The 115,343-nt window shown below is 33.4% G+C and carries 83 protein-coding genes and 1 pseudogene (1 of these 84 running past the window's edge); 43 read left to right on the forward strand and 41 right to left on the reverse strand.

Features of this window, described 5'->3' with window-relative positions:
- From CHB80_RS23440 to CHB80_RS23465, 7 genes are all read right to left on the reverse strand, one after another.
- Positions 1-1,709 (reverse strand): DUF6443 domain-containing protein (locus CHB80_RS23440; protein WP_244905578.1); only part of this gene is annotated, 1,709 nt, incomplete at its 3' end.
- A gap of 16 nt (positions 1,710-1,725) precedes the next feature.
- Positions 1,726-5,379 (reverse strand): RHS repeat domain-containing protein, encoded by a 3,654-nt coding sequence (locus CHB80_RS23445; RefSeq protein WP_089373962.1) that lies wholly within the window; start codon positions 5,377-5,379, stop codon positions 1,726-1,728.
- 588 nt (positions 5,380-5,967) lie between these two features.
- On the reverse strand, positions 5,968-6,132 hold the full coding sequence (locus CHB80_RS24815; protein ID WP_179218260.1) for a hypothetical protein: 165 nt from the start codon (positions 6,130-6,132) through the stop codon (positions 5,968-5,970).
- Between the two features lie 224 nt (positions 6,133-6,356).
- A complete protein-coding gene (locus tag CHB80_RS23450) occupies positions 6,357-6,917 on the reverse strand; it encodes a hypothetical protein (protein ID WP_089373963.1) in 561 nt (186 codons plus the stop codon).
- Between the two features lie 38 nt (positions 6,918-6,955).
- Positions 6,956-7,750 carry a DNA adenine methylase gene (locus tag CHB80_RS23455; protein ID WP_089373964.1) on the reverse strand — a complete coding sequence of 265 codons (795 nt, stop codon included), beginning with the start codon at positions 7,748-7,750 and terminating at the stop codon, positions 6,956-6,958.
- Positions 7,751-7,763: 13 nt separating this feature from the next.
- Positions 7,764-8,234, reverse strand: coding sequence for a JAB domain-containing protein (locus CHB80_RS23460; protein ID WP_089373965.1), 471 nt, complete (start codon positions 8,232-8,234; stop codon positions 7,764-7,766).
- Positions 8,235-8,288: 54 nt separating this feature from the next.
- The gene (locus CHB80_RS23465; protein ID WP_143337238.1) at positions 8,289-9,485 is read right to left on the reverse strand and encodes a type IV secretory system conjugative DNA transfer family protein; all 1,197 of its coding nucleotides are present in this window, start codon (positions 9,483-9,485) and stop codon (positions 8,289-8,291) included.
- 156 nt (positions 9,486-9,641) lie between these two features.
- On the opposite strand from CHB80_RS23465, the gene CHB80_RS23470 reads away from it, so the two are divergent.
- The 15 genes from CHB80_RS23470 (at position 9,642) to CHB80_RS23540 (ending at position 25,462) form a co-directional block, all read left to right on the forward strand.
- Positions 9,642-9,842: a hypothetical protein gene (locus tag CHB80_RS23470; protein WP_089373967.1), complete on the forward strand. Its 201-nt coding sequence runs from the start codon at positions 9,642-9,644 to the stop codon at positions 9,840-9,842.
- Complete coding sequence (locus CHB80_RS23475; protein ID WP_089373968.1) at positions 9,820-11,595, forward strand: recombinase family protein; 1,776 nt, start codon at positions 9,820-9,822, stop codon at positions 11,593-11,595. The genes CHB80_RS23470 and CHB80_RS23475 overlap by 23 nt, the downstream gene beginning before the upstream one ends.
- Positions 11,596-11,636: 41 nt before the next feature.
- Positions 11,637-11,972, forward strand: a complete 336-nt coding sequence (locus CHB80_RS23480) for a replication protein (protein ID WP_089373969.1) — start codon at positions 11,637-11,639, stop codon at positions 11,970-11,972.
- Between the two features lie 280 nt (positions 11,973-12,252).
- Positions 12,253-12,609, forward strand: coding sequence for a helix-turn-helix domain-containing protein (locus CHB80_RS23485; RefSeq protein ID WP_089373970.1), 357 nt, complete (start codon positions 12,253-12,255; stop codon positions 12,607-12,609).
- Complete coding sequence (locus CHB80_RS23490) at positions 12,596-13,084, forward strand: hypothetical protein (RefSeq protein ID WP_143337239.1); 489 nt, start codon at positions 12,596-12,598, stop codon at positions 13,082-13,084. Before CHB80_RS23485 ends, CHB80_RS23490 begins: the two co-directional genes overlap by 14 nt.
- A 201-nt stretch (positions 13,085-13,285) precedes the next feature.
- Positions 13,286-14,272: a CBASS cGAMP-activated phospholipase gene (locus CHB80_RS23495; RefSeq protein WP_089373972.1), complete on the forward strand. Its 987-nt coding sequence runs from the start codon at positions 13,286-13,288 to the stop codon at positions 14,270-14,272.
- Between the two features lie 68 nt (positions 14,273-14,340).
- Positions 14,341-15,354: a CBASS cGAMP synthase gene (locus CHB80_RS23500; RefSeq protein ID WP_089373973.1), complete on the forward strand. Its 1,014-nt coding sequence runs from the start codon at positions 14,341-14,343 to the stop codon at positions 15,352-15,354.
- 67 nt (positions 15,355-15,421) lie between these two features.
- The gene (locus tag CHB80_RS23505) at positions 15,422-15,808 is read left to right on the forward strand and encodes a hypothetical protein (protein WP_143337240.1); all 387 of its coding nucleotides are present in this window, start codon (positions 15,422-15,424) and stop codon (positions 15,806-15,808) included.
- A 19-nt stretch (positions 15,809-15,827) separates the two neighbouring features.
- A complete protein-coding gene (locus tag CHB80_RS23510; protein WP_089373975.1) occupies positions 15,828-16,559 on the forward strand; it encodes an AbiV family abortive infection protein in 732 nt (243 codons plus the stop codon).
- Positions 16,560-18,161, forward strand: a complete 1,602-nt coding sequence (locus CHB80_RS23515) for a hypothetical protein (protein WP_089373976.1) — start codon at positions 16,560-16,562, stop codon at positions 18,159-18,161.
- Positions 18,145-19,806, forward strand: coding sequence for a hypothetical protein (locus CHB80_RS23520; protein WP_089373977.1), 1,662 nt, complete (start codon positions 18,145-18,147; stop codon positions 19,804-19,806). Before CHB80_RS23515 ends, CHB80_RS23520 begins: the two co-directional genes overlap by 17 nt.
- 205 nt (positions 19,807-20,011) lie before the next feature.
- On the forward strand, positions 20,012-20,635 hold the full coding sequence (locus CHB80_RS23525; protein ID WP_089373978.1) for a hypothetical protein: 624 nt from the start codon (positions 20,012-20,014) through the stop codon (positions 20,633-20,635).
- 5 nt (positions 20,636-20,640) lie between these two features.
- A complete protein-coding gene (locus CHB80_RS23530; protein WP_089373979.1) occupies positions 20,641-20,832 on the forward strand; it encodes a hypothetical protein in 192 nt (63 codons plus the stop codon).
- Between the two features lie 3 nt (positions 20,833-20,835).
- Positions 20,836-23,877 carry a type IV secretory system conjugative DNA transfer family protein gene (locus CHB80_RS23535; RefSeq protein ID WP_089373980.1) on the forward strand — a complete coding sequence of 1,014 codons (3,042 nt, stop codon included), beginning with the start codon at positions 20,836-20,838 and terminating at the stop codon, positions 23,875-23,877.
- Between the two features lie 82 nt (positions 23,878-23,959).
- Positions 23,960-25,462, forward strand: coding sequence for a recombinase family protein (locus CHB80_RS23540; protein WP_089373981.1), 1,503 nt, complete (start codon positions 23,960-23,962; stop codon positions 25,460-25,462).
- Here CHB80_RS23540 and CHB80_RS23545 read toward each other — a convergent pair.
- Positions 25,449-25,697 (reverse strand): annotated as a pseudogene (locus tag CHB80_RS23545) (UPF0758 domain-containing protein); the annotation flags it as partial. The gene CHB80_RS23540 and the pseudogene CHB80_RS23545 overlap by 14 nt on opposite strands.
- Before the next feature lie 140 nt (positions 25,698-25,837).
- On the opposite strand from CHB80_RS23545, the gene CHB80_RS23550 reads away from it, so the two are divergent.
- The gene (locus CHB80_RS23550) at positions 25,838-26,278 is read left to right on the forward strand and encodes a DUF1569 domain-containing protein (RefSeq protein ID WP_089373982.1); all 441 of its coding nucleotides are present in this window, start codon (positions 25,838-25,840) and stop codon (positions 26,276-26,278) included.
- A gap of 121 nt (positions 26,279-26,399) precedes the next feature.
- On the opposite strand, the gene CHB80_RS24820 is transcribed toward CHB80_RS23550, so the two are convergent.
- The 6 genes from CHB80_RS24820 to CHB80_RS23575 form a co-directional block, all read right to left on the reverse strand.
- On the reverse strand, positions 26,400-26,573 hold the full coding sequence (locus CHB80_RS24820; RefSeq protein WP_179218261.1) for a hypothetical protein: 174 nt from the start codon (positions 26,571-26,573) through the stop codon (positions 26,400-26,402).
- A 276-nt stretch (positions 26,574-26,849) separates the two neighbouring features.
- The gene (locus CHB80_RS23555; protein WP_143337241.1) at positions 26,850-27,524 is read right to left on the reverse strand and encodes a hypothetical protein; all 675 of its coding nucleotides are present in this window, start codon (positions 27,522-27,524) and stop codon (positions 26,850-26,852) included.
- 55 nt (positions 27,525-27,579) lie between these two features.
- Positions 27,580-28,770 (reverse strand): hypothetical protein, encoded by a 1,191-nt coding sequence (locus CHB80_RS23560; protein ID WP_143337242.1) that lies wholly within the window; start codon positions 28,768-28,770, stop codon positions 27,580-27,582.
- Positions 28,771-28,987: 217 nt separating this feature from the next.
- The gene (locus CHB80_RS23565; protein WP_089373985.1) at positions 28,988-30,340 is read right to left on the reverse strand and encodes a UDP-N-acetylmuramate--L-alanine ligase; all 1,353 of its coding nucleotides are present in this window, start codon (positions 30,338-30,340) and stop codon (positions 28,988-28,990) included.
- Between the two features lie 130 nt (positions 30,341-30,470).
- Positions 30,471-31,103, reverse strand: coding sequence for a 7-carboxy-7-deazaguanine synthase QueE (locus CHB80_RS23570; protein WP_089373986.1), 633 nt, complete (start codon positions 31,101-31,103; stop codon positions 30,471-30,473).
- Between the two features lie 78 nt (positions 31,104-31,181).
- On the reverse strand, positions 31,182-32,342 hold the full coding sequence (locus CHB80_RS23575; RefSeq protein WP_089373987.1) for an MFS transporter: 1,161 nt from the start codon (positions 32,340-32,342) through the stop codon (positions 31,182-31,184).
- Positions 32,343-32,470: 128 nt separating this feature from the next.
- On the opposite strand from CHB80_RS23575, the gene kynU reads away from it, so the two are divergent.
- The 12 genes from kynU (at position 32,471) to CHB80_RS23635 (ending at position 41,560) form a co-directional block, all read left to right on the forward strand.
- Entirely contained in the window at positions 32,471-33,748 is a 1,278-nt protein-coding gene (kynU, locus tag CHB80_RS23580; RefSeq protein WP_089373988.1) for a kynureninase, read from the forward strand.
- Between the two features lie 51 nt (positions 33,749-33,799).
- The gene (locus CHB80_RS23585) at positions 33,800-34,423 is read left to right on the forward strand and encodes an FMN-binding negative transcriptional regulator (protein ID WP_089373989.1); all 624 of its coding nucleotides are present in this window, start codon (positions 33,800-33,802) and stop codon (positions 34,421-34,423) included.
- A gap of 61 nt (positions 34,424-34,484) precedes the next feature.
- The gene (locus CHB80_RS23590; protein ID WP_089373990.1) at positions 34,485-35,882 is read left to right on the forward strand and encodes an FAD-dependent oxidoreductase; all 1,398 of its coding nucleotides are present in this window, start codon (positions 34,485-34,487) and stop codon (positions 35,880-35,882) included.
- Between the two features lie 2 nt (positions 35,883-35,884).
- Positions 35,885-36,304 carry a RidA family protein gene (locus CHB80_RS23595; RefSeq protein WP_089373991.1) on the forward strand — a complete coding sequence of 140 codons (420 nt, stop codon included), beginning with the start codon at positions 35,885-35,887 and terminating at the stop codon, positions 36,302-36,304.
- A gap of 36 nt (positions 36,305-36,340) precedes the next feature.
- Entirely contained in the window at positions 36,341-36,691 is a 351-nt protein-coding gene (locus tag CHB80_RS23600; RefSeq protein WP_089373992.1) for a hypothetical protein, read from the forward strand.
- Between the two features lie 82 nt (positions 36,692-36,773).
- Complete coding sequence (locus CHB80_RS23605; protein ID WP_089373993.1) at positions 36,774-37,070, forward strand: immunity 53 family protein; 297 nt, start codon at positions 36,774-36,776, stop codon at positions 37,068-37,070.
- Positions 37,071-37,090: 20 nt separating this feature from the next.
- Positions 37,091-37,909: a Cof-type HAD-IIB family hydrolase gene (locus CHB80_RS23610; RefSeq protein ID WP_089373994.1), complete on the forward strand. Its 819-nt coding sequence runs from the start codon at positions 37,091-37,093 to the stop codon at positions 37,907-37,909.
- A 196-nt stretch (positions 37,910-38,105) separates the two neighbouring features.
- Complete coding sequence (locus CHB80_RS23615; protein ID WP_089373995.1) at positions 38,106-38,873, forward strand: YwqG family protein; 768 nt, start codon at positions 38,106-38,108, stop codon at positions 38,871-38,873.
- Positions 38,874-39,129: 256 nt separating this feature from the next.
- Positions 39,130-39,540, forward strand: a complete 411-nt coding sequence (locus CHB80_RS23620; RefSeq protein WP_089373996.1) for a Fur family transcriptional regulator — start codon at positions 39,130-39,132, stop codon at positions 39,538-39,540.
- Between the two features lie 60 nt (positions 39,541-39,600).
- Positions 39,601-39,969: a DUF3703 domain-containing protein gene (locus tag CHB80_RS23625; protein ID WP_089373997.1), complete on the forward strand. Its 369-nt coding sequence runs from the start codon at positions 39,601-39,603 to the stop codon at positions 39,967-39,969.
- 11 nt (positions 39,970-39,980) lie between these two features.
- Complete coding sequence (locus CHB80_RS23630) at positions 39,981-40,775, forward strand: cation transporter (protein WP_089373998.1); 795 nt, start codon at positions 39,981-39,983, stop codon at positions 40,773-40,775.
- A gap of 224 nt (positions 40,776-40,999) precedes the next feature.
- Positions 41,000-41,560 carry a hypothetical protein gene (locus CHB80_RS23635; protein ID WP_089373999.1) on the forward strand — a complete coding sequence of 187 codons (561 nt, stop codon included), beginning with the start codon at positions 41,000-41,002 and terminating at the stop codon, positions 41,558-41,560.
- A 156-nt stretch (positions 41,561-41,716) separates the two neighbouring features.
- Here CHB80_RS23635 and CHB80_RS23640 read toward each other — a convergent pair whose 3' ends face one another.
- Positions 41,717-42,475, reverse strand: a complete 759-nt coding sequence (locus CHB80_RS23640) for an SDR family oxidoreductase (protein ID WP_089374000.1) — start codon at positions 42,473-42,475, stop codon at positions 41,717-41,719.
- Between the two features lie 8 nt (positions 42,476-42,483).
- Positions 42,484-43,257: a DUF1330 domain-containing protein gene (locus tag CHB80_RS23645; RefSeq protein WP_089374001.1), complete on the reverse strand. Its 774-nt coding sequence runs from the start codon at positions 43,255-43,257 to the stop codon at positions 42,484-42,486.
- An 89-nt stretch (positions 43,258-43,346) separates the two neighbouring features.
- On the opposite strand from CHB80_RS23645, the gene CHB80_RS23650 reads away from it, so the two are divergent.
- Positions 43,347-43,709, forward strand: a complete 363-nt coding sequence (locus CHB80_RS23650) for a winged helix-turn-helix transcriptional regulator (RefSeq protein WP_218823103.1) — start codon at positions 43,347-43,349, stop codon at positions 43,707-43,709.
- 271 nt (positions 43,710-43,980) lie between these two features.
- Here the strand turns inward: CHB80_RS23650 and CHB80_RS23655 are convergent, their stop codons facing one another.
- Positions 43,981-44,652: a peptidoglycan DD-metalloendopeptidase family protein gene (locus tag CHB80_RS23655; RefSeq protein WP_089374002.1), complete on the reverse strand. Its 672-nt coding sequence runs from the start codon at positions 44,650-44,652 to the stop codon at positions 43,981-43,983.
- An 83-nt stretch (positions 44,653-44,735) separates the two neighbouring features.
- On the opposite strand from CHB80_RS23655, the gene CHB80_RS23660 reads away from it, so the two are divergent.
- Positions 44,736-45,290, forward strand: a complete 555-nt coding sequence (locus CHB80_RS23660) for a hypothetical protein (RefSeq protein WP_089374003.1) — start codon at positions 44,736-44,738, stop codon at positions 45,288-45,290.
- Here CHB80_RS23660 and CHB80_RS23665 read toward each other — a convergent pair whose 3' ends face one another.
- The 3 genes from CHB80_RS23665 to CHB80_RS23675 all read right to left on the reverse strand — a co-directional run bounded on the left by CHB80_RS23665 (position 45,291) and on the right by CHB80_RS23675 (position 48,289).
- Positions 45,291-47,012 carry a DUF4097 domain-containing protein gene (locus CHB80_RS23665; RefSeq protein ID WP_143337243.1) on the reverse strand — a complete coding sequence of 574 codons (1,722 nt, stop codon included), beginning with the start codon at positions 47,010-47,012 and terminating at the stop codon, positions 45,291-45,293.
- Positions 47,013-47,157: 145 nt separating this feature from the next.
- Complete coding sequence (locus CHB80_RS23670) at positions 47,158-47,757, reverse strand: hypothetical protein (RefSeq protein ID WP_089374005.1); 600 nt, start codon at positions 47,755-47,757, stop codon at positions 47,158-47,160.
- Positions 47,741-48,289 (reverse strand): RNA polymerase sigma factor, encoded by a 549-nt coding sequence (locus tag CHB80_RS23675; RefSeq protein WP_089374006.1) that lies wholly within the window; start codon positions 48,287-48,289, stop codon positions 47,741-47,743. Before CHB80_RS23675 ends, CHB80_RS23670 begins: the two co-directional genes overlap by 17 nt.
- Before the next feature lie 204 nt (positions 48,290-48,493).
- On the opposite strand from CHB80_RS23675, the gene meaB reads away from it, so the two are divergent.
- Entirely contained in the window at positions 48,494-49,558 is a 1,065-nt protein-coding gene (gene meaB, locus CHB80_RS23680; protein WP_089374007.1) for a methylmalonyl Co-A mutase-associated GTPase MeaB, read from the forward strand.
- Positions 49,559-49,609: 51 nt separating this feature from the next.
- On the opposite strand, the gene CHB80_RS23685 is transcribed toward meaB, so the two are convergent.
- Complete coding sequence (locus CHB80_RS23685) at positions 49,610-49,834, reverse strand: hypothetical protein (RefSeq protein ID WP_089374008.1); 225 nt, start codon at positions 49,832-49,834, stop codon at positions 49,610-49,612.
- Between the two features lie 378 nt (positions 49,835-50,212).
- Positions 50,213-50,443: a YgjV family protein gene (locus CHB80_RS23690; protein WP_089374009.1), complete on the reverse strand. Its 231-nt coding sequence runs from the start codon at positions 50,441-50,443 to the stop codon at positions 50,213-50,215.
- A gap of 215 nt (positions 50,444-50,658) precedes the next feature.
- Here CHB80_RS23690 and CHB80_RS23695 point away from each other — a divergent pair, with 215 nt between their 5' ends.
- The 6 genes from CHB80_RS23695 to CHB80_RS23720 all read left to right on the forward strand — a co-directional run bounded on the left by CHB80_RS23695 (position 50,659) and on the right by CHB80_RS23720 (position 55,274).
- Entirely contained in the window at positions 50,659-51,291 is a 633-nt protein-coding gene (locus CHB80_RS23695; protein WP_089374010.1) for a Crp/Fnr family transcriptional regulator, read from the forward strand.
- 73 nt (positions 51,292-51,364) lie between these two features.
- Entirely contained in the window at positions 51,365-52,165 is an 801-nt protein-coding gene (locus CHB80_RS23700) for a sulfite exporter TauE/SafE family protein (protein WP_089374011.1), read from the forward strand.
- 82 nt (positions 52,166-52,247) lie between these two features.
- Positions 52,248-53,666 (forward strand): MBL fold metallo-hydrolase, encoded by a 1,419-nt coding sequence (locus CHB80_RS23705; protein ID WP_089374012.1) that lies wholly within the window; start codon positions 52,248-52,250, stop codon positions 53,664-53,666.
- A gap of 2 nt (positions 53,667-53,668) precedes the next feature.
- Complete coding sequence (locus CHB80_RS23710; protein WP_179218262.1) at positions 53,669-54,037, forward strand: rhodanese-like domain-containing protein; 369 nt, start codon at positions 53,669-53,671, stop codon at positions 54,035-54,037.
- Between the two features lie 17 nt (positions 54,038-54,054).
- Positions 54,055-54,636 carry a methyltransferase domain-containing protein gene (locus CHB80_RS23715; protein WP_089374013.1) on the forward strand — a complete coding sequence of 194 codons (582 nt, stop codon included), beginning with the start codon at positions 54,055-54,057 and terminating at the stop codon, positions 54,634-54,636.
- Positions 54,637-54,641: 5 nt separating this feature from the next.
- Complete coding sequence (locus CHB80_RS23720) at positions 54,642-55,274, forward strand: Crp/Fnr family transcriptional regulator (RefSeq protein WP_089374014.1); 633 nt, start codon at positions 54,642-54,644, stop codon at positions 55,272-55,274.
- A 7-nt stretch (positions 55,275-55,281) separates the two neighbouring features.
- On the opposite strand, the gene CHB80_RS23725 is transcribed toward CHB80_RS23720, so the two are convergent.
- Together CHB80_RS23725 and CHB80_RS23730 are read right to left on the reverse strand one after the other, a co-directional pair.
- Positions 55,282-56,157: a sterol desaturase family protein gene (locus CHB80_RS23725; protein WP_371874985.1), complete on the reverse strand. Its 876-nt coding sequence runs from the start codon at positions 56,155-56,157 to the stop codon at positions 55,282-55,284.
- A gap of 16 nt (positions 56,158-56,173) precedes the next feature.
- Positions 56,174-56,653, reverse strand: coding sequence for a hypothetical protein (locus CHB80_RS23730; protein ID WP_089374016.1), 480 nt, complete (start codon positions 56,651-56,653; stop codon positions 56,174-56,176).
- A 285-nt stretch (positions 56,654-56,938) separates the two neighbouring features.
- On the opposite strand from CHB80_RS23730, the gene CHB80_RS23735 reads away from it, so the two are divergent.
- The 6 genes from CHB80_RS23735 (at position 56,939) to CHB80_RS23760 (ending at position 61,154) form a co-directional block, all read left to right on the forward strand.
- Complete coding sequence (locus tag CHB80_RS23735) at positions 56,939-57,154, forward strand: YgaP family membrane protein (protein ID WP_089374017.1); 216 nt, start codon at positions 56,939-56,941, stop codon at positions 57,152-57,154.
- A gap of 56 nt (positions 57,155-57,210) precedes the next feature.
- A complete protein-coding gene (locus tag CHB80_RS23740) occupies positions 57,211-57,669 on the forward strand; it encodes a methyltransferase family protein (protein ID WP_089374018.1) in 459 nt (152 codons plus the stop codon).
- Positions 57,670-57,752: 83 nt separating this feature from the next.
- Complete coding sequence (locus CHB80_RS23745) at positions 57,753-59,066, forward strand: cytochrome ubiquinol oxidase subunit I (RefSeq protein ID WP_089374019.1); 1,314 nt, start codon at positions 57,753-57,755, stop codon at positions 59,064-59,066.
- The gene (locus CHB80_RS23750) at positions 59,063-60,085 is read left to right on the forward strand and encodes a cytochrome d ubiquinol oxidase subunit II (protein ID WP_089374020.1); all 1,023 of its coding nucleotides are present in this window, start codon (positions 59,063-59,065) and stop codon (positions 60,083-60,085) included. Before CHB80_RS23745 ends, CHB80_RS23750 begins: the two co-directional genes overlap by 4 nt.
- 94 nt (positions 60,086-60,179) lie before the next feature.
- Positions 60,180-60,737 (forward strand): YeeE/YedE family protein, encoded by a 558-nt coding sequence (locus CHB80_RS23755; protein WP_089374021.1) that lies wholly within the window; start codon positions 60,180-60,182, stop codon positions 60,735-60,737.
- Positions 60,738-60,740: 3 nt separating this feature from the next.
- Positions 60,741-61,154: a DUF6691 family protein gene (locus CHB80_RS23760; protein WP_089374022.1), complete on the forward strand. Its 414-nt coding sequence runs from the start codon at positions 60,741-60,743 to the stop codon at positions 61,152-61,154.
- A 201-nt stretch (positions 61,155-61,355) separates the two neighbouring features.
- Here the strand turns inward: CHB80_RS23760 and CHB80_RS23765 are convergent, their stop codons facing one another.
- From CHB80_RS23765 to CHB80_RS23825, 17 genes are all read right to left on the reverse strand, one after another.
- A complete protein-coding gene (locus tag CHB80_RS23765; protein ID WP_089374023.1) occupies positions 61,356-62,060 on the reverse strand; it encodes a 4'-phosphopantetheinyl transferase family protein in 705 nt (234 codons plus the stop codon).
- Positions 62,061-62,331: 271 nt separating this feature from the next.
- On the reverse strand, positions 62,332-62,742 hold the full coding sequence (locus tag CHB80_RS23770) for a hypothetical protein (protein ID WP_089374024.1): 411 nt from the start codon (positions 62,740-62,742) through the stop codon (positions 62,332-62,334).
- Between the two features lie 455 nt (positions 62,743-63,197).
- Positions 63,198-63,347 carry a hypothetical protein gene (locus CHB80_RS24825; protein ID WP_179218263.1) on the reverse strand — a complete coding sequence of 50 codons (150 nt, stop codon included), beginning with the start codon at positions 63,345-63,347 and terminating at the stop codon, positions 63,198-63,200.
- Positions 63,348-63,418: 71 nt separating this feature from the next.
- Positions 63,419-63,574 carry a hypothetical protein gene (locus CHB80_RS24830; RefSeq protein ID WP_179218264.1) on the reverse strand — a complete coding sequence of 52 codons (156 nt, stop codon included), beginning with the start codon at positions 63,572-63,574 and terminating at the stop codon, positions 63,419-63,421.
- 265 nt (positions 63,575-63,839) lie between these two features.
- Positions 63,840-63,986, reverse strand: a complete 147-nt coding sequence (locus tag CHB80_RS24835) for a hypothetical protein (RefSeq protein ID WP_179218265.1) — start codon at positions 63,984-63,986, stop codon at positions 63,840-63,842.
- A gap of 110 nt (positions 63,987-64,096) precedes the next feature.
- The gene (locus CHB80_RS23775; protein WP_089374025.1) at positions 64,097-64,465 is read right to left on the reverse strand and encodes a hypothetical protein; all 369 of its coding nucleotides are present in this window, start codon (positions 64,463-64,465) and stop codon (positions 64,097-64,099) included.
- Positions 64,465-66,792: a penicillin acylase family protein gene (locus tag CHB80_RS23780; RefSeq protein WP_089374026.1), complete on the reverse strand. Its 2,328-nt coding sequence runs from the start codon at positions 66,790-66,792 to the stop codon at positions 64,465-64,467. Before CHB80_RS23780 ends, CHB80_RS23775 begins: the two co-directional genes overlap by 1 nt.
- Before the next feature lie 178 nt (positions 66,793-66,970).
- Entirely contained in the window at positions 66,971-68,623 is a 1,653-nt protein-coding gene (locus tag CHB80_RS23785; protein WP_089374027.1) for a cyclic peptide export ABC transporter, read from the reverse strand.
- Between the two features lie 266 nt (positions 68,624-68,889).
- Positions 68,890-69,609 (reverse strand): thioesterase II family protein, encoded by a 720-nt coding sequence (locus CHB80_RS23790; protein WP_089374028.1) that lies wholly within the window; start codon positions 69,607-69,609, stop codon positions 68,890-68,892.
- 38 nt (positions 69,610-69,647) lie between these two features.
- A complete protein-coding gene (locus CHB80_RS23795; RefSeq protein ID WP_089374029.1) occupies positions 69,648-72,038 on the reverse strand; it encodes a TonB-dependent receptor domain-containing protein in 2,391 nt (796 codons plus the stop codon).
- 262 nt (positions 72,039-72,300) lie between these two features.
- Positions 72,301-72,486 (reverse strand): hypothetical protein, encoded by a 186-nt coding sequence (locus CHB80_RS23800; protein ID WP_089374030.1) that lies wholly within the window; start codon positions 72,484-72,486, stop codon positions 72,301-72,303.
- Between the two features lie 132 nt (positions 72,487-72,618).
- On the reverse strand, positions 72,619-72,774 hold the full coding sequence (locus tag CHB80_RS24840; RefSeq protein ID WP_179218266.1) for a hypothetical protein: 156 nt from the start codon (positions 72,772-72,774) through the stop codon (positions 72,619-72,621).
- A 212-nt stretch (positions 72,775-72,986) separates the two neighbouring features.
- Positions 72,987-80,780 carry a non-ribosomal peptide synthetase gene (locus CHB80_RS23805; RefSeq protein WP_089374031.1) on the reverse strand — a complete coding sequence of 2,598 codons (7,794 nt, stop codon included), beginning with the start codon at positions 80,778-80,780 and terminating at the stop codon, positions 72,987-72,989.
- Between the two features lie 219 nt (positions 80,781-80,999).
- On the reverse strand, positions 81,000-95,258 hold the full coding sequence (locus CHB80_RS23810; protein WP_089374032.1) for a non-ribosomal peptide synthetase: 14,259 nt from the start codon (positions 95,256-95,258) through the stop codon (positions 81,000-81,002).
- A gap of 249 nt (positions 95,259-95,507) precedes the next feature.
- Positions 95,508-99,956, reverse strand: a complete 4,449-nt coding sequence (locus CHB80_RS23815) for a type I polyketide synthase (protein ID WP_089374033.1) — start codon at positions 99,954-99,956, stop codon at positions 95,508-95,510.
- Positions 99,957-99,968: 12 nt separating this feature from the next.
- Positions 99,969-115,211, reverse strand: a complete 15,243-nt coding sequence (locus tag CHB80_RS23820) for a non-ribosomal peptide synthetase (protein WP_089374034.1) — start codon at positions 115,209-115,211, stop codon at positions 99,969-99,971.
- Between the two features lie 129 nt (positions 115,212-115,340).
- A protein-coding gene (locus tag CHB80_RS23825; RefSeq protein WP_089374035.1) for a non-ribosomal peptide synthetase crosses the window boundary here: on the reverse strand, positions 115,341-115,343 show its end. 3,261 nt of this gene lie beyond the right edge of the window; 3 of the gene's 3,264 nt are visible here — the last part of the coding sequence; its start codon lies off the right edge, out of view — the gene reads right to left on this strand; it ends in the stop codon at positions 115,341-115,343.

Below are 115,343 nucleotides of genomic sequence, written 5' to 3' on the forward strand. Positions count from 1 at the left end.
TAGGTATTACTAGCAATAAGTTGTACAGGCTCATTATCGATCTGTTGCATATGAGTAATCAGCCTATTTTGATGATCATAGCTAAAGAAATCTTTAGTGATAACTTCTTGATGTCCTGATTTTTGATGAGAAGTTCTACTCTCTAGTACTTTTCCTGTAAAATCTAAAAGAGATTCTGAAGTATCAATCGTACCTAGATAAGTGTTTTCACTACGAGCAAAAATAGGGCGTGCTTTCTCATCATAGAGTGTAAGGGTTGTAATCCAATGATCAGTTCCTAATACACGTACTTTTGATACCGTAGGAAGTCCTTTGGTATTTGTCGTTACAGCTTGTCCATATACTGAAGTAGGTAAGGTATATCCACCTAAATCCTTATAGGTGTCATAATAGTTTACTGTAAGGATTTCATCTAGCGCTGGATCAAAAGCAGCTGGTATTGCATCAGAGCTGTAATAAATTCCTGTATCAACGTTAAGAGTAGGAGATACTTGCTCATATTGCTCCAAATTAGCAGGATCATTAGCTATTATTTGAAACGTTGTTCTAGAGATATTAGCTCTTTTAATTCCTGTATAGACCACTCGTCCAAATGCATCATACTTGGTAAAAAGCCACTCTCTTTTAGGGGTTTTAGTATACTGATTTGCATCCTGAGTTAGGATAGGTTTATCTAGTCTATTGTACACAATAGATTCCCATCCTTTGGCAGGGATTTTCTTTTTAATAAGACGGTTTCGATAGTCATATTTGTATTGATATCCAAGTTTATCTAATACCTCTTGATGATTACTTACTAGATTATTTCCGCTTACGATTTGATTACTTGCTTCTGGTGATAGAACATAGGTGAGATTTCCAAAGTCATCATAAATATAGTACGTATCATGAGCTATATCATTGTTATAGGTTCTTTTTAAAATAACTTGTCCTTTTTTATTAGTAAACTCTTCACTGGCATGATTACCACTCTCTACTATCTGATGTTCTTGTAAAGGAGGATCAAATGGGCCAGAGGGTCCTGTAGGAGCCAATACTTGCTCGAAGTTTTCATCCTGAATAATGGTTCTTGATAAATTGTTTTCTGGATGAATTCCAACTAATTGCAATGATGGTTGGGTAATATCGTTCCCATTAAAGATCACTTCAAAGTCTAGTACATCATCGCCTTGATCATTCGCATCACTTACAGTGTTAGTTGTGTAGATGTAATGAACAGTATGATCGTATATTGAATCCTTTTGAATTTTCCAACTATTTCCGGGTGCTCCTTGCCTTACTGGTCTATTAAGTGGAGAGTTTTCAAAAAGAGTTTCACTATAAGGGTTCAAGGTGTTTTCATATTTAGTAGTATTATAAAAAGTCTCGATACTACTTTTTAAAATCCCTTGATTTGTAAAATCTAATGAATTTGGAATCTCTGCTCCTGTTGCATAAGGCAAATATTGCTTGTTTGTTCTTCCTAAAGAATCATAGGTAATGAGTTGTACAATATTTTGTTTATCTCCACCCGCTTTTGCTGATACTGTTTGTTTAGCTCTTCCTAATCCATCATAATATGAAATAGTTTCTATTTTCTGATCGTCCGTAACAGTCCCTGTTTGAGTTGCTATTTGATATGCGGTTGTTTTTACATAATTTTCTGTTGTTGTCTGTCCAATACTAAATACTGGAAAAAGCAACAATGCAAATGCTATTAATTTTTTCATCTTTAAATATTGGATATTAGTTATTGAATCTGTAATTATATTCATTTTCAGTAAGGATATTTCCATCTGCATCTTTGACATATTTAAGCCTATGTAGATTGTCATATTCGTAATACATGGTATACCCTCTAGGATCGGTCATAGAAGTCACTCCGATAAGCGGATCATAGGTATAGGTGCTTATTTGGGTATGACTGAGTGATGGATTATTGCGCATCGCATCAAGTGCTTGACGTAAAGCTCCTTCATTTCCTTGATACCCTAGAGTTCTATCGTTGTCAGCTTGAGCAAGACTAACTAAAGAAGACACATAAGAAGCAATCTCTGAATGCGATGCATTAGCTACTTTAACAATAGGGTATCTATTATCATATCCCCATATATAAGATACCTTGTTTATTTTTTCCGTTGCACTAGGAGTTGTACTATTTGATATATCTAATTGATATGATTCCTTAATATTACCATTGGTATAATACTCAAAATATATCCGTCCTTCTTCTGGATGGCTTGACTGTATTCCAGTTACAGGATCGATAAGATTATTAGCAATTTCAATAGAAGTGGGATAAAACCCATTTCCTACTGCCGTGTAATTACTCTTTCGCGTATTTATTGCATTATCTGACGTAGTAGTTATCTCTACGGGCATCTGAAGTTGATTACGAGTTTGCATTTGAAGATATACAGGATCCGTTAGCTCTAAAGAATACACATATTGTTGAGTGATTTGTTCATCATCTTCAAGAGTTGTTGTTTTCTTTCTTAAAAGATGTCCAATATTATTGTCATACTCAAAGGTATCTACTGTTTGTAATTTTTTGCCTTCAGACATATTTCCAAAAAATTGTGTGGAAGTTTGACTAATCATACCTCCTACAGCTCCTTGTACTGCCGACGATCTAAGTTCAAAAGAGGGTACATAATTTCTTATATGTAAATGCCAGTCTAAAGGTCTATCTGGATATACATAGGCACATGCTGTAGACCCATCTCCAGCACCAGTACTAAAGAGACCATACTGTTTTTGCTGAAAATCATACGTATATCCTCCTAAATATGGTTTAGAAATCAATAGATCAAAGTTCTTTTCAGGTTTATTGATTACATAGAGTCCAAAACTTCCAAAATACTTATAAGAGGAAGAATTTGTGGCTAGTTCAGAACTTATTTCTTGAAGAGCGGTATAAGAAGCGTCAAAAACAGCACTCCCTATTTGTTGTCCAACGGCAAGTGATGGTCTATAAGAACTTACATTAGGTGGAACTCCAGAAGAGTGTAAGCCTGTATTCTGATCAATATAAAAATCATGTCTCGTATACCCTCCATTATCTTCTGGTGTTGTTCCTTTTTTTAAGATTTCATATACACGAGAATAGGCAACATGGGGTTGACTTCCTCCACTGGAACTTCCTACTACAGATATAGAGGTTGCGTCGATAATCTCACAACCATTGAGACCACCAAGACTAATGCCATTATTAATTGTATAAAATTGTGGATTGAAAATAATATTTCCAGAAGAATCAGCCGTAGAAGTTCTAGCTACTTTGTAAACATATTCTTTTTCCGTTGCTAATTCATTAGCATTAGTATAATTCTTAATCGTTTTTATACGAATACCTGCTCTTTGTACATCAGCTAGTTCTCCAGGAGAATCTATTGTAGTTTCCACTCTACTTACTTGCAAGAACTGTGTGATTTGATTATTAGGATTTACTAATAATATTTGATAACACCCAGGAGTTAAATACACACTCATTTCTCCATCTACATCAAGTTGATATTGATCATCGTATTTACTAAAAACAACATCAGCACTATCGATTAACAAGTTACCATTTCCACTTGGATTGAGAATTTGATCTGTATCAAGAATAGGAGCTGGACCACAGTTGGTATTGTTAGACACTTTAAAAGCATAGGCTTTCATTCCTGTTCCTCCTGAAGGAACATTTCCTCCATTAGAATTTGTTTCGATATATTTTAGGGTATAGTTTCCTGCTTCTTGGACATCAAAACTAGTATTAGTAAAATTAGGGCTTTGTCCTGGACCGTACTCATCATTACACCAACCACTATTACACTCGCAAAAGGAATCAGCGTCTGTACAAGATATATTATTATCAATACCTCCTACTAATAATTGACTTGCATATACCTGAGTATGCGTGTTCTCATCAACATCCGAAATCTCAGCAGGGGTAGTATGCGGTTCAAATTCAAAGTCAGTATATCCACCTGTTGGATAGTAAATTCTTGAAAGTGTTCCTTTGATAGCATCGCTAAAATTAATGGAACGATCTGCACCACCAAACGTATGCTGCCCTACAGTTACTTCAGGAAAAAGCACTCCATTTGATCCTTTTCCGTTATAATAGCCCATATAGTCTTGAGCTTTACTAACTACAGAAGGTACCTGATCAGGAGAGAAATATTCAAATCGATACTTTTGATATAAGTCATTGGTGTTTGATCTAATATCAATACCGTTGAGTTTTAATCTGATATTCGAGGCTTGTTGTCCACTTGGGGATTGATTGTCATTAATCCCAAAATAAGATGTAAGAAAGTCATAGGTTTTATAATCTTGAGTAGTGCCGTTTTTGACAGTAATAGCATCGATAGCATCGGAGGCTCCAATGTCATATCTGTTTTCATATGCAATAGAAACAATTTCTTTTCCATTGTGTAGTATATTATCTAGTCGTTGTTGTTCAATTCTTATAAAAGGTACAGAACTTGTCACAAAAGGAGGTGACGGAACATTAGCAGGAGTGTTTTCATCAATAGTATAGGTATAAGCCGAATATCCAGAGACACTAAAATTTTGAGACCAAGGTGCTAATTTGGTGTAATTGAAAATATAAGTATCTTTTCTATTAGCTGATTCTACTTTGGTAAGTACCCATGAAGAGTTATAGGTTTTAAAGGTCGCATATTGTTGATTCATATCATCTCCATCAAAATCTGTGATTTCTGCTTCATCAAAATAATATTTTGTTCCATCTGCGCCTGTTACAGTCCACTTAGTAATACTCCGCATACCATTAGCACTTGCAGGAGTTGTGATAAAATCCACTTTGATATGTGGATTGTTAAGTGCATATGCTTGACGGGTTTCAACGTCAAAAGCGATGTAATCATTAATTCCAATTGCATTTAAACTATAATAATCAGGCTGGGTATCAATTTCATTAATGCTGATACTATTCATAAAATCAAAATACATAACAATAGAGTCTCTAGTAGCAAAAGAAGTTGACTCATCGTAATATTTAAGCATTTTGTCACGAATATCATTATTCCAAAAGCTTACATAAGGGGTTATTCCTGACTGGATATAATCATCAGGATTTCCATTAGCAACACGAGAGATACGACCTCCAACTGCTAGATTCCAGCCTAATCCTGCACTTGTAGCTAATTGTTCTACTTTAACCCCAGATGCATCATAGCTAAGATTTACTGGAAGATTGAGTTCCCTTCCTTGATGGGTGTAAATAGGAATACCTATCTCTGGTGATCCAGCATACATATTTACAGGTGTATTTCCATACTGAGTGAAAGCTTCAGCCTCTGGAGAGTTTGGAATTGGAACAGAACGATTAAGTTCTGATTCATAATTAAAAGCAGCTTCATTGGTTGTTTCTTGAGCATATACGCTCATTGAAAGACATAACAAGGCTTGCAAATACAAAATAAACCTTCGATTTAAGCACAATGATTTTTTAATCATAATTGAGTATTATATGAGTTACTAATTTAGTTTATAGACACAAATACAAATAACCCCATGAGTCAAATAAGAAAATGACACATAGATATATTTACAGACGTATCTGTTGTTTCGATAAAAAGGGGTGTGGTGCTTTTTTTGTTAAAAATGAAGCGATGGTATGATGGTTAATCAGTTAATCAATTCAATTTTATAACTTTAAAAGTAAAAAATTATTACTTGTATTTTTACAGTTACTTACTGAAAAGATTGATTTAATGATGTCAATATTCCTTAACGTATTGAAGTATATAGTATTATTGTGTGTTATTTTTTTGTTAATACTAAATATAGGCAGAAAAGAGAATGTGTTGTAAGCAATAAGAAGAGAAAAACAAGGTTGTTGTAATCTATAAAAAGTAAATGCGACGTATATACCTATGTATTTTTATGATTAATGACAATGACATAAAATACAAAGCACCACACCACCACACCAGAGAAAAAGCACCTGTAATAAGGTGCTTTTTTAGTATTGAGTTATTTAAGCCAAATCTCTTTGGCATTGTTAAATCCAACCCATTTCATTTCCTTGTCATACCCACGAGCAGATAAACTATAACGAATAGGCTTTTCAAGAGGGATATTATTGACAAGAATAAAACGTAAGAGTTCTCCATTCAATGTTCCAAAAGTACCTTTCAACTCTTCCCCAAACCATAATGGATTACGATCTGTAAAGATCTCTGCAATCCTATCATAACAAAGGAAAGTGTAGCTATCGGGTAGTATCTCAAAAGTTTCTCCAACAACCGTTGGATGATCGACAGTTATAATTAAATAATCGTGTTCAATACTTTTGAATAACTCCGTATTCTTTATCAGTAGTACGGTTTTCGAAGTTGAGCCATAAGGCGTTATCTATTGCCTTACTTTTCCTTTACTGTGGTATCATCTTTCTTGTCTTCATTTAATATACCTTTTTTAAGAGCAATGGTTTTAGGAGCTCCTTTTTTTATAGGCGTCCCATTTAATGAAATGATGTCCTCACGGGACGAGAGTCCATCTGCTGCTTTTTTGCGAAGCAGTTTTTGAGAATTAAACAGTGGTCTACACTTAATATTAAAAGCGGTATAGTTTACTACCTCTTTAGGATTTGGATGACTTCCTGCATAAATGGTATAGAGCTCATCATTGGTAAGGAAATTACCTTTTGCTTCCATAATAATATTTAATGCATGTGTGGCCACATCATTTAATCCGCTTTTGGTTTGAACGGTATCAAACCCAAAGGCTTCAATCTGTTTCTTTTGTTCTTCATTGGCATACTTTAAAAAAACTTCTACTTCTTTTCGATAGCCTTTGAGGCGATCTGCAACAGTTGCTTTTTCTTCTTTGGCTTGAGTGATCTTTGCGTCAGCATCTTTTAAGAGTTCTTGATCGGTGCTGATATTCTGTATCAGCGTATCAACAATACTTGGTGTTTCCATAATATTCAGTTTTAAAAATTAGTAATTATTTGTTTATGTTATTCAATAGGGTAATTAGCGGTTAGTACTTCTATTTTTTTAGAAGTCCGAGCCTCACCACTTTTTCCAAGACTGGCATTAAGTGGTTTTTCAAAATGTTTGGTATACCATCTATTTTTTTGGATGTATTCATCGAGAATTTCAGAAGGGTATGAAGACAAGAGAAATTTTCCTTTGATATTAGAAAGCGTATCAAGTAACTTACGATAATCGTTTTCGGTATACCCGCCATACAATCCTTGATCAGAATTTATATACGGAGGATCGATATAATGAAAGGCATCATCAGCATCACGACTAGTAATTACTTTTAAGGCATCGTTATTTTCAACCTGTACATTCTCTAACCGTTTATAAATCGACTCATCAAAAGCAATCTTCTTATTCCTAAAAGCTTTTACCCGTTTTCCATACTTATCATATCCCCACGATCCTACGTTACAGGCAAAGCCCATATTGGCAGCAATGTAAAACGCCCATGCTTGCTGTAGTTTGTTAAATAAGTGTGGCATTCGATAGATCGCAAGGGCAACAGAATAGGTTGCTCTTGAAAATAGAGTTGCCTCTATTTTCGCTTTAAGCGAAACAAAATCAGTTTTAACTATCTCATAGAAAGTAATGACAAGGTTATTCGTGTCATTAATGGTTTCTGATTCAGATTTCGCTTTAGCGAAAAAGACAGCACCTCCACCAAAAAAGGCTTCGGTGTAGATGGTATGTTCTGGAATTAAAGGGAGAATATAAGATAGCATATTGAGTTTGCCACCGTAATATGTAATAGGGGTTTTAGGCATAAAAGATCAAAAACTATAACCATCCTTCATCAGCAAAGGAGGTATAGCTTTCAGTAGTTAAGATAATATGATCGAGTAATTTAATATCAAGTAACCCAAGGGCTCCTTTGATACGTTTTGTAACTGTCTCATCTGAGGCAGATTTTGTGAGTTCTCCAGAGGGATGATTGTGGCATACAATGACTCCTGAAGTATTAGTTAAAAGTGCTTGCTGAACAATTTCTTTAATATTTACTATTGTTCCATGAGTGCATCCTATAGATACTTCGCTAATAGCAATAACTTGATTTGCATGGGTAAGTAAGAGAATTATAAAGAACTCTTTATAGTCAAGGCGATCAGTATCTATAAAGCCACGAAAGATTTCAGCAGCGGATTCACTTTTAGATATTTTTTTAGAAATATCATAGATTTTACGTTTGTAATGGATTTGGATTTCATAACACGCATCAAGATCGAGCGTGGTTCGTTTTATTGGTTTCATAGACTATTGAATTAAGGTTCATTTGAAACCAGTATGAATGACAAAAGGGCTACCTTATAGATAATCCTTTTTGTAACCGATGTCTTGAAGAGTAAGAGTAGTAGCAGAGAATCCTTGAGATACGCGTCCATTAATAAGAAGTTTTATATATACGTGATATTGTGGAAGGTTGATAAAATCAGTCGCCGCAAATACAGGATAGAAAATGCGCTCCATTATCTTACTATCCGTTCCCAAAGTAAAGGCAACAATCGTACCTACGTTACCAAGTATCGCTTCGCGAATAGAATTTTTTAACTGCCCGACATACTGGTGAGCAAACACAAATCCGATAGAAAATTTTCTCAATTCTGAAATCATAAAAATTAGATTATCAGAGGTGTAGTTATGAAACTCATCTAAATACAGAATAAACGGCTTACGTCTGTTTTCTGGTGTATCAATACGAGAAAATCCAGCAGATGCCATACCGCCAAGTAAGAGGGAAGCAAGAAGATGTACTCCATCATTTCCAATTTTTCCCTTAGCCACATTTACAAGCAAAATTTGCTGACGATCCATAATTTGACGCAATGAGACCTGTTCTGTATTATCTACAAGTATCTTTCGAAGTATGGGAATAGATAAAAACCCAGAAACTTTATTAAGAGCAGGGAGAGTATCTGTCTTTGAGAATTTAGGAAATTCTTTTCCCCAAAATCGAATCAGTTCTTCATTCTCAAGATAACCTATACATTTATTCCTATACACATCATCCAAGAGTATCTTAGGAATATCAGCAAAGCTTACCTTAAAGGGCTGTTCTTGGAGAGATAATAATACATTTCTCATAAGATATTCAACGCGAACACCCCAACCTTGTTCTCCCCATAGCTTTTTAAAAGTATCGAGGATACTAGAAGTAACTAAGGCGTGATTGGCTTTGCTAGTTTTTCGTAACGGATTATACCCAAGACTAATATTCGGATCAGTAGCATCAAGAAGCACAATATCTTTTCTTCGATATGTCGGTATGATTTCAAGTACTTCTTGGACAAGTTGCCCAGAAACATCCATAAGGCAAGCACCACGATGTTGGAGAATATCTTGGTACAGTAATACTTTCATTACATTAGATTTTCCGCTTCCTGTACGTCCTAAGAGATACATAGCTCCATTAATCCTGTCGTGTTGGTAAAGACCTACGAGTCGTCTATCATCCCTAAAATCAGTACGAGCGAAATATGAAATGTAGGGATTGAGATACTGCATAACACTATGAGTGTAGCGTGGCAAAGGAGGTGTATATAGATATCCTGTTTTGCTAATAGTAGTTACAAAATTGGTTATCTACAGAAAGTATAAAAAGTTCTACTATACTGTGAATATTAAAAGTTTGACTTGCTAGTCTTATTTTTTCATGTCATTATGAAAATGCTACACGGACAACGACATAAAGAGATCATTGAAAAAGGACCACTTCCTGAAGAAGCATTACTTATTCTTTATGAATTATCACAGGTACTTAAACGTATTCATATCCGAATGCGTAAGGAGGGATATACAATGATTAATGGAGAAATTCAGAAGGTAGCCATTGATAAAAATGAAGTACCCCCAACTCAGTAACATTGAAAGAGCGCTTTTAAAAGATATTCAAAACGGTACTTATACGCATCAATATTTAATTTATGTGCGTAAAAGTACCGACGAACCAGATAACCAGAAAAATTCTATCAGTTATCAAAAGTCTGAAAATATTCGTTTTGTTAAAAGCGCAGAGCTTGCCATCGCACCTTTAACGATCAAGGGATTTTGTGCTGATGGAATTGTCTCTGAACGTCATTCTGGATTTAAAGAGGATGATGATGTCTTCTTTACGAAAGACGGAATGGTGCAATATCGTATCGAACGCCCAAAATTTCAAAAACTATTAGAAATGGTAGGAAAAGGTTATTTTAAAGGAATAGTGGCTTTGTCTTGGGATCGTATGAGCAGAAATAAAGGTGATGATACTATTATTCGAAAATTAATGCGTTCAGGTGTAGATGTTCGATTTTCCTATGCTACCTATGAAGATACGAGTGCAGGAGCTTTGCATATGGATATTGACAGTATGTTTTCTCGTCATCGTTCGAGGGTAACGAGTGAGAAGGTAACCATTGCTACACGTAACTTACGCAGTAGAGGAATTTGCACTTATCGCGCTCCCATTGGTTATTTAAATACAGGATCAATGTATGAAAAACCTTTTGACCCTGTACGTGCTCCATTAATAAAAAAACTCTTTGAACGATGTGCAACAGGAAATTATAGCTTAAATGATTTGGTACGTTATGCAAAAGAAATAGGGCTAGTAGGAGTGCCTATGAGGCGTCAACGCACTTCAGAAGAAATGCTTGCCGAAGAAGAAGATATTGAAGAAATTCCCAAAATCTCTCGCCCTTTAAATGCAGGCAATATTAGTCGTATTCTTTCTAATCCTTTTTATTTGGGAATGATTAAAGGAACAGATGGGGATTATGTTGATAGTAATAGTCACAAAGCTTTGGTAGAAAATAAAATTTATATTCAAGTACAACAAGCTCTTAAAAAACGAAAAGTAAGTGTATATTATGATAAGAAGCTTAACCTCCCATATCGTGGGATATTTCGTTGTGGGGTTTGCAAGCGTTCCTATACTCCATATACAAAAAAAGGACACATATACTATTCGACGCGTTGTCAAAAGGATTGTAGTAATACCTTGCGAAGTTGTAACCTATCTTCTATAGAAGAGCAAACAACTATTTTAATCCAAAAACTACATTTGAGCTGTGATGAGCTTTCTCAATTTAATGCTATTTATCAAACTGATCTTGCCCTTTTAGAAGAAAAACGTCGAAAAGAATTCGACGAAATAGATTTAAAGAAAAAGCAACTTCGTGATAAGCTAGCATTCCTTTCGAGTAATAAACTTACTTTGTTACAAACAGGCGTATACAGTTCGGAAGAATACTTACTAGAGCAAGATAGTATCAATACTAAATTATTAGGATTTCAAGAACAAGAGCAAATTTCAGATATAGCTATGATGGAAATGCTCAAAGAGATTGTTGAACTTTCCGAACTTCTTAAAACCATTGCTAAATACTACGATTTTGCAGAAACTAATGAAAAAGAGGAAATCTTAAAAATCCTCTTTCTCGAACTTTATATTTCTGAAAAAGGCTTAAAATATAAGCTTAATTCAGGTTTAGAGTGTTTTGAACACCGATTTGGTGCATTGGGTGACCCCAATGTGTCACTTCTTGAACTCTTACCGAAAAGATCATCGATTCAAACAATGATCCATACCCTAAAAATAGTACTTTCTGCGAATCATAGTATTTCCACAAAATAGGTTACCTATATCTCATAATTAGCTATCAGTATAGTAATGAGATGTCATACTACCCATTTACTAATGTTCCTAATCCTTTCTTTCACCTTCTTCCCAAGCTCGGCTATGCAGAACTTAAAGTCCTACTTATCATCATTCGTCAAACCTATGGATTTGTAGAACCTGGAACTAAAAAGCACAAGCAATGGGATTGGATTTCAGGACGGTTTTTTGTCAAAAAAACCAATCTATCACAACGCTCCGTCTCTGAAGCTCTATCCTCATTGCTTGATAAAGGCTTGATTAAAGCTAAAAACGAACAGGGAAGGCTAGTTACTACCACTAGAGAACGCAGAAGGGCATACAAGCTCTTTTACTGCTTTATACCACCACCTTAGAAGTTAACAGCGTCAAAGTATAGAAGTAAAGTCAGACTACAATAATTATACATACAATATGTACTTGGAAGTAACGACTATCTCAATAACAACTTCTCATATCACCATACTTTTTTTAAATCGTACTACTTATTCCCAAAGCATCCACAAAAAGCGGAGCGTGAGCGAAGAAATTTTGTAATATATACAATCTCGTCTATCTAAGACATAATTTTTAAAGCGTCTATGATGTCACGTAGGTGTTGGAACAGAAATAACATCCACACCCCATTAATTTCATATGACAAACGCACAAAACTTTTTAAAAATTAATAGAGAACGCACTGGATTATCATTGCAAGATATGGCAACGATAATCGGCTATGATGTTGGCAATCTCTCAAAAATAGAATCAGGGAAACTCGATGCCAATATGCGTATTGCTCTTGCATACCACATTATTCTCAAAATACCTCTTGAACGACTTTTTAAATATCACTATCCCGAAATCACTTTTGATTGTATGGAACGAGCAAGCAAACTAAAAAGTGTCTTAGAAGAAGGATATCCTACAACAACGGTTGTTAAACGAATAACAAATCTTGATATCGTAATTGAACGCTTAGAAGGGTTACATACACACTATGCAAGCGCCTGAGTTGACGCTAGTACTCTATCCTAATTATTTTGGGATGGGGTATGTGATATGCGAAAACCCAAAGGAACTATTGAATTACGGAATGGCTAAAATACGTCCCTTTACCACAGACCGGTATATTAAACGATTGCATAAGTATTTAAAACAGTATCGTCCTACGCTGATTATTTTACGAGGATACGAGAATGATGATAATCGGATTAGTAAACGAACAGTAGGGGTTATTAATAGCTTTATACAAGAAGCCGAAGCACATGACATTCCTGTTTACAAGTATTCACGAACACAGATTAAAGAAGTATTTTCAGATTTTGGTGGTAAATCAAAATTTGCTATAGCAAAAACGATTGCAAGTTGGTATCCCGAGTTAGAACCGCGTAAACCACAATTCAAGAGAAATTCAGATTTAGAGGATTACAATATGGGATTGTTTGATGCTTTCTCGTTGATGTTGACGCATCATTATTTAGAATAATTAACTATCTCAAAAAACACATTTTCAAAATGTGTTTTTATAAACTGACAAATTAGTTTAAATACACTTAATTGTCGTTGAAATACGTGTTATTAAGTAGCTAATAATAAATATATGAGGATATTAAGTCTGTTTTATTTTGTTTTTGGTAGGGTTTTTAAAATGGCTTAGTTATTGACATTCTACTATTAAAATAACTAAATGATAGATCAAAAAATTAAAATACTTTCTCTTGATGGGGGTGGAATTAGAGGGGTATTTCCTGCTAAAATATTATCATTAATTGAAGAAGAAATAGGAGAAGGGGAATTGCATAAACACTTTAATGTGATCTGTGGAACATCTACAGGAGGGATTATAGCCTTAGCAATATCTTTAGGGGTTCCAGCAAAAGAAATTTTACAATTATATCAAGAGAATGCTAAAACGATTTTTGGAAAGAAAAGGAATAATATATTTAAGAAAGCATTTTATAGTAACAAACCTCTTGAACACTTAATAAGGGAATTATTTAAAAAATACCATGACGGTAAAAATGACCCAAAGATTAAAGATGCTAAAACTAAATTACTCATCCCAACATATAGTTTACTTGAAGGTAGTACACAAATAATTAAAACACCACATAAAGAAGATTTAACGACAGATCAACATATACCAATGTATATGGTAGCAATGGCAACTTCTGCGGCACCTACATTTTTTAATGCTTACTCTGGAAGTTATACAAAAAAAGAAACGGACTCACATTCAGAAGATTTTTCACATAAAGTAGACGGTGGAGTATTTGCTAATAACCCTAGCATGATTGGAATTGTAGAAGCTCAAACTCGATTACAAAAAGATCTCTCACAAATAAAAATGCTTTCTTTGGGAACGGGACATAGAAAGTATAGTCAAGCAAATTCAAAAAAGAGATGGTCAGTATTCTATTGGATTTGGAAGAAAAGAATTATTGATCTGTTTATGCAAAGTCAATCTCAGATTACACATAATTCTGTTTCTGTACTGAGTAAATTTAATAATGACTTTGAGTATCGACGTATAGACCAAAGTTTTGACCAAAATTTCAATGTAAAAATGGATGAGACAAATCCTGATAAATTAAAAAAGTTTATTGAGCGCTCATCAAGAATCTTTCAAACACAAAAGCAAGATGTATTGGATACCTATTTTAGCAATAGGTAGTTACCTATTGTTTAAAGACAAGAAGAAAGAAAAGAAAAGCAATAATAAAAAAAAGAAAAAAGAAGAGAATGGCTAACTGTAATGGACTTATTCTAAACTATAGTAATAACTTAAATATTTCTAAAAAAAAGAAGGATAAACTTAGAGATTCAAAAAACTTTTTACAAGATAAGATCACATCATATTTTAAAAAGAATCATCCTGACTATATACCAGAATTTTATATACAAGGCTCGTATAAAATGAAGACTATGATTCTAACAAAGGATAATGAATGTGATTTAGATTACGGTGTATATTTCAAAAGAGATGTGGACGTTACTGGAACTACTCTTCAAAAATGGGTGAAAAAAGCATTAAAGGATGTAACTTCTATACCTACAGAACATCGAAAAAAATGTATACGAGTAAAGTATAAAGCAGAATATCATATAGATTTCCCTGTCTATTATTTCCCTGACGACTGTGATCATCCATTACTAGCTGTAAAAGATGACGACTTACAAGAAAGTGACCCTAGAGAAGTCGTTGATTGGTATAACTCAGAAAAAGATGAAAATGGTCAGCTCAATAGAATTGTAAAATATTTAAAGGGTTGGGGTGATTATAAAAGAAATAAGATGCCTAGTGGTTTAGCTATGACAATACTCGCCACAGAAAACATTCAGTATAATGATAGAGATGATATAGCATTAAAAGACACATTGATAGCAATTCATAATACTCTTTTGGAGGATTTTGAATGTAAAGTGCCTGGGACTCCTTATGATGATTTATTTGCAGATTATGACTCTACTCGAATGAATAATTTTCTAGACAATTTAGATAGTTTTGTTGATGATGCTATAGAAGCTGTAGAAAATGAATCAAATCAGCGCAAAGCAAGTAAGTTATGGAGAAAGCATCTTGGAAGAGATAAATTCCCATTAGGGGAAGATGTTGATGTGGATGCTAAAGAAGTTTCTCTTAGAAAAACATCTAAGAATATTTTAACAGGTACAGCATATTCACAGAAAGATGGATCAATTTCAAACAATTCATCAGGAGTAAAAAACAAAATTCACACAAATTTTGGCGGGTAGATTTCATAAAAATAGAATTCATAAAAAGAATACTGTTTCTCCTATTAGATTAATTCTTATTAGGGAAATGAAGTTATTGAAATCATATTATCCATTCTTAGATTGTAAAATTATTTCAGACAAATTAATTTGTATCGGAAAAACAAAACCAAGTGATTTATCTGTAGAATATACATTTAAATTAATTTATGATGGTGTTACAGTCCCAAGGGTATATATAGTTTCTCCCCAAGTTGAATATAATGATGATATACATATCTATCCTGAAGAAAAAAATTTATGCTTGTATCATCCCTTGGTAGATAATTTTATATGGAATTATAAGAAAGATCATATCTACGACACCATCCTGCCTTGGACGCTAGAATGGTTCGTCTATTATGAATTGTATTTAATTTCAGGAAAATGGGAGCATCCTTTCATACCTCATACAACCAACAAATCGATTGATTAAAATATAAAAATAAAGTTTTGTGCAAGAAATAAGTTTTATAAATCTCTCAAAAGAGAAATCGAAAGGACTGCATCAGCATATATATAATAATGCTGTGCGGTTACAAAAAGACTCTCAAACATTAGCAAAAATAAATGAATCATATGCGAGTGCTAGTTCATTACTTATTTTAAGTTCAGAAGAAATAATTAAATCAATTCTAGTTTTACTACATAGTAAAGGATTTAGAGTATACCTTCTTAAGGACGCTAATAGATTCTTTAAAGACCATGTTATTAGACATAATTTACAATTGTTCATAGAGACAGGAATGTCACTATTTCAAGGTCTCGAGAAATGGGATAAAAGGGAATCTGAAAGATCATTACCAGTTACTTCTAAAAATTGGTTAAATAAATTTTTAGAATTCACATCCGATGCACTTCTCGTTATTTCGGAAGCATCGCAGACAATATCACGTATAAACGATATTCTCAAATTCAATGATCAAAAAAATGCTGGCTTTTATGTTGATTATAAAAATAAAATTCTTAACCCCAATGAGATTATTTCTCAAAAAGACTATGATTCTATTGTGTTGATTCATGCTCGACTCAAAACATTTTATAAGCAATTAAGAATATTTTTTCATCCATCAATAACAAAGCATTTATCCAAGAAAGAGATTAACAAAATAGAAGAAGGATTACATTTATTTATAAATGACGGTTTAAAAGAGGTCTCTATAAAAAACATTCATAAAATTAATTAAATGGATAGTATAACCACTAAATTCTTGAAGAATTTACATCAAGATTCAGAGTATTATGAGTTTTGGGAGGATTTCAGAAAGTACTGTAATAATTTTGACATATCCGACAAAGAATATTTCGTTGAATCATTGCCATTATTATATAATAGAATTCAAAATGATGGAGCAGGATATTCTATATATGAATCTATTAGAAAATTTGCTAAACAAAAACCTAATGAAGCAATTAAGGTATTAGAATTGATAGAGCAAAAGAACACCAAAGAAACTTTAGAATTTGGTCACTCAATATTAGGTGGTTTGTATCAAGGTGAAACTGACTATCCTATTACTAATAAAATTTTATCATTAATAAATAGTGTTGATGATAATCAAATTAATACAGGTATTAGAGCAGCTTGCCAAATCAATATTAAAAATGAAGTGGAGGACGTAACTTTTTTAAACGATCTTAATAATAGTTTAATTAAAGTTATAGATAGTGAATCAACAATGAACCTAGGTATTATAACAAGGTTCTATAATAAGCACTTGGATAGGTTAGAAAAAGGAAAAGAAATAGTTTTAAAATTATTAAGATTAAAAAACATAGATGTTCAAAATGAAGTAGCTAGATCACTAAATGAAGAATTTAAATACGAAGAAAATCCAACGTATTTTCAAAACTGTTTAAATCTTCTATCATTTACTGATCCGAAATATGATGGTGTTTACGGATTAATAAAATATAGATTAGAACCTATAATAGCTTCTAAACCAAATATCATAGTTGAATTTATAAATAATTGGCTTGTAAATAACAAAGTAAAATTAAAGAACATCTCAGTTTTAAAAGGAATTATTCACGATTTATATTTTACTCATCCTGAAGTAGTCAAAAAAATGTTTTTAGATTGGCTAAACTCAGAAGAAAGTTCATATAAAATTGCCTTACAACTTATTATAAGTGATTTAAGTTCGCAAGTAGATTCTGTTGGATTTCCAAAAGACATCTTAAAAAAAACATCTGAAACTGATTCTCTTTATTTAGTCTTCATGACCGTTGGATATGTATTAGATCGTAAATATGCTTCGGAAATGCTTTATAGTATTCTTGAAGTAAACTATAACAATGAGCGAATAAGAAATCAGATAGCTAGCCTCTATGCAAATTATCTAATAAGAAATTATTATTCTGTAACAGACATATTAAAGAAAAAAAGAGGAAAAGCTAATAAAATAATTAAATCAATTATTGATCAGATAATTGAGGTTTCAGAAGAATACTATACAAAAGTTTCCGATTTAGAATTAGTAAATGAATTTGAACCTTCTGACAAACGAATGAGTTATTTCTTAAAGCAACAGAATTTTCAAATGCAAAAACTAATGGATGAGTCTGAATCAAAACGTAATTCTTTTTTAAGTATGTTTACCAACATTAATCTAAGAGCTGGTAAGACTTTTTTTTCAAAATATGGAGGGGAATATACCCAAGAAACAGAAATGCAAAAATTCAGTAGTAGTGTTGAAGTTCCGCGTATTCAATATATTGACGAAATAGGGCAAATGAAACTTAGAGTAATGTGGCAAAATATCCAGAGAAATGAACTTCCTAACTAGCGAATATATAGCTCTTTTAAAAGAGGATGGCGAACTAGATGCTCTATTAATTGATATATTAATTAGTAGGGGTATTACTCCTATTTCTAAACCGCAAAAAGGCAGACAATATGGTGTAGATATAGCTGCTATTGGGAACGATACTGACGGTATAAAAAAAATATTTTTAATTACGGTAAAACAAGGAAACATAAGACGTTCTGTTTGGGACACTGGTCCTAATAGTGTTCGTCAGTCTTTAAATGATATAAGAGAAACTTTTATAAACATATCATTAACTTCTAGTCAAAAAAAACTTCCAAAGAAAATTATTTTGGCAACTAATGGTGAATTAGAACAGACAACACAAGTTAGCTGGGCACAATACACAGAAACATACAAAGCAAATAACTTAGAATATCAGTTTTGGGGTATAGATGATATTTCAAAAATGGTTTCAGACAACTTACTTTCAGAAAGATTATTTAATTCTGAAATGCGATTATTATTAAAAAGGACTTTAGCTTTTTTAGAGCTTAAAGATTATGATTTAAATCATTTCAAAAAATTAGTAGATTTAATATTAGACAAGCCAATAAAAACTAAAAAACCACTTCTTAAAAGATTAAAATTATTACAAATATGCTTGAATATTGTTTTCAAGTGGGCAGAAGACAACGGGTATATTAAATCTGCAATCTATGCAGCAGATAAAACAATTTTAAAAACGTTTGAATGGTTAAATGAACAAGGTCATTTTAAAGAAAAGTATGTCCATTTAGAGTTTTATGAGATTCATATATTAAGAAGAAGAATAGGTATTGCTTACTTTAAAAAAGTAAGTGGTCATTATTATATAGAGCATAGTTTACAACGTTACTCGCGTAATCAAATTGAATATAGCTTAACTGTTTGGGAAGAAATTGGAATTCTTGCAAATATTGGTTTAACTGAAATTAAGCATTATCAATATCATTATGATTCTAAAGCACCAGATGCAGCTTCTATATACCACGAAGCAGCTATTACCATTGCCGAAGCTCTCATTGAATTAATTAACAAAAACCCACCTTCTCATTATCCATTGTATGATGACCATATAATTGACATAGCACCAGCATTTCAATTTTTATATTCTATAGGTTTTAAGGAACAATGTGTAAAATGGTTAAGAACTCTAGTTGTTGGAATACACGATTCGCAATTACTAAAAGATTTCTTTCCTCTATTCAGAGCAAATTATGAGAACTTAGTAGATTATTATGTTGGGACTAAAAAGCAAGATGAAAAATCTTCTATGCTGTTAACACTTCTTGCAGACTGGTCGGCAATACTTAATAGTACAGAGGCGTATAGTGATCTAAAAAAAATCGTAGAATTATTTAAGAATAAACTTAACTTACAAATTTGGTTTCCAAAACCTGAGACAGAGAATTTTTATTTGAGTAATGATTACAGCAGAAAATCAGGTAAAGTCAAACATTCAATTAATCTTTATGATTCTTTAGATGATTATAAAAAAGAAATTGAAGATGAAATTAAACTGTTTACAGTAGAAAAAGACTTTAGCGCGGTAAAGATTGGATATGATTTGATCTTTACTATAACTAGCGGTTATCATAGGGAACTACCTTTTCCTATTTTTTGGCGAAGATTTATTAAATGATAATATTTTGCTGTGTGTGCCCTATAGAGAGGAACAGCATCAGAAAGGTATTTTTTAAGGATAATTAAAACTCGCCTTAGTTCACAAGGTTTCATCATAGCTTAAACCTTACTAATCATCCCAAAAATAGCACTCATCACTTTTTAATGGCAGGACTAAAAGGCTAACATATTTTCGAGTTCTATTAACTTAAAAACTTTTAAATATGTTTACTTTATTATTAACTCAGTATCGCAGAGGAAGACAACTCGAATCACTTGGCGATTACATTTTAGAATCAAATGTGTTTTGGATGATCGTAATACTTGCAATCACATTTATTCTTATTAAAAGAACTCGTAAAGAGTATCATTCACATTGGAATACTTTACTTGATGAATGTAAATTATCATCAAGAGATTTTTATGCTGAATTAAAATCTGAACTGGCTCGTACGAGCATTTCAGGAATGAATAACTATAACGTGTATCTTAAAGAAGGGAGCATCTTTTCAGGAAGAAGACTCTACCTCAGAGTGAATTGGAAAAATTATCGGTATGACATATGTGCAGCACCATTTGGTAAAGGTTTCTTCATCAGCTCTTGGCTTTTAAACAAAACAGGAATTATAGAATACTTCATATCTCGTTTCCCGTTAGGTCTTAAGATCGTTAAAATGCTTAACCCTGTCACGTATTACAAAATTGATACCGCTTCAATGTTTCAAACCTATTGCCATCAAGCCGTACTCAATGTCATTGATCGCATGACTAAAGACACAGGAGTACGACCACTTTCTGAAGACCAAAAGAAACCAGTATTCAATCACAATAACCTTTTTAAGAGATAGGACTCATGGCAAAAAGTAATATTGACCCAAAAGTACTCGAAGCTTTAGCCGAAGCCGTCAGAGTAAAAGGAAAGTTTACCAAAGCAGAAATGGAATCAAAAACCTTTAAAGATGCTCTTGCAAAAGAGTTGAAAGGTTTCGGGAAGGAATTTTCAAATGAACTTGGTGGATGGCGTAAGGCAATATTTGGATTTTAAGCTATGAACCTTAACGCTAGTGAACATGCAACCATTCATTTCTATGAATGGGAGAAGCGAATACGCGGTCATTACCATTTTGATGTACCCGTAGAGCTTGAACCATACTATGTGCCGTTTGAGCATAGAGATACCAATAATCATCATGTCGATGATGGCAAGGCAATAACACTTTTTGATCGTATTGGTTCTTTGATACGCCCTCAAAAACAAGAAGAACCAAAGGAATCAACATCAGATTATATTGTACATCAATACACCCCTACAACGGAACTTGTAGGGGTTCTTCTTCGTTTTCCAATAGGAGCTGAAATATATCCGCAATTGTTTCGTGAGTTTCTACAACTGATCACGCAAACCAAAAGTCCAGTATCATTTGAGATTCTGGCAAAAAAAGGAACGATGGCTATTCAAATAGTATCAAGTCAACAAGACTATGCGAGAGTTCAATCACAACTACGAGCCTACTTTCCTAATGTAAGTATAGAGACTATTGAAAACGTTTTTGATTATGGTATTGATCTTGAAAGTGAAACCGTTACCATTGTTGATTTTGGATTATCACAAGAAACAATGCGCCCTATTGCAATGACTGATAGTTTTAGGATTGATCCGTTAACTTCAATCATCGCTACAATGGATAACCTTGGTGATGACGATGTAGCCATATTTCAAATACTCTTTCAAGGAGTAGAAAATCCGTGGGCGTACGATATGCAAAACGCAGTATCGGATGGTACGGGTGGCAGTTTCTTTAGTAATAGTCCTGAAATGCCAAAACTCGCATATGAGAAAACATCAGACTCATTATTCTCAGTCGTTGTACGTGTAGTTGTTGAGAGTAATGATACAGAAAGAAGTGAATATGTCACTTCCGAGTTTATACAAAGCATCACAACCGTATCGGACTCTGGGTATAACAAGCTGAAACCTCTTGATAACAAAGACTATGATTACAAGCAGCATTTACGAAATATATTTTTGCGTTGTTCTAATCGTTTAGGTTTTCTACTAAACTCTAAAGAACTAGTACAGTTTGTCCACTATCCTAATAGAACGGTCAATAGCGCAAAGCTTGGTATAGAAGGAAGCAAAACAAAATCGCTTCCAAAGGAATTGATACAACAGCCGTATTATATCGGTATCAATGAACATAACAGGGAGCTTAATAACGTAAGTCTTAATGATGATATGCGTTTACGTCATACACATATCATAGGAGCTACAGGCGTAGGTAAGTCAACATTGATTGCTAATATGGTTTTGCGTGATGCAGAGCATGGAAATGGCTGTGCAATCTTTGACCCACATGGTGACATCTGCGAAGACATTTTAGCCCGTATTCCAGAACACCGTATTAATGATGTTATCCTTGTTGATCCGTCGGATATTGAACACCCAATAGGTTTTAATTTATTAGGCGCACATACCGAAGCAGAAAAGATTGTCCTATCATCAGACCTTGCATCATCATTTAAACGATATGCGACGGCTTGGGGCGATAATATGACCTCGGTATTATCCAACGCCATTAACACCTTTTTAGAGAACCCAAACGGTGGAACGATCATCGAACTCAAGCGTTTCATTCTTGAAGAAAAATTTAGAAATGAGTTTTTAGAAAATGTTGAGGACCCATCATTGCATTACTATTGGAAAAATGAATATCCAATGGTTAAGAAGGGAATAGCTCCACTCTTAACTCGTATAGATACTTTCTTACGTCCAAAGACGGTAAGGTATATGCTCGCTCAAAAAGAAGGAATTGATTTTAAAGCCTGTATTGAGCAAAAAAAGATCATCCTTATCAAGCTGTCACAAGGACTCATTGGAGAAGAGAACAGCTACCTATTAGGCTCATTGTTTCTGGCAAAATTGAATCAGGTAGCCATCGGACGGCAGTCATTAGCAAAATCACAACGTCACCCATTCTATGTATATCTTGATGAGTTTCAAAACTTCATTACACCAAGTATTACATCTATCCTTTCTGGGGCGAGAAAATACGGTCTTGGACTTATCCTCGCTCATCAGGAACTGGCACAAATTGACGATACCAAAACGCTTAATTCAGTTATGTCAAATCCATACACACGTATTTGTTTTAGACTTGGCGATAGTGATGCAAAGAGACTAGAATCTGGTTTCTCTTTCTTTGAACAAAATGATTTACAAAGCCTCGGTATTGGTCAAGCTATTATGCGTGTTGGAAGCAGTAACAATGATTTTAATATCCAAACTGACAACCTTCCTGAAATCAATACGGAACATGAAAATACAATACGTGCATCGGTTGTAGTGCAAACGAGAGCAAAGTACGGTAAACCGCGATCAGCAATAGAACACATTTTAGTTAACTTATTACCCAATCTTTCAAAATCCAAAAAAGCAAAAGAACTACCAAAAAAGCAAGAAATAATACCTGATTATAAAGAAGAAGAACTTGTTATTCAAAAAAGGGAAGTCACAACAGTAACACCTACAGCAACATCTTTAGAAGAACAAAAAGAGAGCTATCTCAAAGGCCTTGAGAAACAAAAAGAGATAAAACGTCATAGCTATCTTCAAGAACATATCGCGCAACTTGCTCGTCAGCGTGGATTTAAAGCAAGTATTGAAAAGCAAACATCTCGTGGAGGAAGAATTGATGTTGTACTTGAAAATAACCAGACTCATATTGCAATAGAAGTCGCTATTACCAATACTCTTGATTATGAGGTGAAGAACATCCAAAAATGCTTAGCTGATAATTATATACATATTTGGGTTATATCAGATAGTGACGTTCACCTAAGAAACATAGAGAAGAAATCTAGTGAAGTAGTAGATGCTAATACACTTGAATCAATTCTTTTCATCAAGTCAGATGAGGTCGTACACTACCTCGATACAATGATAAAAGCATCAGCTCCAAAGCAAAAGAAAATCCAAGGATATCGAGTTACAACAAGCTTCCAAGATGAAACAGCATTTTCTGCAAATACAAAGCAAAATGAGATTACTGATATTATTCTCAAAGCCTTGCAAAAGAGTAAAAAGAAATAGTATCTGGCAGTTAAAAACTAAGTAAATATTCCCTAGGAATGGTTGCTTTTGGGAGCTAACTTAGAGTATAAAACAAGTCAAAATGAATAAAAAAAGAATAGGTGTTTGGATACGTGTAAGTACCGAAGACTCTGCAAAAGGGGAATCTCCAGAGCATCACAAAAAACGAGCAGAATTGTATGCAGAACTACAAGGTTATGAGATTGTAGAAATATATGATCTTGCAGGAATGTCAGGTGAAACCGTTATGAATTATCCTGAGACACAACGGATGTTATTGGATATTAAAAGAGGTCATATATCAGGATTGATATTTTCTAAATTGGCTCGTTTTGCACGTAATACTATTGAACTGCTAGAATTTGCAAATTATTTTCAGAAACATAATGCAAGCCTCATATCATTACAAGAGCGCTTTGACACAAGCACTCCAGCAGGCAAACTTTTCTATACCATTGTTGCAGCTATGGCAGAATGGGAACGAGAGGAAATTGTGAGCCGTGTTAATGAGTCAGTAAAGGTACGAGCAAAAATAGGGAAACGACTTGGAGGTAAAGACCCGTATGGCTATCGTTGGGAAGGGCATGATTTAGTCATCCATCCAGAGGAAGCTGTGGTACGTAAACTAGCGTATACGCTTTTCCTTCAAGAGAAACGAAAGAAGACAGTCGCTCGTATTCTCAATGAACGAGGATATAGAAATCGAAAAGGAACAAAATTCTTCGATACTAATATTAAACGTTGGTTACGTGACCCACTTTCAAAAGGTCTACGACGAAGCTATTTTAGTTACAAAGAAGTTGTTGATGGAAAAACAGTCGTTAAATATCGCGATGAGAACGAATGGGAATTCCATCCTGCACCTGCTATCGTTACTGAGGAATTATGGCAACAGGTAAATGATATTCTTGATGAGCAAGAAGCTAAAAATAAGAAGCCTTTAAATAGAAAAACACATACGTTCACAAGATATATCTACTGCGGTTGTGGTTCTCGTATGAATGTTCGTTCAGGTAATGTCCATTATCGTTGTTCTAAAACAGGATGTGGTAACAAAATTGAACGAAAAATTCTTGATCAAATCTACAAGGAACAACTTATGGGATATGTTGAGTCAAAAGAAAAAGTTGCAGAGTATTTAAAACTATCGCATTCAACAATTGAGGATAAAAAGGATTTGCTTAAACTATCAAAAGACAAACAAACAGACCTTGAAAAACGTATTCAGAAAATTATTGATCTGCATGTGAATAATAACATTACCGAAGAAGCATTTAATGATTATTATGATGAGCCATATAATCAACTTCAAGAAGTCAAAAAAGAAATCTTAAAACTTCAAACTGAAATTGAAATTTTGGATGGAAAAACTTCTTCTATTGATCTTGTTATGAAAGAAGCCTATGACCTCTACACCAATTGGGATAAACTCGGTGATATTGAAAAACGCAGAATTGTTGAAATGGTTACTGACCGCATAACCATTGGTACTGATGATAGTATACACATTAAACTCTACAGGCTTATGCCTGAACCTTCTTTTTCCGAATTCGGAACAAATGGGCAACAAAACCCATTCCCTTAAATTTCATTAAATCTTTAACAGATTGCTTTCCTAATTCTGAAAGATTATTTGAAGAGGTGGCTAAAATACGTTTACTCAATCCTACAGCACTTTCTGTTCGATTTCCAGAGCCTATGAGAATGGCTATGAGTTCTGCATCTGAAAGAGCTAACCTTCCTTTATTTACTAATTTTTCACGCGGTCTGTCATCCTCCGACCAATACTTGATCGAGAATGAAGTTTGTTTTTCTGACATAATTAAACTTATTTTTCTGACATTGCTAAAATAAAGATTGTTATGCTAAAATGCCTGGCTTTTTTCCATCAGAATTATTTGTAGTAACTTTAAAAAGAGATATTTTAAAACATCTTTTAACTTAAATAAACGAATTGCTTATGAAATCCCTATTTGATGCTACTGCGTATGAAGAAATTAAATCTCGTTTGGAAGCCTTACACGAAGAAAGTACACCTACTTGGGGTAAAATGAATGTAGGACAAATGGTAACGCATTGCCAATTTCCTTTAAAAATTGCATTGAGCAATAAACCAAGGAAACACAAATGGAATCTAGTCGGTTTTTTATTTAAAAAATCATTGTATAATGACAAGCCATGGAGAAAAGGATTACCTACAGCTAAGCCTGCAAAGATTACAGATCAAAGGGAATTCTTAAAAGAACGTGAAGCATTAGTATCTATGGTAGACGCTTTTCATGCCAAAAAAGAACAAACCGAATGGCAACCGCATCCTATGTTTGGCACATTCACTCCCGAACAATGGGGTCAATTAGAGTATAAACACCTAGATCATCATTTAAGACAATTTGGTGTATAACAAAATAGAAATTAGAAAAACAAAATCTTGAACACTCTCTTAAAACGGGGTGGTTGTTTTCTATTTTTTGTAATCTGCGAAGCACAAAAAAGGGAGCTATAAGCAGCTCCCATTATATTAATTATGCGCAACCATTATCAGGTGCAAGACATATTCCGCTTGGAAGCCATATACCACAAAGACATACTACACATTCAAATTGTGTAATTTTTCCTCCGTGACCCCCTTGTACTCCTTGTTGTTGATTCTTGTTTAATTTTTCAACGCCTTCTAATTTTAAAATGTTTTTTAACATGATTGTAAAATTTATGTATTTATTAATTTTACTATGAACAATTTCAGACACTCATAGCGTATGTCTATCCTTGCAAGAATATTTTTATTGCAGTACTGTATTCCTTATGACTAAGGAAGTAATAACTCACTATGAATAAACAGACTACAGGTTGTTTTTCTTTTTCATTAAAGGAATAAAAAGAATAGAGAGAAGTCAACACCTACTTAATAAGTGCAATAAAAAATTACATATTTGCGCTTATTAATTATAAAAAGATTATTTATTAAGAAAACGTTATTGAGGAAAGTTAAAATCTATTAATCGTTGTTCAAAAACATGTATTTCTGTAGACACAAATGAAATTCTATATAATACTTCACCTATACCATCTGCATATAAATATTCATCACGCCCAGGAGATACCTCCCCTTGATCATTAAGAACTGCATACACTTCATTTACTGCACACTGAAAGTCTCCTGCAGGCACTTCTACTTCTTCTTCAGTATCCAATAAAACACCAAACACTCCTAAAAACAGTTCTTCGCTTCTTAAATACTCTTGATTACTTTCACTAGAAAAAATAATACCTTCATTTAAACGCACCAAATAGCCTAATGAATCTTTTACTTGAAATGTAGTTACATCTTCTGCGGGGAAATTACTTGAACTTTCTTCAACTCCAGAAACGGTAACTTGAAATGTAAAAATTTGTTCTCCATTAATTTCTTGCGAAGCTATAATTTCTTGTTCTTCAGTAATACCGGTTGTACTAAACTCACTAGAAGGATTATTAAACTCATCCCTTCTAAAATATTCATACGTCCAAGTATTTCCAACTCTTAAATTGTAAAACCCTACATCTTCTACTTCTACTTCTACTTGAGGTACAGAAGTGTCATTATCGTCATTATTACAAGAAATACAAAGAAGACACAAAAAGCAAATAAAAAAAAAGTGTTTCCTCATAAGAAGTAAGTTTGTATTAAAACGAATTAATCAAATATTTAGTATGCCTTTACAGCTACTCCATTTCTTCTATATAATAAAAAGGATATTTTTCTCTTACGTCAATAGTAAAGTCCTGCAACTCATTATTCAAAAGATTTTGTGTCGCCCTTAAATCATACACACTTTGCCTGTAAGAAATCATAAAATCTAGGTACTGTTGAAGTGTTATTTCTTTATTTATTTTGATTTTAAAATACACACTATCTGATACCGATTCTTGAAAATAGTCAGATACTTTTTGTTGATCTATGTTATCTTTTAGTATAAAAGTATCGAGATCTATGACTTGCTCCTTTTTATCTTTGAGATAATCTTCCCAAAAGACAGTTGTAGGTAACGGAGGTAATTTAAGCTCTTCTCTAACTTCATCTAGGGCTTTTGTGTAGTGTAAGAATTTAGGGTACAGAAAATCATTAGCCTCATTAACTGCATGTATAGCATAGTATACTACATACATACCTCTTAAAGTAGCTTTTTGCTCTAACTCTTTCAACTGATAATACTGTATACTTCCATCTGCATATATAAAAAACTCTGGATCTTTAGACCTAGAATATGGACAATCATAACCATGTGGAATATTAATTAATTCATCAAAAGAAACTTCATTACCAAACAATTTGTATCTTATAGTATTAGTATCATGGAGTACTTTTACTTGTATATCACAATAGTTACCATATCTAGATCTTAATACTTTGTTCTCATATGATACCGTATCTAAAGTCTTTGGAATTGACACATAAGGATGTGATATATTGTATACATTTCCAAGCCTGTTATAATTTGACTTTTTAAGTAATGAACAGGAAAATACTAACGCCAAAAGCAACAAAAAATGCAACAGTAATATTTTAATAGTATACCCTTTAAATGTACGTCTTAATTCTTTTGTACTCTCTAAGAATAATACAATAAAAAGCAAGATGCACATCACCTTCATTTCTTCAAACATCTGATATTTCGAAAGTAATAATGAAGATCCCGCTACAAAAGCAAACACTTCTGAAAACCAAAAAAAGTAATTCCCGACCAGAAAAGATTGATTATTTAAAATGTTTCTCCGCTTAGAACGTCGTTTTAGATCTTTAGAAGTTCCCGACATATAAAATGCAATACAAACAGAATTCCCTAAAATCACTGCGTTTCCTGCAAAAATAAATGACAAAAAATCCACATAACTCTCTGGTAAAATACTATTCACATTAAATTTAGAAGGAAAAAGCGTTATAGATGTATACCGGTATAGTGAAAAAAGATATTGTTGAAAGAAATAGAAGATAAGCATGCAACTTAACCCCAACAGGACACTCAAAAGAAACTTTCTTGAAGAAAAATCTTTGCGCCTAAGTGGTTTGTGCATATAGAATCTACCCATATATATATATAGGTAGTAACACTTAAATAATTGTTACAGCAAACTATACAATCTCCTTCACCTCTTCAAAATCTAACCCACCATAGTTTCCACTACTCATTAATAATAAAGCTGTGTTTTCAAATTCTTGATCAAACAGAAATTCTTTAAACTGTGTAGGGTCTGTATAAATAATTAGGTCTTCTCTTTGGAAGGCTTCGGCGATTTGTGCTTCCGTTACTTTTTCTAGTTTTTTAATTTCAACCGCATGTGGAGAATAAAAAACTACAGCTACATCAGCAGCATCTAGAGCACCTTGATACTCTGATAAGAATTCAGCATTCAAACTACTGTAGGTATGCAATTCTAAACAAGCCACCAACGTACGATTTGTATATTGCTCTTTTACAGCTTTGGTCGTCGCGCTTACTTTGGATGGGCTATGTGCAAAATCTTTATACGCCACATTAGTCGTGCTTTCTGCTATTTTTTCTAAGCGTTTTGACGCTCCTTTAAAACTCGCAATGGCCTCATAAAAATCTTCTTCAACTACTCCCATATGCTGGCAAATCCATTTCGCTCCAGCCAAATTATTAAGATTATGTTTTCCAAATATTTCTATAGGCATAGGCCCTTCAGGCGTATCAAGTAAGGTCTCTCCATCCTCCACTTCATATACAGGAGTTTCATAGGGATATTTCTTGATATGTGCCGTTGCATTCTCAACCACCTTTACCACCGCTGCGTCTTCTGTATTATATACCATTGCTCCCCCATTAGTCATGCTATTGACAAATATTTGGAACTGCTCTACATAATTTTCAAATGTGGGAAACACATTAATATGATCCCAAGCAATACCGCTTAATAACGCAATATTCGGTTTATACAAATGAAACTTAGGGCGCCTATCAATAGAGCTGCTCAAATACTCATCACCTTCTAATACAATAAAGTCATTCTCTTCGGTAAGGTGTACCATGGTCTCAAAACCTTCCAGTTGTGCTCCCACCATATAATCCACTTCCTTTTCCCAATAATGCATCACATGCAATATCATAGATGTAATTGTAGTCTTTCCATGAGATCCACCTATCACAACACGTGTTTTATTTTTTGATTGTTCATACAAATACTCAGGATACGAATACACAGTAAGCCCTAATTCTTGCGCTCTATGCAATTCTGGATTATCCTCTTTTGCATGCATTCCTAAAATAACCGCATCTAGATCATTGGTGATTTTTTCTGGAAACCATCCAAAAGTCTCTGGCAATAATCCATATTTCTCCAAACGAGATTTTGAAGGATCAAAAATAGTATCGTCACTTCCCGTAACTTGATATCCTTTATGATGTAATGCTAAGGCTAGATTGTGCATTGCTGCGCCTCCTATAGCTATAAAATGTACGTTCATATATCGTATGTATAATCGTCTTTAAAAATAAGATTAATTCTAGAAAAGATGTTTCTTTATTTGGTGTTTCCGCTTTCGCGAAAGCAAAATTAGAAGCAATCCCTATAAAAACTTTAAAAATGAGTTCTTATTACGGGATATTCAAATACTTATGGGTTTGTAATGAAATTTTCCATTTTGGATTTGCCATCACATAATCTACAATAAGTGGCACCATCTTATCTCTCACAGACCATTCCGGTTGTAGATATAGAATACAATTTTCAGACACTTTGGCTGCTTGCTCTTCGGCAAATGCAAAGTCACTTTTGTTATATACAATCACTTTAAGTTCGTGTGCTTTTTGAGACACCTCATCTTTAGGCAACATTCGTTTCTTTGGAGAAAGACAGATCCAATCCCAATCTCCAGAAAGGTCATAAGCTCCTGAAGTTTCTATATGCACTTGGAGTCCTCTCTCTTTCAACAAAGTTGTAAGCGGTTTCATATCCCACATCAAAGGCTCTCCTCCTGTCACTACAATAGTATCACTATATTTTGCTGCATTATCTGCAATTGTCACTGCTTCGGTAGGTGGGTGAATTGCGGCATCCCAACTCTCTTTTACATCACACCAATGACATCCTACATCACAACCTCCTACACGTATAAAATACGCAGCAGTCCCTTTGTGATATCCTTCCCCTTGAATCGTATAAAATTCTTCCATAAGTGGAAGTAATTCTCCTAAATCTACACGTGATTGTATGGCCTCTTTTGTCATAAGATGCAAAGATAGGAAGTATTAAGATAGTAACGGGACATATTATACCCCACGAAGTAACCTTTTTAAAAAAGAGATTTATCGTCTTTTAAGAAATAATAAAATGGCAGCTACAAGTGCAATACCACTTGAAATTCCTAATGCTAAATAGCTTGCCCATAAAGAAAAGGCATCTGCTAAAGAACCCATAATAGCTGGTCCCGCCATAAATCCTACAAAGCCCATTCCCGCAACGATAGAAATTCCTTGAGAAGAAGTAACTCCTTTTGCTTTTCCCGCCACTCGAAATAACTCCGGAATAATGACAGAAAACCCAATTCCAACGAGACCAAATCCAACTAAACTTAACCCTTGCGATCGGGATAGAATAGCAATATATCCCGCAATCGCTATAAGCAGTCCATATATAATAATACGATAAGAACCAATACGTGAACTCACCTCATCGCCAAAAAACCTACCTAGTGTCATTGCTGCACTAAAAATAACAAACCCAAAACCAGCTAGCCATTCTAAAGATACACCTACAACATCTTCAAGATATAATTTACTCCACTGCTCTAATGATCCTTCACTACCCATCACAATAAAAGAGATAATAGTTAACGCAAAAATGGGTTTTAGTAATTTTAATGAAAACCCTGTATGTTCCTTTTCAATGGGCTTGTTTGCAATAGCTATAAAGTTTTTAGATAGTAAAACATTGGTTACTATGAGCACAAGTGTAACAACAACTATATGAATAAAAGGAACAGTTACAGACCCAATCACAAGACTTCCTATTCCCGCACCTAAAACACCTCCTAAACTAAAAAAAGCATGTGCCGCACTCATAAAGTGAACATCATCTCCTTTTTCTAATTCAGACACAAGAGCATTCATCGCTATATCAGTAAAAGCGCTACTCATTCCTGCCAGAAATAGACTAACACATAATAAAATCAGTGACGGAGCTATAATAGGAAATAAAAAAAGTACTGCAAAAACTACAATACCATACAAAGTTGCCTTTCCTACTCCTATAGCATCGATAAGCTTTGATGAAAAAGTAACTGCAAAAAGCCCTCCAATAGCATAACAAAATAAAGCAATCCCAATATCGCCATCATCTATCATCAATTTTTCCTTTACCCTTGGAATATACAGCACCCATGTTCCAACCATGATATTGATGGAAGCAAACACCCATACTGGGGCAAAATACCGCTTTCGCGAAAGTATTAACAACAGAGAATTCATGGTTCTAAAACTACTAAATCCTATGCTATAACACACCTAAATCATACCGCTAATTACGAAAACGTTTACGTAAATTCCTTTTTACATCACACTATAATGCGTATTTTTATAGTCATTAATTGTATCTAATGACCATATCAAAAACTACGTATCAAAATACACTCGCTTTCGCGAAAGAACAAGACGTAAAAGACCCGCTTTCTCATTTTAGAGATCGTTTTCACCTCCCAATAGACAAAGACGACAATCCGCTTGTTTACATGTGCGGAAATAGTTTAGGATGCCAACCCAAATCGGTTGCAACGTATCTGGAGCAGGAATTGAATGACTGGGCAAACCTAGGTGTAGAAGGACATTTTGAAGCCGAAAATCCTTGGATGCCCTATCATGAGTTTCTTGCAAATCAAATGGCAGACATTGTAGGGGCACTTCCTAGTGAAGTTGTTATTATGAATACATTGACTACAAATTTGCACCTCATGATGGTCTCTTTTTATAGACCTACTGCAACACGTCATAAAATCATTATTGAAAGTGATGCCTTTCCATCAGATAGGTATGCGGTTGAGAGCCAGATTAAGCATCATGGATTTGACCCTTCTGAAAGTCTTGTTTTATGGCAACCTAGAGAAGGAGAAGAATTATGTCGTTATGAAGATTTAGAAGCTATTGTAAAAGAACATGGAGATAGTATTGCGCTCTTCTTAATAGGAAATACAAATTACTATTCTGGACAATGTTACCCGATTCAAAAAATTACAGAATTAGGACATCGTAATGGCAGTAAAGTAGGATTTGACTTAGCGCATGGCGTAGGTAATATTTTGCCCGACTTACATAAAAACGGACCTGACTTTGCAGTATGGTGTTCATATAAATACCTGAATAGTGGTCCCGGAAGTTTAGGAGGTTGTTTTGTACATGAGCGTCATCATAGGAATACAAAACTCAACCGTTTTTCAGGATGGTGGGGACACAATAAGGATACTCGATTTAATATGCGTCATGGTTTTGACCCTATTCCTTCTGCTGAGGGATGGCAATTATCCAACCCTCCTATTCTATCAATGGCGGCGGTAAAAGCCTCTTTAGATATTTTCGCGGAAGCGGGAATGAAAAACATACGAGCAAAATCAATTCATCTTACAGGATACTTAGAATTTTTATTAGACGATCTTAATCATGATCGCATTTCAGTAATCACTCCTAGAGATCCTGAACAACGTGGTTGCCAACTCTCTATTCAAGTAAAAAACGCAGATCGTAGTTTGCATGATCAATTAACCAAAGCGGGAGTTATTTCAGATTGGAGAGAGCCTGATGTGATTCGTGTGGCACCAGCACCATTATACACAAGCTATGAAGATGTGTATATGCTAGTTGAAAAATTAAAACAAATTTTATAATTAAGAATTGTTCTCTCCCTTTGGGAGAGATGTCTGAAAGACAGAGAGGGAATGTATATACCTGAAATTTATAAAAATGAAAATCCAGAACAAATCAGGGCTTTCTTAAAAGAAAACAGTTTTGGAATTTTGGTTACCAATAAAGATGGTGTCTCTTTAGCTACACATATTCCTTTAGAATATGCACAAAAAGAAGATGGCACAGAAATTCTACATGCGCATATTTCTAAAGCAAATGAACAATGCAAGCATATAGAAGATGGCGCTGATGCCTTATGTATTTTTAATGGACCACATAGTTATGTTTCTAGTAGTTGGTATGATTTTGAAGAAGTTCCTACATGGAATTATATTGCTGTGCAAGTGCGCGGGAAATTCACCGTATTGGATAAAGAAGGATTATGGAATTCTGTAAAAGCCTTAATGCATAAATATGAAGATGGACAAGAACACCCGGTACATATGGAAGCACTCTCGGAGAAAACATTGAGGCAAATGAATGGTATTATAGGTTTTGAAATCGCTATATCATCTATTGAGGCAGCTTATAAATTATCTCAAAATAGAGATGATAAAAATCATGCAGTGGTGGTTGATCAGTTACACAAAACTGGGGATACAGGAAGTAAAGCTATTGCTGAAGAGATGCAAGAGCAAAGAAAGAATAAAAACTAATTAATTAAGATTTTCGCCGGAGTTTATCCTGAGCGATAGTCGAAGGCGGGAATGAAAATATATGGATACTAAACAACACATATTAATTATTGGGGCTGGTCTTTGTGGTTCGTTATTAGGATTACGTATGGTACAAAGAGGCTATAAAGTCACTATTGTAGAAAAACGTCCAGATCCAAGGCAAGTACATCAAGATGCAGGACGTTCTATCAATCTCGCTTTTTCAGATAGAGGTATGAAAGGGATCAAACTGGTAGGCCTCGAAGATGCCGTTCGCACCTTATGCATTCCTATGAATGGGCGTATGATTCACGATCCAAAAGGAAATACATTTTTTAGTCCGTATAGTGGTCGTACAGATGAATATATTAATTCTATATCTCGTAGCGACCTTAACTTGATGTTATTAAATGAAGCAGACAAATTTGATGATCTGACCATTCATTTTAATTTAGGATGTAAAGAGGTAGATCTTGAAAATGCTACAGCTACTTTTAAAGAGTATACGACAGGAGACATCCAAACATTCTCTGGAGATATTGTTTTGGGCACCGATGGAGCTGGCTCATCGCTTCGTAAAAGTATGTACCTAAGTAAGAAGTTTTTATTTAGTTTTTCTCAGGAATATTTAGGGCATGGTTATAAAGAACTTTCCATTCCTCCTACTGAAGGTGGAGGATATCGTACTGAAAAAAATGCGTTACATATATGGCCTAGAGGTCGTGATATGATTATAGCACTTCCAAATTTAGATGGAAGTTTTACAGTAACGTTATTCCTAGATTATGAGGATGCACCTGATAGTTTTGCCTCTCTAAATTCTCCAGAAGCTATTACAGAATATTTCACGCGACAATTTCCCGATGCTGTAGCGATGATGCCTAACTTAATCCAAGAGTTTCAAGAAAACCCAACGGGACCGTTAGGAACTATTAAATGTAGTCCTTGGCATTCCTTTGGAAAGACGTGTATCCTTGGAGATGCAGCACATGCGATTGTTCCTTTTTATGGGCAAGGTATGAATGCTAGTTTTGAAGATGTTGTTGTTTTTGATGCTGTCCTTGAAAAATACCAAGGAGATTGGGAAACCGTATTTAAAGAATACGAAAAGGCACGTAAAAAAGATACTGATGCGATTGCTGACCTTGCTGTAGATAATTTCCATGAAATGAAAGAGCATACCGCAAATCCATTATTTCAAGAAAAACGGAAATTAGAAACGGCTTTTGAAAAGGAGTACCCTAATGAGTATTATTCAAAATATAGTTTAGTAACATTCAATGAGGATATAGGTTACAGAGAAGCCATGTTACGAGGAAGAGCTCAAGACAAAGCAATACTAAGCTTACTCAGTGAAGGAGCCCTTTCTGATGATCTTTCGCTTAAAGCGAAACTAGAAAAAATCCAACAAGAAACAAATGACATATTGCATGATGATGCAATTGTAGAAAATTTATAACCATGAGTAGTAATTTAGTAGAAGGCAAAGCGAGTCCGCGAGGGGCATATCCACACGTAAAACGTGCGGGTGATTTTTTATTTATTTCAGGAACCAGTAGTAGACTTCCAGACAATACATTTGCTGGTGTAAATAAAATAGATGACATGGGAACCATGCATCTGGATATTAAAGAGCAAACGCGTGCTGTCCTAGAAAACATTAAGGACTACTTAGCTACTGAAGGGGCAACGATGGCAGATGTGGTAGATGTGACTTCCTTTTTGGTAAATATGAATGATTTTGCAGGATATAATCAAGTGTATGCTGAGTATTTTAGTAAAGAAACGGGGCCTGCACGTACTACCGTAGCGGTACATCAATTACCGCATCCGCATTTAGTGGTTGAAATCAAGGTGATGGCGTACAAGCCTTTGTCATAACGAAAGTAATAGACGCTATACGTCAATAAGTAAAAAATGAGAGCAATTATATCAAAAGAGTTCATTCCTTTAGCCCTTTGTATTGCATTGCTCTTACTTTCAGAAATAAAAGGAGTAGGTTTTACGTATAATTTTAGTGAAAAGTATGATATCGGATTCCTGTTCATTTTAATTTCGGCTATATCTTTCTTTTTACACAGAAAAACATACCTCATTTTATTTACAATCACACTTTTCTTAGGTAGTTTAAACTTTATAAATATCTTTTATAATACCTATACATTTGGCATTGCTGATATTATTCATTTTAACCTCATATTTATCGGTATTTTTATTTTATTTTTCGTTACCAATAAAAAAAGTATGAACACCATTTTTCCTAAATAAATTACTATGAATTATAACCACATTTGTACAGGTATAAATGATACACTACTCAATTCAAATCGATATTTAAAATAAATCGCAAATGGAAATTTTAGAATGGATACAGAATTGGTTTATACAAAATTGTGATGGCGAATGGGAACACAGTGATGGTATCCAAATCACTACGATAGATACTCCTGGATGGGATGTTGAAATTGATATTTCCAACACTTCAATAGCTAATATTCATGTACCATGGATACTTAATGAGACCAATACACAGGATTGGTATGGAGTTAAGATTGAGAACCAAAAATTTAACGCTTCAGGTGATCCTGGAAAATTAATATATCTACTAGGTTTATTTAAAGAGATGATTCAGAAAATTGAAAATTAATATAACTCCTAAACATAAAAATGTATCACCTCATTTGCACAGATATAGACGGTACGTTACTTAATGCAGATCGGTATTTGAGTGATCTGACGGTGTCCGCTTTCGCGAAAGCAAACCTACCTACCATATTAGCTTCCTCCCGTATGCCGAGTGCCATGCATTACCTACAAAAAGGTTTAGATATTCAAAATGCTCCTTTGATTGCCTATAATGGAGGTCTTATTTTAGGCAAAAATGGTATTTGTATAGAAAGTAACACCATGCCTTTAGGAGTCCTAGAGGATCTTCTTACACATCATAAAAAGCACACCTACAACTTAAGTATTTATGCTGATGATGATTGGTTTACAGATCAGGAAGATTTCTGGAGCTTACGCGAAATAAATAACACCAGAGTTACTCCTATTTACCAAGAAGGATTTGAGAGTCATGCTTTTTTAAAAACAAACCAACGAGCGCCCCATAAATTGATGTGCATGGGAGATGCATCTGAAATAGATAGTATTGTTTCGTATCTCGCAGATCGTCACAATAAGCAAGTACACTTATATCGCTCTAAAGACACCTATTTGGAAATCACTCCAAAATATATAGACAAAGCAAAAGCACTTCGAATCTTATTAGATCATAGCTTTGATTTTGAGATGGACAACGTCATTGCGTTTGGAGATAATCATAATGATGAAGAATTACTCAAACATGCTGGTTTTGGGGTTGCTGTAGCTAATGCGACCGATAAACTCAAAGCGATTGCAAATCACACCAGTGCATTTACTAACAAAGAAGAAGCGGTCGCTAAAGCTATTGAGGCGTTTCTCTTATCAGATAAAAGAATATAGATCGCTTCACGTATAGAATATAGACTGTTTTTTATCACAATCTTTACGTATTTAAAACCTTTCGATAACTGCTATTATGTGGTTATGATTTTCACATCAAGAACCTTTTGATCACAGTTATAAAAAAGCAGGTTATCACATAAAATATTGTAAATTAGTTTTATACTAATGTTGTGTACAATAAAAACAAAAATTAATGATTCCAGACTTTTTAAAGAAATTTGAATCAGATTTAAAAAAATACGAACGAGAGTTTGTTCGAATAAAGGCAAAACCCAGAAAGGAAAAGCTTCTTGAAGATAATTTAGAATTAACTGATAGTAAATTCTTAGGATTTCCTTTTTTCCCAAAAGAGAAAGAATACCCGAAAGATAAAAGCGGAAAACCTATGATAATGATTGCTCAACTGAATTTTGAGCAAATCCCTAAACTTGAACATTTTCCTGAGAATGGAATTCTACAACTCTTTCTTTCATCAACTGACTGGTATGATGAAGATTCTAAAATTATTTACCACTCAAAAGAAGAATTAAGTAAACAAACATTAGCTGACTTTTCATTTCTATCAATTAATGATTATGAAGAAATGCCAATATATAAACTTCACCAACTTTCTTTTGAAAAAGGAATTGATAAAGGAGGTTCTGAGGACTCTCAGTTTGACTATCTCTTTGATGAAACCGATTATTGGGATTTCACAGAAAGCTTGAATGAAGAACAAGAAAAACAATTCGGAGAATACTTTGACTCTATGGGACATAAAATTGGTGGATATGCTGAATTCACTCAATCAGATCCAAGAGATTATAATGCGGAACAAAGAAATGATATTCAAGTTTTACAAATTGATGTTGATGACCACATAATGTTTGGGGATAGCGGACTTGGGCACATTTTTATAAATAAAGAGAATCTAATTAAAAAGGATTTTTCAAAAGCTTACTTTTATTGGGATTGTTGTTAAAAAATTACTGTACACAACACGGTGTATAAAACATAGCTAATAAGTGCTTAACCGAAATGCTTGTGTATATTTAGGAAGTCCGCCAAATTTTTAATTTGGCTTTTAAAAAGAGAAAAATTAAAAACAAAGTATAAAAATTCGGCTCTGTGTTATTCCAAAAAGTTAGTGTCTTTTTGCACGCTACGTTTCATACAAAAGTCCGTTGTAAATAATGCCTAAAAATCATAATCTGAATTAAAAATTATATTTTAAGGAAATGCAAATCGTTGATGAAATACTAAAAATAAAAAAAGTAAAAAACACAGCTGTACGAACTGTAGTTTTACGCCACCTTTTAAGTCAAGAAAAAGCACAATCACTAAAAGACATCGAAAACGCATTAGTTTATACAGACAGAAGTTCTATTTTTCGAACTTTAAAAACATTTGAGAACAATAAAATTATACATAGTATAGAAGATGGTTCTGGTATGATAAAATATGCTGTTTGTGTCAAAGGCTGTAATTGTGACCCAAAAGACTTACACTACCATTTTTATTGTAATAATTGCGACAAAACATTTTGCCTTTTTGACGTTCCTTTTCAAAATATCGAACTTCCCGAAAACTTCAAAATACAACAAGCTAATATGGTTGTTAAAGGATTATGTAACAACTGTAACAAATAATCTTTGCAATCGAGTTGCACCATATGGTAATTACATTTGTAATATCATTAAAACGATATTATGAAACTTTATACTTCTATACCAAAAAAATTAAAACCTTATTTCAACACAGAATTAGAAAAATACAGAACTGAAAGTATATCTGGAAATTTAATAAATGCTTGGAATCATTTGGAACGCGCTCATATAATCGGACAGAAATATCCGTACTCACATACGCTAGTACATTGGAAAATGCTAAAATTTGGATTTAAAATCAAAAGCGGAAAAGAAATCTTTGGTCAGATTCCAAGACTAATTTTTGGAGGAGTTAAATCGTATGTTGGAAAAATTCCAATTGGTAATCCAGGAGGAGCAAATGTTCCTCCTCTAAAATCATTTCCAATAGAAAAGGAATTAGAAGATATTTTTACAAACGCTGGAGTCTAATTCTAACAACTATGAAAAAAACAATATTTGAAATAACTAAAATGGACTGTCCTTCTGAGGAAAACCTTATTCGAATGAAATTGGACGAAATTTCAAGCATTGTGAATTTGGACTTTGATATTCCGAATCGAAAATTAACCGTTTTTCACAGTGGAAAAAGTGACCAAATCGAAAAGTCAGTTATCGAACTGAATTTAGGTGGAAAGAAAATCTCGACTGAACAAACCGGCCAAACTGAATTTAAAGAAAATAAAAACCAAAAAAAACTACTTTGGTCTGTACTTATTATAAATTTTGCGTTTTTCATAATCGAAATGACAACAGGAATTATATCAAAATCTATGGGACTTGTTGCCGACAGTTTAGATATGCTTGCGGACAGTTTTGTGTACGGAATTAGTTTGTTTGCGGTTAGCGGAACAGTAATAAAGAAAAAACGGATTGCAAAACTTGCTGGTTATCTTCAAATAATACTTGCGATTATTGGATTTGTAGAAGTTTTAAGAAGATTTTTTGGAGACGAAAAACTTCCCGATTTTTCAACAATGATTATTGTTTCAATTTTTGCACTTATAGCAAATGGAATTTGTCTTTTCATATTACAAAAATCAAAAAGCAAAGAAGAGGCACATATGAAAGCGAGTATGATTTTCACCTCGAATGATGTTATTATAAATTTGGGTGTTATAGTTGCTGGACTTTTGGTTAATTGGTTGAGTTCAAGTAACCCTGATTTGATAATCGGAACAATCGTTTTTGTATTGGTAATTCAAGGTGCGTTTCGAATACTGAAATTGAGTAAGTAAAAAAAAGCACTACTTACAACAATGGCTATAATTAATACGGGTTTTGGTGCTTAATCTAAAGTTTAGTGTATTTTTATAAAGTCCGCCAAATCTTTTGATTTGGCTTTAAAAATGAAAAAGTAAAAACAAAATAAAAAGTTTTGGCTAAGTGCTAAATCGGAAATTAATCGCTTTTTAATTTCCATGCTAATCATAGCCGAAACCGTTGGCAGTAATTAAAGAATATGCAGATACTATTTATAGTTTTAGGGTTAATTGGATTGACAATGACCTTTTTTGGACTTAAATGGACTTTTAAATCATTTAAAGCCAAAGAAATTATTGGCTTCCCATTAAGTTACCTGAAAAAAGAATTCGAAATTATAAGACCTGGACTATTCACTCTCAGCATTGTAGGAGGAGGATTCGTTGACAATTCTGGTAGTTTTCGCGTCTTGGTTAAGCGCAAAGACAATCAAAAGGTAATTGACCTTAAAGAAAATTTCATGAAACCACGATTTAGTAAAAACTGGAAAATAAGGGTTGAATATCTTCAATTCAACATTTCGCATCCTGGTCTTTATAAAGTTGAAATTGAAAACGCAGAAGATTTAGTTGTCAAAAAATCTATGCTTAAGACAAAACAAGTTTTTCAATCACCTTTGCCTGTTGAAAATATTGAAATATCAATTAGAGAGACCATACCGATTAGCAAGAAATTATTAGGAATCATATTTCTTGTTTTAAGCGTAAATATGTCGGCTTGGGGAATAATGTTAGGAATTAATCCTGAATTGTTTGGATAAAATAAAAACGTTTATTTTGGCTTAGTGATATACTGAAAGTGAAGTGTTTCGAATCTGCCCTACTGCCAATATACTAAACGTTCTCTGCAAGCTAAAAAAGCCGATACATAAATAATATATCGACTCTTAATAGTACGTACCTATTGAATTTAACACCTACAAATTCACCACACCGCCATCGGCAATAATTTCTTCGCCCAAAATAAAGGTAGAATCCTCTGAAGCTAAGAAAACTGCCACCCTACCCATATCAGTAGGCTTACCAATTCTTCCAATTGGAATTAATTCAGTAAACGATTGTTTTGCATGAACCGATTGTTCTTCGGGAATCCCAAGGTTTTCAAACAATGGCGTATCAACGGTTCCTGGACTCAATACATTTACCCTTATTTTTCTATCCAGTAAATCTTTAGAAAAAGTTCGAGCAAAAGAACGAACACCAGCTTTTGCAGCAGAATAGACTGTTAATCCAGGCATTCCTTTATGAATGGCAATTGAGGCAACCAATATTACAGAAGCCCCATCTTTTAAATACGGAAGTGCATTTTGTACAGTAAAAAACACACTTCTTAAGTTTAAATCCATCATTCTATCGTAGTCCAATTCGTTGGCTTCTTGAATGGTACTTAACGAACCTTCGCCAATTGCACCACCTGCATTTACAACAAGAACATCTAATTTCCCAAACTTTTCAGCAGTTGTTTCAAAAATGTTTTCTAACGCTACTTTATTGGTAACATCTGCCTTAATTCCAATAAAATCATCGCCCAAAATGTCTAGCGCTTTTTCCATTTTGATAGGATTTCTACCTACAATTGCACCTTTTGCACCTTCTTTCTTAAATTCTTGGGCTATACCTAAGCCTATTCCACTGTTTCCGCCTGTAATTACGGCTACTTTGTTTTCTAATCTCATGTTTGAACTTATTGAATATTAATTTTTGTAAACACAGGATCAAATGTGTCGATGGCTTTCATAAGAACGGGAACGGCTTTGGTTTTAAAGTCTTCGTTTGCAAACAATTTGTCTTTATCCTCTAAACTTCGCCACTCAACAATAAACTGCATTTGTGGACTAAATGTAGCTTGACCTTTACTGTCTTCTAAACTCTGAAAAACAATTTTAAATTCTGGATAATCACCACCATAACTGCGCTTAATAGGCTCTGCAATTTGATTGTATTTCTGCAAAATTTCCCCACCGTCTTTTACAAGATTTGCTGTGCTAATTTCATAGATTTTGTCCGATTTAAACTCAATAGGTGAATCTTCTTTTACCATAAACCATCCAAATTGCATTTCATCTTGAATTGCAGCATCTCTAAGATGTGTGATTTTTTGGTAGTCTTTATCCGCCAAAAGATTTAACCGAGATTGTGGACTATCCCATTCAAAAATGGCTACCGTATTTACCTGAAATTTTTCGCTTTCCGATTTTACAACCGAGAATGAAGTGAATGGTTTTCCACCATATTTTGCGGCAACAGGAATTACTTTTTGAATGTATTCACCCAAAATTTCTGCTTTTTCTGGGTTCACTGTGGCATAAGCAAATTCATAAACCTTGTTACTCTTAAAAGTAACTTTTATCGATTTGTTGGCGTGCGCACAAGTTTTTGCACAATCTTCTTTCTGTGCATATAAACCTGCTGACAATACTACTAAAAACAGTAATACACTAATTTTTTTAAAGTTCATTTTTTCAATTTTTATTATTAATACCGCAAACTTATTTACTATGTTTGTACCATACTATTTTTACGGTACATACAATTTAGTTCGTAGTTATGAGGAAAGAGAACTCTACCAATGCAGAAAATCAGAAAATCCTAGAAATGTCTTGTGGGCTTACCTATGCCGTTGAGTTGTTAAACGGTAGATGGAAAGTAAACGTCATTTGGAATCTTTCCAAAGGCATTAATCGATATGGACAAATCAAACGAAATATCCCAGGGATTTCAGAAAAGATGCTAACTCAACGTTTAAAAGATTTGGAAAAAGAAGGTTTGATTATTAGAGAAGACTTTAAAACCGTTCCACCTCGTGTAGAATATCATTTAACAGAAGCAGGAAAAGAATTGGTACCTGTATTAAAAAAACTGTGTAATTGGGGAGCTAAAGTAAGAAAGGAAACTAGTGTATCATTCTAAGCTAGCAGAGAACAACGTTAATAACTAATTACGCTTTATTATAAACAACCACTCCGTAACCCAGTTGTTTGATTTAGTAAATGTTCAACAGTATATTAGGATCGGGACAATTCTCTTTGTAAAATTCCAACATATTTTACGTCATAAAACGGAAAGTTTAAAATAAAACGTTCCGAAAAGATTATCATATGAAGAACGGAAAGTTTATAATAAAGCGTACCAAAAATTACGCTTTATTCTAAACAACCACCCCGTAACCCAGTTGTTTGATTTAGTAAATGTTCAACAGTATATTAGGATCGGGACAATTCTCTTTATAAAAAGGTAGTGAGTTTTTAGAACACACACCTGGGTAGTCGCCTTGGTTTCCTTGCATATCTATTACTAGTTGAAAATGTAAATGAGGTGCATAATCTCCATTTTCAAAAGGACGTCCTAAGGTAGCGATTTGTTCCCCTGCTTTTATTTCTTTGCCTGTTTCTAAATTTTCTAAGGAGCTCTTACTTAAATGTCCATAAAGTGTATGGAAAACAAAACCTTCTACTTCATGACTAAGTATAATGGTAGGGCCATAATCTCCAAAATTGGTATTCTCTTGAAAGCTATGAATCTTTCCATCTAATGGAGCTATTACACTTGTTCCTGCGTCACACCATAAATCAATTCCTAAATGAATATTACGGGTATCATCTGGATGTGCCGCTTGAAAATAGTCAGAACGATCATATAACTTACGTTGTTCTAAATAACCACCATACGCCACTTTTGCTTGTTTTTCTTTTAAAAACTCTTGCAATTGTAAGTGATGCCTTTCCGGATCTTTTAGAACGTCTACATCTAATGCTTTATTAACACTTGATAAATCTAAAGGTGTATAATCAGATGGCTTAAAATCAGGATTAATTATAGGTATAAAAGAAGAAGACAACTCTTGTAACGTCATAGCAAAATGAATTTTAAATTCAAAAATAGGGATTCTCCTGTAACGAGATTCATAAAAAAGTAGTCTTAGTAGAAAAGACTCTTATGAAACAACATCTTTGGATTTTAGAACTCATGTGTCGTATCTATGTTTGGGCAAAAATTTGGGCATATGGTATTGGAAAAATAGTAGGAGGTCAATTTCATCGCGCTGGACAAATTCCTGAAGAAATTGCTACAACTCCTATTGCTGAGGTGGGAAGTTTTGATTTAGCGTGGACCTTTTTTGGATATTCCGAAGGGTATATATGGTTTATAGGGCTCTCGCAAATAGTAGGTGGTGGCCTATTGCTTTTTAATAAAACAAAAATGATAGGAGTAGGAATTCTAATTCCAATACTCTTAAACATTATTGTAGTAGACTTCTTTTTTGAAATTTCAGCGGGTGCAATGCTTAGTGCTATTTTGTATTTCTTAATGTGTTGTTACATTCTATATTACAACAAAAAACAGCTCATCGAGGCTGTAAAAAAGATAGTAGGTATCCAGAAAGTTTCTAGAACTAAAAAAGGAACTTGGCTAGGGTATAGTTTGGCTATAGTTGCTGTGTTAGGGATTACTGTTATTGAGGTGTTTCTAATAAATTGGGTAGGCCGATAATTATTTTAATACAACATCACTATACTTTGCTGTAATTGTAATCACATTAGAAGTATTGCGAGATTTATGAAATCCATTTACCATAGAAATTTTATTGTTTTTTATGGTCTGTGTTTCTAATTGTCTTGGTACTAAAAACTCATTTAATTCTCCACTATAATTAAAATTAAATGCACTATTAGGAAGATTCAAAACAAGATCGCTATTTTCAAGAATAATAGATAATGAACCAAAATCATCTACTACATTAGAAATTGACAATTGACCAAAAGAACCTGTAAGCAACCCTGCTCCTGACAGTGTATTAATAACCACATTACTTGAATTTGAAGTAAGTGCTATATCTCTTGCATTTGCAATAGTACATTCTTTTACATGACTTGTTTCTAGTGAACCACCATTCCAAGCACCTATTGTAACTGGGCTGTAAGAAACATTGATGGAGGTATCTCCTCCATCAATGTTTGTAGCAGCAAGACTGCCATGTGATATCATAGCTTTTGGGTTATATACCGCAGCCATTTTTACTTTCCCGTATCGTACATTAAGATCTAACTCTGCCTTTTTAGGCATTTTAATAATGATCGTACGTTTTACGTTACTACTAGGTTTATCATCTGTATCATAGTTAAAGTGGTAGCTAGAGCTTTTATTTCCATGCTCATCTTCACTATGACGCTCTTCCCATTCAGCTTCGTGTTCTTCTGCCCACTTCTCTATTTTACGACCAAATTCTTCTCCCCATTTCTCCATATCTTTTCCGAAGTCTTCTCCCCAATCTTCAAAAGCTTTTCCAATAGATTCTCCAAAGTTTTCTCCCCATTCTTCCATTGCTTTTTCAAAATCTACCATTTTAAGTTCAAAGTCTTCTCCCCACTTCTCCATGTCTATTTCAAACTCATCACCCCACTTTTCCATATCTTCTAACCAAGCATCTACCTGACGTACTTTTACATTCGTATCGTACTTTCTATTTAGTTTATCTACATATGCTTGCTTGTCTTTACGATATTCATTGTCATTGAAGTTCATATTTCCATCATCGCTAAAAGGCCATCTTGGAATATCTTTAAGACTACTCAAGGCTCCTCCTAAAAAGTTATCCCCAGAGAAATCATTTTCTTTCTCCCACTTTTCCATGGCTTTATCAAACTCAGGTCCAAAGCTTTTCTCCATTTCTTTTTCATAACGCTTAAGGTATGCTCTACCCTCTTTACGATATGCTTCATGGTCAAATTTTGTTTTTCCTAATTCTTCATAAAATTCTGGTGGTAATGGTGTTCCAGTAAGACCTTCTAATACAGGACCTACAACATTTTCTAATACTGGTTCTACGATATTCATAGTGCTGCCTATGATTTCTTCCAGATTAAGATTGATGTTCATATCTTCTAAGTCTTCTAGATGGATAACCGTGTCATTTCCTCTATATCCACTAGAACTACTTACACGAATACGATCGCTATCACCACTTACAGATAAATCCCAATCACGTATCGCTCTATCTGCATCTTCTCCTTGTACATAGGCTTCTACAGAAACTTCATTCTTGTTCCATGTTTCAAAAATCACATCTGCATAGCGAGTGTCTACTTCTATTTCGACATCTTTATTGGTGTCAAAACGTTCTTTTAATTTTTGTTTTTTGGCTTGTGCTAGCACATTTCCAGATAGCATCATACAGACAGCTAATAGGAACCAATATATTTTTGTTGTTTTCATTTTATTAAAAATTTTTATTGAATGAGTTTATTAAAAATTTTCTGCTAAAATCAACCGCTACGCTTTCGCATAAAAAATTTAATTATTTCGATTGATAAACAAAGAATTAATTTTGTTTATACTCATTTCATTGTATTAATATTTTTTAGATCGTTTGGATCGCATCTTGTTGTGATGCTTTTAATTCGGCTAATTTTCGTTTCAGTTTTGATAGTAGTTCTACACGTAACTTTAAGTTATCTATCATGGCATTTACCATCTCTTCACTGATTCCGCTTTCTGAAATCTCTTTATTTAATCGTTGATATTCTTCATCTAGCACATTTAACTGCTTTAAGAAAGAATCGATAAGCTCTTTATTCTCATCATTGATTTCTAGTCGCGTTAATTCTAGATTGATACTAGCTAGGTAATAGTCTTCTACTTTTTTAAAGTCAGGAGAAATCTGACTTAATTGGATTGTTTTCTCTTCTTTTACTTCTACGTCTGTTGAAGCTACGGGAGCTTCTGTAATCGCTTTCGCGGAAGCGTATTTAGAAATACTCCATACAATACCTGCTGCTAGGATAAGCATTGCTGCTATCTTCATAAAAAAGAAAACTCCTTTTTTAGAACCGCCAGTTTCTTCTTGTTGAGGTAATGCTTTTGCGAGTCGGTCTTCAAAACGAGATTGATGTCCTTCTCTTAATTGCGTTACGTCTGTATCTTCTGCTTGCTTTAGCATTTTTCTAAGATCCTGTGCCATAGCTTTCTTTTTTTAATTGTGCTTGTAACTTTTTCTTACCGCGGTGCACCATGGTACGAGAAGCTACTTCTGTTATATTTAAAATTTCTGAGATTTCCTGATGATCGTATCCTTCAATAAGGAATAGCATAAGCGGATAACGATATTTTTCGGGTAACTCAGCGATTGTTTTCTTGACGTGCTCTACCGTGACTTCATCTCCTACATCCCAGTCTTCGGTATCTTCGTCTACTTTGCCTATCACTTCTTCATTAAGTGGGATAATGGTAGCTTTCTTTGCCTTAATCATATCGAGACTTTTATTAATCACGATACGTTTTAACCAGGCTCCAAAAGTAACATCACCTGTAAACTGATGTAATTTTGCAAAAGCATTTATAAATCCTTCATGCATAGCTTCTTCTGCTTCAAATGTATTTTTCAAAAATCGGAAAGCCACGTGGTACATACCATCACAGTATTTATTGTACAGTTGCAACTGTGCTTTTCGGTCGTTGCGTTTACATTGTTCTATAATATCAGTTGTAAGCAAAATGTTGTTTTTGGTTAGTGTATACACCTTTTAAAATGTGGTGCTTTTTATTTGCTATTCGATCTAAAGACGAAACGAATTTTATGATGTTGCAAAAAAAATAAAAAAAGTTTCATCTTTTCAAATGTACTACCTTTACTTTATACTAAATTTACTGTATTTACAGGAGTTTCCATTAAAAAAGTAAAAACAAAAAAATAATTTTTGGATTCTAATAAAGAACATAAAAAGACTATTAAAGGCATTAATCCTGCTTTTACTAAAGGGAGTAAGCTGCAAAAAAAACAGCCTCTTGATATCACTATTCTTGCTAATGATATTATTGCTGGTAATCATACAGCCTTATCTAAAGGAATCACTTTAGTAGAGAGTACTGTTCTAAAACATCAAGAGCAAGCACAATTACTGATAGAGAAATGTCTAGCCCACGCTAATGCTTCTATTCGTATAGGAATTACGGGCGTGCCGGGTGTAGGAAAAAGTACTTTTATAGAGTCTTTTGGGAGTTATCTTACGGGTATAGGAAAGAAAGTTGCTGTACTTGCAGTAGATCCTTCTAGTTCTTTATCTCATGGAAGTATTCTAGGTGATAAAACCCGAATGTCAGAACTCTCGCAAGATAAAAATGCTTTTATAAGGCCTTCTGCATCTGGAGATTCTTTGGGTGGTGTTGCTCGTAAAACAAGAGAAGCTATTATATTATGTGAGGCCGCAGGTTTTGACACCATTATTATAGAGACTGTTGGAGTTGGACAAAGTGAAACAGTCGTACACTCCATGGTTGATTTCTTTTTACTTTTAAAACTTGCCGGAGCCGGTGATGAGTTACAAGGAATCAAAAGAGGTATTATAGAAATGGCAGATACCATTGTGATTAATAAAGCCGATGGCAAAAATGAAAGACCTGCGAGGCTAGCTAAAACTGCTTTCGCGAAAGCGTTACACTTATATCCACCAAAAGACAGTAGTTGGACTCCTAAAGTAAGTACCTGTAGTGCATTAGAACATAAAGGAATTTCAGAGATTTGGAAAGATATCCTTTCTTATAAAACACTTACGCAAGAAAATGGATATTTTATCTCAAAACGACATGAGCAAAATACCTATTGGTTATTACAAACCATCGAAAATAGTTTAAAAGAAAATTTCTATAGAGACCCAGTTGTAAAAGAACGGTTACCTATACTATTAGAGCAATTGTCTAAAAACACTATATCACCATTTATTGCAGCCCGAGAATTACTAGCATTAAGAAAGAATGATCATTAAGTATAACCGTTATAAAAAATAAATGGCTCGCAATTGCGAGCCATTATATGTTTAAGCAGTATCTGGACGTCCTTTAAGACGCTTTTCTATCTTACGTTTTTTTTCTGTAAGCCTCTTCATCATATCCATCAGCTCCGGTTCTTTTGTTTCCTTATAAATTTCATTAATTGCTAAAATGAGTCGTTTTGCTTCTCTTGAAGCTACCACACGATCACTTGTCGACATATGACTCATTTTGGAATTTTCAAAAGCCTCCGCTTCAGTTAAAATATCCATAGTTATGTTTGTTTATTCAATAGTTGTTTGAAAGTTTGTAAATGTAAATAAACAAAGTTTATTAGACAAAAAAGATCTATTGATTATGTTTATGTTAACATAATCCTTATATAGGAAACCAAATCAAATTAAATCAAATACATGTTAAAATACTGATAATCAATAATTTATATTAATTTTGAAATATCTTATTTTAAACTATAAATAGTTATTTTATTTTAACATTCGCCAGTAAAAGAAAGATTTTTTGACAATTACAGCTTATTATTTAATCATTTTGTTTAATAAGAGCACCTAATTTATAGTAGTAATTGCCTTATACTATAAACAAAAAATGGAATAAGCCTTATTTATTTAATACGTATTCAAAATACGAGATTACTCTTTTTCTACTGTTTTCTTTACAAATAGATAATAGCCATTTACGACTAAAATAGCCACGTTCGTAATGATAATTGGGATGCTTGTGAGTAAGATTCCATACGCAACAAAAAACGCACATCCGATAGAATTTACAATTCGAAGTTGTCTTATATCTTTTCTAAAAAAGGATAGTAACACAAATAAACTAGCTAAATACCCTACAACTTCTACTGAGTTAAATTCCATGATTACATATTTTAGAATCTACAAAATTAAGCATCCTTCTATGATATTATACTACTCTTTGAATATTAGTTTTCTTATTTTTCTTTATGAATTTTAAGTACACTATGTAACTATTGTTACTGTACAAATATGTAGATCATTTTATTTTTGCTTTAAATACACTTGATTAATTTTAAGAAGAAAGGTATGGGATATAAAATCTGTAAATTCACAAGATGATTCAAGAACTAAAAAATAGTTACGGACATCTTTTTGAAGAATCACTTCTTGAAGAAATCTGCAGAGTAGGCACATTCAAGGAAATACCTGAAGGTTTTAAGATGATAGAAATAGGGCAATATGTAAAATCTATGCCTTTATTAATAAGTGGTGCCATTAAGATTTTAAGAGACGACTCCGATGGAGATGAATTATTACTATACTTCTTAGAAAAAGGGGATACTTGCGCAATGACATTAAGCTGCTGTCTTGGAGAAACAAAAAGTGAGATTCGTGCTATTGCAGAAACAGATACCAAACTTATCATGGTTCCTATAGAAAAAATGGAAACTTGGACAGCAACCTATAAGAGTTGGAGAAACTATGTTTTTGAGAGTTATCACACGCGTCTTATGGAAATGCTGGAAACCATTGATAGTATTGCTTTTCTAAAAATGGACGAGCGTTTACTAAAATATCTCAAAGACAAATCAAAAGTGAATGATAGTGATACAATTCATAGCACACATCAAGAAATTGCTTATGAACTCCATACATCACGGGTTGTTATTTCTCGTCTTTTAAAGAATTTAGAAAATCAAGGAAAAATAGAATTACATAGAAACAGTATTTACATAAAGTCATTATAATATTATAGAGGCCTGAGATTTGATTATGAAAACTATTAGTACATTTACAATAAACTACTCCTACTAAACTATAATGGATATTACCCAAATTCTTGGTTACGTTGGTGCCTTGTGCATAGGTATTATCTTAGGTCTTATAGGTGGTGGTGGTTCTATACTTACTGTTCCTATATTAGTATATCTTCTATATCTTAATCCTGTAACAGCTACTGCATATTCACTATTTGTAGTAGGAGTATCTGCACTTGTGGGGGCTATCCATAATATTCGAAAAGGACTCGTTGATTTTAGAACAGCTATTGTGTTTGCTATTCCTGCACTACTCGCAGTATATGCAACTAGGAAATTTGTAGTTCCAAATATTCCTGAGCGATTATTCTCTATTGGAGATTATGTAATTACTAAAGATATTGGGATTATGATCTTTTTTGCGATCATTATGCTATTTGCATCTGTATCAATGATCTTCTCAAAACGTAAAGAATTACCCAAAGAGACTATAGTTCGTTACAATTACCCAATTATTTTTCTAGAAGGTATTATAGTAGGGGCACTTACAGGTATTGTAGGAGCTGGAGGAGGTTTCTTAATTATTCCTGCATTGGTATTATTGGCAAAACTTCCCATGAAAAAAGCAGTAGCTACGTCGCTGTTAATCATCGCAATAAAATCATTAATTGGTTTTATTGGCGATATCGAAAATCTAGCTATAGATTGGACATTTTTACTAAAGTTCACAAGCCTTTCTATACTGGGTATTTTTATTGGAATGTGGTTTACTAACTTTATAGATGGTAAGAAACTCAAAAAAGGATTTGGATGGTTTGTACTCATTATGGGAATCTATATCATCATTAAGGAGTTTACAAAATAGTTCTGTAACTAATGTTACTGCTTTCTAGAAGGGAGATGGTTAATTTAGCTTTCGCGAAAGCGTACTCACAAACACATGTATTATGAAAATTGAGCAAATCTACACAGGGTGCTTAGCACAAGGAGCCTATTATATTGAAAGTAATGGGGAGGTAGCTATTATAGACCCTTTACGTGAAATACAACCTTATATTGAAAAAGCACATCAGGCAAATGCAACGATCAAATATATTTTTGAAACACATTTCCATGCCGATTTTGTAAGTGGACATGTCACACTTTCAAAACAAACAGGAGCGCCTATTATTTATGGCCCTAATGCAAATCCATCTTTTGATGCAATTGTGGCTACAGATGGCCAAGAATTTCAACTTGGAGAGCTTACCATAGTAGCACTTCATACTCCGGGACATACCATGGAAAGTACAACATACCTTCTTAGAGATGCTTCAGGAAAAGATCATGCAATTTTTAGTGGGGACACCTTATTTTTAGGAGATGTAGGGCGTCCTGATCTCGCGCAAAAAGCAGCCTCCATGACACAGGAACAGCTTGCTGAAACTTTGTATGACAGTTTACGCACCAAAATTATGCCGCTTGCTGATGATGTAATCGTATACCCAGCACATGGAGCGGGCTCTGCTTGTGGAAAAAACTTAAGTAAAGAAACGGTGGGAACTATAGGAGGTCAAAAACAAAATAATTATGCATTAAGAGCCGATATGACAAAGGAAGAATTTGTTAAAGAAGTGACTGATGGACTTACACCGCCGCCACAATATTTTCCGCTCAATGTCAAAATGAATAAGGAAGGGTATGAAGATATAGATACGGTTATCAAAAGAGGATCGCATGCGCTCTCACCTAAAGAGTTTGAAACCGCTGCTAACGAAACAGGGGCTGTCATACTAGATGTACGCCATCAAAAAGATTTTGCTTCTGGGCATATTCCTCGTTCTATTTTTATAGGAATAGATGGTGGGTTTGCACCTTGGGTAGGTGCTTTGATAGGCGATGTCACACAACCCATTCTATTAATTACTCCAGAAGGTAGAGAAGAAGAAACAATTACCAGATTATCTCGGGTAGGGTTTGATCACACCATAGGGTATTTAAAAGGTGGGTTTGAAGCGTGGAAGAAAGCAAGTATGGAGTATGATACTGTAACTTCTATAACAGCTACTCATTTTAAAAACATTCTTGAAGAAAAAGAAATTCCAATAGTTGACGTGCGTAAACAAGGAGAATATATTTCAGAACATATAGAAAATGCACATCACACGCCTTTAAGTTTTCTAAACGATTATCTTACTACATTCCCCAATGACACTAACTTTTATATACATTGTGCTGGAGGATACCGTAGTATGATTGCTGCTTCTATATTAAAAAGTAGAGGAATTCATAATCTCATAGATATTGCAGGTGGTTTTAAGGCGATCAAAGATGCTCAAATTCCTGTAACTTCGTATGTATGTCCTACTACTTTAAAAGAAAAATAGTCATGAAAAACATATTGCTTATTGCGCTCTTTATGCTATGTATTTCTTGTAATGCACAAGAACACAAAGACATTCAGATCATAGATATTCAAACCTTGAAAACAACGGTTATTGGAAAAGATGTGCAACTGGTAGACGTACGATCTGAAAAAGAATATAATCAAGGACATATTGATGATGCAATAAACATTAATATTGCTGATCAAGAAACGTTCAAAAAAGAAATCCAGAAACTGGACAAAACAAAACCTATTTATATTTACTGTCATGCTGGAGTACGTAGTCGTCGAGCTAGTAAAATTATGACTGCATTAGGTTTTACAAATATTTACGACTTTAAGGGAGGTTGGAGTGCATGGAATAGACAATAAAACTGACAATAGCTTCTATGGAATTTAATGGCGATTATTGGGAAAATAGATATCAAGAAAATACCGCTCGTTGGGATTTAGGAAACATATCTACTCCTATTAAAGAGTATATTGACCAATTAGAAAATAAAGATCTTAAAATAATAATTCCAGGAGGAGGTAATTCTCACGAAGCAGAATATTTATTTAACAGCGGGTTTAAAAATGTATACGTAATAGATATAGCTACTTCGCCGCTACAAAATATTCAAAGACGAATTCCAAGCTTTCCCAAAGAGCATCTTATTCAAGCTGATTTCTTTTCATTAGACATGACCTTTGATCTTGTGATAGAGCAAACCTTTTTTTGTGCTTTATCCCCTACGCTAAGACCAGCATATGTAAAAAAGATGCATGCTATATTAGTTCCTAATGGGAAAATAGTTGGGTTGTTATTTGGTGTTCCGTTGTATGAAAATCATCCTCCTTTTGGAGGGAATAAGAAAGAATACAAAGAGTTATTCAAACCCTACTTTGATATTAAAGTGATGGAAACCGCTACAAACTCTGTAGAAAGTAGAGCGGGAAGAGAGTTATTTATAAACATGCATAAAAAATAACATCCTTGATAGCAGAAGCCTTACATCAATATTTCCCAAAACTGGCAACCATGCCAGCACTTAGGCAAGATCTTATTGCTATAAGTAAAGTGATTACACTCAAAGCTGGAACTGTTATTTTAAAACAAGGCGAGTATGTAAAAGTGATTCCGTTAATGCTTCAAGGACTTGCAAAAGTATTTAAGGAAGAAGAAAACGGAAACGAAGTATTATTGTATTATATCAAGCCAGGTGAAAGCTGTATCATGTCTGTTACAACCCTATTACGCAATGGAGCTAGTAAAGTAAAAGCCGTTATTGAAGAAGATTCTGAAATTGTTGTTATCCCAGCAGATAAAGCCCTAGAAATTGCAAGGAAATATCCTAAATGGAATGAGTTTGTATATGAGCTTTTTAATGTGAAGTTTGAAGAACTCCTTAACGTTATTAAGATTCTAACTTTTTCCAATAAAGACATTCGTTTATTAGAATATTTAAAAAAAGAAGCTACGCTCAAAGGAAGTAAGATACTACATACTACGCATCAACATATTGCTTATGATCTAGGATCTTCTAGAGAAGTGATTTCTAGGTTACTCAAAAAGCTAGAAAATGAGGGAGAGATTATCTTAAAACAAGGAACTATTGAAGTGTTATAAACACGTATCACTTTGTTTCTTTGGTTCCAAATCCATATGTATTCTGCCCTATAAAATCTTTTGGAAAATGCTCATCACCTTCAAAACCTAATACAATTTTCCCACTATCTTCAGGAATATAATTTGTTTTAAATATATAATCCCAAATACTTAAGCTAATCCCAAAATTAACGCCATACTTCCCTTCTGGCAATTCATAAGCATGATGATATAAATGCATCACGGGATTATTAATAATATATTTTAAAGGGCCCCAAGTAATTTTAATATTAGAATGGTTAAAATGCCCAATAATAATCGCAATAAAATGAACGATATATGCCTGATCAGGTTCAAAACCTCCTAAAATCATAATCCCAAAAGTCTTCAGAGGCTTGTAAAGTACATTCTCCATCCAGTGATATCTTAAATGCGCGGCAAACCCCATTTCTTTAACACTGTGATGTACTTTATGAAATCTCCAAAATAAAGGAACTCTATGTAGCAATGTATGTGTAAACCATTGCACAAAGTCTAGCACAATAAAAAACACCACTAATTGAAGCCACATAGGCCAACTAGACGGATCTATCAAAGCAAGACTCTTAGCGGTAATAGAAACTTCACTAAATAGCACTTCTAACACTTTATAAAATCCGCTAATAACTATTGAGAAAACGAAAAAATTAAAGAACATATAAAACCCATCCAACCAGAAATCTTTTCTAAAAACAGCTTGTTCTTTTCGCCAGGGAAATATGATTTCTAATCCCCATATAACGATAGAAATTAAGATAAGTCCATAAAAATAATTGGTATACCAAGGCACTTCAAATAGTATAGATTTCCAGGTCCAATCTATAGTTCCTAAAAAGGCATTGACAAATGCGTCTATATACTTCATGATACTTCGTTCTTAATTAAAATGCACAGCCATCTGGTAATGGTGTTTGGGTTTCTAATTCACTTGCAAAACCTTCAGCAATTTCAAACTCTTCAAATCCTTGAGATATGGAGCCTTTGTACCCAATCATTCCATAACCACTCGAATTCATATGCACTCGTACAATCACTACTGTAGCTGCTGTTATAGCTACGCCTCCACCAGATCTTACAAAAGGTTGCTCATTAACATGACTATGGGCTAATATTCTTCTGTAAAGTAATTCTCCATCTTCAGAGATAACCTCCCACCAATCTGCATATTGTTCGCATCCTGTATCTGGGCTCAATACACCTACTTGAAATGTATATTCATTTTCATTTCCTGAGGTGACCACACTTACAATGGATGCTTTAGCTTCAACATCTGGGCTTAAAGCAACGTTTGTATTATCTTGATCACAAGCTCCAATGAACGCTGCAAATAAGAATATCATCATTTTCATCTTCTTAAGCATTTATTTTATTTCAAAAATACTAATTAGTACATAGCTATTATGTAACAAAAGTCACTAATCATGGTATTGTTCTTTCATCATAGTCGAAAAAACTATGGTTTTATTTCTTGATTTTCAATTCTTGTAACATATGTCACAGGAATTGGCAGCGCTCCCATTTACATTTGTACCGTTATATATATCCAATGAAAAAAGGAATTAAATTGTTACTCGTATGCCTAATATGTTCAGGCATATTTACAGCTATTTATTTCTTAATAGAAAATACTTAAAAACCAAATTGCTATGAAAAAGAATATGGGAACAACAGATCGAATTGTAAGAATTCTAATTGCTGTCGTAGTAGGAATATTATTTTGGCAACAAGTAATTACTGGTACATTAGCATATGTACTTCTTGCCGCGTCAGGTATATTTCTCCTCACAAGTTTTATTAGCTTTTGTCCACTTTACAGTTTGGTAGGTTTAAAAACCACCAAAGAAGCTTCTAAAGATCACTAATTAAACATAAAAGCTCGTGTTATGAATCAACCGAGCTTTTATAGTATCTTGTCATTATGAAATTACAAACAGCAGATGTTATTTTTGTTTTGATTCAATTTGCATTGTTTTTTCTATTCATTTTTGAAATCCCTTCATTCCAAATACACATTCCAAGTAGTATCAAACTTGCAGGAATAGGTGTAGCCATAGTAGGGTTGTTACTCATCCTTATTGCCTTGCTCCAACTCAACAAAAATTTATCTCCATTTCCCTCTCCAAAATCAGGTTCACATCTTATTCAGAATGGGGTTTACAAATACATACGACACCCCATTTACACAGGAATCCTATTTCTTTTTTTGGGATATAGTCTCTATGTATCATCAGGGTATAAATTAGTAATTACGCTCCTACTTCTTATGCTATTTATCTTCAAATCTCGTTATGAAGAAAAGCGATTAACACAAACTTTTAAAGAGTATACAAACTATCAAAAAAGCACAGGTCGTTTTTTACCAAAAATAAACCGTTAATCGTTCTTTTTAGACCCTCTAGGGTTCTAAAAATCTATCATTCCATAGTATCTTTACAATAGTAAATTTTAAGACGATATCGTATGGAAAATTTAGATGCTGCAAGACTTCAAATGGCGTTTACACTTATCTTTCATATCGTGTTTGCTTGCATCGGTATGGTCATGCCTTTTTTTATGGTAGTTGCTCATAAAAAATGGTTAAATACTCGAAATCAAGTATACTTAACCCTTACAAAATCTTGGCAAAAAGGAGTTGCTATTTTCTTTGTTACTGGTGCTGTTTCTGGCACAGCGCTATCTTTTGAACTCGGACTTTTATGGCCTGAATTTATGAAGCATGCAGGACCTATTATTGGGATGCCATTCTCTTTGGAAGGCGCTGCCTTTTTTGTAGAAGCGATAGCACTAGGCTTTTATTTATATGGATGGAATAAAATACCTGAAAAATTTCACTGGTGGACAGGAGTTATTGTAGGTATTTCTGGGGTTGCCTCAGGAATTCTTGTGGTGTCAGCAAATGGATGGATGAATGCTCCCTCTGGTTTTGACTATATAAACGGAGAGTTCTTAAACATAGATCCCATAAAGGCATTATTTAATCCAGCTTGGTTTACACAAGCCCTACACATGACACTTGCCGCTTTTACAGCTACCGGATTTGCTGTTGCAGGTATACATGCCTACCAAATTGTAAAAAAACGTAACATAGAACTTCATAAAAAAGCATTTAAAATTGCCATTACTTTTGGAGCTATTGCTGCTATTTTACAACCCATAAGTGGAGATTTATCTGCAAAAGATATTGCAGAGAGACAACCTGTAAAACTTGCCGCTATGGAAGCTCATTTTGAAACATCAAAAGGAGCTCCATTATACATAGGAGGTATTGTAGATGAAGAAACCCAAGAAGTAACTCACAAAATAGCCATCCCAAAAGCACTCTCTTTTCTTGCTTTTGGAGATCTAGATGCTGAGGTAAAAGGGCTCAATGATTTCCCTGAAGATGAGCGCCCTAATGTAGCGATTGTTCATTATGCATTTCAAGTGATGGTGGGATTAGGAACGCTGCTCCTATTTGCTGGAGTATTCTTTTTTATTACGCTTTCGCGAAAGCGTACTTGGTTTCATTCCAAAAAGTTTTGGCTCCTATTTACCATACTAGCGCCCATGGGATTTATTGCCCTCGAAGCTGGATGGATTGTTACCGAAGTAGGTAGACAACCTTGGATCATTCATGATATTATGAAAACCAAAGACGCCGTAACTCCTGTTCCTGGGATCGTTTATAGTTTTTATATGTATGTCGTTTTATACAGTATTCTTACCATAGCCGTGACTTGGTTAATGAGTAGGCAAATCAAAGCATTAAATAACACAACACCTGAAGCAACATGATCTATGTAGTTCTGTTTTTTTTAGCTTTTTCTTTATTGCTATATGTCCTTTTAGCTGGCGCCGATTTTGGAGCTGGTATCATTGAATTATTCTCTTCTGAAAAGAATCAGGTGATAACTAAAAAAACAGTCTATCGAGTGATGGGACCTGTCTGGGAGGCAAATCACATCTGGATTATTATCATGATTGTGATATTATGGGTTGCCTTTCCTGCCTATTATCATATTATCGTGATCTATTTACATATTCCGCTTACGCTTATGCTATTGGGTATTACATTACGAGGCGTTGCTTTTGTATTTAGACATTATGATGCGTATAAAGACAAATCGCAAATAGTCTATGACTGGATGTTTAAGATTTCTAGTTTTGTTACTCCTATATTCTTAGGAATGACCTTTGGAGCAATGATAAGTGGTCATATTATTGATAGTTCTGAGGGCATAAATTATACTTTTAAAGCATTATACATAGATTCTTGGTTTCATCTATTCTCATTATTAACTGGATTCTTTTTTGCGGCTTTATGTGCTTTTTTATCTTCCGTATTACTTATTGGAGAAGCTGCGGCTATTAATAAAAAAGTATATGTAAAGAAAGCGACCATAGCTACAGTTATTGTTGTACTAATAGGCTTTATTACTATACTATATGGGTATTATACAGCGATCCCATTTGTAATTGATTTTATACATAATCCATATGCCATTATTGCTGTTATCATATCGGCAGTATTACTAGTTCCATTATGGATGAGTATTCGTAAAGGACGTAGAATTTTAAGTAGAATATTTGCAGGCAGTCAAGTGTTACTCATTTTAATAGCTGCGCTTGTCCCACATTACCCTACTATTTTGTTTACCTCAGAAGGAGGTATTTCTATTTTAGATAACATTGCACCAGATAGCGTGATTAAAGTTTTAGGGATATCACTTCTCATAGGTGGGTCTGTGATTTTACCTGGACTTTTTCATTTACTAAAATCTTTTAAAATGATTAAGATTTTGGAACGCCCTTAAGAGGTGGATACCACCTTATAATTTTTCTCCTATGTAACTTAGGTTACCAACATCGGGATATAAAAAGTGTTTTTTTGTAAAAACTATTTTACAAATGAACTGGATATACGAGCCTTGGCCTTGGTATATAGGTGGTCCTATGATTGCTTTAATTCTATTTTTATTGCTCATGATAGGCAAAAATTTTGGAATGTCTTCTAACTTAAGAACCCTCTGTACGATTTGTGGTGCAGGTAATGCTTCCCATTTTTTTAAGTTTGATTGGAAAACACAACGTTGGAATCTTATGGTTATACTAGGCGCAATTATAGGTGGATATATAGGGGCTCATTTTTTATCAAATAATGATGCAGTAGCTATTGATCCAACTACCCTTAGTGAATTACAAGAGATGGGGTTTGCAAGTGCAGGGAAAGCCTATCTTCCATTAGAATTATTTGACAACGCAATTTTCACAAAACCTAAAACGCTTCTCTTACTGAGTATAGGAGGGTTACTCGTTGGTTTTGGCGCTAGATATGCAGGAGGGTGTACTTCAGGACATGCTATTTCTGGTTTAAGTAATTTACAGCGTCCTTCGCTTATCGCTGTGATAGGTTTCTTTATAGGAGGATTACTAATGATTCATCTTATTTTTCCTTTATTATTTTAAATTATGAGAACACTTATTTACTTAGGTATTGGTATTTTATTTGGTATTACGATGTACAAATCTGAAGCGGCTTCTTGGTTTCGGATTTATGAGATGTTCTCTTTTGACTCCTTTCATATGTATGGTATTATAGGGTCTGCGCTAGCTATTGGTATTACGATTACACAACTTATAAAACGGTATAACATCTCCTCTTTTTATGGAGAAAAAATACATATTATTCCTAAAGAAAAAGGATGGAAACGGTATTTATTAGGGGGTATTATTTTTGGTTTAGGTTGGGCTTTAGCGGGTGCTTGTCCAGGGCCTATGTTTACTCTTATTGGAGCTGGGTTTCTTCCAATTTTTATAGTTATTATTGCCGCTATAGTAGGCACATTCCTATACGGTCTTCTAAGGAATAAATTACCTCACTAGGCGAGTTGAAAACAGGCTTGGTATGCTTTCGCGAAAGCGAACTTGTGAGACCTGCCTGTCGGTAGGTAAGTTCACGACCATAAGAAGAGCGAAGCGTTAAAGCGTATCAAATAGTATTAAAAACAAAAAACTCACCCCAGTATACGATGTACCAAGGTGAGTTTTCAAAATTTATATAGCGCCTATTGTCTGGAAAGACACCTAAAACACTACGTGCATATCTTGTGCATTTTTAAATTTGCTTTTTGAAGTAATGGAGCAATATTTATTGTCCATTTTAAAGCTTTTTGTATACCAAGTATTATCGTTATAGGTGGTAGACTCTTTATCAATTTTTATTTCTGTAAGCGGAATAGACATTCCCTTCCCTATGGCTTTGATCACAGATTCTTTTTTAGTCCAATATTCATAAAACGTATCGAGTCCGTTATCCTTAATATCTTGAAGCTCTTTAGGTGTAAAAACATTTTCAAACAGATCATAATCAATATCATTAATTTCTTCTATATCTACACCTACTTCTTGCTTGCTAAACACACAAACAACCGTATTTCCACTGTGCGAAATATTAAAATTAAAATTACTGTCTTCCATAAATGGTTTTCCGTAACTGTCTTTTAGGATTTTATTAAATTCGAATGAATCATTTCCAAACATAGTTGCTCCTAGGTAAATCATTAATTTCCCAAAGAGACAGTTGTAACGGTCATCCCACCTTCTATACTTGAGTACTTCTTCTTTAAATCCTTGAGGTAAAAAATCTAAATAGTATTTCAAACTATTTTGATCTATCCCATTTTCTGTAGAATATTGAAATAAGTAATATTCGTCTTCTTTCAGATCAATCTGAGGAATGGATTTAAAATCACTAAAGGCTACGCTATATGTTGAATTTTTTGTGATCATAATAATAAGTTTATAAGAAAGCAATACAAGTATTGTTTCTATCTGGTTTCAGTCACTAAGTGCTTTGTTTTATGAAGCTAAAAGCTTCCTTAACGTTATTAGCACGTATCAATATTTTGTTATATAGATGAATGAGGTATAAAAATCACACATCTATTTCTATAGATATTTACGTTTTTGGATTACTGAAATATCTTTTAGTAGCGTTATAAGAAGTACTACTAAACAGATCAAGTCTTACATCACTATCAAGTGATATTGGGTTTATTTTTTATAATAAGCTATTGATATGAGATCCTTCTGCTTCTAGAAAATGAATAAGTAATAGTATATCATATAAACAGCTACATACGGTAAGTTTATTGAGTATCTTTCCGAGTATTCCTTTGAGTTTAACTCCCAAAGCTGCATGTCCAAATTGCCCTCTGGATTTATGTACCGTAATATGTACAAAAGCCAGATTCCAAAGTAATTGTGTTAATTTAAAAGAAGTAGGTTCATCTAGTAAGATGTTTTTGATTTTTGTAAAGTTCCCTTCTTCATCTATTCGTATTAAAAATTCTGTTCCTAATATATTGATAGCGTCTTTTCTTATTTCTAAAACCTCAGGAATTATTTCTTCTAAAACGAAATCTGTTTTCTTTAAAACAATATCTGTTGCATATTCTAATTCAATGCTCATAATTTTATGGCTTTGTTATTTATTTAGTAATAGAGGTTCTACTTATAGACCACTACTTCACGCACTATTTACAACTTAAATGCAATAGATTAAGACTGTTATATACCCATCACAAATCTATATAACTGACTTATATAAATAAGATATTTCTGGGCGTATATAAATAGTATGATGAGTAGTTTCATGTGATATTATTTGTATTAAAAGGCAAGGGATCTTAGCATTATAATAAATCCAGGTTACGCTAAAACAATAATTGTAATCTAAAGATGAGCGTAATTTTAAGTACGCTTTCGCGAAAGCGTATAGCTATACATTAAGAAGTAATCATATGCGGCTATTTCAATTTCACTTATAAACAAACAGTATACTCATGTATAGTTGACGTTATTTATGAATAAAACTAAGATCCTTGACCTTTACAATAAATGTGCTTGATATTCATATAAGCACTCTTAGAAGATACACGTACAAGAGCACGAATGTTCTACATCTTGATGTGCTGGTTGTACTAGAAGTCCTCCTAGAATAGTTCTTTGTTTCAATTTTGAGATTTTAATTTTTTCAAAATTGAGGGTCGCTTTTTTAAATATTTCATTTTTCATATTGAAAAGTATTTAGGTAGAGACAAATTCTTGAACATTAAAACCCTATCAAGATTTAGGTATCATATATTCTAACAATCGTTTATCTCGCAAAAAGTACAATCGCAAGTAGTTTCTGTAGGTCTTGAAAGTGGCCATATACCACCGTTAATCGTAGTTTGTTCTAACTTTGAAATAATTACTTTCTCAAAGTTGAGTTCTAATTTTTTAAGCTTTTGATTTTTCATTTTTCTGATTTTTTTTAGTTATTATATTCTGAACATTTTAACGCCCATCAGAACTTCAGGCTATTTAAATCATAGGGGGATTCTTATAAAACCTAAATAGATAGGTTTTATATATGATTTTAGGAATGTGACGTATTGTATATGTTGTCTTTTTACTAAGAAAGGTATTCTGCTATTAGAAAGGGCAGGTAAAAAATTGGGGGAGTACCTCAATGACAAATCTTATTAGATCATCTATCATTGAGGCACATACAGATTCTAAAACCTAACAAATATCTGGGTCAGATCCGCACAAACAAGTATCACTAAGTCTTGTTTCCTGTAGTAAAGCATTTCCTCCTTCTACTTTGTCTAAATGGAGTTTGCTAATCAGTTCTTTACTAAAACTAAGTTGTTTTAATTCTTTTTTCATGATGCTTGAAATTTAATTTATACGTATCCTGAACATTTTAGAAGTTCCTCAGGATTTAGAACTTTTGATTACTTAACACACATTAAAATTGGTAACGTACGTTCTTTTTGCTATTCTTCTGCAGGAATTGTTTTTCTAATAGATACTACTTTACCTAATGTATATCCTGTAAAGAATAATACGGTCATATTTATAGCATTAAAAAGAATAAAAGCAACCGGAGATAGTAGGGCAGGTAATTTTAAATTTTCAAAAATACCATTGAGATAAAACACTCTATCATTAAATACCAAAAACAATATTGCACATGTAACAAGTTCTAGGACAAAGAGTGTCACAAATACATTTTTAGGTCGCACTACAAATTTTGCAAGAAAACCTATTGCGATGATTATAATCATATACCAGAGGTAGTCTGTAATAAAAAACTGTGGTAATAAGCAGATGGCATAAGGCCATAATTTAATTGCATTTTTCATTAGTTAAATTTTATAATGTTATCAATATTTTTCAGTTCATTAGGATGACTTTTGTACTGAGACTCTTTATACTTTCCGTCTTTCCAAAGACCTAATTGGTTTGTATAATTTTTAGAGTTAATTTTTCCACTTTGTCCTCCAGCAAGAATTGTATACCCCTTAATACTCCCTTTATCCATTTGATAGATAGATCTAAAAACGGGGCGAGAATATTTTGTGTTAAGATTTATTGTATTTGAATTACCTCCTACATTTTCTATTTTTTCACCTAGACCTGGCAGAAAAGAAATACTTCGTATATTAATTAAAGCTAGGTTTTTATAGGTTTCATCTTTCCATGCATCTCCATGGTATTGTTTTAAAGTTTCATCTACAGTAGATAGGATTTCATATAGAATTTCTTTTTTAGAAGGGCTTCCTGCTACTGTATATTCTTTATCCTTTAAATACTTTACAAAATATTTAAAGGAAGGTGCATGACTTACTTTTAAGTGCTCTTGAGCAAAGTTAGAAGCTTTGTCTTGTACCGTTCTTCTTAATAGTTCATATACTAGGGCTTCATTTTTGCTACTCTTCATATCTCCATCCCAGTTTTCTAATCTTTGTACGAGTTCTTGATATTCTTCAGGGATTTCATAAAGACTTAAAAGCTCTTTAAATTCAAAGAAGGAAAGATCTACCTCATCAGATTGCATGGATTTTATTTCTTCTATTCCCCAATCGTTCTTGGTTTCTAATAAGGAATTGATACGATTTACTCTGTAATCATCTTTCAAGCCGTGATAACCGAAATAGGTATTATTTTGTACAGGCTGTTGGTTTGCAGAAAATAAAAAGTTATTGGAAGGGTTTTTGGTATGCCATAAAGTATCTAATGCTGTACTAGCTACTACTCCTTTTGTACCATCTAGAAGCTGTCCCACATGAATCCCTTCTCTATTGGGTAATTTACCCGCACAAACAATTCCTATATTATCATTTATATCATTATAAATAAAGTTTTGTGGTGGATATGCATACTCCTTTAAGGCATCTGTAAAGTCATTCCAGTTTTGCCCATGCATCATTTCATATATGGCTTTTACCGAATAGCTTTTATTTGCTGCATACCAATGTTGTGCATAGTATGTATTATTCTCTCCTTTTATTACTTTTCCATGCGCTGTACTATTATTTTTTATAGTAATTGCATCGCTCCCTTTTACATTGATTGTATATTTCTTTTCATCAAAGGGCACCCATTCACCTTCATATAAATATAGATTTTCATCTTTTACTTCAAGTTTATAACGGTCTACCAAATCCCATTCTCCATTTGTGATTCCCCAAGAGATTACATCATTATGTCCACTTACAATTACAGGAACCCCTGGAATTGAAAATCCATATGCTGTTAAATTATCTGAGACGATGTGTGCTTCGTAAAATGCTTCTGGTAATGCTAGATACAAATGTGGGTCGTTTGCTAAAATTGATTTCCCATCTTTTGTTTTTGTTGCATTCACTACCCAATTATTACTTCCAATATTCTCATGAAAACCGAAAGGGTCTTCCATTTTCTCTTTTGGTTTTTGAACAATAGCTTCTTCAATTAATTTTGGTTGTTCTAGTTGTATACTGTGATCTGTAGAAGGTAAGATTGTTTTTAATCCTTTAGGTTGTAGTGGGTAAAAATACTCTTGCTCCTTTTCCGGAAGTTTTGTTAGTACTTCATTTAATGTAATATGCTCATCAAAATAGGTAAGTGACCAACTCATATACCAAGTAACTAATAGGGAATATTCTGGTTTCCATTCTCTAGGCGCTTCCCCAAAAATTTTATATAGAGGATCTGTTCCTTTATTACTAGACAAATACGTATTTACGCCTTCAGAATAAGCAAGTAAATAGTCATAAAATTCTGGAGCATTTACTTTATAATCCTCTAATAACTCTGCAGATTTTGCTTCAAATTCATAGGGCTTCCAGAAACTATCAGTTCCTACCGACTGTTGTCCAAAAATTTCTGATATTCTTCCTTGAACAGTTCTCGTTACTAATTCCATTTGAAAATATCGATCTTGAGCATGCATATACCCTAATCCAAAAGCAACATCGTTTTTTTGGTCACCATAAATATGAGGGATCCCAACATCATCTACATAAATAGTAGGTTTATAATTACTGGAGAATTCTTGGATTTCACTTTTCAATAGCGGTACAGATAATAATCCTGTTTTGTATGTAGTTAAAGCTCCTAAAGAATCAATGGGTTGGTATTTTACATTAGTGATATATATCCAACCAGCACATAGTATTAGGACGATCACTATTTTGACTTTTTTCATTTTTCTACTTTTTAGGCATCAGTCAATCTTACTTAGCATATAAGTATCATCCATATGCTAAGTAAAATTTATTCTGAAAAAATTAAACTTAATGTCACTCATTTTAAAGAAAGTTATGAGTGAATTCATGGTATATAATTAGTTATATACCTAAAGTGGCGTATTTTACACGAGCATTTTAAAAAACAGTTTCTAATACTCTATTTACTTCTACAAGTCTTCCATATTCCATTTTGAGTAACTTATCAGACTTGTCGTAATATCTATCATCATGCGTAATTGCTATGATCGTTTTATCTTCTTGTTCTATAATAATAGGTATAATCTCTTCATAGAATTTCTTTCTAAAATGAGGATCTTGATCTGCTGCCCATTCATCTAAAACAAGTATCGGTCTATCTTCTAACAACGCACTAATTAACGCTAAACGTTTACGCTGACCTGTAGATAAATTTGTGGTAGAAAACTTATTATTTTCGACAGTTACTTTTTCTGTAAGTTCAAATAAATCAAGATAATGATTTACTTTATTGACATCTACATCTTTGATACCATAAAACTCATCAAAAAGATAAAAATCACTAAAAACAGGAGAAAACATTTCTTTAATATTTTCAACTCTTTCTTCAGGCACAGGAATATCGTCTACAAGTACATTACCACTTTCTAAATTATAAAGCTGTAAAATCGTATTGATGAAGGTTGTTTTTCCTGCTCCATTTCCTCCATAAACAAAAACTACTTCATTTCTGTCTATTTCTAAACTTATAGGTCCTACTGAAAATTTATCTTCTCCATATGAGAATGAGTAATCTTGTATCTCTAACTTATTGAAGTTATAATACTTTTCTTTATTTGAAGTCTCTATGCTAGATTCTCCTTCTATACTTTGAAGTTCTGTTTTAAGTTTATTCATTTTTGAGAATGACACCTTAGCTCTATTGATTATTGGTATTGTTGTCATAATATTTACAATAGGTCCTAAAACATATAATAATACAAATACAAAACTCACAGTAACATCTAAAGGAATACTAAACACTTTGTCACCATAAACAAGAATAAAGGTAACTAAGGCATAAAATAATAACTGACTAATGATTTCACTATTCAGATACTTTACAAAAGCTTTTACATATGTTTTTTCTCCTGTAACTGTTATACCTTTAAGTCTATTTTCATAAATATCTTCTCCTTTATCCTTATTGATATTTATCTCTTTTGCACCACCTAAAATGCTATTGAAAATATTCACAAAACCTCTTTCTAATTCTCTAACTTCCTTGATTTGTTGATTACTCTTACGAGATCTCACTAAATATATAGTAACTCCTATGGCTATTACTCCAAGACACATTGCAAATAAACTAATTGACAAATATGCCATATATATTAAACAGGCTGCAATAAGAATAATAGACGAGAAAAAATTAATAGCTATTAAAGATGCGTTTACAATATTATTTACATCTGAAGTAAGTGTTGAATACACCTCATCTTTATATTCTTGAAGCTTTCTATAGGGTGCTTTCAAGATTAACTTCACAACATCTCTTCTCATATTCCAAAACATTTTCTGAGAAAGTTTAATAATTCCAGAAGACAGCCATTTTCTTGTAATAAAGAAAACTGCTATAGTTCCTAAAAACATGAATAAGTAGTCATTTTTTGTAGCCAATTCACCTTTCATAGACATACTTATAATTTTATTAATGATTGTAATAAAACCAAAACCTGATAGTCCAGAAATAATCGCTAATACTGAATACCCAATAATAGATTTTATGGGTATTAAATTTGCCGTATTATTTTTTAAAACATTTTTTTTCATTTTGAGTATAGTTTAATGTTGTTAATAGTTTAGTTATGGTAGAAATAGGCCTGATCAATCTTTATATAGAATGCTAACAGCACCCTACATAAAGATTATTCAAACGTTATCTATTAATCATCCTATGATAAGAGGACAATATCTTTATCTAAAAATTGGATTTTATGATTGTAAACAGGTTTAAAAGTATACACCTCACTTATGAGGTTCTGTTTACTGATTTGTTTTTTGAACACCCATGATAAGGTATTTCAAATACGTATTATTTATCTAATCACTAATAAGTGATTACAACTCTTTTTTATAATGTCTAATACTTGTGTCGAAGCATCATAAATAAAGAAATGATTTCCTGGAAATATTTGATACGAAAAATCAACTGTTGTGTATTGATTCCAGTTTTCTATATGATCTACGAGTTCTTCTTCATCTCCCATTAAAGCAATGATATGCGTATGAACTGTAAGACCCTTTTCTAGAAAATCATCTTCCTCAAGCACCCTAAAATCTGCACGCATTATAGGTCCAAAAAAACTATATAATTCGTCATTTTCTAATACTTCATCTGGAATTCCACCTAATTTTCGCAATTCTTCTTTAAACATTGCATCTTCCATTAAGTATCTTTTCTTTTCTTCTCTTTCTATCCCAGGGCCTGGATTTCCTGATACAATTAAAGCTTCTGGAGCATCTCCATATCCTTCCATTTTTTTTGTTACAGAAAGCCCTAATGTTGCTCCCATACTATGTCCATAAATGATATATGGCTTATTATTTCTTAGAGATTTAATTTGACCAACATAATCATAGATGGTATCTTCTTTTTGATATAGAAGCTTTTCATCATTTCGTTTTCCCCTTCCAGGAAGTTCTAGAGGGTAAAACTCAAACTCCATTTTTAGATCGTTTTTTAAGAACTCATATGAATAAGAACTCCCTCCCGCAAAATGTAACAGGAATATCTGTATTTTACCTTGTGAAAACATGACATTCTAAAATTTATTAAACAATCAACGAACATGAATTAATTACCCGTTCTTCCTTTTTCTTCTTCATTACCAAATCCTCTACCTCTTACTCTAATTTTCTTATTACCAAAACTATATGATAGAGATACTCTTGCAAACCTACTACTGTAATTAAAATCACCTACTTGCTCTACTCCATTTATAATGGATCTATTATTATTTAGGAATCCTTGATTAAACACATCATTCACCAGTACTGCAAGTTGTAGATCTTTATTTAAGAAGCTTTGTTTAAACCCTAGATTTAAACTAAAAGTTTCTCCTGTATCATTCAACCCTCTTTTATGGCTTGAACTATACCAAAAGTTTGCTTCAAACTTTGTCGTCTTACTTAATGAAAAAGCATTGTTAGTTGTAAAGTATAATCGTACTCCATTTTGAACCTCAGCATTAATGGTCTCTAATAATTCTGTCTTAGAACCTAGTAAATAAACACTCGACATACTTTGCCACCAAGAAATCTTATTGAAACTATAACTCTCACCAATACCGTAGTAATATTCCTTTGAATAGTTCTGTCTCGTTATCACCTGTGCATTATTTTCTGTATCAGAATTAAATACTATTCCAAAATTATCATTCGTAATTCTAAAAAATGCACTTGTTCTTAAACTTCTCTTATACGCATAGGTAAAGTTAAAACTATCTGTAAATGAGGGTTGTAAAAAAGGATTTCCTTCAGAAAAACTATTACTATTTATAAAAAATCGAAAAGGATTAAGATCATTAAAACGAGGACGATTTACTCTCTTTCCATAATTGAATGTAAAGTTATGATTATCGCTTTTTGCATATGCAAGATAAAATGTGGGGAATAATCTTAAATAATCATTTTCATTGGTTTGATTTAAAGTTCTAGAAAATCCTGTTGTGGTTGTATTCTCTAATCGCAATCCTACTTGAACACTTAGTTTATCACTAAGGCTCTTTGATCCATTTACATATAATGCCTGAATACTTTCATCATATTCAAATACATTTGATTGATTAGGATCTAGCACTGGTGTTCCCGTAGTTGCATCAAAGAAATTAATATTACTATTACTTTCTATAAAACTTAATTTACCTCCATAGGATAAATCAAAAAACTCAACGGGATGTTCTACATCTACTTTTGCGCTAAAATTCTGAATATCTAACTCTGAATTATTTAATGCTGAAAAAAGATTATCAGGAGATTGACTCCCAGGTAAAAATGTTTCTGTTGTAAAACTATTATCCTGATCTATATTATAATCTAAATAGTTAACATCTACTGATATTGATCTCCCAATAGTGTCTAGTTCTGAAGTCATATGTACATTATAAATATTACTTCTAGCTTCTCTTTCATTGACACCTGTATTTAGTAATACCGCTTCCAGCGAATTGGAAGCGTCAAATATTGTTGTTGAAGACTCGTTATCTTGATCTGGTTGTCTATAGTTTCCTAAATATTGAAACCCAATCACTGTTTTTTCTGTAAGGTCATAATCAAATAATACACGTCCAGAAACATTATCTTTTTTCTGTCTGGTATCTGATTCTAATACTTGGGTAACCTCTGGAGAGAAAGCACTAAAGTTTTCTATAGATCTATAATCACCTGTTGTTCCATTAAGGCTAGCAGAGAGTCTATATTTATTCTTATTATAAGAAAAGTTATTTCTAAGAGCTATCGACCCGTACTCGTTTTGCTCATAAGTTAGTGACGTTGTATTCTTCCAAGAGTTTCTTACTCCCTTTTTGAATATGATATTAATCAATCCTCCATTACCTCCAGCTTCATATCTAGCTGGCGGATTGGTTATAATTTCTATTTTCTTAATATCACTTGCCGAAATGGAGTTTAAAAACCCAACAAGATCATCTCCAGATAGATTTAATAAACGTCCATCTACCATTACTTGAGAAGCTCCTTTTCCCAAGATACTAATCGAGCTATTTTGAACAATTAATCCTGGTGCTACCTTTAATGCATCTATAGCATCTCCGGTACTACCGGCAATACTATTTTCTACATTAAAAACCAGACGATCATTCTTTTGTTCTATAATTCTCTTTTTTGCAGTAACAACGACCTCTTCTAGATTTTCAGATTCTGGTTCTATTTGAATAGTTTCCATAGTTGTATCTGCTTCTAGAACAATTTCTTTTGTCCAGTTTTTATATCCTAAATAACTCACAGTAACCGTGTAAGTACCCTTTGAAGTTGTTATAGCAAAGGCTCCAGATTCATCTGTAATAACTCCCCCTTTTACCGTTCCATCTGGATTTGTTAAGACTACATTTGCAAAAGGAATAGGCTCCTCTTTACTCTTTACCTGTCCTTTGAGCTCTACTTGAGAAATTCCCCAATATGGAACAAGAAGCATTACTACGAATGCTAAGACTTTATTGATTTTCATCTTACTATTTTTTATTATTAATATTGAATTTATGTTTTGTAAATACTACTTTGGGTTGTGTTATTTTAGAATCCAGATATGTTATAGTGTGTTGTAACTACGATTCAAAAATTGATATGTTGCAGTTTTATCTTATTTTAAATCAATAGTTTAAAATATTTCAAACTATTGATTTAAAATATGGCTATCATCATTCTGAATATTTTATTTCGAAAATTTTATGTAAATAAAGTATCCGTATATCTCCTTACTTTTTAAAAAACTAATTACAGCAAGCTCCACTACAAATCAATGACCAATCACAATGATCATTCACTGTACAACCTCCTAACTCTATATCTAACTCTGCCTCTAATTCTCCTGCTCCACCTTTAATATTGATTTTTTTCAGTTTAGAAATTGTAATCTTTTCAAAATTGAGTTCTTTTAATTTTTTCTTGTTTTTCATCTGTACTACGTTTTAATTAAAGTGATTCCTCAACGTATTTTGAGTCCATCAAGGTTTTGGACTTTTGAACTGAATGAAGTTTTATTACGATATTCTTTGATTTTTCAAGTAATCATTAGAATAACCAGATCATTAACAAAGAATCTTGCTATGATTCTCTGGTGGATTTGTACACACCTCATAAGTATCTGCGGCTGCTAATCCTCCTCCTTTAACTTCATTTTTTTCTAGACTAGAAATGGTATCCTTTTCTAGTCTAAGATTTTTTAAGTTTTTCTTGTCTTTCATCTGTACTACATTTTAATTAAAGTAATTCCTCAACGTATTTTGAGTCCATCAAGGTTTTGGACTTTTCATTTAAAAAAATCAGTGTTCCCTATTCACAAAAGTCATTAATGACCTCGCTTATCATCACAGATTGTGAGTAAGTTGTGTACGCTTTCGCGAAAGCGTATAAAGAAAGAATAGTACTTTGATTTTATGCTAGAGAATAGCTAGTGTTAGATGCTAATTTTATTAAACACATTATCCAGGACCTCATCTAGTTTGAAAGAATGTTGTGTATTTTCTTCATAAACAACACTAATTTCAATTCCATTATCACGTTGTTTGCAAATGATATCTAATGGATGATTCTTAGAAAGAGTTTGATTATTCTTTATCAAAACTCCTGAGTTCTTTTCATCAAGAGCTCCTGGTATTTTTTGAAAATTAACCCCTCCTGTTTTACACAGATCAATATCGATTTTTGTTTCATTAAAGAAATCTTTTCGTATCGTCTCATAAGGTATTGCCTGATGTTCTCTGGCTTTAAGATAATTTATAAACACCTCTTGAGATGTGGTATAAAAACTATTATTTACTTGAGGAATTAATCGTAACAGAATCGCATTATTAATGGCGCCTATCACTTTTGAAGCATCAAATCCGTTAAGCACATTTTCTCTTCCCGTAACCGTTATTGTTTGAAAATGTATGGCATTCTTAAAAAATCTACTTGCTAGATATTGATGGAATCCCATAAACAATCCTGGTAAAGGAACTTTTAGTTCTTTTGCAGTTTTTAAGATTTGTTTAAATCTTGAACCAGTGATGACTACTTTTTGCTCAGTATGCTTTATCCCTTTGGTTTTAGTTTTTAAATACTTGTATTCTTTTAATTTTGATGTTTTAAGATTCGTATCAGATTCTAAATGCATCTCTTTTAAATTATTTATCCAAAAGTATCGGTGTTCTAGTCCTGATTCTGATATGAGGTATTTTTGTTGCCACACAGCAAAGTCAAAATTAGAAACATCATATGGGTGTTTTATAACACCTTTATTCCCCATAAATTCACCTAACATATTTTTTAGGATTCTGCAAGAATCTAAATCTGCTATTGCATGACTAATTGCTATCTGGAAGTAGGTCTCTTTCCCTTTATGGAACATAAAAAGTCGTAGCAACTCTCCTCCAAAAAAGTCATAGGGTATTAAAGGAATTTCATTTGTTATAATTTCACCTATTCCTAAGGTAGTCTTACGGTCTACCTTCTTCTCATAAATTGCGATTTTAAATTCTTTTGGAGACACATATCGCTGATAAACACCATCTTCTTTACGTATAAATTGAATCGTAAGTGCTGGGAAATTACTTAGAAACTTACGTAATTCTAATTCAATAGTTTTACTCTTACGGCGTGGTATTTTGAAAGGTCCTATAAATCCTTCAGAATTTTTAAACTTCATCAGGTATTTTTGGTTCTCAGAAACTTGTATCTCATCACCTACTTCCCAATACTTCTTCTTCTCATTAATTATTCCTTTAGGTTTTAAAATACCTTGCACATATTCTTCTTGTATATGTAAAGGAGTTGATTGTTTTATAAGAATATTAGCTAATCCTTCAAGATCTGGTGTTTTAAATATTTGTTCTACTTTCACCAGATATCCTTCGTTTCTCAATTGATTCATTAATTGAATTATTTTTAATGAATCTCCTCCTATACTATAAAAGCTTTCCTTTATACTTATGTTTTCTCTTTTTAATATACGTTCACAAATAGAGACAATTAGCTTTTCTTCTTCTGTGCGCGGGGCTACATATTTTTTTGAAGAAGTAGTTACAAGATCGATCGCTAGTAATGCTTTCTTATCAATTTTTCCACTTGCATTTAGTGGCATTGCTTCTACGTTTATAAAGTAACTTGGTAGCATATAGCTTGGTAAAAAGGCCGCAAGTTTGAGACGAATTGTATCTGTTTCTATTGTTTCCCCTTTTACATAGGCTACAATACATTTCTCTGTATCATTTTCTTTAATGAGAACTATAGCCTGCGCTACACCTTCTTGTTTAAGAAGCGTGTTTTCTATTTCGCCAAGTTCTATACGGTGTCCTCTAATTTTTACTTGATCATCTTTACGGCGTATATATTCTATATTTCCATCTGATCTCCATCTTGCTAAATCACCTGTTTTATACATTTTACTTCCTTCACGATATGGGTTATCAATGAATTTTTCATTTGTAAGTGCTTCTCTATTTAAATATCCTCTGGCTAGACCATCTCCAGAAATACAAAGTTCCCCAACAACACCTATAGGTTGAATCTCTAAGGTATCAGAAAGAATATAGATCTCTTCATTTATTAATGGTTTTCCTATACTTAAATAGTTACTTGAATTGATATGTAAACTTGTACTCCATATGGTCGTTTCAGTAGGACCATAAACATTTATAATATCTAAGGTTGAGAATGCATCTATAGCATCATATACCGTTTTTGGAAAAGGCTCTCCTCCTATTAATAATTGTTTTAGATATGGTGATGGAGATGATATTAAGATCTCAGATATCTGACTCAACCTAGATGGGGTTACTTGTAATACTTCTACTTGATGCATATACAAGTGAGTCATAAATAATTCTGGAGATATGAGTTGTTCTGTAGAGAATAAGACTAATTGTCTTCCGCTACATAAGCTACCAAATATCTCTAAGAAAGAAATATCAAATACCATATTTGTTGTTCCTGCTACAACCGTATGGTTTTTAAATCCTAATTGAGTATCTAAATTATTTAAAAATGAAACTGCACTTCTATGTTCAATCATTACGCCTTTAGGCATTCCTGTAGATCCAGAAGTATAAATTACATAGGCTAAGTTTTCAGGTTTTACTTGTACAGACGCTACTAAATCTTGCGTATTATTTGCTTCAAAATTGAGTATTAAGTTTTGATCAATGACCACCTTACAATTAGCATCTTTCTCAATATACTCCATTCTATCTGCTGGATATGTAGGATCAATAGGAACATAAGCTGCTCCTGCTTTTAATACAGAAAGTAATGAAATCACTAACCATTCATTACGATCTAATTTAATTCCTACAAAATCTTCTACTTGGATAGCATGTTTTGACAGAAGATAATTTGCTAAGCTATTTGAAACCTCATCCAGCTCTTTGTATGTCATTTTCTTATCTCCAAAGACTAACGCTATATTTTCTGGATTTGTTACTACAGTGTTTGAAAATAAATCTAAAATAGTTGTTTGATGTAAGTCACTTATCTTGTTGTTATTAAATTCTTGTAGTAATTGTCTTTTTTCTATTTGAGAAATATAATCTACACTACTTATTTGTATGTTTGGTGATGTAAGCACTTCTTCAAGAAATGCTTTATAATGTTTCATAAACCCTACAATGATGTCTTCATCATATACATCTGTATTATAGTTGATTTGAAACGAAATATAATCTCCTACTTCTTCAAAATTAAATTCTATATCAAATTTAGAAATTGAATTCCCTAAAGGGGTAATCGTATTTGTATGCTCGTTTGCTATCTCAGATTCTTGTAATTTCTCGCCTACATTTTGAAGCATTACGACTACATCAAAAATAGCACTTCTACTTACGTCACGTTGCAATTCTAAGTCTTCTACTAAACGATCAAAAGGATATTGTTTATGTTCATATGCGTCTAGTACGGATACTCTAACCTCATCAAAAAGGGTATTAAAATCATTTCCTGCATTGACTTTATTTCTTAAAGCGATCATATTTAGATAAAACCCTATTTGATTTTCTAAATCAATATGATCTCTACCTGCAACTGGACTTCCTATAATAAAGTCTTCTTGAGAAGTATATCTACATAATAATGCATTTATTGAAGCGATAAGTCCCATGAAAAGACTACCTCCTCTATCTTGGCAAAAAGACTTTAAATCACTTGATGTCTTTTTAGATAAATAGGTCCCAAAACGTTTTCCTCTATTTGTTTTTACAACAGGACGTTTTTTTGTTGAAGGTAAATCAATTATTGGTAATTCTCCTTTAAGAAGATCTAACCAAAATGATTGATTTTTCTGATATGACTCATGATTTGATTGTGCTAATTGCCAAACCGAGTAGTCTTTATATTGTATTCTAAGTTCCGGTAATTGTGGATTACTACCAGAGATATAGGCATTATAATATGTCATAACATCCCTAGCCAATATTCCTAATGACCAACCATCACTTATGATATGATGCATATTGTAATAAAAAATACACGTATCATCTGACAATTGAAATAAAGAGACTTTTACTAATGGTCCATTTTCTAAATCAAATACTGATGTTGATTCTTTCTGAATGTACTCTTTAGTATATGACTCTTGATCTTCTATATCACGGAGGTCAAAATAATTAACATTAAAGTCCAGCTCTTCTTTTGCAAGTACCCATTGCCTAATTTCTCCATCTCTATTTTCCTTAAAAACAGTTCTTAAAATCTCATGTCTATCTATAGTTGCATAAATTGCTTTTTGAAGTTTTTCTATGTTATAATTTCCAACAAGAACTTTTTGTGATGGCATATTATATGCTATTGAGTTTTCATTAAACTGACTCAACACCCAAAGTCTACGTTGGGCATCTGATAATGGATAGTTTTCTGCGACAGGAGTTTTCTCAATCTCTTCATAGGTTAATTTTACTGAATCAGAGATTAAATTTGCGTGAGCAATCAATGTTGTATTTTCAAACAAATCTTTAAAGTTCAATTTTACATTAAACTCTTTTTGATAGGTATTAATCAATGTTCCCAGTGTAATACTATGTCCACCTAATTCAAAAAAGTCATCTCTTACTCCTACAAGATTTCTATCTAATAACGCTTCCCAAATATTTGCTATACTCTTTTCTATATCACTAGTAGGAGCTACATATTCAACCCCACTAGATAAGTTTAGATCTTTAGGATTAGGTAATGCACGTTTATCAACCTTACCATTTGTTGTCATTGGAATAGATTCCAATTGCACAAACGATGAAGGCACCATATATTTTGGAATTCTATTAGATAAAAACTCGCGTAATTCAGCTATAGTTTCTTCTTTATTGGATACAAAATATGCTACGATTTTTTTATCATTTTCGGTTTCAATAACTTTTGCAACCACTCCATCTATGCTCTCTTTTAGCGCTAGTTGACTTTCTATTTCTCCTAATTCAATTCTATACCCTCTTATTTTTACTTGTTGATCGGCTCTTCCTAAAAATTCTATATTTCCATCAGGAAGCCATCTCACTAAATCTCCTGTTTTATATAATTTTTTATTTTGATTGAACGGACTCTTAATTAATCGTTCTGCAGTTAGTTCTGGTTTATTAAGATATCCTAAAAACAATCCTTCTCCTGATGTATATAATTCTCCCACTCCATTAATTGGGCATAATGACAGGTTATTATTAAGAACATATACTTTAGTTCCTATTAAAGGTTTTCCAATGGGTATCGCTCTTTCTATATCTGTAGCATATGGCACTTCATAGCAACATGTAAACGTTGTGTTTTCTGTAGGCCCATATCCATTGATGACTTTTACTCCTGGTATTTTTGAATATATCGTACTAATTGTTTTTGGACTCAGTATATCTCCTCCTGCCAAAACATACTCCAAAGGAAGGTCTTCGATATCTTCAAGCGCCCATTGATCAAACAATGCCGCAGTAAAAAGCAGTGTATTTACATTAGCATCTCTTACAATCTGATTCAGCACTTTCAAGTCCATTTCTTTATATGGATATAGCACTAATTCTCCTCCATTTAATAAGGCATACCAAATTTCAAATGTGGCTGCATCAAAAGAAATCGAAGATTGGTGTAAAATTGTAACCTCTCTCTCTATTGCTATATTTGATAGCTTACTTAACCTAACAATTCCACTATCTGGAACAATTGCTCCTTTTGGAAGCCCTGTTGTACCTGAAGTATATATTACATATGCCAGGTCATTTGGAGTACGTACAATATTCGTCTTAGTAATAGGATATGTAGCTACTTCAGGATTTAAGTTATCTACATAAATCTCTTCTATAGCATTCTCTTCAGAAAAAAGAGCTGCAAGGTTATATTGTGTCAATATGATTCTAGCACTAGAATCTTTAAGCATATAATTAATCCTTTCTTTAGGATATTTCTGATCAATTGGAAGGTATGCAGCTCCAGCTTTAAGTATAGCTAATATCCCAACCATCATTTCTATAGACTTATCCATAGAAACTGGAATAATATCTCCTTGCTTTACTCCTTTACTTTGTAAATAGTGGGCTATTTGATTTGATTTTTCATCTAAGGTTTTGAAAGACATTTTAGTGTTTTCACAAGTTAATGCCGTTTTATTAGGCACTTCTACTACTTGTTTCAAAAACAAATCCAATACAGAGCAACCCTTTGAAACATTACGATCAGTTTCATTAAATTCCTCTAATAATTGTTGACTCTCATTTGACGAAAGATAATGAAGAGCCTCTAGACGTTGCTCTGGTGAATTTAACTGACTACTCAGTAATTGCTTATAATGTCTCAACAACCCATCTATCATTTCTTGATCATATACATCTGTGTTATAGGTTATTTGAAATGAAATATGATCTTGAATTTCTTGAAAAGTGACTTCTATATCAAACTTACAGTTTGTGACTCCATAATCAGTTACAACAGTATGAGGTGTTCTTGGTGCCGCATTATTATTTACATTCTGTAAAGACATAATAACATCAAAAATGGCACTCCTACTACTATCTCTTTTTAGCTTTAAATCCTCTACCAATTTATCAAAAGGAAATTGCTGATGCTTATAGCCTTTAAGGGTTGTACTTTTTATAGTTTCAAAAAGTGTTTTAAAGCCATCTTCAGGATGTACAGTGTTTCTTAAGGCTAGTGTATTGATGTAAAATCCAATTTGATTTTCTAGATCTAAATGATCTCTACCTGCCATTGGCGTTCCAATAATAAAATCTTCTTGCAAAGTATATTTATGGAACAGCACATTTAAGTTTGCCAAAAGCCCCATGAATAAACTTCCACCATTTTCTTGACAGAATGTTTTTAAATTTTGAGTTACTTCTTTAGAAATATATGTTCCTAAACGTCTTCCATTATTTGTTTTTAATAAAGGTCGCTTTTTTGTTACTGCTAATTCTAGTACAGGTAATTCACCAGAAAATTGATCTAACCAATATGCCTGATCTTCTTTATATGATTCGGTGTTTTCTGAAGCTAACTGCCATGCAGCATAGTCTTTGTATTGTATGCTGAGCTCTGGTAATTTTGGCAAGCTCCCAGTTACAAAAGAAGTATAATATGTAAAAACATCTTTTACCAATACATCCATAGACCATCCATCACTTATAATATGATGCATATTATAATAGAAGATATATTTATCTTGACTCATCTGGATTAAAGTTGCTCTAAAAAGCGGTCCATTTTCTAAATCAAATGCCTTATTCGTATCTGCCTGCATATACTCTTTAACCTTTGCATTTTGATTGTCTGCATCTACAAGATCAATGTAGGCTACTTTAAATCCAAGATTCTTTCTAGATACGATATGTTGTTCCACTTGCCCTTCTTCATTTGCTTTAAAAACAGTTCTTAAAATCTCATGTCTATCTATAGTCTTATGAATTGCTTTCTTAAAACTTTTGATGTCATAGCTACCGTCCAATACTTTGTAAAACGGCATATTGTATGCTATTGAATTTTCTGGAATTTGACTTAATATCCATAGTCTCTTTTGAGCAGATGACATCGGGTATGATGCTTTTTCTTCAGTAGGCTTAATCGTAAGATGATCTACTTTTTTGTCTTTATATGTATTAATAAAGTTGATAAGATCCTCTTTATGTAGTTTGATTTCCTCTAATAACAAAGCATTAATCACTCCTTTAGGAGCTTGAATATCTAATTTTGCATTAACTACATGTATCTTGACATTAAGTCTCTTTAACTTATTTATTAAATTGCTTATCATAGAAGGTTTATTAAAAGTTTATCAAAAATCATGTCTATAACTTCAATTACAAAGTCATAAATCGCTTACATAAACCCATGGAGTTATGGCACTTTGCATTTTTAAAAATGCAAAACCCCACAGGTTTTTAAAAATTAATTAGGAATCAGGTTTTGTCTTTTAAAGACATCTGAAATTCATGAAACAAAAAGAAAAATTGACCTCTTTCGATGTCTGTTTCTAAATAGAAATATTCTCAAAGTCACTAACCTCTTCTTCTACAAACAGGTCATTATTAGCCCATAAAGAATTTTCTATTTCTGATGCCAATTTTTCAATAGTAGGATTACTAAATAAAGTAACAAAGTCAATTTTCACATTGAATTCTTTACTTACTCTTGATGTAAATTGAATTGCTCTAAGACTATTACCTCCTAGCATAAAGAAATTATCTCGAATTCCTATACGCTCTCTCTGTAACAACTCTTGACATATGGATGCTAATTTTTCTTGAATATCATTTTCTGGAGCTACATATGGAATTTCTTTAGATAATTTCACCCCTTTTATTTGGGCTAATGCATCCTTATCTAATTTACCATTCTCGTTCAATGGAATTGTGTCTAACTGAATATAAACATCTGGTATCATATAATCAGGAAGACTTTCTGACAAAAACATATTTAATTCGTTAACGTCTTCTTCTACCTCAGATACAAAGTAGGCTACAATTTGCTTCCCTACACCTTCATTTTCAGTAACAATCGCTACTTTACTGACACTCTCTTTTAAGGCTAAATGATTCGCTATTTCACCTAACTCTACTCTATATCCTCTGATCTTTAACTGATCATCATTTCTTCCAATATATTCTATAGTACCATCTGATAACCATCGTGCTAAATCACCCGTTTTATATAAACGTTCTCCTTTTTTAAATGGATGTGCAACAAATTTGTCTGAAGTCAACTCTTCTCGATATAAGTAACCTCTTGACAAACCTTCTCCAGAAATACAAAGTTCTCCTTCTACACCTATAGGTTGTAATTCTAAATCTTCTGATAGAATATATACCTCTGTATTAGAAATAGGTCGACCAATAGGAATTACTTCTCCTGTTCGGTCTATAAGATCAAATGAAGTGGTAACAATTGTATTTTCAGAAGGCCCATAATTATTATAAATATTCAAGTTTATAGGCTCATTAGGAAGTCTCAATGCTTCTCCTCCGGTGACAATTTTTGTGTTTTGTAAGTCCACTTTTTGGGCAACAAATTCTTCACATATTTTTGTTGGCAAATATGCATGTGTTATCGCATTATCATTTAGAAAATCTACAAGAAGATTGATATTATATCTAACATTTTTATCTGCAATAGGATATAATGATCCTCCAGATAGCAAGTATGGATAAATCTCCCAAACGGATGCATCAAAACCAATTCCAGCAAATAATGTACTTCGACTAGATGTGTCTAACTGATACTCATTGATATGCCAGTAACATAAATTGACAAGACTTCTATGCTCAATCATGACACCTTTAGGCTTCCCTGTAGATCCAGACGTGTATATGATATATGCTAAATTAGACGAAGACATATTGATATCTGGACGTTCTTCTGAAAGCCCATCTACGTCATTAAAAGCATCTAGTAAACTTGTAGTAATTGTAATTTTAGAATTACTATCATCTTCTATATACTTAATTCTTTGCTCTGGATAATTAGGATCAATAGGCACATACGCTGCACCACACTTTAATACTGCTAATAATGAAATCACTAACCACTCACTTCTTTCTAGTTTTACAGCTATTAAATCTTCCAATCCAATAGCATACTTAGATAATAGATAGTTTGCTAATTGATTTGATAAAACATCTACATCATTGTATGTAAATTCCTTGTTATCAAAAACTAAAGCAATTGCATCTGGCGTTTTTAATACTTGATCACTAAATAAATCAATGACCGTTTTATCTGAAGGAAATTCAACCTTTGTAGTATTAAATTCTTCTAAAAGCTTATGCTGTTCTGCTTCAGGAATGATATCTAATGTATTTATTTTATTATCTGAACACTTTAAAAATGCCTGTAAGAAATTATCATAATACACCATTAGATCCTTCAATGTATGATTTGATCTAAGCATCCTTTTATTCTTAATTGTAATAGAACAAAAATCACCTGTTAAGTTTACACTAACATCTAAAAATGTATTCGTAGTCTCAAAACTCTCATGTGAAAAACTTTCATTTTCACGATCAGATTGTGTTGCTATAAACTTTTCATCTTCAATCAATTCGTGTAAAACATGGAAATCTACATAATTAAATATGGTGTCAAAAAATGGATTTTCATCTATCGTGTTCTCATCTACTAATTGTGAAATATCAAGTAAAGAAATACGATCCTTCCCTTTCAATTCTTGAAGCTCTATTTCTATTGCCTTGATATAATCTAACCAAGAAGATTCTTTTGAAAACTCATTTTTAAATCTAAAAGGCACCGTATTTAAAAAGCAACCCATTAACTTATCTCCATCTTCAACAAAAGGTCTTCTATGTGAAACCATCCCTACAGTAACATCCTTTTTTGAAGATAACATACTTAAACAATACACATAACCACTAAAGAAAAGTGCCTTCAGAGTAATTCCATTTTCTGTACACTTTTTCAGGATATTATCTTTAAATTCTTTACCGTATCCCTTAGATACTGAATCTGTTTGATTTTCATTTGTAAATATGTCTAATCTATTATAATTAGTCATTTTACTTTTCCAGTACGTGATATTACGCTCATTTTTTCGTTCTAAAATATCTGAAATAATACTATCTTCCATGCTACATTTTAAAGGCATAGGACGGTAATTCTCATCTACCTTTAATGACTCATATATTTCAAATAGTTCTTTTCTTATATTTTTTTCACTCCATCCATCTAGTATTGCATGATGGAATTGGAATACAAAAATGATTTCAGTCTCATTTATTTGAAACAGGTTAATTCGCCATAATGGTGCTTTTGTAACATCAAAAGGATGGTTTTCTCGTTCATTTGTTAAAAAACCTTGAATGTAGTTTTCTCTTCCTTTCTTATCCTCAATAGTTCTCAAGTCTTCAGAATTGATTTCAATAGGAATTTCATTATAGATAATTTGAACTTGTTGTTCATAGTCAGATAAATGATATGAAGTTCTTAGCGTTTCATGCTTATTAACCAATAAACGCATGGCTTGTTTTAACAATTCAATATCTAGTAATGCTAATTGAAACAAAAATTGATCATGATAGATTCCTAACTCGCCATTATTTCTCATTAACTGGCTTGTCACAATCATTCCTAATTGTATATCACTTAATGGATATACATTAGCAATTGTACTCGCTAACGGATGATCCTTTAAAACATCATATTCAAAAGCCTCTAATGAAGTCTTTGCTTCCTCTACCAATGCTTCATAATTACTTGTATTGTCCTGTGAAAACTCTTCTATGAATAAGGATAAATCTTCGATCGTTGGATTTTCATAAAACGATGCTATTGGGAATTGAATATTGAAAGACTTCTTTATTTTACTTACCAAACGAATCATCTTTATAGAATCACCTCCTAGCATAAAATAATTATCCTTAATTCCTATTTTTTCTATTTTAAGATCTTCTTGCCAAATAGTAGCCAATTGTTCCTGTATAGGAGTAGCAGGTGCTACATATTCTTCAAAACTTAAATCAGAAGTTTCAGGATCAGGAAGTGCTTTTGTATTGATCTTTCCATTTGCTGTTAATGGGAAACTATCCAGTTTAACAAATACTTGTGGTACCATATACTCTGGAAGATTCTCTTTAAGAGTAGCAATCGTTTCTTTTTCATTAAAATCATTTTCATTGATCACATAGGCTACTAATTGCTTACTTCCATACTCATTTTCTTTAGCTACTATTACCGCCTGTTTTAGGGTAGGTAATTGTTCTAATTGGTTTTCTATTTCTCCAAGTTCAATTCGATATCCACGTATTTTAACCTGTCTATCAATTCTCCCTAGGTATTCTATAGACCCGTTTGGAAGCCATCTTGCTAAATCTCCGGTTTTATATAGGTTTCCGCTTTCGCGAAAGCGGTTAAAGACAAATTTTTCTGCTGTTAATTCCGGACGATTTAAATAGCCTCTCGCTACCTGAACACCGCCTATCAATAATTCTCCAGCAACACCTACAGGTTGTATTTCCATTGCTTTATTTACAATATATAATTGTGTATTTGCAACAGGACTTCCTATCGTTACTCCTAGTTTTTCTGTATCTACAAATGTTAAATCTACCGAAGTAACATCTATCGCAGCTTCTGTAGGTCCATATAAATTATGGATACGCGTAGTTCCTAATTTTTCTTTCGTTTTAGATACTAACGCTGATGATAATGCTTCTCCACTACATACAATATGTTGTAATTCTTGACATCTTCCAGCTCCCAAATCTTCCAGGAACATTCCTAACATTGACGGTACAAAATGAACAATCGTAACCTCTTTTCCTTCTATAACATCTTGCATATAACTAGGATCCTTATGCCCTTCTGGTCGCGCAAGTACCATCTTACAACCTACTATTAATGGCATTATTAATTCCCATACAGATACATCAAAAGTATAAGTGGTTTTTTGTAGAATTACAGATGCCGTATCAATAGTTAATTCATCACGCATCCATAACAAACGATTTACTAATGCTTGATGCTCATTTAATACTCCTTTTGGATTACCGGTTGTTCCTGAAGTATATATACAATAGGCTAATTGATTAGGTAAAATTTCATCTCCTGAGAAAGTAGTAGCATAAGACTCATATGTAAAATCATCTAAGCAAACTACAGGTAATACTTGAATTGCACTCGCATGTTCTTTACTACTTACTACTAATTTTGCATGAGTATCTTCTAGGATATATTGTATACGTTCTTGAGGATATCTAGGATCAATAGGAACATAAGCCCCTCCTACTTTTAAAATAGCTAGAATACCTATAACCATTTCTAATGAACGGTCAATACATATTGGAATTAAATTTTCCTTTTCAACGCCTTGTTCCACAAGGAAATTAGCTAGTTGATTTGTTTTTACATCTAGTTCTTTAAAAGTTAATTGAGTATCTTCAAAAAGCAACGCTATTTCATCAGGATACTGATTTACATTTTCTAAGAATAAATCTAACACTGTTTGTTCCAGGTTATAATCAGTACCCGTAGCATTAAAATCTTCTAATAACTCTTTTCTTTCTGAAGTTGTCAAATAGTTTAATTCTTCTACCGTATTAGATTGGATAATACTATCTAATAATTCATTAAAATGCGCATGAATTCTTTTGATATCTTCTTCTGAAATCAACGTTGAATTATATCCAAAATCTATGGATAATTCTCTCTCAGAAGCATGACCTATAGCAAGGGTTAATGCATAATTAGTTTGTTCTTTCCCTTTAATATTTTCTATTGCCAAATCTGTTTTAACAGACTGGATAGATTCTACAGGGTAATTTTCAAACACCATCATACTATCAAACAATTCGCCAGAAACAGCACTCACTTTTTGAATTTGAGATAATGAAGAATGACCGTATTCTTCTCTCGATGTGGTATACTTCTTTTGAAGATCTACCAACCAATCAACAACTTTCATATCATCTTGCACTGCTGTACATAATGGAATGGTATTGATATATAGTCCTACACGAGTTTCTATATCTTCTATTTCGGTAGGGCGTCCAGAAATAACCGTTCCAAAAGCAACTACTGAATTTCTTGTGTAACGTGATAATAAATAAGACCATACTCCTTGAACAATCGTATTAATTGTAATATGATTAGATTGTGCAAAAGACTCTAATTGTTTTACATAATCACTTCCCTTAGATAATATTAGATTCTGATTTCCAAATGTCTTATTTCGATCCTTCTTTTTATTAATAAAAGGCAATAATGTTGGCTCCTCTAAATCTTGTAAGTGATCTTCCCAATACGTAAGTGTCTGTATTTGATCTTTCGATTGTATATACTTAATATAGTCTTTGTAATTATCTTTCTTTACGTTGGTATGTAACGTCTTTTTATCTACTAACGTTTGATACGACGAAATAAACTCTGAGAAAATAATTGGGAGCGACCAGCCATCAAAAAGAAGGTGATGATGTGTAAATACTAATTTTGTACGATCATCTGCTATTTTGAGTAAGGTCAATCTAAATAATGGTGGTACTTCTAGATCAAATGGTGTATTTGCATCTCCTTCTAGAAACGTAGCAATATCTTGCTCTAACTCTCCACTACTCTTATCTTCATAAGACACAACTGTAATAGGTATATCTACATGGTTATATACGCACTGAACAGGAACACCCATCGTTTCATAATAAAAAGAGGTTCTAAGAGTACTATGCTTTTTCAATAATAACTCCCATGCTTCTTTAAAGAAATCCAATTGCAAATCTCCTACCATATCAAAACTTAACTGAACTACATAGGCATTTGCATCTTCATTGTATAGACTATGAAATAATAATCCTTCTTGTAATGGACTAAATTTATATACATCTTCTATAGCATATGGATGGTTACTTTGTTTAAAAGCGCTTAGTTCATCATATGTAACAAGACCATTCAACCCATGATCATACGGTGTGGCAATAGGAGTATCTATAGAAGTACATAAAGTGATTATTTCTAATAAAGAGGCTTTAAATCTATCTGCAATAGTGGCAATAGTAGCTTCATGATATCGATTAGTATCGTATACCCATGTAAATCGCAATACATCTTGAACAATGCTTCCGTTAATAATAAGTTTACTTGAAATTTTATTAGCAGCTCCTATATCATTGCCTTTTGACTCAAACGCAAAATCAAAAAGCCCTTCTTCATTTTGGTTATTTCCAAACTGACCTAGATAGTTAAATTTAATTTGCTCTATATCTTTAGAAAGATCTGATCTTACATCTTTTTCTGAAGACAAATACCTTAATACACCATACCCAATACCTTTATTAGGGACAGCTCTTAATGCTTCTTTTGTCTCTACTAGTGTTAGTGCCAACTCTTTTTTATCACTAAGTAATAAAGGGTATAATGAGGTAAACCAACCAGCCGTTTTACTTAAATCTACATCATCAAAAATATCTTCTCTACCATGTCCTTCAAGTCCTATCACTGTTTCTGACATTCCAGACCACTCTGATAGGCTTACAGATAATGCTGTTAATAACAGGTCATTAATCTCTGTTCCATAAGCATGATGACACTCTTGTAATAAGCTTTGTGTTTCTTCTTTAGTAAGCTGTATATTGAATGTATCTGTTTCTGTATATACTGTAGCTTCCTCATACGCAGTATCTTGTGGAATTACACTCGTCTTTGCAATAATAGATTTCCAATAAGGAAGTTCTGATAGTAATTCTCTACTATCTGCATATTCTTTTAATCGTTCTTGCCATTGTCTATATGAAGTTGTTTTTTCTTCTAAAACCACTTCTTTTCCAGACATTAATGCGGTTATATAAGAAGATAAATCTTCTACTAAAACACGCCATGAAATTCCATCTACTACTAGATGATGTGCCACCATAAAGAGTCTATTAAACTCATCTGATGGTGGGGTTTCTATAATCACAAATTTTGCAATATCGCCCTTTTCAATAGCTATATTTTCTTGATAAAACTCACATATTTGAGTAATCTCTTCATCTATTGAATCATCTGTATCTAGCAACGATTTTACAGCTATATCTGGAATTGTTGTTTGATAAACTCCTTGATATCCTGTAGCTGTTTTTTCATATTTCAATCTCAATGCATCATGCTGTTGCATAAGGTATGTTACAGCCTTAGTAAGTATTGCAACATCCACATCTTTTGAGAGTGTCAATAAAACAGACTGATTATAGTGGTTATAATTGACATACTCTTTTTCAAAGAAAGAATGGTGTATAGGTAATAATCCTGAAGTACCTTCTAAAATACCTTGTTCACTAATAACAGTTACATCTGTTTTTAAGTTTTTAGCAATTTCATAAATAGTTTGATTCGTAAAAATGTCACGTACTTTTAATACAACTCCTTTCTTTTTTGCTCTACTCACCAGTTGAATTGCCATGATAGAATCTCCTCCCATAGAAAAGAAATTATCATAGATACTCACTTCTTTCACTCCTAGTACTTCTTGCCAAATCGAAGCAAGTACAATTTGCTCATGAGTTTGAGGAGCTACAAATTTTTCTGAACTACTAGTAAAGTCCTCAGGTTCTGGCAGTGCCCTTTTATCTATTTTTCCATTGGTAGTAAGCGGAAATGTGTCTAATACCACATATAATTGTGGAATCATATATTCTGGTAGTTTCTGTGCTAGTTCTTTTACAGCTTTATGCTTATCAAAAGCCTCTCCTACTACATAGGTAACTAATCGCTTAAGGCCATTTGGTCCTTCTTTTGCGATCACAACTACTTGATCTACCTCAGAAAGTTCTTCTAGTCTTAATTCGATTTCAGCTAGTTCTATACGGTGTCCTCTTATTTTTACTTGATCGTCTTTTCTGCCCATATATTCTACAGAGCCGTCAGGAAGCCATCTCGCTAAATCTCCAGTTTTATATAGGTTTCCGCTTTCGCGAAAGCGGTTAAAGACAAATTTTTCTGCCGTTAGATCTGGACGATTTAAATAGCCTCTCGCTACTTGAGTACCAGACAAACATAACTCGCCTATAACTCCTACCGGTACAAGCATCTCAGACTCACTAAGAATATAACAGGACGTATTATCTATAGGCTTTCCTATAGGAATTACTGTTCCTAATTTATCTTCTGCAGTTATCGTGTGCATTAATGTTGTAATGGTTACTTCTGTAGGTCCATACTTATTAATACATACAATGCCGTCTCTCCATTTGTTTACCAGGTTTACAGAACAAGCTTCTCCTCCTGAAACAACACGTTTTAAGCTAGGGTATTCCTTTTCTGGAACTAACTCAAGAAAACTAGGTGTTGCATGTAGATGCGTAATCGAATGGTCTTCTAAATAAGCACCTATCTTTTCACTATCCATGATCGTATCATATTCTGGAATATATAAAGTAGCTCCAGAAGAAAGGCTTATAAAAATTTGCTCGATAGAAGCATCAAAAACATAGTTGGAAAAAAGAAGAACGTTCTCTTCATTAGTCATTGAAAAATAATGCAATTGATGAGCGATATAATTCATGAACCCTTTATGTTCTACAAGAACTCCTTTAGGTGTTCCTGTAGTTCCTGATGTATAAATAGAATATGCTAGATTTTCACCTGTAACATTAATATTTACTTTAGCTGTTTTAGAACTTAAGCTTGTAGTGTCATCTACACATAGAATAATGTGTTCTTGATCTGTTTGTAAAACATCTAGAAGTGAAGCCTGAGAAACTATTATTTTTGCCCCTGAATCTTCCAGCATAAAATCTATTCTAGCTTTAGGATAACTAGGGTCTATAGGAACATAAGCTCCTCCAGCCTTCATAATTCCTAAAATACCAATAATCATTTCTAATGATCTATGGATACAGATAGGAACCAGTGTTTCTTTTTCTAGGCCGCTTTCAACTAAAGAGTTTGCTATTTGATTAGATCGTTCATCTAACTCTTTATAGGTTACTTGCGTATTTTCAAAAACAACAGCTACTGCATTAGGCTGTTCTATTACTTGTTTTTCAAATAGATCTAAAACAGTCGTATCTCCTAGACTTTCTTTATAAGTATCATTAAATTCATTAATTAGAATATCTTTTTCTTTGGTAGATAAGTAATCTACTAATCCAACACTTTGGTCGGTGTTCTCTAATAATGCGTTTAATAATAGTTTATAGTGTTTGATGAAGGTCTCCATTAGATGTTGATCGTACACATCTGAGTTATATTTCACGCTAAGTGAAATATACTCTCCTACTTCTTTAAAGCTAAAATCAATATCAAACTTGCTAACTACAGCTCCATAGTCTACAATACTATCTAATGTTTCTGTTACTAGTGGAGTCTCTGTGTCTTTGACATTATTTAGGTTTACCATCACATCAAAAAGTACACTTCTGCTCACATCTCTTTTTAAGTCTAAATCTTCTACTAATCTATCAAATGAATATTGTTGGTATTCATATGCTTTTAAGGTAGCTAGCTTTACATTTTCAAAAAGTGTTTTAAAGCTTTCAAGAGGTTTTACTTGGTTACGTAGTGGTAATGTATTTACATAAAATCCTATTTGATCTTCTAAATCAATATGATCTCTTCCTGCTACTGGGCTTCCTATAATAAAATCTTCTTGTGCAGTATATCTATGGAATAATGTATTTAATGAAGCTACTAATCCCATAAACAGACTTCCGCCCTGATCTTGGCAAAAATCTTTTAATTGATTAGAAAGATCTTTAGACAAATACGTTCCTAAACATTTACCATTTGTAGTTTTTAGCAAAGGGCGTTTTTGTGCGGTAGGCAAGTTTAGCAATGGTAATTCTCCTGAAAATTGACCCAGCCAGAACTCCTTTTGTTCTTTCACGTCTTCTTTTTCAAGTTGTTTTAATTGCCAAATTGCATAATCCTTATATTGAATTTTTAATGGTGCTATTGATGGCTCTTCATCTGCTTCTAATGCTTCATAGAAAGCTAGTACATCTTTTACAAGTATATCCATAGACCAACCATCACCAATAATATGATGCATATTATAATAGAACACATATTGCTCTTCTGATAATTGAAGTAAGGTTGCTCTTAATAATGGTCCGTTTTCTAAATCAAATAATCTATTGGTATCTTTTTGAACAAAGTCTTCTACAGCTTGTTTTTGATCTGTTACATCTCTTAAATCACATGTGTTAATAGCAAAGTTCACCTCTTCATTAGACAGGATATATTGTCTTATAGCTCCTGATTCATTTTCTCTAAAAACAGTTCTTAAAATCTCATGTCTATCTATAGTTGCCTTAATTGCCTTTTCAAGATTTTCTAGTGTATAATTACCTGACAAAAAGTGGTATGTAGGCATATTATATGCTATCGAGTTTTCTTCAAATTGACTTAAAACCCATAATCTATGTTGTGCATCTGACAATGGGTAGCTTTCTGCAATTTCAGCTTTCTCTATAGGTTCATGTTTTGACTTTATTGAATTAGCAATTAAATCCAAATGAGAAACCAATGAAGTATTTTGAAAGAGTTCACTAAACCCTAGTTTTACTCCAAACATTTTTTGATACACATTAATCAACTTAGCAATTTTAATACTATGCCCTCCAAGATCAAAGAAGTTATCATTAAGACCAATTGGATTTCTATGAAGTAATTCTTCCCATACTCCCACTACTATTTTCTCTGTATTTGTAGTAGGCGCCACATACTCAACCTCACTAGATAGTTGTTCTACAGATAGAGCTGGTAACTTAGAGGTATCTATTTTACCATTATTTGTTAGAGGCATTGAATCTAATTGCACGTATGTCCCAGGTACCATATAGTTAGGCACCTCTTTTGACAAGAATGTTCTTAATTCTGAAACAACTTCTTCTTGATTTGATACAAAATAAGCTGCTAGTTGCTTTTCTCCTTTTATTTCAAAAACTTGAACCGTAACTTCTTTAATACTCTCTTTAGCTAGTAATTTACTTTCTATCTCTCCTAGCTCTATTCTATATCCTCTTATTTTTACTTGATCATCTTTTCTACCTAAGAAATCTATCGTTCCATCCAATGCCCATTTTCCTAAATCTCCCGTTTTATAAAGTCGTTCTCCTGTAACAAATGGATTTTCAATAAAACGTTCTTTGGTAAGTTGAGGTTGATTTACATATCCTTTGGCTAATTGGTTTCCTCCTATATAAATTTCTCCTATAACTCCTATAGGTGCAAGATCTTTATTTTCATTTAAGATATAAATAGAGATATTATCTGTCGGTTTTCCTATAGATGTACTATTACTTTCAAGACTTTCTATTTTATTACTGATACATCCTACCGTAGACTCTGTAGGTCCATATTCATTCCATATCGTAACTTTTTCTCCATAATATGAGAATAATAAGGATACAGTTTCTGGTTGTAATGCTTCTCCTCCAATAATAAATGTCTTTTGTTCTTTACCTTGATAAGGAGTATCATTTAATAACATTTCTACAAGCACATTTACTTGAGAGGGTGTTAACTTAATTACATCAAAATCACTTTTTGAAACTAATTCTAGTACTTCTATTTGATTTTCAAAAGAAGGAAGTATATCAATGACACCTCCCGTTACAAGAGGGGTGAAAAGCGTTGTGATCGTTAAATCAAAAGAGAATGATGTACAAAGTATATATCGCAAAGGATTCTTTTGAGAATAACTATTACTAGCATAACATATATAATTATATAATGCTCCGTGAGATATTAGAGTTCCTTTAGGATTTCCTGTCGTACCAGATGTATAAATAACATATGCATTTTGAGTAGGCTGTACTTCAAATTCAGGACGTACTTCAGAATATTCCTCATAATCAATAGTATCTAAATGAATAACATCTATCTTATCAAACGTATCTGCTAGCGTAGTAGTACTTAATAGTAATGTTGACGAAATATCTTCTAGTATATAATGTATTCTACTCTCTGGATACGATGGATCTATAGGAACATACGTCGCTCCAGCTTTTAGAACACCTAGTATTCCTACAATCATTTCTATAGAACGATTTACGCTTATTGGAAGTAATTGTCCAGAAGTAACTCCTTTCTCTAATAAGAGATTAGCCAACTGATTTGATTTTACATCCAGCTCATTGTAAGTCAACTCTTTCCCCTCAAATAGAATGGCTGTATGCTGAGGATTTTTAGATACTTGATGATAAAACTCATCAAGTACAGTCACATTGTTAGGGTAATCAGTTTGAGTTTCATTAAATGTTTTTAATAGTATTTTCTTTTCTTCTGATGATAGAAAATCTATTTGAGCTATTAGTTGTTCAGGTTGATAAACTACTTCTGACAGCAATTGTTTAAAATGCATCATGAAGCTCTCTATCATAGATTTACTATAGATATCCGTATTATATCTGGTTTCAAAACTTAAACATCCCCCTATTTCTTTAAAACTAACTTCTATATCAAACTTACTAGCGTCTTGCCCGTAATCTACAATCGTATCAACTTTTTGAGGATCAATAATAGCCTCATTGCCTCCAATATTCTGAAGAGATACCATAATATCAAAGATCACACTACGACTTAAATCTCTCTTTAATTGTAAATCTTCAACAAGTCTATCGAATGGATATTGTTGATGTTCATAGGCACCTAAAGTAGTTTCTTTTACACGATCAAATAGGGTCTGGAAATTATCTTCTTCTTCAATTTGATTACGTAATGCAAGTGTATTTACATAGAATCCCATTTGGTCTTCAAGATCCATATGATCTCTACCTGCCACAGGTGTTCCTAGGATAAAATCTTTTTGAGAAGTATACTTATAAAGTAGTGCATTGAACGTAGTAATTAACCCCATGTAAAGGATTCCTCCGTTTTCTTTACAAAACCCTTTTAAAGCTTCTGTAACTTCTTTTGACACATACGTTCCTAAACGTCTTCCATTACTTGTTTTAACAGCTGGACGTTTTTTTGAAGCAGGTAAATCTATAACAGGCAGTGTTCCTGAAAATTGCTGCATCCAATATTCTCTACGCTTTTTTGAAGACGCTTCTTCTAATTGTGATAATTGCCAAGTAGCATAATCTTTATACTGTATTCTAAGTTCTGGTAAATTAACAGGTGTACCTGTTTCATATGATGTATAATATGCTAAGACATCACGTGACAGGATATCCATAGACCAACCATCACTTATGATGTGATGCATATTGTAATAAAATACATATTGGTCATCTTCTGTTTGTAATAGAGATGCTCTAATTAATGGACCATTAGCAAGATCAAATTCTTTAACTGCATCTTCTTGTATATAGGCTGCTGCTTTACTTTTTTTATCTTTTTCATTTCTAAAATCTTGATAATCTATCGTAAAGTTTAATTCTTCTGTAGCTAAAACCCACTGGCGTATTTCTCCAGATGCATCTTCTCTAAATACCGTTCTTAAAATCTCATGTCTATTGATTGTAGCATCAATTGCTTTCTTGAAATTTTCGATGTCATAATTTCCATCTAGCACACTATCTAAAGGCATATTATAAGCTACAGACCCTTTGTCAAATTGACTTAAGATCCAAAGTCTTTTCTGTGCGTCAGACAAAGGATAATTAGCCTGCTCTTCTACAGCCTTAATTTCTTCATACTTTTTAGTGTCAGTATATTTCTTAAGAAACTTAATTAATGCCTCTTTATTGGCTTTAATTTCTTGTAGAATTTCATTATCAATCTCGTCGTCATAACTCAATTCAAGTTTATCTCCAACTAATGAAATATAAATATTTTTACGCTCTAATTTGTTAATTAAGTTGATCATCACTATCTGAGAATTTTTCGTTTTGTAGTCACTATTAAGTCCATTAGCCTTAACACTTTATTTGTTTAATCAGCTAATATGTTGAAGTAGAAAAAACCTTCACTATTGAAGTATACAATAGCTGTTCAGGCCAAAAAGATTTTTAAGGATTACATCCATTTCTTTTTGATAATTATTCTAAAACTTCACAATGGATATTGTAAAGTTTCGTCTGGTATTATTTTACATCTTGGTAAGAAAATTCAAAATCTATATCTCTATTTTGTGTTTTCCTTTTTTATTATTTTGAATAGCGTCAATAAGCTTTTGAGCCATTTCAATTTCACTTGCCAATGCTTTAATGGTAGGTTTGTCAAAGAAATCTTCAATGGTAAGCTCTATATTGAACATCTTAAACAAGCGGTTTGATAAGGTCATTGCTTTTAATGAATCTCCTCCTAACTCAAAGAAATTATCCTCAACACCAATATTTGTATAGCCAAAGAAATCTTCCAATAACGTACTGATTTCCTTTTCTATCTCTGTACTAGGAGCGACATATTCATTGGTTAAATAAGCTCTGTCAAATTCTTCATTAGTAATGTCTAATGGAGTATCAGTTTGAACAACACTTGGTTCGTTTGTTTGAGCTACCCACTTCGCTATTCTAGCAGAAAGATCTGTAGTAGAAACTACGATCTGAGGCATTGTATCTATAGATAAAACTCTTTCTAATACATCTACAACTGTGGTCGTATTTAATCCCTTAGCACTCTGTTGAGATTCTTTTAGTTGTAAACCATCATAGTTAATGCTCACACTGTTTTTAATTTTTCCCGCTTGCGCGAAAAAATCCATAAAAGTATTCCCCGAAGCATAAGAAGCATATTCTTTTCCTCCTAAAACTGAAGAAAGCGATGAAGACAATACGCAGAAATCTAATGTCTGATCTTTAAATATTTCTGCAAGAACCTCTACTCCATTTACTTTAGGTTCAAATTGTTTTTCGCAGTCTTCTACTTTTAAAAAGTTGATACTTCTAAAAGATGTACCAGTAAGCACTCCTGCTGTATGTATAACACCATGAATATCTCCAAAAACAGAGGTTCCTTTTTCAATAGCATTTTGTACTTCTTCTAGATGATTAATAGACGCTTTATAGTATAATACATGTCCCAATTTTTCTAATTCACTTAATCGAGTATACTTTGCTTCATCTTCCTCTTTATTTACATCTGTTCGACCAAGTAATATTAAAGATGCATTATAGGTTTCCAGTAAATATTTTGAATAGGTAAATCCAAGATCTCCGAGTCCCCCAGTGATTAAATAAACTCCACCTCTTTTAATTTTTGTATTAGTTGGTTCAGACTTTTCTATTTGTATAGGATTATAATCTTTAATCCATCGTGTTCCCAAACGATACGAAATACAAGTATCTGAAACATTTGCAGTACTCTCCTGAAGAATATTTTCAACACTTCTTGTTGTATCATCTTGTGACGAAATATCTATAGCCGTACACTTTACAGATGGGTTTTCTTGTGTAATTACAGGCACTAATCCCAGTACCATTGAGGTATAAGGATTTGTCTCCTCGTTACCAAGTACAACCTGTACATCTCGCGTCACTACAGAAAGATCAACTACCGATGTTAGTTCAAAACTCTGTAAGCATTTAGCGATATGTAATAAACTATAAACGCCAAGTTCTTTCTCAGCTTCCTTATCATCTATCGTAAATAGGTGTATGATATTGGTGAGTGCACAATTTTGTTCTTTAAGATCTAAAAACAATTTTTCATAATCTGTATACTCACTTGTATTTAGTTCAAATTGAGTATCTGATTTTTTAGTAAAATCATTGCCTTGTCTTACCTCGATAACCTGCGCTCCTTTTTCTTTTAATTTTTGAACCGTAATCTCGCCATAACCTGAATCATCCATAAAAACCAAGTAGGTTTTTGTATCAGACACCTCCTGATGATCTCCTAGTAATCTAGATTTTTTCCAAGTAGGCTCATAAAACCATTCTGAGATAGGTTTTTCTGATGTACGTACTTCCAAATTAGCAAGTGCTTCAAAAGGATTTACATTGGCATCCAGTGTATGTGTATCAAAATTGTATGTTGGAGCAGCTACTTTATTACGAGTTTCAGCTGCATAGTATGCTTTCCAATCTATGGCAACGCCAGAACCCCATAAATTTCCGATAGCTTCGACTAATGATTGGTTATCATTTTTAGTTTCTTTTGGATGTCTTAATAATCCGACAACAGTACTGTTTTTGGTAAAATTTTCACTTTGCTTACAGAACGTTGATAATGTTTTTCCTGGCCCTACTTCAATACATATAGCATCTCCTTTTTTAAGTAAGAAATCGATTCCATCTGCAAAATATACAGTGCCTCTTAAATGTTGCACCCAGTAATCAGGAGAGGTTGCCTCTTCTGGTAAAATCTCTTTCCCTGTCACATTAGATATAAAAGGAAATTGAGGTTTTGAAAAAGAAACCTTTGTCAGTACTTCTTTATATTCATCTAGCATCACTTCCATCATATTTGAATGAAATGCATGCGATGTTTTTAATTTGGTAAATGGTATATCATTTTGCGATAAGACTTCGGTAAATTTCGCGACAGCGTGTTGATTACCCGAAACCACACAAGAGTTATTCGTATTGATCGCTGCAACAGATAATGCCTCATTCAAGAATGGTGTAATTTTACTTACTGGCATTCCAATTCCAAGCATATCCCCTTCTTCAATTTCACTCATTAAAGAAGCTCTCTTTACAAGAATACGTAATGCATCTTCAAAAGAGAATACCCCACTTATACAAGCTGCTACATACTCTCCTAAGCTATGACCTATCATATACTTTGGAGTCGCACCCCACTTCATTAATAGTCTAGCAAATGCATACTCAATTAAGAATAGTAGAGGTTGTGTGTACTGTGTTTGATTAATTTGTAGCGGATCTACGGTTTCATCGTTTGTATATCCTACTATACGTTGGTAATCTTCTCCAGTAATTGTATTCAGGATTTGGAAACCTTCATCCATGAACACTTTAAAATCAAGCTCTTGAAAGTATACATCTTTTGCCATTTGGAAGTATTGACTTCCTTGACCTGAAAACATAAACACAAGATTCTTTTTTGTATTAGCTTGGTATAATGGCAACTTGTTTTTGAGTCTTTTTAATGCCCCTTCATTCGTGTCAGAAACGACAACATTTCGATACATAAAAGGTTTTCTACCTACTTTAAGTGTATAGGCAATATCGGCTAGGTCATTTTCTTCTTTCGTACTTAAATACTCCGAGAGATCATTTTGATATCTTTCTAGAGAAGATGTTGTTTTTGCTGAATACACCAATAATTGAAAAGGTCTAGAAGGTGTTGTTTCTTCTACTTCAGGAGCTTCTTCTAAAACGACATGTGCATTGGTTCCTCCGATTCCAAAACTACTTACTCCCGCTCTAATAAGGTTTTTGTTTTCAGGCGTCCAATCTTTTAATTGCGCATTTACTTCAAAAGGACCTCCGTCAAAATTAATCTCAGGATTAGGGTTTGTAAAGTGTAATGATGGTGGAATCTTTCTGTTTTTTATAGCTAAACTAGTTTTGATAAAACCTGCGACTCCAGCGGCTGTATCTAAATGCCCCATATTTGTTTTAACAGATCCTATAGCACATTGATGATCTGTATCATAATTGAACGCTTTATTTAATGCCTCAATCTCTATAGGATCTCCCAATTTAGTTCCTGTACCATGTGCTTCGATATACGATATCGTATCGGGAGTTACATTTGCAATTCTGTGTGCTAACTTAATACAATCAGATTGTCCCGTTACACTAGGTGCTGTAAATCCAACTTTTCGTTTCCCATCATTATTTACAGCAGAAGATCGGATCACAGCATAAATATGATCTCTATCTTCTATAGCATCTTCGAGTCTTTTTAAAACTACAACACCAGCGCCATCTCCTCCAATAGTTCCCGTAGATTCTTTATCAAAAGCTTTACAATGCCCATCTTTAGAAGAGATCATCCCTTCTTGATAATGGTGCCCTTTGTTTTTAGTACTATCTAAACTCACACCACCGGCTAATGCCATTGAACATTCTTTTAACAAGAGATTTCTACAAGCTAAATGGATTGCAACTAATGAACTAGAACATGCTGTATTAATATAATAACTTGGTCCTGTAAGATTTAAACCGTACGAAATTAAAGTATGGGCAAAATTCTTATTTGATAATTGTGATGCATAATAAGGATTTACCTTATCACTAGGGTTTACCATCGTATGTGCGATCCAATTAAGATTATCGGAAGCAGAAACAAATAAGCCTACCTTTTTCTTATAGGTAGATACGTCACAAGAAGCATCTTCAAGTGCTAACCAAACTTGCTCGTGTAAAAGCCTTGTTTGTGGATCCATGCAATTTGCTTCATCTTTTGTATATCCAAAAAATGAGTAATCAAAACTACCTGGATGATCAATCACTGGTTTTGCTTTTACAAAACTTGGATTCTTAATGACTTCCTGACTTAAACCAAACTTTTCTAGCTCTTCATCACTATAAAATGAAATCAGTTCATTTCCAGCCATCAAATTTTGCCAAAATGCTTCTGGGTTTTCAGATTGAGGAAATTTGCAAGAGATTCCAACAATTGCAATGTCTTTTTTTCTAATTGCTTTACTCATGTTACTGTTTTTTTATTCTTCCATTAAATCCATGATGTCTTCCATCTCCTGAGAAAAATCAATATCTTCTTCCTCTTCTTCTTGAGTTTCATAGAAAAGGTTTTCTAATAATTCATTGAGGTTTGGATATTCAAAGATGGATACTACACGTATATCTGTTTGGAACTCTTTGTTAATTCTACTTAATAGTTTTACTAGCTTAATAGAGTTAATTCCTAGATCAAAGAAGTTGTCATCCATTCCTACGACTTCTTTTTCGAGTCCTAACTCACTTGCCAAGATGGTCACTAATTGCTCTTCTATTTCATTTTTTGGAGCAACATATGCTACGCCACTAGACAATACCTCTCCTTCAATTTCTGGTAATCGTTTTTTATCAATCTTACCATTTACTGTGAGTGGTAATTCTTTAATCTGAACATAGAATGACGGAAGCATGTATGATGCAAGATTTTGAGATAAAAACTTGCGTACATCTGATGTATTCTGACTTGCATCTGACACCAAATAGGCGACTAACTCTTTATCTCCTAATTCATTTGTTCTTGCTAATACTATGGCTTCATCGATATCTTCTTTTAGTTTTAATTGGTATTCAATTTCTTCTAATTCTACTCGATAGCCTCGAATTTTTACTTGATCATCTGCACGACCTACAAACTCAATAGTGCCATCTGGCAACCAACGTCCTAAATCTCCTGTTTTATATAAGAGTTCGCTTTCGCGAAAGCGGTTTTCCACAAATTTCTCTGCTGTTAATGCTGGTTTGTTCAGATATCCTCTTGACAATCCATTTCCGCCGATACAGATCTCTCCTAAAATTCCTTTCGGTAAAATTCTATGATGCTCATCTAGAATATAGATTTGTGCATTTGCAATAGGATATCCAATCGGAATATTTCTGGATGTAATCGTACTGCCTTTCGGTATTCTTAATACAGATCCGCAAATACTCACTTCTGTAGGACCATAGGCATTATAGAAATCTCCATAGGCTACATACTCTACTACTTTTTCATATACTGCAGCTTCTCCCGCAGTTACCAAATGTTTTAATGTTTTGATATTTTCCATCTCCATCGATCTGATATAAGATGGGGGAATCGTAGCGATATCAATTTTATTTTTTGTGATATACGTTTCTAATAGCTTAGGATCATTTCGATGTTTTGTATCTATCACATAAAGACTTGCGCCAGATAATAATGTGATGAAAATCTCTGACACAGAGGCATCAAATGAGAAGGAAGCAAATTGCAAACTTCTTTTACAATCTTTAAGGTTAAAGATGTCTATCTGTGATAACATTGTATTTACAATTCCCTTATGTTCTATCATAACGCCTTTAGGTTGTCCTGTAGAACCTGAGGTGTAGATCACATAGGCTAAATCACTAGCCGCTATCTCCACAAGAGGCCTCATAGTGATCTTTTTCTCTGATGCCATAAAGGCTTCTATAAAAGCAGCATCTATGCTCACCTTACACTTACTATCTGACTCTATGTATGCAATCCTATCTTCTGGATAACTCGGGTCGATTGGAACATAAGCACCTCCTGTCTTTAAAACAGCGAGAATAGCTACAATCATCCACTCACTACGATCTAACTTAATCCCGATTAAATCATCGGATGCTATCGTATAATTCAATAGTATGTAATTGGCTAGTTCATTAGATAACGTATCCAATTCTCTATACGTCAATTCAGTTTCTTCAAAGACAACTGCTACTTCATCTGCACTTTGCTCTACCTGTACAGCAAAAAGATCTACCAACGTCTTATCTTCTGGATAAGCAGCTTCTGTATCATTAAATGAAGTTACTACCTCCTGCGCTTCTTCTGTAGACACACAATCAAACGTATCCATTGCTGCTGTTGAGTCTTCTATAAATTGTTGTACGATATACTCAAAGTGAGCAGCCATCCCTTTCATAAGAGAGGTATCATAACAACTCGCATTATATTCAAACTTCACAACCAATGAATCACTCGTTGGATTCACCACAACACCAAAATCATAATTCGTCTGCTCATAACTCTCACTAGAGGCAATCGCTAGGGATAATCCTTCTTCTTCTTCTTTCTTACTCTCTACTTCTTCCTTGATCAAATCCTGTACTGGATAATTCTCAAATACCATAATATGATCCATCAAATCCATCCCCAAATCACTCTGAGATTGAACCTCTGATAAATTCAAATAATGATGTGAACTCCCAGAGATAGATAACGACTGAAGACGTAATAATAAATCCTCTAAAGATTCTTTACCATCATACGCCACTCGAACTGGGATCGTATTGATAAACAATCCAACCATTCCTTCTACACCATGTAAATCTCCTGGACGACCAGAAACCACAGTACCAAACACTACATCATTCGTATTGTTATAGCGAGATAGTAAATATCCCCATACTGCTTGTATGAATATATTCTGAGTAACTCCTACTCGATTACATAAAGACGTTACTTGGGTGAATAAACGATCTGATATCTTTAAAGTCTCTCGGGTAAGATCTACCTCTGTTGTTGCAGCATCTTGTAACTTAAATGGAACTGAGGACTTCTCTGTGTATGAAGATAAATAGTCTCTCCAATACGATACAGAGTCTTCCTTATCTAACTTAGATAACCATTCTATATAATTAGAATACTTAACCGGAGTTGGTAAAACGACTGTCTCTTCTTTATGAAGTCCATTTAAAATCTGATAGAAATCATTAATTAATACACTAATACACCATCCATCCATTAATATGTGATGGAAACTCCAGATAAACTCATAGGCATCTCCTCCTAAATCTAATACCTTTAAACGCATCTGAGAACCTTGTTCTAGATTAAAGCCTAAAGACCTATCTACTATCTTAACTTCTGAAACATAAGCATCAATAGCTTCTGCAGATAAGGATGTATTAGGATGATCTATACTAAAACCACTAGTAACGCTCTTTTGAACTACCTGTAAGGGTAAACCAGCATAATCATTGGTAAAGCTTGTACGTAATACAGCATAGCGAGCTATTAAAGTATCATAGGCCTGTTTGATCAAGTCTGTACGAAGACCTTCGCCTTGAAGACGATAAGACAACTGCTCAAAGTATAAAGAACTAGAACTATCGGCTAACCAATGGTAATACATCCCTTCTTGTAAAGGAGATAGTCTATAAACATCTTCAAGAGCAACACTCGAACTTAACTGCTCAAACTCCGAAGGGCTCAAACCTTTAAAGGTTACATCTGATGGGGTTACATAACTATCCTTAATCTGAGACAATCGTAAAATCAAATCGCCTAAGTGATGCTCATAAGAATTTAATAAACGAGCAATCGTCTCTTTACGATAACAACCACTAGAATACTTAATCGAAATACGTAAAGCACCAGAAACTAACATCCCTGAAATACTCAGATCAACATCACTGCCATTCTCCTTGGCCATCTCTGAACCAATATATTCATTACTATAATCAAACACCGATTCAGAAGAACCAGCTTTTGATCCAAAGTCGCCTAGGTAATTAAATACAATAGAATATTCTGGAGAGGCTGCAAAACCATCCCCTAAATGATGTAAAATACCATAACCAACTCCTTTGTTAGGAATCGAACGAAGCGATTCTTTAACCGATACCAATACACTATCGGAATCATTAGATCCAGATACATCTAATACAAAAGGATACATCGAGGTAAACCAGCCTAAAGTTCGGCTAATATCAACACCATCTATGATCTCTTCTCTACCATGGCCCTCCATCTTTAAGGTACTCTTGCCTACGCCAAAGACCTCTTCTAAAGCAAGACCCAAGCCTGTCAATAAAATGTCATTAATCTCTGTATTATAAACAGTGTGCACTTGGGTCTGCAGTAAATCTGTCGTCATTTCATCTAATGTAAATGACAGTGAAGTATCTATATTACATACTTCTTCTGTAACTATATCTCTTGGTAATGATGCTGGTAAATCTGCTATTACAGTTTCCCAATAAGGACGCTCTGATAGTAAAGCATCACTACTCGCATATGCTAATTGCATAGATGACCAGCGCTGAAAAGAATCTGTCTTTAAGGGTAACTTCACCAATGTTCCATCGCTACTATAACCACTATAAAGAGTCGCTAAATCTTCTAATAAAATACGCCATGAAACACCATCAACTACTAAGTGATGAATAATCAAGGCTAAACGATCACCATCCGATAATCTAAAGTGACCTACCTTTACTAAGGGGCCTTCTGATAAATCAAAACTCGATTGAAGCATTGAGCCGATCTCACCCATCTTAGCTTGTTCTTCTGCTTCTGATGTTAAATCGTAAAACAATACCTCATAACTGTTCTCTGAAAATAGCTCATTATGTTGTTGCCATTTACCATCTACCTCACGATATGTCATACGTAAAGCATCATGATGGGAAACTAATTCTGAAATACAACGATCTATAACAGCAGTATCTAATCCAATCGTGCTTTGTAATAAAACAGATTGATTAAAATGTGAACGATTCTCAATATGGGAATCTGTGAAAAAATGAGCTTGGATAGGTGTTAATGAAACAGCTCCTGATACCATAGATTGATCAATCACATGGGTGTTCTCTGATAAAAACACAGCTAATTCCTCAACAACAGGTGTATGTAATAACTGGGAGACTTTAAGACTATAGCCTTCTTGTTTTAAACGAGAAACAACTTGAATAGACTTAATCGAATCACCACCTAAATTGTAAAAATTATCTTGTAACCCTATTGATGGTCGTTTTAAAACAGTCTCTAATACGCTTACTAAAACCTGTTGCTCTTTGGTAACTGGAGCAACATAGGTTATACCGCTAGACATCCCAACGGATAATGGAGAGGGTAAAGAACGTTTATCAATCTTACCATTAGAGGTTAAAGGCATTGCCCCTACTTGAACATAGTAGGAAGGAAGCATATAATCAGGTAAAATATCCGATAAATAGGAACGAAGTCCCGATACATCTTCCTCAGTGTCTGAAACTAAATAGGCAATCAATTCCTTAGTACCCATATCTGAAACACGTGCTAATACACATACCTCTGAAATACCTGGCTTAGAACCTAAATGTTGTTCTATCTCGCCTAACTCTATTCGGTGACCTCGAATCTTTACCTGATCATCCTTACGACCTAGAAAATCAATACTACCATCGGGTAACCATCGCGCTAAATCGCCTGTCTTATATAGGAGTCCACTTTCGCGAAAGCGGTTTTCTACAAATTTCTCTGAAGTTAGCTCTGGACGATTTAAATATCCACGAGCCAATCCATCGCCGCCTAAACATAATTCTCCTATAACTCCTACGGGTTGTAGTGAGTTCGTATCACTTAATATATAGGCAGTCGTATTATTGATTGGGTAACCAATAGGTACTGAATACGCATCTTCTTGAACATTCTCGATAGTATAATATGTAGAGAACGTAGTGTTTTCTGTGGGTCCATACACATGATGTAATGAAACCTCAGGATATTGTTGTTTAAATTGTTTTACATGATTAACTGAAACTTGCTCGCCTCCGAACAAGATATATTTTAGGTTAGATATATGTTTTAATTGTGACTCTACAAGTGTATTAAATAGTGCAGTTGTTATAAAGAAACTACTGATCTCTTGTGTTTCTAATAGACTATCAAATTTGTCTAAATCTAAAAAGATATCTTTTGATGAAATAACTAATGCAGCTCCATTTAGAAGAGGCATAAAAATATCGAATGTAGATCCATCGAATGAGAAATTAGATAATCCTAAAATTTTATCTTGTTTCTCTATCGCTATATAATTAGTATTCTTAACTAATCTCACAACACTTCTATGTTCTATCATGACTCCTTTAGGTTGTCCTGTAGAACCTGAGGTGTAGATCACATACGCTAAATCTGTAGAAGCTATCTCTACAAGAGGCCTCATAGTGATCTTTTTCTCTGATGCCATAAAGGCTTCTATAAAAGCGGCATCTATGCTCACCTTACACTTACTATCTGACTCTATGTATGCAATCCTATCTTCTGGATAACTCGGATCAATTGGAACATAAGCACCTCCTGTCTTTAAAACAGCGAGAATAGCTACAATCATCCATTCACTACGATCTAACTTAATCCCGATTAAATCATCGGATGCTATCGTATAATTCAATAGTATGTAATTGGCTAGTTCATTAGATAACGTATCCAACTCTCTATAGGTCAATTCAGTTTCCTCAAAGACAACCGCTACTTCATCTGCACTTTGCTCTACCTGTACAGCAAAAAGATCTACTAACGTCTTATCTTCTGGATAAGCAACTTCTGTATCATTAAATGAAGTTACTACCTCCTGCGCTTCTTCTGAAGACACACAATCAAATGTATCCATTGCTGCTGTTGAGTCTTCTATAAATTGTTGTACGATATACTCAAAGTGAGCAGCCATCCCTTTCATAAGAGAGGTATCATAACAACTCGCATTATATTCAAACTTCACAACCAATGAATCACTCGTTGGATTCACCACAACACCAAAATCATAATTCGTCTGCTCATAACTCTCACTAGAGGCAATCGCTAAGGATAATCCTTCTTCTTCTTCTTTCTTACTCTCTACTTCTTCCTTGATCAAATCCTGTACTGGATAATTCTCAAATACCATAATATGATCCATCAAATCCATCCCCAAATCACTCTGAGATTGAACCTCTGATAAATTCAAATAATGATGTGAACTCCCAGAGATAGATAACGACTGAAGACGTAATAATAAATCCTCTAAAGATTCTTTACCATCATACGCCACTCGAACTGGGATCGTATTGATAAACAATCCAACCATTCCTTCTACACCATGTAAATCTCCTGGACGACCAGAAACCACAGTACCAAACACTACATCATTCGTATTGTTATAGCGAGATAGTAAATATCCCCATACTGCTTGTATGAATATATTCTGAGTAACTCCTACTCGATTACATAAAGACGTTACTTGGGTGAATAAACGATCTGATATCTTTAAAGTCTCTCGGGTAAGATCTACCTCTGTTGTTGCAGCATCTTGTAACTTAAATGGAACTGAGGACTTCTCTGTGTATGAAGATAAATAGTCTCTCCAATACGATACAGAGTCTTCCTTATCTAACTTAGATAACCATTCTATATAATTAGAATACTTAACCGGAGTTGGTAAAACGACTGTCTCTTCTTTATGAAGTCCATTTAAAATCTGATAGAAATCATTAATTAATACACTAATACACCATCCATCCATTAATATGTGATGGAAACTCCAGATAAACTCATAGGCATCTCCTCCTAAATCTAATACCTTTAAACGCATCTGAGAACCTTGTTCTAGATTAAAGCCTAAAGACCTATCTACTATCTTAACTTCTGAAACATAAGCATCAATAGCTTCTGCAGATAAGGATGTATTAGGATGATCTATACTAAAACCACTAGTAACGCTCTTTTGAACTACCTGTAAGGGTAAACCAGCATAATCATTGGTAAAGCTTGTACGTAATACAGCATAGCGAGCTATTAAAGTATCATAGGCCTGTTTGATCAAGTCTGTACGAAGACCTTCGCCTTGAAGACGATAAGACAACTGCTCAAAGTATAAAGAACTAGAACTATCGGCTAACCAATGGTAATACATCCCTTCTTGTAAAGGAGATAGTCTATAAACATCTTCAAGAGCAACACTCGAACTTAACTGCTCAAACTCCGAAGGGCTCAAACCTTTAAAGGTTACATCTGATGGGGTTACATAACTATCCTTAATCTGAGACAATCGTAAAATCAAATCGCCTAAGTGATGCTCATAAGAATTTAATAAACGAGCAATCGTCTCTTTACGATAACAACCACTAGAATACTTAATCGAAATACGTAAAGCACCAGAAACTAACATCCCTGAAATACTCAGATCAACATCACTGCCATTCTCCTTGGCCATCTCTGAACCAATATATTCATTACTATAATCAAACACCGATTCAGAAGAACCAGCTTTTGATCCAAAGTCGCCTAGGTAATTAAATACAATAGAATATTCTGGAGAGGCTGCAAAACCATCCCCTAAATGATGTAAAATACCATAACCAACTCCTTTGTTAGGAATCGAACGAAGCGATTCTTTAACCGATACCAATACACTATCGGAATCATTAGATCCAGATACATCTAATACAAAAGGATACATCGAGGTAAACCAGCCTAAAGTTCGGCTAATATCAACACCATCTATGATCTCTTCTCTACCATGGCCCTCCATCTTTAAGGTACTCTTGCCTACGCCAAAGACCTCTTCTAAAGCAAGACCCAAGCCTGTCAATAAAATGTCATTAATCTCTGTATTATAAACAGTGTGCACTTGGGTCTGCAGTAAATCTGTCGTCATTTCATCTAATGTAAATGACAGTGAAGTATCTATATTACATACTTCTTCTGTAACTATATCTCTTGGTAATGATGCTGGTAAATCTGCTATTACAGTTTCCCAATAAGGACGCTCTGATAGTAAAGCATCACTACTCGCATATGCTAATTGCATAGATGACCAGCGCTGAAAAGAATCTGTCTTTAAGGGTAACTTCACCAATGTTCCATCGCTACTATAACCACTATAAAGAGTCGCTAAATCTTCTAATAAAATACGCCATGAAACACCATCAACTACTAAGTGATGAATAATCAAGGCTAAACGATCACCATCCGATAATCTAAAGTGACCTACCTTTACTAAGGGGCCTTCTGATAAATCAAAACTCGATTGAAGCATTGAGCCGATCTCACCCATCTTAGCTTGTTCTTCTGCTTCTGATGTTAAATCGTAAAACAATACCTCATAACTGTTCTCTGAAAATAGCTCATTATGTTGTTGCCATTTACCATCTACCTCACGATATGTCATACGTAAAGCATCATGATGGGAAACTAATTCTGAAATACAACGATCTATAACAGCAGTATCTAATCCAATCGTGCTTTGTAATAAAACAGATTGATTAAAATGTGAACGATTCTCAATATGGGAATCTGTGAAAAAATGAGCTTGGATAGGTGTTAATGAAACAGCTCCTGATACCATAGATTGATCAATCACATGGGTGTTCTCTGATAAAAACACAGCTAATTCCTCAACAACAGGTGTATGTAATAACTGGGAGACTTTAAGACTATAGCCTTCTTGTTTTAAACGAGAAACAACTTGAATAGACTTAATCGAATCACCACCTAAATTGTAAAAATTATCTTGTAACCCTATTGATGGTCGTTTTAAAACAGTCTCTAATACGCTTACTAAAACCTGTTGCTCTTTGGTAACTGGAGCAACATAGGTTATACCGCTAGACATCCCAACGGATAATGGAGAGGGTAAAGAACGTTTATCAATCTTACCATTAGAGGTTAAAGGCATTGCCCCTACTTGAACATAGTAGGAAGGAAGCATATAATCAGGTAAAATATCCGATAAATAGGAACGAAGTCCCGATACATCTTCTTCCACTTCAGAAACTAAATAGGCAATCAATTCCTTAGTACCCATATCTGAAACACGTGCTAATACACATACCTCTGAAATACCTGGCTTAGAACCTAAATGTTGTTCTATCTCGCCTAATTCTATTCGGTGACCTCGAATCTTTACCTGATCGTCCTTACGACCTAGAAAATCAATACTACCATCGGGCAACCATCGCGCTAAATCGCCTGTCTTATATAGGAGTCCACTTTCGCGAAAGCGGTTTTCTACAAATTTCTCTGAAGTTAGCTCTGGACGATTTAAATATCCACGAGCCAATCCGTCGCCGCCTAAACACAACTCTCCTATAACTCCTACGGGTTGTAGTGAGTTCGTATCACTCAATATATAGGCAGTCGTGTTATTGATTGGATAACCTATAATAATAGCATCATCCAATGAAATTACTTCATGAACAATACATCCAACTGTAGATTCTGTAGGTCCATACTCATTAAAAATCTTAATAGAAGGGTTTATCTCCTTTAGTGCTTTTACATGGGTTTTCTGCAATTCTTCTCCTCCTACTATTACTACCTCTACACCACATTGTTCAATATTCATATTTGCTAGTAAGCTAATATGAGATGGCGTCAGTTTAATACACGAAATTTGATTTTCTATATACTCTTTTAAAATTACAGATGTTTCAATTTCGCTTTGATATACCTTTAAAGTCCCTCCATTAATCAATGGTAAAAATATACTGGTAACTGTTAAGTCAAATGATAAAGATGTAAATAATCCAAAATCGAAATTTGATATTTCAGTACTTAAGTATTGTGAAGAAGCTTGCGTTAAATAATTAATTAATGAAGCTTGTTCTATCATGACTCCTTTAGGTTGTCCTGTAGAACCCGAAGTATAGATCACATACGCTAAATTGGCAGGCGTTATCTCTACATTGTGATTTGTATTTATCTTAGTTTCTGATACTCTGAATGTTTCTATAAAAGCAGCATCTATACTTACTTTACAGTTACTATCTGACTCGATATATGCAATTCTATCTTCTGGATAACTCGGATCAATTGGAACATATGCGCCTCCTGTCTTTAAAACAGCAAGAATGGCTATAATCATCCACTCACTACGATCTAACTTAATCCCGATTAAATCATCGGACGCTATCGCATAATTAGACAATAAGTAATTTGCCAGATCATCAGATAACTCATCTAATTCTCTATACGTCAATTCAGTTTCCTCAAAGATAACCGCTACTTCATCTGCATTTTGTTCTACCTGTACAGCAAAAAGATCTACTAATGTCTTATCCTTTGGGTAAGAAGCTTCTGTGTCATTAAATGAAACCAATAGCATTTCTTGTTCGTCTTCAGACAGATAGTTGATTTGTGCTATCGCATCTTCTGATTGTATCATCAAGACTTGTAACAATTGCTTGTAATGTTTAATCAAGCCTTCTATAATATATTGATCGTAAACATCTTTGTTATAGCTCACATCAAGGTAAAGACATTCTCCAATCTCCTTGAACTTAATATCTACGTCAAATTTTGCTTTACAAGGGCTAACAACAATATCCTGTATGTCATTTTCTGAAAGTTCAATCTCGCCTACAATATCATTTGCATTCTGAAGCGTCATCATTACATCAAAAACAGCATTTCGACTTGTATCCCTTCTTAACTCTAAATCATTAACTAAGCGATCAAATGGATACGATTGGTGTTTATAAGCTGCCAATGTTGATTCCTTAACTTTAGTAAAGAAATCTTTAAAGGTTTCTTCAGGATTTACGTTATTCCTTAAAGCTAAAGTGTTTATATAAAAGCCTATTTGATTTTCTAAATCTATATGATCTCTTCCTGCAATAGGTGTTCCTACTATAACATCTTTTAGAGAAGTATATTTATAGAATAATACATTCCATACTGAAAGGAGTCCCATAAATAGACTTCCTCCATTATTTTGAGTAAATAACTTTAAACGATTCGTATCTTCTGAAGAGATATATGTGATTAATCTCTCTCCATTATAATTTCGAACCTTTGGTCTTATTTTTTTAGTAGGTAAATCTAATAATGGTAATTCACCTGATAAATTTTCTGTCCAATATTGACGAGCTTCTTTACTGGATGCTGTTTCTAATTGAGCCAGTTGCCAAGCGGCATAATCTTTATACTGTATGTTAAGTTCTGGTAAGTTGACCTTCGCGTTTTCCTTATATGCTTCATAAAATGCAAGCGTATCTTTAATGAGAACATCTTTTGACCATCCATCACTAATAATATGATGTAGATTGTAATAAAACACGTAATGATCCTGCGCTAGCATTATTAAAGTAGCTCGCAATAAAGGTCCATTCTCTAGATCAAAAGCTTGAGAGGAGTCATTTGTTATATATTTTTTTACATCTTCTTCTTTATGATCATTTTTACTATAATCAAGGTATGTAATTTTAAAATCTAATGTATTTGTAGGTAGAACATATTGATATACATTACCATTTTCATCAGCTTTAAAAATAGTGCGTAAGATCTCATGACGTTCTATTGTAGCATTGATTGCTTTATCAAAACTTTCTATATCGTACTCTCCGTGTAAAGTTTTATAGTCAGGAATGTTATAGGCAATAGAGCTTTCTTCTAATTGACTTAATAACCATAATCTTTTTTGTGCATCTGATACAGGATAATACTCTTGATCTGCTACTTTTTCTATCTTTTCATAATCAACTACTGTAGATAAGCTTATGAGATTAGCTTGATCTTCTAATGTTGGATTGGCGAATATTTGTTTTAATTCTAATCGAACTTCAAAAGCCTTATGAATGGCTGCAATAAGCCGTGTTGCTTTTAAACTATGACCTCCTAATTCAAAAAAGTTATGCTTTAATCCAAAACGTTCTGTATTTAATAAACTACTCCAAATCTCATGTAGTTTGATCTCTAGATCAGTTGAAGGTGGTATGATTTCTTGAGTTTCATTACTCTGACTATCTAGTGGAGAAGGCAATTTTGTTTTGTCGACTTTTCCATTACTATTTATTGGGATTTCGTCCATTTTTACAAAAAATGACGGAATCATGTATTCAGGTATCTTAGTAGATAAATGTAATTTCAGATCACTGATACTATGCTGGTTAGTTAAAGTAATATATGCAGCAATACTTTTATCCCCATCTGGCATTTCGATTAAACTGACTGCACTCTGTTGTACACCGCTATAAGTATCTATCTGTTTTTTTATTTCATCTAGTTCTATTCTATAACCTCTTACTTTAACCTGGTCATCTATTCTTCCTAAATATTCTAATTCTCCAGAAGGCATAAAACGTACTAAATCTCCTGTTCTGTACATCTTTTCATTGTCATCAAAAGGACAAAGAACAAATTTATCTTCTTGAACATCTGGACGGTTTAGATATCCTCTAGCTACTCCTTCTCCTGAAATGTATAACTCTCCAGATCTTCCATACGGTAATAGGCTTTGCTCTTGATCTAACACATAACAGTTTGCAAATAAGAGTGGTTTTCCAATATTGCTAAGCGAAGATGAAAGCTCTTCTCTAGTAAGTTCTTTATATGTAACGTGTACCGTTGTTTCTGTAATACCGTACATATTAATAAGCTTCACTTGAGGATTAGCATCACTCCAATCTTTTATTTTGAATGGGTTCAAAGCTTCTCCTCCAAAAACAACATAACGCAATGTAGGTATTTGGCTCTCTAAGGCTATAAAGTTATAAAAGGCTGAAGGTGTTTGGCTAAAAACCGTTACTTCATACTCCCTCATTAATTGCGTAAAAACTTCTTGATTTCTAGCTTCTTCATTACTAATAATTAAGACGTTTGCTCCTGTTAATAAACCTCCAAATAGTTCCCATACAGAAAAATCAAAACAATATGAATGAAACAAAGTCCAGACATCCTTTTCTGAAACTTCAAACTCTACAAAACAAGAATCTAGTAAACTTAAAACATTACCATGTTCAATCATTACTCCTTTAGGTCGTCCTGTTGTGCCTGAGGTATAAATGATATAGGCTAGATTATCATTCTTAATAGCAACCTTTGGTAGGGTTGTACTTTCATTAAGAATAAGGTCTAATGAATCATTGATGAACGATTCATCAATTAACACTTTACACGAAGCATCTTCTATTATAAACGTTTTTCTATCTTCAGGATAGCTAGGATCTATAGGTACATAGGCGGCTCCAGTTTTTAAAACCGCAAGAATAGTAATTATTAAATTTTCAGTTTTAGGTAATACAACCGCCACTTTATCTTCTAATCCAATAGCATTTGTATTGATTAAAAAATTAGCTAATTGAGTCGACTTTTTGTCTAATTCTTCATACGTCATTTCGCCAGAAGACCATGAAATTCCTATGTTATCAGGATGTACTTTTACCTGATCTAAAAACCTTTGTACTATTGACGTTTCACCTAATTGAATTGACTCATTAGTTGTACTAGTGAGTTTATTGTATTCTTCTTCAGATACAAGAGAAATATCTTTTAGAAGTGTATTTTCATTTTCTATCGTAGTAATGATAATTCTTTGAACTAAATCTAAAAGGGATACTACTGTATTTTTATTAAAATACAGGTCATTGTATACTAGATTTAATTCAAACTTGTTTTCATTTTCTGAAACTAACAAGTTGAAATCATATTTTCCCCAACCTTGATTTGTTGTTATATCTACTTGAGCACCATCATTATTTTCGTACATAAATAGCACATCAAACAATGCTGTTCTACTCATATCTTTTTTAGGATTGATTTCTAGAACTAACTTATCAAAAGGCATTGTTTTAAAGCATTCGGCTTCATTCCATTCGTTTTCGACAGTTTTATTAAGATCAAAAAGACTTTTATTACTATCAATAAAAGAGCGTAATACTACAAGATTTTCTATAGGACCTATTAAAGTATTGATTTGCTCATTACGCAAATCCATTAAAGTTCCAATTACTATATCTGATAAACCTGTCAATCTTGACAGCGCCATTTTATAAGCTGATAAAAATAGATTCCTAGAGCTAATCCCTTTCGCTTCACAAAAAGATGCAATCTTATTACGATCAATGCTTAAGGAGGTATGATTTGCTTTATAAATATGAACTTGTTCACGTTCTCTATCTGTTGAAAAATATAAAACTTGAACATCTTTCAATTTAGATTTCCAATGAAATAGTAACGATTCATAGTCTTCTTCTGTCAATCCATTTTGCCAATTAGAGAAATTGCTATATTGGATATTTGTGTCAGAAAGTGAGTTTTCATTAGTTAATAATGATAGATATTGTTCCTGTATTAATTTAATACTACGTCTATCAATTAATGCATGATGAATTACAAAATATACAACTGTTTGATTTTCTCTATGCTCATAATAACACTTTACTAGATGATCATTATCAAAATCAAAAGGAATACTACGCAATACTTCTAAAGCTTCATTAAGTCCATTTTGATGAACGAACATTTCGTCAATTTTCATTTCATCTATTGACGAAACACATTGAAAAATTCCTTCATCTTCTTTATGAAGACGTGTTCTAAGAATGTCATTGTTTTTCAATAACATTATAAAAGCATCTTTTAAAAGAGAGCTATCAACATCCTTGTCAATATTTACAATAATTGGAATATTATGATAAATAGGGCCTCCTTCATATAGATCATCTTTTTCAAAATGATCAATAAACCATAAACGCTGTTGGTGATATGAACTAAGTATTTTCATCTTTTATAATATTTGAAGTAAAGTATATCGTAAGTAATTCTTTATCCATTTTCCTGAAAAGGAAATAGAATATTTGTAATTAGAGATCTAATTATAATTTGCTAAATAAATGGGTAAAACAGTATTGAATTA

Origin of the sequence: Dokdonia pacifica (assembly GCF_900188275.1) — a bacterium.
Classification (GTDB): Bacteria; Bacteroidota; Bacteroidia; order Flavobacteriales; family Flavobacteriaceae; genus Dokdonia; species Dokdonia pacifica.

Coding starts and splice junctions, on each gene's coding strand:
- CHB80_RS23735 (WP_089374017.1), top strand. CDS start 56,939: ATGAAAAAGAATATGGGAACAACAGATCGAATTGTAAGAATTCTAATT.
- CHB80_RS23745 (WP_089374019.1), top strand. CDS start 57,753: ATGGAAAATTTAGATGCTGCAAGACTTCAAATGGCGTTTACACTTATC.
- CHB80_RS23605 (WP_089373993.1), top strand. CDS start 36,774: ATGGAAATTTTAGAATGGATACAGAATTGGTTTATACAAAATTGTGAT.
- kynU (WP_089373988.1), top strand. CDS start 32,471: ATGACCATATCAAAAACTACGTATCAAAATACACTCGCTTTCGCGAAA.
- CHB80_RS23480 (WP_089373969.1), top strand. CDS start 11,637: ATGTCATACTACCCATTTACTAATGTTCCTAATCCTTTCTTTCACCTT.
- CHB80_RS23520 (WP_089373977.1), top strand. CDS start 18,145: ATGAACTTCCTAACTAGCGAATATATAGCTCTTTTAAAAGAGGATGGC.
- CHB80_RS23570 (WP_089373986.1), bottom strand. CDS start 31,103: ATGACAAAAGAGGCCATACAATCACGTGTAGATTTAGGAGAATTACTT.
- CHB80_RS23565 (WP_089373985.1), bottom strand. CDS start 30,340: ATGAACGTACATTTTATAGCTATAGGAGGCGCAGCAATGCACAATCTA.
- CHB80_RS23575 (WP_089373987.1), bottom strand. CDS start 32,342: ATGAATTCTCTGTTGTTAATACTTTCGCGAAAGCGGTATTTTGCCCCA.
- CHB80_RS23610 (WP_089373994.1), top strand. CDS start 37,091: ATGTATCACCTCATTTGCACAGATATAGACGGTACGTTACTTAATGCA.
- CHB80_RS23715 (WP_089374013.1), top strand. CDS start 54,055: ATGGAATTTAATGGCGATTATTGGGAAAATAGATATCAAGAAAATACC.
- CHB80_RS23505 (WP_143337240.1), top strand. CDS start 15,422: ATGAAGTTATTGAAATCATATTATCCATTCTTAGATTGTAAAATTATT.
- CHB80_RS23670 (WP_089374005.1), bottom strand. CDS start 47,757: ATGGCACAGGATCTTAGAAAAATGCTAAAGCAAGCAGAAGATACAGAC.
- CHB80_RS23810 (WP_089374032.1), bottom strand. CDS start 95,258: ATGATCAACTTAATTAACAAATTAGAGCGTAAAAATATTTATATTTCA.
- CHB80_RS23485 (WP_089373970.1), top strand. CDS start 12,253: ATGACAAACGCACAAAACTTTTTAAAAATTAATAGAGAACGCACTGGA.
- CHB80_RS23630 (WP_089373998.1), top strand. CDS start 39,981: ATGAAAAAAACAATATTTGAAATAACTAAAATGGACTGTCCTTCTGAG.
- CHB80_RS24830 (WP_179218264.1), bottom strand. CDS start 63,574: ATGAAAAATCAAAAGCTTAAAAAATTAGAACTCAACTTTGAGAAAGTA.
- CHB80_RS23490 (WP_143337239.1), top strand. CDS start 12,596: ATGCAAGCGCCTGAGTTGACGCTAGTACTCTATCCTAATTATTTTGGG.
- CHB80_RS23495 (WP_089373972.1), top strand. CDS start 13,286: ATGATAGATCAAAAAATTAAAATACTTTCTCTTGATGGGGGTGGAATT.
- CHB80_RS23465 (WP_143337238.1), bottom strand. CDS start 9,485: ATGCAGTATCTCAATCCCTACATTTCATATTTCGCTCGTACTGATTTT.
- CHB80_RS23805 (WP_089374031.1), bottom strand. CDS start 80,780: ATGATAAGCAATTTAATAAATAAGTTAAAGAGACTTAATGTCAAGATA.
- CHB80_RS23640 (WP_089374000.1), bottom strand. CDS start 42,475: ATGAGATTAGAAAACAAAGTAGCCGTAATTACAGGCGGAAACAGTGGA.
- CHB80_RS23685 (WP_089374008.1), bottom strand. CDS start 49,834: ATGGATATTTTAACTGAAGCGGAGGCTTTTGAAAATTCCAAAATGAGT.
- CHB80_RS23635 (WP_089373999.1), top strand. CDS start 41,000: ATGCAGATACTATTTATAGTTTTAGGGTTAATTGGATTGACAATGACC.
- CHB80_RS23625 (WP_089373997.1), top strand. CDS start 39,601: ATGAAACTTTATACTTCTATACCAAAAAAATTAAAACCTTATTTCAAC.
- CHB80_RS23540 (WP_089373981.1), top strand. CDS start 23,960: ATGAATAAAAAAAGAATAGGTGTTTGGATACGTGTAAGTACCGAAGAC.
- CHB80_RS23650 (WP_218823103.1), top strand. CDS start 43,347: ATGAGGAAAGAGAACTCTACCAATGCAGAAAATCAGAAAATCCTAGAA.
- CHB80_RS23755 (WP_089374021.1), top strand. CDS start 60,180: ATGAACTGGATATACGAGCCTTGGCCTTGGTATATAGGTGGTCCTATG.
- CHB80_RS24840 (WP_179218266.1), bottom strand. CDS start 72,774: ATGAAAGACAAGAAAAACTTAAAAAATCTTAGACTAGAAAAGGATACC.
- CHB80_RS23620 (WP_089373996.1), top strand. CDS start 39,130: ATGCAAATCGTTGATGAAATACTAAAAATAAAAAAAGTAAAAAACACA.
- CHB80_RS23555 (WP_143337241.1), bottom strand. CDS start 27,524: ATGAGGAAACACTTTTTTTTTATTTGCTTTTTGTGTCTTCTTTGTATT.
- CHB80_RS23800 (WP_089374030.1), bottom strand. CDS start 72,486: ATGAAAAACAAGAAAAAATTAAAAGAACTCAATTTTGAAAAGATTACA.
- CHB80_RS23655 (WP_089374002.1), bottom strand. CDS start 44,652: ATGACGTTACAAGAGTTGTCTTCTTCTTTTATACCTATAATTAATCCT.
- CHB80_RS23785 (WP_089374027.1), bottom strand. CDS start 68,623: ATGAAAAAAAATGTTTTAAAAAATAATACGGCAAATTTAATACCCATA.
- CHB80_RS23820 (WP_089374034.1), bottom strand. CDS start 115,211: ATGAAAATACTTAGTTCATATCACCAACAGCGTTTATGGTTTATTGAT.
- CHB80_RS23455 (WP_089373964.1), bottom strand. CDS start 7,750: ATGCCTAAAACCCCTATTACATATTACGGTGGCAAACTCAATATGCTA.
- CHB80_RS23705 (WP_089374012.1), top strand. CDS start 52,248: ATGAAAATTGAGCAAATCTACACAGGGTGCTTAGCACAAGGAGCCTAT.
- CHB80_RS24835 (WP_179218265.1), bottom strand. CDS start 63,986: ATGAAAAAAGAATTAAAACAACTTAGTTTTAGTAAAGAACTGATTAGC.
- CHB80_RS23595 (WP_089373991.1), top strand. CDS start 35,885: ATGAGTAGTAATTTAGTAGAAGGCAAAGCGAGTCCGCGAGGGGCATAT.
- CHB80_RS23665 (WP_143337243.1), bottom strand. CDS start 47,012: ATGAAAACAACAAAAATATATTGGTTCCTATTAGCTGTCTGTATGATG.
- CHB80_RS23780 (WP_089374026.1), bottom strand. CDS start 66,792: ATGAAAAAAGTCAAAATAGTGATCGTCCTAATACTATGTGCTGGTTGG.
- CHB80_RS24825 (WP_179218263.1), bottom strand. CDS start 63,347: ATGAAAAATGAAATATTTAAAAAAGCGACCCTCAATTTTGAAAAAATT.
- CHB80_RS23775 (WP_089374025.1), bottom strand. CDS start 64,465: ATGAAAAATGCAATTAAATTATGGCCTTATGCCATCTGCTTATTACCA.
- CHB80_RS24820 (WP_179218261.1), bottom strand. CDS start 26,573: ATGTTAAAAAACATTTTAAAATTAGAAGGCGTTGAAAAATTAAACAAG.
- CHB80_RS23450 (WP_089373963.1), bottom strand. CDS start 6,917: ATGGAAACACCAAGTATTGTTGATACGCTGATACAGAATATCAGCACC.
- CHB80_RS23815 (WP_089374033.1), bottom strand. CDS start 99,956: ATGAGTAAAGCAATTAGAAAAAAAGACATTGCAATTGTTGGAATCTCT.
- CHB80_RS23475 (WP_089373968.1), top strand. CDS start 9,820: ATGAAGTACCCCCAACTCAGTAACATTGAAAGAGCGCTTTTAAAAGAT.
- CHB80_RS23445 (WP_089373962.1), bottom strand. CDS start 5,379: ATGAGCGTATATGCTCAAGAAACAACCAATGAAGCTGCTTTTAATTAT.
- CHB80_RS23765 (WP_089374023.1), bottom strand. CDS start 62,060: ATGATCACAAAAAATTCAACATATAGCGTAGCCTTTAGTGATTTTAAA.
- CHB80_RS23535 (WP_089373980.1), top strand. CDS start 20,836: ATGAACCTTAACGCTAGTGAACATGCAACCATTCATTTCTATGAATGG.
- CHB80_RS23550 (WP_089373982.1), top strand. CDS start 25,838: ATGAAATCCCTATTTGATGCTACTGCGTATGAAGAAATTAAATCTCGT.
- CHB80_RS23725 (WP_371874985.1), bottom strand. CDS start 56,157: ATGAAGTATATAGACGCATTTGTCAATGCCTTTTTAGGAACTATAGAT.
- CHB80_RS23660 (WP_089374003.1), top strand. CDS start 44,736: ATGAAACAACATCTTTGGATTTTAGAACTCATGTGTCGTATCTATGTT.
- CHB80_RS23470 (WP_089373967.1), top strand. CDS start 9,642: ATGAAAATGCTACACGGACAACGACATAAAGAGATCATTGAAAAAGGA.
- CHB80_RS23795 (WP_089374029.1), bottom strand. CDS start 72,038: ATGAAAATCAATAAAGTCTTAGCATTCGTAGTAATGCTTCTTGTTCCA.
- CHB80_RS23740 (WP_089374018.1), top strand. CDS start 57,211: ATGAAATTACAAACAGCAGATGTTATTTTTGTTTTGATTCAATTTGCA.
- CHB80_RS23500 (WP_089373973.1), top strand. CDS start 14,341: ATGGCTAACTGTAATGGACTTATTCTAAACTATAGTAATAACTTAAAT.
- CHB80_RS23790 (WP_089374028.1), bottom strand. CDS start 69,609: ATGTTTTCACAAGGTAAAATACAGATATTCCTGTTACATTTTGCGGGA.
- CHB80_RS23750 (WP_089374020.1), top strand. CDS start 59,063: ATGATCTATGTAGTTCTGTTTTTTTTAGCTTTTTCTTTATTGCTATAT.
- CHB80_RS23645 (WP_089374001.1), bottom strand. CDS start 43,257: ATGAACTTTAAAAAAATTAGTGTATTACTGTTTTTAGTAGTATTGTCA.
- CHB80_RS23730 (WP_089374016.1), bottom strand. CDS start 56,653: ATGCTTAAGAAGATGAAAATGATGATATTCTTATTTGCAGCGTTCATT.
- CHB80_RS23460 (WP_089373965.1), bottom strand. CDS start 8,234: ATGAAACCAATAAAACGAACCACGCTCGATCTTGATGCGTGTTATGAA.
- CHB80_RS23600 (WP_089373992.1), top strand. CDS start 36,341: ATGAGAGCAATTATATCAAAAGAGTTCATTCCTTTAGCCCTTTGTATT.
- CHB80_RS23615 (WP_089373995.1), top strand. CDS start 38,106: ATGATTCCAGACTTTTTAAAGAAATTTGAATCAGATTTAAAAAAATAC.
- CHB80_RS23710 (WP_179218262.1), top strand. CDS start 53,669: ATGAAAAACATATTGCTTATTGCGCTCTTTATGCTATGTATTTCTTGT.
- CHB80_RS23515 (WP_089373976.1), top strand. CDS start 16,560: ATGGATAGTATAACCACTAAATTCTTGAAGAATTTACATCAAGATTCA.
- CHB80_RS23590 (WP_089373990.1), top strand. CDS start 34,485: ATGGATACTAAACAACACATATTAATTATTGGGGCTGGTCTTTGTGGT.
- CHB80_RS23525 (WP_089373978.1), top strand. CDS start 20,012: ATGTTTACTTTATTATTAACTCAGTATCGCAGAGGAAGACAACTCGAA.
- CHB80_RS23585 (WP_089373989.1), top strand. CDS start 33,800: ATGTATATACCTGAAATTTATAAAAATGAAAATCCAGAACAAATCAGG.
- CHB80_RS23690 (WP_089374009.1), bottom strand. CDS start 50,443: ATGGAATTTAACTCAGTAGAAGTTGTAGGGTATTTAGCTAGTTTATTT.
- CHB80_RS23770 (WP_089374024.1), bottom strand. CDS start 62,742: ATGAGCATTGAATTAGAATATGCAACAGATATTGTTTTAAAGAAAACA.
- CHB80_RS23760 (WP_089374022.1), top strand. CDS start 60,741: ATGAGAACACTTATTTACTTAGGTATTGGTATTTTATTTGGTATTACG.
- CHB80_RS23695 (WP_089374010.1), top strand. CDS start 50,659: ATGATTCAAGAACTAAAAAATAGTTACGGACATCTTTTTGAAGAATCA.
- CHB80_RS23700 (WP_089374011.1), top strand. CDS start 51,365: ATGGATATTACCCAAATTCTTGGTTACGTTGGTGCCTTGTGCATAGGT.
- CHB80_RS23530 (WP_089373979.1), top strand. CDS start 20,641: ATGGCAAAAAGTAATATTGACCCAAAAGTACTCGAAGCTTTAGCCGAA.